Source organism: Roseateles saccharophilus (genome assembly GCF_031458095.1).
GTDB lineage: Bacteria > Pseudomonadota > Gammaproteobacteria > Burkholderiales > Burkholderiaceae_C > Pelomonas > Pelomonas saccharophila_A.
The window spans coordinates 1-115343 of sequence record NZ_JAVDXU010000004.1 but is presented as its reverse complement, the minus strand read 5'-3'; the positions used below and the strand labels follow the sequence as shown (position 1 = coordinate 115343).

84 protein-coding genes and 3 riboswitches (1 of these 87 running past the window's edge) are annotated in these 115343 nt (G+C 67.7%); of the genes, 30 read left to right on the top strand and 54 right to left on the bottom strand.

What is annotated here, in order from left to right:
• Positions 1-169, top strand: partial view of a helix-turn-helix transcriptional regulator gene (locus J2X20_RS23230; RefSeq protein WP_310270251.1) — the 3' end only. The gene continues 326 nt to the left of window position 1, outside the view; the window shows 169 of its 495 coding nt (coding positions 327-495); the start codon falls outside the window, past its left edge; it ends in the stop codon at positions 167-169.
• Positions 170-258: 89 nt separating this feature from the next.
• Entirely contained in the window at positions 259-1071 is an 813-nt protein-coding gene (locus J2X20_RS23225) for a MipA/OmpV family protein (RefSeq protein ID WP_310270249.1), read from the top strand.
• On the opposite strand, the gene J2X20_RS23220 is transcribed toward J2X20_RS23225, so the two are convergent.
• Positions 1068-1376, bottom strand: a complete 309-nt coding sequence (locus tag J2X20_RS23220; RefSeq protein ID WP_310270245.1) for an Mpo1-like protein — start codon at positions 1374-1376, stop codon at positions 1068-1070. The genes J2X20_RS23225 and J2X20_RS23220 overlap by 4 nt on opposite strands.
• 64 nt (positions 1377-1440) lie before the next feature.
• Here J2X20_RS23220 and J2X20_RS23215 point away from each other — a divergent pair, with 64 nt between their 5' ends.
• Positions 1441-2898 carry a flavin-containing monooxygenase gene (locus J2X20_RS23215; protein WP_310270243.1) on the top strand — a complete coding sequence of 486 codons (1458 nt, stop codon included), beginning with the start codon at positions 1441-1443 and terminating at the stop codon, positions 2896-2898.
• Here J2X20_RS23215 and J2X20_RS23210 read toward each other — a convergent pair.
• Together J2X20_RS23210 and J2X20_RS23205 are read right to left on the bottom strand one after the other, a co-directional pair.
• Positions 2883-3680, bottom strand: coding sequence for an alpha/beta fold hydrolase (locus tag J2X20_RS23210; RefSeq protein WP_310270241.1), 798 nt, complete (start codon positions 3678-3680; stop codon positions 2883-2885). The two genes, J2X20_RS23215 and J2X20_RS23210, sit on opposite strands and share 16 nt — an antisense overlap.
• Positions 3677-4969: an O-acetylhomoserine aminocarboxypropyltransferase gene (locus J2X20_RS23205; protein WP_310270238.1), complete on the bottom strand. Its 1293-nt coding sequence runs from the start codon at positions 4967-4969 to the stop codon at positions 3677-3679. The genes J2X20_RS23210 and J2X20_RS23205 overlap by 4 nt, the downstream gene beginning before the upstream one ends.
• Positions 4970-5041: 72 nt before the next feature.
• Here J2X20_RS23205 and J2X20_RS23200 point away from each other — a divergent pair, with 72 nt between their 5' ends.
• The gene (locus tag J2X20_RS23200) at positions 5042-5509 is read left to right on the top strand and encodes a CBS domain-containing protein (RefSeq protein ID WP_310270235.1); all 468 of its coding nucleotides are present in this window, start codon (positions 5042-5044) and stop codon (positions 5507-5509) included.
• Positions 5510-5582: 73 nt separating this feature from the next.
• The gene (aroC, locus tag J2X20_RS23195) at positions 5583-6686 is read left to right on the top strand and encodes a chorismate synthase (RefSeq protein WP_310270232.1); all 1104 of its coding nucleotides are present in this window, start codon (positions 5583-5585) and stop codon (positions 6684-6686) included.
• A gap of 21 nt (positions 6687-6707) precedes the next feature.
• Here the strand turns inward: aroC and J2X20_RS23190 are convergent, their stop codons facing one another.
• A complete protein-coding gene (locus J2X20_RS23190) occupies positions 6708-7382 on the bottom strand; it encodes a substrate-binding periplasmic protein (RefSeq protein ID WP_310270229.1) in 675 nt (224 codons plus the stop codon).
• A 254-nt stretch (positions 7383-7636) separates the two neighbouring features.
• Here J2X20_RS23190 and J2X20_RS23185 point away from each other — a divergent pair, with 254 nt between their 5' ends.
• Together J2X20_RS23185 and J2X20_RS23180 are read left to right on the top strand one after the other, a co-directional pair.
• Complete coding sequence (locus J2X20_RS23185; RefSeq protein ID WP_310270225.1) at positions 7637-8803, top strand: efflux RND transporter periplasmic adaptor subunit; 1167 nt, start codon at positions 7637-7639, stop codon at positions 8801-8803.
• Positions 8804-8813: 10 nt separating this feature from the next.
• On the top strand, positions 8814-12059 hold the full coding sequence (locus J2X20_RS23180; RefSeq protein WP_310270222.1) for an efflux RND transporter permease subunit: 3246 nt from the start codon (positions 8814-8816) through the stop codon (positions 12057-12059).
• A 121-nt stretch (positions 12060-12180) separates the two neighbouring features.
• Here the strand turns inward: J2X20_RS23180 and J2X20_RS23175 are convergent, their stop codons facing one another.
• Complete coding sequence (locus J2X20_RS23175; RefSeq protein WP_310270219.1) at positions 12181-13071, bottom strand: LysR family transcriptional regulator; 891 nt, start codon at positions 13069-13071, stop codon at positions 12181-12183.
• Positions 13072-13143: 72 nt separating this feature from the next.
• Between J2X20_RS23175 and J2X20_RS23170 the strand changes: the two genes are divergently transcribed.
• The 10 genes from J2X20_RS23170 to J2X20_RS23125 all read left to right on the top strand — a co-directional run bounded on the left by J2X20_RS23170 (position 13144) and on the right by J2X20_RS23125 (position 27917).
• Entirely contained in the window at positions 13144-14460 is a 1317-nt protein-coding gene (locus J2X20_RS23170; RefSeq protein WP_310270217.1) for an MFS transporter, read from the top strand.
• A gap of 11 nt (positions 14461-14471) precedes the next feature.
• A riboswitch (TPP riboswitch) is annotated at positions 14472-14592 on the top strand.
• A gap of 82 nt (positions 14593-14674) precedes the next feature.
• Complete coding sequence (gene thiC / locus J2X20_RS23165) at positions 14675-16558, top strand: phosphomethylpyrimidine synthase ThiC (RefSeq protein ID WP_310270213.1); 1884 nt, start codon at positions 14675-14677, stop codon at positions 16556-16558.
• Positions 16558-17559 (top strand): FAD-dependent oxidoreductase, encoded by a 1002-nt coding sequence (locus tag J2X20_RS23160; RefSeq protein ID WP_310270210.1) that lies wholly within the window; start codon positions 16558-16560, stop codon positions 17557-17559. The genes thiC and J2X20_RS23160 overlap by 1 nt, the downstream gene beginning before the upstream one ends.
• Positions 17552-17755: a sulfur carrier protein ThiS gene (gene thiS / locus J2X20_RS23155; RefSeq protein ID WP_310270207.1), complete on the top strand. Its 204-nt coding sequence runs from the start codon at positions 17552-17554 to the stop codon at positions 17753-17755. The genes J2X20_RS23160 and thiS overlap by 8 nt, the downstream gene beginning before the upstream one ends.
• Before the next feature lie 2 nt (positions 17756-17757).
• Entirely contained in the window at positions 17758-18546 is a 789-nt protein-coding gene (locus J2X20_RS23150; protein WP_310270204.1) for a thiazole synthase, read from the top strand.
• A complete protein-coding gene (locus J2X20_RS23145; protein WP_310270201.1) occupies positions 18543-20099 on the top strand; it encodes a PfkB family carbohydrate kinase in 1557 nt (518 codons plus the stop codon). The genes J2X20_RS23150 and J2X20_RS23145 overlap by 4 nt, the downstream gene beginning before the upstream one ends.
• A gap of 127 nt (positions 20100-20226) precedes the next feature.
• Positions 20227-20736 (top strand): PEP-CTERM sorting domain-containing protein, encoded by a 510-nt coding sequence (locus J2X20_RS23140; RefSeq protein WP_310270198.1) that lies wholly within the window; start codon positions 20227-20229, stop codon positions 20734-20736.
• A gap of 829 nt (positions 20737-21565) precedes the next feature.
• The gene (locus J2X20_RS23135) at positions 21566-23587 is read left to right on the top strand and encodes an RHS repeat domain-containing protein (protein WP_310270195.1); all 2022 of its coding nucleotides are present in this window, start codon (positions 21566-21568) and stop codon (positions 23585-23587) included.
• 26 nt (positions 23588-23613) lie between these two features.
• The gene (locus J2X20_RS23130) at positions 23614-27459 is read left to right on the top strand and encodes an Ig-like domain repeat protein (protein ID WP_310270193.1); all 3846 of its coding nucleotides are present in this window, start codon (positions 23614-23616) and stop codon (positions 27457-27459) included.
• Positions 27460-27530: 71 nt separating this feature from the next.
• Positions 27531-27917 carry a hypothetical protein gene (locus tag J2X20_RS23125; protein WP_310270189.1) on the top strand — a complete coding sequence of 129 codons (387 nt, stop codon included), beginning with the start codon at positions 27531-27533 and terminating at the stop codon, positions 27915-27917.
• A gap of 757 nt (positions 27918-28674) precedes the next feature.
• Here J2X20_RS23125 and J2X20_RS23120 read toward each other — a convergent pair.
• Positions 28675-29607, bottom strand: a complete 933-nt coding sequence (locus J2X20_RS23120; protein WP_310270186.1) for a LysR family transcriptional regulator — start codon at positions 29605-29607, stop codon at positions 28675-28677.
• Between the two features lie 104 nt (positions 29608-29711).
• Between J2X20_RS23120 and J2X20_RS23115 the strand changes: the two genes are divergently transcribed.
• The 3 genes from J2X20_RS23115 to J2X20_RS23105 all read left to right on the top strand — a co-directional run bounded on the left by J2X20_RS23115 (position 29712) and on the right by J2X20_RS23105 (position 32370).
• Positions 29712-30725 (top strand): zinc-binding alcohol dehydrogenase family protein, encoded by a 1014-nt coding sequence (locus J2X20_RS23115; protein ID WP_310270183.1) that lies wholly within the window; start codon positions 29712-29714, stop codon positions 30723-30725.
• 76 nt (positions 30726-30801) lie between these two features.
• Positions 30802-31617, top strand: a complete 816-nt coding sequence (locus tag J2X20_RS23110; RefSeq protein WP_310270180.1) for a DUF72 domain-containing protein — start codon at positions 30802-30804, stop codon at positions 31615-31617.
• Positions 31618-31629: 12 nt separating this feature from the next.
• Positions 31630-32370: a DUF72 domain-containing protein gene (locus tag J2X20_RS23105; protein ID WP_310270177.1), complete on the top strand. Its 741-nt coding sequence runs from the start codon at positions 31630-31632 to the stop codon at positions 32368-32370.
• Between the two features lie 7 nt (positions 32371-32377).
• Here J2X20_RS23105 and J2X20_RS23100 read toward each other — a convergent pair whose 3' ends face one another.
• The 4 genes from J2X20_RS23100 to J2X20_RS23085 are packed head-to-tail and all read right to left on the bottom strand — an operon-like array spanning position 32378 to position 39857.
• Positions 32378-33952: a hypothetical protein gene (locus J2X20_RS23100; protein ID WP_310270174.1), complete on the bottom strand. Its 1575-nt coding sequence runs from the start codon at positions 33950-33952 to the stop codon at positions 32378-32380.
• Positions 33953-34005: 53 nt separating this feature from the next.
• A complete protein-coding gene (locus J2X20_RS23095) occupies positions 34006-37608 on the bottom strand; it encodes a PAS domain-containing protein (RefSeq protein ID WP_310270171.1) in 3603 nt (1200 codons plus the stop codon).
• Positions 37609-37663: 55 nt separating this feature from the next.
• Positions 37664-38461, bottom strand: coding sequence for an NRDE family protein (locus tag J2X20_RS23090; protein WP_310270169.1), 798 nt, complete (start codon positions 38459-38461; stop codon positions 37664-37666).
• A 7-nt stretch (positions 38462-38468) separates the two neighbouring features.
• Complete coding sequence (locus J2X20_RS23085) at positions 38469-39857, bottom strand: L-serine ammonia-lyase (protein ID WP_310270166.1); 1389 nt, start codon at positions 39855-39857, stop codon at positions 38469-38471.
• Between the two features lie 109 nt (positions 39858-39966).
• Between J2X20_RS23085 and J2X20_RS23080 the strand changes: the two genes are divergently transcribed.
• Complete coding sequence (locus tag J2X20_RS23080; RefSeq protein WP_310270164.1) at positions 39967-41772, top strand: sensor domain-containing diguanylate cyclase; 1806 nt, start codon at positions 39967-39969, stop codon at positions 41770-41772.
• 50 nt (positions 41773-41822) lie between these two features.
• On the opposite strand, the gene J2X20_RS23075 is transcribed toward J2X20_RS23080, so the two are convergent.
• The 4 genes from J2X20_RS23075 to gcvT are packed head-to-tail and all read right to left on the bottom strand — an operon-like array spanning position 41823 to position 46474.
• A complete protein-coding gene (locus J2X20_RS23075) occupies positions 41823-42071 on the bottom strand; it encodes a hypothetical protein (RefSeq protein WP_310270162.1) in 249 nt (82 codons plus the stop codon).
• Between the two features lies 1 nt (position 42072).
• Positions 42073-44961: an aminomethyl-transferring glycine dehydrogenase gene (gene gcvP, locus J2X20_RS23070; protein ID WP_310270159.1), complete on the bottom strand. Its 2889-nt coding sequence runs from the start codon at positions 44959-44961 to the stop codon at positions 42073-42075.
• A gap of 20 nt (positions 44962-44981) precedes the next feature.
• Positions 44982-45356 (bottom strand): glycine cleavage system protein GcvH, encoded by a 375-nt coding sequence (gene gcvH / locus J2X20_RS23065; RefSeq protein ID WP_310270156.1) that lies wholly within the window; start codon positions 45354-45356, stop codon positions 44982-44984.
• 5 nt (positions 45357-45361) lie between these two features.
• Positions 45362-46474 (bottom strand): glycine cleavage system aminomethyltransferase GcvT, encoded by a 1113-nt coding sequence (gene gcvT, locus J2X20_RS23060; protein WP_310270153.1) that lies wholly within the window; start codon positions 46472-46474, stop codon positions 45362-45364.
• 27 nt (positions 46475-46501) lie between these two features.
• Positions 46502-46616, bottom strand: a riboswitch (glycine riboswitch).
• A 19-nt stretch (positions 46617-46635) separates the two neighbouring features.
• Positions 46636-46733, bottom strand: a riboswitch (glycine riboswitch).
• 78 nt (positions 46734-46811) lie between these two features.
• Between gcvT and J2X20_RS23055 the strand changes: the two genes are divergently transcribed.
• Positions 46812-47645 (top strand): PEP-CTERM sorting domain-containing protein, encoded by an 834-nt coding sequence (locus J2X20_RS23055; RefSeq protein ID WP_310270150.1) that lies wholly within the window; start codon positions 46812-46814, stop codon positions 47643-47645.
• Here the strand turns inward: J2X20_RS23055 and J2X20_RS23050 are convergent.
• The 37 genes from J2X20_RS23050 to J2X20_RS22875 all read right to left on the bottom strand — a co-directional run bounded on the left by J2X20_RS23050 (position 47642) and on the right by J2X20_RS22875 (position 99004).
• Positions 47642-50896 carry an amidohydrolase family protein gene (locus tag J2X20_RS23050; RefSeq protein ID WP_310270148.1) on the bottom strand — a complete coding sequence of 1085 codons (3255 nt, stop codon included), beginning with the start codon at positions 50894-50896 and terminating at the stop codon, positions 47642-47644. The two genes, J2X20_RS23055 and J2X20_RS23050, sit on opposite strands and share 4 nt — an antisense overlap.
• Positions 50897-50961: 65 nt before the next feature.
• On the bottom strand, positions 50962-53529 hold the full coding sequence (locus tag J2X20_RS23045) for an ATP-binding protein (protein ID WP_310270146.1): 2568 nt from the start codon (positions 53527-53529) through the stop codon (positions 50962-50964).
• A gap of 4 nt (positions 53530-53533) precedes the next feature.
• Positions 53534-54433 carry an aspartyl/asparaginyl beta-hydroxylase domain-containing protein gene (locus J2X20_RS23040; protein ID WP_310271494.1) on the bottom strand — a complete coding sequence of 300 codons (900 nt, stop codon included), beginning with the start codon at positions 54431-54433 and terminating at the stop codon, positions 53534-53536.
• A gap of 14 nt (positions 54434-54447) precedes the next feature.
• Entirely contained in the window at positions 54448-55317 is an 870-nt protein-coding gene (locus tag J2X20_RS23035) for an LpxL/LpxP family acyltransferase (protein ID WP_310270143.1), read from the bottom strand.
• Positions 55318-55404: 87 nt separating this feature from the next.
• Positions 55405-55755, bottom strand: coding sequence for a hypothetical protein (locus tag J2X20_RS23030; RefSeq protein WP_310270140.1), 351 nt, complete (start codon positions 55753-55755; stop codon positions 55405-55407).
• Positions 55752-59642: an eCIS core domain-containing protein gene (locus J2X20_RS23025; protein WP_310270137.1), complete on the bottom strand. Its 3891-nt coding sequence runs from the start codon at positions 59640-59642 to the stop codon at positions 55752-55754. The genes J2X20_RS23030 and J2X20_RS23025 overlap by 4 nt, the downstream gene beginning before the upstream one ends.
• 9 nt (positions 59643-59651) lie before the next feature.
• Positions 59652-61607 (bottom strand): ATP-binding protein, encoded by a 1956-nt coding sequence (locus tag J2X20_RS23020; RefSeq protein ID WP_310270134.1) that lies wholly within the window; start codon positions 61605-61607, stop codon positions 59652-59654.
• Positions 61604-62911: a hypothetical protein gene (locus J2X20_RS23015; protein WP_310270132.1), complete on the bottom strand. Its 1308-nt coding sequence runs from the start codon at positions 62909-62911 to the stop codon at positions 61604-61606. Before J2X20_RS23015 ends, J2X20_RS23020 begins: the two co-directional genes overlap by 4 nt.
• Before the next feature lie 7 nt (positions 62912-62918).
• Positions 62919-67553 carry a hypothetical protein gene (locus tag J2X20_RS23010; RefSeq protein WP_310270129.1) on the bottom strand — a complete coding sequence of 1545 codons (4635 nt, stop codon included), beginning with the start codon at positions 67551-67553 and terminating at the stop codon, positions 62919-62921.
• Positions 67554-67567: 14 nt separating this feature from the next.
• Complete coding sequence (locus J2X20_RS23005; protein ID WP_310270127.1) at positions 67568-69448, bottom strand: hypothetical protein; 1881 nt, start codon at positions 69446-69448, stop codon at positions 67568-67570.
• 13 nt (positions 69449-69461) lie between these two features.
• A complete protein-coding gene (locus tag J2X20_RS23000; protein WP_310270124.1) occupies positions 69462-70367 on the bottom strand; it encodes a hypothetical protein in 906 nt (301 codons plus the stop codon).
• Positions 70364-70591: a hypothetical protein gene (locus tag J2X20_RS22995; protein ID WP_310270121.1), complete on the bottom strand. Its 228-nt coding sequence runs from the start codon at positions 70589-70591 to the stop codon at positions 70364-70366. The genes J2X20_RS23000 and J2X20_RS22995 overlap by 4 nt, the downstream gene beginning before the upstream one ends.
• Positions 70588-70899, bottom strand: coding sequence for a hypothetical protein (locus tag J2X20_RS22990; protein ID WP_310270118.1), 312 nt, complete (start codon positions 70897-70899; stop codon positions 70588-70590). The genes J2X20_RS22995 and J2X20_RS22990 overlap by 4 nt, the downstream gene beginning before the upstream one ends.
• Before the next feature lie 20 nt (positions 70900-70919).
• Positions 70920-73469 (bottom strand): phage tail protein, encoded by a 2550-nt coding sequence (locus tag J2X20_RS22985; protein WP_310270116.1) that lies wholly within the window; start codon positions 73467-73469, stop codon positions 70920-70922.
• A gap of 1 nt (position 73470) precedes the next feature.
• The gene (locus J2X20_RS22980) at positions 73471-75735 is read right to left on the bottom strand and encodes a putative baseplate assembly protein (RefSeq protein WP_310270113.1); all 2265 of its coding nucleotides are present in this window, start codon (positions 75733-75735) and stop codon (positions 73471-73473) included.
• Between the two features lie 5 nt (positions 75736-75740).
• Complete coding sequence (locus tag J2X20_RS22975; protein ID WP_310270111.1) at positions 75741-76145, bottom strand: GPW/gp25 family protein; 405 nt, start codon at positions 76143-76145, stop codon at positions 75741-75743.
• 7 nt (positions 76146-76152) lie between these two features.
• Positions 76153-77748: a hypothetical protein gene (locus tag J2X20_RS22970; protein ID WP_310270108.1), complete on the bottom strand. Its 1596-nt coding sequence runs from the start codon at positions 77746-77748 to the stop codon at positions 76153-76155.
• A 20-nt stretch (positions 77749-77768) separates the two neighbouring features.
• The gene (locus J2X20_RS22965; protein WP_310270105.1) at positions 77769-78482 is read right to left on the bottom strand and encodes a phage baseplate assembly protein V; all 714 of its coding nucleotides are present in this window, start codon (positions 78480-78482) and stop codon (positions 77769-77771) included.
• A gap of 165 nt (positions 78483-78647) precedes the next feature.
• Complete coding sequence (locus J2X20_RS22960) at positions 78648-79739, bottom strand: phage late control D family protein (RefSeq protein ID WP_310270102.1); 1092 nt, start codon at positions 79737-79739, stop codon at positions 78648-78650.
• Between the two features lie 12 nt (positions 79740-79751).
• The gene (locus tag J2X20_RS22955) at positions 79752-79943 is read right to left on the bottom strand and encodes a hypothetical protein (RefSeq protein WP_310270100.1); all 192 of its coding nucleotides are present in this window, start codon (positions 79941-79943) and stop codon (positions 79752-79754) included.
• 12 nt (positions 79944-79955) lie between these two features.
• The gene (locus J2X20_RS22950; RefSeq protein ID WP_310270097.1) at positions 79956-80888 is read right to left on the bottom strand and encodes a CIS tube protein; all 933 of its coding nucleotides are present in this window, start codon (positions 80886-80888) and stop codon (positions 79956-79958) included.
• The gene (locus tag J2X20_RS22945; protein ID WP_310270094.1) at positions 80885-81361 is read right to left on the bottom strand and encodes a phage tail protein; all 477 of its coding nucleotides are present in this window, start codon (positions 81359-81361) and stop codon (positions 80885-80887) included. Before J2X20_RS22945 ends, J2X20_RS22950 begins: the two co-directional genes overlap by 4 nt.
• Positions 81358-82851: a hypothetical protein gene (locus tag J2X20_RS22940; RefSeq protein ID WP_310270091.1), complete on the bottom strand. Its 1494-nt coding sequence runs from the start codon at positions 82849-82851 to the stop codon at positions 81358-81360. Before J2X20_RS22940 ends, J2X20_RS22945 begins: the two co-directional genes overlap by 4 nt.
• A gap of 13 nt (positions 82852-82864) precedes the next feature.
• Positions 82865-83308: a phage tail protein gene (locus J2X20_RS22935; protein ID WP_310270088.1), complete on the bottom strand. Its 444-nt coding sequence runs from the start codon at positions 83306-83308 to the stop codon at positions 82865-82867.
• A 13-nt stretch (positions 83309-83321) separates the two neighbouring features.
• Positions 83322-85112 carry a phage tail sheath family protein gene (locus tag J2X20_RS22930; protein WP_310270083.1) on the bottom strand — a complete coding sequence of 597 codons (1791 nt, stop codon included), beginning with the start codon at positions 85110-85112 and terminating at the stop codon, positions 83322-83324.
• 31 nt (positions 85113-85143) lie between these two features.
• Positions 85144-85914: a hypothetical protein gene (locus tag J2X20_RS22925; protein WP_310270080.1), complete on the bottom strand. Its 771-nt coding sequence runs from the start codon at positions 85912-85914 to the stop codon at positions 85144-85146.
• Positions 85911-86501, bottom strand: a complete 591-nt coding sequence (locus tag J2X20_RS22920; RefSeq protein ID WP_310270077.1) for a Pvc16 family protein — start codon at positions 86499-86501, stop codon at positions 85911-85913. The genes J2X20_RS22925 and J2X20_RS22920 overlap by 4 nt, the downstream gene beginning before the upstream one ends.
• 5 nt (positions 86502-86506) lie before the next feature.
• Positions 86507-86818: a DUF3467 domain-containing protein gene (locus J2X20_RS22915; protein WP_310270075.1), complete on the bottom strand. Its 312-nt coding sequence runs from the start codon at positions 86816-86818 to the stop codon at positions 86507-86509.
• Positions 86819-86978: 160 nt separating this feature from the next.
• Entirely contained in the window at positions 86979-87977 is a 999-nt protein-coding gene (locus tag J2X20_RS22910) for a sigma-54 interaction domain-containing protein (protein ID WP_310270073.1), read from the bottom strand.
• 1119 nt (positions 87978-89096) lie between these two features.
• On the bottom strand, positions 89097-89372 hold the full coding sequence (locus J2X20_RS22905; RefSeq protein WP_310270070.1) for a hypothetical protein: 276 nt from the start codon (positions 89370-89372) through the stop codon (positions 89097-89099).
• A gap of 9 nt (positions 89373-89381) precedes the next feature.
• On the bottom strand, positions 89382-89945 hold the full coding sequence (locus tag J2X20_RS29510) for a glycosyltransferase domain-containing protein (RefSeq protein ID WP_409034202.1): 564 nt from the start codon (positions 89943-89945) through the stop codon (positions 89382-89384).
• Between the two features lie 121 nt (positions 89946-90066).
• A complete protein-coding gene (locus J2X20_RS22900) occupies positions 90067-91035 on the bottom strand; it encodes a hypothetical protein (RefSeq protein WP_310270068.1) in 969 nt (322 codons plus the stop codon).
• Positions 91036-91096: 61 nt separating this feature from the next.
• On the bottom strand, positions 91097-91990 hold the full coding sequence (locus tag J2X20_RS22895) for a glycosyltransferase family 2 protein (protein WP_310270065.1): 894 nt from the start codon (positions 91988-91990) through the stop codon (positions 91097-91099).
• 477 nt (positions 91991-92467) lie between these two features.
• Positions 92468-94213, bottom strand: coding sequence for a hypothetical protein (locus J2X20_RS22890; protein WP_310270062.1), 1746 nt, complete (start codon positions 94211-94213; stop codon positions 92468-92470).
• A 398-nt stretch (positions 94214-94611) separates the two neighbouring features.
• A complete protein-coding gene (locus J2X20_RS22885; RefSeq protein ID WP_310270059.1) occupies positions 94612-95502 on the bottom strand; it encodes a hypothetical protein in 891 nt (296 codons plus the stop codon).
• A 1148-nt stretch (positions 95503-96650) separates the two neighbouring features.
• A complete protein-coding gene (locus J2X20_RS22880; RefSeq protein WP_310270056.1) occupies positions 96651-98489 on the bottom strand; it encodes a response regulator in 1839 nt (612 codons plus the stop codon).
• Entirely contained in the window at positions 98486-99004 is a 519-nt protein-coding gene (locus tag J2X20_RS22875; protein ID WP_310270053.1) for a sensor histidine kinase, read from the bottom strand. The genes J2X20_RS22880 and J2X20_RS22875 overlap by 4 nt, the downstream gene beginning before the upstream one ends.
• A 200-nt stretch (positions 99005-99204) precedes the next feature.
• Between J2X20_RS22875 and J2X20_RS22870 the strand changes: the two genes are divergently transcribed.
• The 8 genes from J2X20_RS22870 (at position 99205) to J2X20_RS22835 (ending at position 111391) form a co-directional block, all read left to right on the top strand.
• Positions 99205-99984, top strand: coding sequence for an SDR family oxidoreductase (locus J2X20_RS22870; protein WP_310270051.1), 780 nt, complete (start codon positions 99205-99207; stop codon positions 99982-99984).
• Between the two features lie 35 nt (positions 99985-100019).
• Positions 100020-100874: an ureidoglycolate lyase gene (locus J2X20_RS22865; RefSeq protein WP_310270049.1), complete on the top strand. Its 855-nt coding sequence runs from the start codon at positions 100020-100022 to the stop codon at positions 100872-100874.
• Positions 100871-102148, top strand: a complete 1278-nt coding sequence (locus tag J2X20_RS22860; RefSeq protein WP_310270046.1) for an L-fuconate dehydratase — start codon at positions 100871-100873, stop codon at positions 102146-102148. Before J2X20_RS22865 ends, J2X20_RS22860 begins: the two co-directional genes overlap by 4 nt.
• Before the next feature lie 146 nt (positions 102149-102294).
• On the top strand, positions 102295-103044 hold the full coding sequence (locus J2X20_RS22855; protein WP_310270043.1) for a PEP-CTERM sorting domain-containing protein: 750 nt from the start codon (positions 102295-102297) through the stop codon (positions 103042-103044).
• A 118-nt stretch (positions 103045-103162) separates the two neighbouring features.
• Positions 103163-105997, top strand: coding sequence for a beta-galactosidase GalA (gene galA / locus J2X20_RS22850; protein ID WP_310270040.1), 2835 nt, complete (start codon positions 103163-103165; stop codon positions 105995-105997).
• A complete protein-coding gene (locus J2X20_RS22845; protein WP_310270038.1) occupies positions 105997-108690 on the top strand; it encodes a polysaccharide deacetylase family protein in 2694 nt (897 codons plus the stop codon). Before galA ends, J2X20_RS22845 begins: the two co-directional genes overlap by 1 nt.
• Before the next feature lie 21 nt (positions 108691-108711).
• On the top strand, positions 108712-110475 hold the full coding sequence (locus J2X20_RS22840) for a glycoside hydrolase family 9 protein (RefSeq protein WP_310270035.1): 1764 nt from the start codon (positions 108712-108714) through the stop codon (positions 110473-110475).
• 1 nt (position 110476) lies between these two features.
• Entirely contained in the window at positions 110477-111391 is a 915-nt protein-coding gene (locus tag J2X20_RS22835; RefSeq protein WP_310270034.1) for a CE1 family esterase, read from the top strand.
• Positions 111392-111419: 28 nt separating this feature from the next.
• Here J2X20_RS22835 and J2X20_RS22830 read toward each other — a convergent pair whose 3' ends face one another.
• The 3 genes from J2X20_RS22830 to J2X20_RS22820 all read right to left on the bottom strand — a co-directional run.
• Complete coding sequence (locus tag J2X20_RS22830) at positions 111420-112979, bottom strand: methyl-accepting chemotaxis protein (protein ID WP_310270030.1); 1560 nt, start codon at positions 112977-112979, stop codon at positions 111420-111422.
• A gap of 206 nt (positions 112980-113185) precedes the next feature.
• On the bottom strand, positions 113186-114742 hold the full coding sequence (locus tag J2X20_RS22825) for a methyl-accepting chemotaxis protein (RefSeq protein ID WP_310270028.1): 1557 nt from the start codon (positions 114740-114742) through the stop codon (positions 113186-113188).
• 181 nt (positions 114743-114923) lie between these two features.
• The coding region (locus J2X20_RS22820) for a hypothetical protein (RefSeq protein ID WP_310270025.1) at positions 114924-115343 on the bottom strand (420 nt) is incomplete at its 5' end.

The window sequence follows — 115343 nt, the reverse complement described above, 5'->3', positions numbered from 1 at the left end:
GACCAAGCAGGTGAGCGCCAGGCTGCACATCAGCGAGTTCACGGTGCGCTCCTACCTCAAGACCATCTACTGCAAGCTCGGCGTGCGTTCACGCGGTGCCATGGTCTATGCCTATGCGCAGTCGCTGTCGCGTTCGTCCAGGGGTGAAACGGCGGATGCCGCCGACTGAGAGCGCCGCCGCCCACCTCGTGTGTTCTGACACGCGGACCGAGGCTTGGCCGACAGGCGCTGCCGGCTTGCGGCTGTTAGTCTGGTCCCATGAAAACCGTGCCGACGACGATCTTCATCGCCCTGTGCCTTGGCGCCACGGCGGCCCGCGCCGAGGAGGATTCGTCTGAAAGCCAGCCGACGCGCTATCTGCTGGGACTGTCGGTCGCCAACGGCCCGGAGTACGAAGGGGCCCGGCAGCGCGAAACCAAGCTCAAGCCGGTCTGGGCCGCCAAGATCGGGCGCATCCGCATCACGACAGCGGGCGGCAGCGCCCTGCTGGGCTTCGGCCGCGATGGCGCGGGCGCCGGCGCGAGCACCCAGCTGATCGAGACCGACCGCTGGCGCCTGGGCGTGTCGGCCAGCATGGATGGCGGCCGTGACAGCGACGATGCCAGCACAACGCGCGGCCTGCCCGACGTGAGGCGCACGCTGCGCGCCAAGCTCTATGTCAACTACAGCCTGACCCAGGACTGGAACCTCGGCGCTTCGGCGTCGCAGGATGTGCTGGGCCACAAGGGCGGGCTGACCGCCAGCCTGGACCTGGGCTGGCGCTTCTATCGCAGTGATACGACGGAGTGGACGACGGGCGTCGGCGTCTCGGCCGCTAACGCGCAGAACATGCGCAGCTACTTTGGCGTGCCGGCCTCAGCGAGCGCTGCCAGCGGCAAGCCGGCCTACGAGCCGGGTGCCGGCCTGCGCGACGCCCACTTCGGCATCAACTTCAAGCATGCCCTGTCCAAGCACTGGTTCGTGTTTGGCGGCGCCGGCGCCAACCGCCTGCTCGGCCCGGCGGCGGACAGCCCGCTGGTCGAGAAGCCCGGCGGCCACAGCGCAGCGATAGGCTTGGCCTGGCGCAACTAGAGCTTCACGCGGCCGCGCCAGATGTCGGCATACATGACCCAGTCGCCGATGAAGCTGTACAGGGGGTATTTGAAGGTGGCGGGCCGGTTCTTCTCGAAGAAGAAATGCCCGATCCAGGCGAAGCCATAGCCGCACAGCAGGCCATACAGCAGCCAGACCAGGGCGCCCGTGCTGAAGAGCTGCCAGAGACAGACCAGCACCAAGGTCGAGCCGACGAAATGCAGGCGCCGGCAGACGGTGTTGCTGTGTTCGCTCAGATAGAAGGGATAGAAGTCGGCGAAGCGGGAGAAGCGTTCGGTGCTCATGGGGCAATTCAAGCGCGGGTTGCGCCCGAGCGGCAAGCGGGGTTGCCCTCGCAACAATGATCCGATGAGCGCAATTCCCGAGACCGAGTTCGAAGTTGCCATCCTGGGCGCGGGCATGTCCGGCCTGTGCATGGCCATCCAGCTGCAGCGCGCGGGCATCGCGGATTTCGTGGTCCTGGAAAAGTCCGCCGGCATTGGCGGCACCTGGTGGGACAACCGCTACCCCGGCGCCCAAGTCGATGTGCCGGCGCCGGTCTACAGCTTCAGCTTCGCGCCCAACCCGCACTGGACGCATCGCTTTGCCGATGCCCCCGAGATCCAGCGCTACCAGCAGCGCCTGGCCGAGACCCATGGCCTGTTGCCGCGCATCCGCCTGGGCTGTGCCGTGGCCGAGGCGAGCTTTGACGAAGCCTCGGGGCGCTGGCAGCTGAACCTGGACGATGGCAGCCGCATCAGTGCGCGCTTCTTTGTCTGCAGCACGGGCCAGCTCAGCATCGCGCGCTGGCCCGACATCCCAGGGCTGGCCGATTTCCAGGGCCGCCTGCTGCATACCGGGCGCTGGCCGGGCGACGCCGACCTGGCCGGCCAGCGCATCGGCGTCATCGGCACTGGCTCGACGGCGGCCCAGCTGGTGCCGGCCCTGGCGCCCGCCGCGGTCCAGTTGAAGGTGTTCCAGCGCACGCCGAACTGGGTGCTGCCGCGGCTGGACCGGCGCTATGGACGCCCGGACCGCTGGCTGATGCGCCTGCCCGGCTATGCCGCACTGGCGCACAAGACGCTGTGCGCGGCCCTGGACCTGGGCCGGCATGGCTTTGACGAGGGCACGCTGGCGCGCCGTGCGGCCGTCGCGGTCGCTCATCGGCTGCGCCGCCAGGTTGCCGACCCGGTCCTGCGCGAGGCCCTGACGCCCCGCTATCCGCTGGGCTGCAAGCGCATCATCTACTCCAACGACTACTACGCGGCCCTGCAACTGCCGCAGTCCGAATTGGTCACGGCCGGCATCGAACGCGCCAGCGCGGCCGGCGTGCTGACGGTCGACGGCCGCGAACATGCGCTCGATACCCTGGTCTGCGCGACCGGCTATGACACCACCCATCCGCTGTCGGGCCTGCCCGTGCGCGGCCGCGGCGGGCGGCTGCTGAGCCAGGCCTGGGCCGGCGGGCCGCGGGCCTATCTGGGCGTCAGCGTGCCGGACTTTCCCAATTTCTTCCTGATGCTGGGGCCGAACACGCTCACGGGCCACACCTCGGCCCTGCTGTCGCTGGAGCCCCAGGTCGAGCATGCCATCGCCTGCATGCAGCGCCTGAAGCGCGAGGGCGGGCGCTGGATCGCGGTGAAGCCGGCCGCGGCCGAGGCCCAGGACGCCGGCCTGCAGCAGCGGCTGTCGACCTCGGTCTGGGCCCACTGCAACTCCTGGTACCGCACCGAGGGCGGACGCATCGTCGCCATCTGGCCCGGCTTTGCGCGCGACTATGCACGCGCGGTGCGCCGGCCCGATGCGGCGGCCTACGAGTTGGGCTGAAGCGCAGTCTTCAACGCTGCCAGCATGGCGTCGGGCGCCTCGGCCATCAGCGCGTGGCCGGCGGACAGACGATGCATGCGTGGCTTCAGCAGGCCGCCGAGGACGGCGTTCTGCTTGGGCGAGGTCATCTGGTCCAGGGTGCCGAGGATGAAGTGCACGGGGCAGCTCACGCGCGCCGCGGCGGCCTCGCCGCCGGCATAGCGGTCGCAGACCTGGAAGTCGTTCTCGAACAGGTTGACCGCGGTCTGGCGCGACTGCAGCCGCCGCATCAGCGCCATCGACCCACCGCGCAGCCAGGCGCCGGGGCCGGGGTAGCTGGGCTTGGCGCTGGCCAGCGAATGTGAAAAGGCCGTGACCATGGCCATGGCGGCCTCGGGCCGGTCGCGCGCCGTCGTCAGCAAGGCTTCGGAGACCATCATCGGATAGGCCGTGCCGACCATGACGAGGGTCGACGCCCGCTCGGCCGCTTCGAGTGCGATCAGCGAGCCCATGCTGTGGCCGACCAGGGCGGCCTTTTGCACCCCGGCCGCGTCCAGCAGGCGGTGCAGCCAGGCGGCGATGTCCTCGACGCTCTTCAAGGGCGCGCCCGCGCTGCGGCCATGGCCCGGCAGGTCGACGGCCAGCACGCCGTAGCCGTGGTGGGCACACCAGCGCGCCAGCAGGGTCCAGACGCTGTGGTCGTTGAGCGCGCCGTGGATGAAGACGACGCAGGGCAGGGCGGGGTCGAAGGGCTTGCCGCCGGTGTAGGCATAGGCCTCTTGGCCATCAACGAGCAGCTTCATGCCTTGCTCGCCACTTTGAGCGCCCGCTTCAGGTCGTCGATGAGGTCGGCCGGATCCTCCAGGCCGATGGACAGGCGGATGGTGCCGGGGCCGATGCCGGCCTGCTGCAGTGCCACATCGTCCATGCGGAAGTGCGTGGTGCTGGCGGGGTGGATGACCAGGGACTTGGCGTCGCCGACGTTGGCCAGATGCGAGAAGAGCTTGAGCGCTTCGATGAAGGCGCGGCCCTGTTCCCGCGTGCCCTTCAGGTCGAAGGAGAACACCGCGCCGGCACCGCGCGGCATCAGCTTTTTCGCCAGCGCATGGTCGGGGTGGGAGGCGAGGCCGGGATAGGCCACCTTGTCGACGAGACCGTGGGCCTGCAGGAACTCGGCCACCGCCTGTGCATTGGCGACGTGGCGCGCCATGCGCAGCGGCAGCGTCTCCAGCCCCTGCAGCATCAGCCACGCCGTGTGCGGGCTCATGCAGGCGCCGAAGTCGCGCAGGCCCTCGCGGCGGGCGCGCAGCAGGAAGGCGCCGACCGTGCTCTCCTCACTGAACACCATGGCGTGGAAGCCTTCGTACGGTTCGCACAGCGTGTCGAATTTGCCGTGTTGATCATGCGCGGCCTGCCAGTCGAAGCTGCCGGCATCCACCAGCACACCGCCGATGACCGTGCCGTGCCCGCAGAGGAATTTGGTGGCCGAGTGGTAGACCAGGTCGGCCCCCAGCTCGGCCGGACGTTGCAGATAGGGCGTGGCGAAGGTGGCGTCCACCAGCAGGGGCAAGCCGGCCTCATGCGCGATGGCGCTGACGGCCGGAATGTCCAGCACGTCCAGACCAGGGTTGCCGAGGGACTCGCCGAACAGCAACCGTGTTTCGGACCGGATAGCGGCACGCCAGGCGTCGAGGTCGCGCGGATTGACGAAGGTCGTCTCGATGCCGAAACGCTTCAGCGTGTAGTGCAACAGGTTGTGGCTGCCGCCATACAGGGCCGTGCTGGCGACGATGTGGCTGCCCGCGCCCATCAGCGTGCAGATGGCCAGGTGCAGGGCCGCCTGTCCGCTGGCCGTGGCGATCGCGCCGATGCCGCCGTCAAGCGCGGCCATGCGCTCCTCGAAGACGGCCGTCGTCGGGTTGGACAGCCGGCTGTAGACATGGCCCGAGCGCTCCATATTGAACAGGGAGGCGGCGTGCTCGCTGTTCTCGAAGACGAAGGAGGCGCTGAGGTGCAGCGGCGTCGCGCGCGCGCCGGTGCCCGGGTCGGGCGTGGCGCCGGCATGCAAAGCTAGGGTGTCGAAGCCTGGCATGGTGTTTTCTATGGTGTGGATGCGCGGGGATTGTGTGCTATGTTGACTGGCAGTTTTCCCATGGAGGCCCCTATGAAAGTCGTCGATATCCTGCGTGTCAAAGGCGGCACCCTGTTCACCGTTACGCCGGACGAGCCGCTGAAGGACTCCCTGGCCGTGATGGCCGAGCGCGACATTGGCTCGCTGGTCGTCATGGAGCATGGCGATCTGGTGGGCATGCTGACCTTCCGCGAGGTCATCTCGGCGGTCGTCAAGAACAACGGTGCCGTCGGCACGACCATCGTGCGCTCGGTGATGGACGATGCGCCGCTGACCTGCACGCCCGAGACCGAGATCGATGAGGTGCGCCGCATGATGCTGGGCCGGCATGCGCGCTATATGCCGGTCATGAACGGCAAGACCCTGATGGGTGTCATCTCGCTGTACGACGTGGCCAAGGCCGTGGTGGACAGCCAGGACTTCGAGAACCGCATGCTCAAGGCCTATATCCGCGACTGGCCGGTGGAAGAGGGCAGCGAGGAAGCCGCGCCGAAGCTCTAACCCGCCGGTTCGCATCCCGACAAGGCGGCCTTGCGAGGCCGCTTTTGCTTATGGCCCCTCCTAGAATCACGGCATGGCAGGCAGCACCTTCGGCGAACTCTTCCGCGTCACCAACTTCGGCGAAAGCCATGGCCCGGCCATCGGCTGCGTCATCGACGGCTGCCCGCCGGGCATGGTCCTCAGCGAGGCCGACATCCAGCCCGAGCTGGACCGCCGCCGCCCCGGTACCAGCCGGCACGTGACCCAGCGCAACGAGCCCGACGCGGTCAAGATCCTGTCCGGCGTCTACGAGGGCGTCACGACCGGCACGCCCATCTGCCTGCTGATCGAGAACACCGACCAGCGCAGCAGGGACTACGGCAACATCCTCGACACCTTCCGCCCCGGCCACGCCGACTACACCTACTGGCGCAAATATGGCGTGCGCGACCCGCGCGGCGGCGGCCGTGCGTCGGCGCGCCTCACGGCGCCCATGGTCGGCGCCGGCGCCGTCGCCCGCAAATGGCTGCGCGAGGCCTACGGCACCGAATTCCGCGGCTGCATGACCCAGCTCGGCGAGATCGAGATCCCCTTCGAAGGCTGGGAACACGTCGGCCAGAACCCCTTCTTCGCCGCCAACGCCAGCAAGATAGCGGCGCTGGAGGAGTACATGGACGCCCTGCGCAAGGCCGGCGACTCGGTCGGCGCGCGCATCCGCGTCGAGGCCACCGGCGTGCCGGTCGGCCTGGGCGAACCGCTGTTCGACAAGCTGGACGCCGACATCGCCTACGCCATGATGGGCATCAATGCCGTCAAGGGCGTGGAGATCGGCGCCGGTTTTGCGGTGGTCGCCCAGAAGGGTACCGAGCATGGCGACGAGCTGAGCCCACTGGGCTTTGCCAGTAACAACTCCGGCGGCATGCTGGGAGGCATCTCGACCGGCCAGGACATCGTCGCCAGCATCGCCATCAAGCCCACCAGCTCCATCCGCAGCCCCAAGGCCAGCATCGACCGCGCCGGCAACCCGTCGGTGGTGGAAACCTTCGGCCGCCACGATCCCTGCGTCGGCATCCGTGCCACCCCCATCGCCGAGGCCATGCTGGCCCTGGTGCTGATGGACCATGCCCTCCGTCATAGGGCGCAGTGCGGGGATGTCGTGCTGCCGGTGGCGCCCATAGCGTCGGCCAGGCCCGAGTAAGCCCTGCAACCGCCGGGCCGCCTACCAGCCGAACCGGCTGCCGTGCAGCTCGTGTGCCTTCTTCACAAAGCCTTCCTTGCGCAGCGCCTCCAGCGCGGCAGCGAGGCGCGCGATGGTTTCGGCCGGCGTGCTGAGGCTGCAGGCCAGATAGCTGGGCGCCTCGTTGAAGACCAGCACCAGCTTCAAGTCCTTCAAGCCGGCACCGGCGGCGGCGTCGCGCGCCGTGTAGAGGCTGGACACCCACAGGTCGATGCGGTCGGCGGCGAGCTTGGTGGCATTCATCCTATCGTCCGGCACCAACTCGACATTGACGCCCCGGTCGGCCAGGTAGCGGGCCTTGGCGTCACCGCGCAGGCCGCCCACGCGGAAGGACTTGGCGTCCTCCAGCGTGTCGACGCGTCCGTGGAAGTCGGGCCGGCCGAAAAAAGCCCATTTGTTGATCGCGATCGGGCCCACCCACTGGTAAAGCGCTTCGCGCTCGGGCTGGCGCGCCACGGAGAAGGCGCAGGTGTCGCGCTGTTCCTGGGCAACGGCCAGGGCGCGTGCCCAGGGCAGGTCGAAATGCATGGCCACGGTCACGCCGGCGCGGCGGGCCATCTCGGCGACGACGTCAGCCGACATGCCGACGATGCGGCCGTCCGCCGCGGCGTAACTGAAAGGTGGGTAGGGCGTGGTGTACAGCTCGAGCGTCGGCATCGCGCTCGCCTGAAGGACCAGCCCGGCACAGACGGCGGCGACACAGACGCGGAGAGTTGAGGGCGGTGACACGGGCGTGGTGGCTGGTTGCCGTCGCTCTCATGATATGCAGTTCGTCGGCCTGCGCGCCGGCCTGATCGCCAGCCGGTGCAGCTCAGCCCCCGCAAACCGCGTTTCGTCACAAGCCCGCTGCGCCCCGGCGCGCTCATTTCTAGACTGCAAAGGTCTGTATCAGAGAGCGTTTTGGGGGAGCCATGCGTAAGTCTTGGAAATTGGGCGGCATTGCCGCTGTGGTGCTGGTGGTTGGCGGAGCCGGCGTGGCCGTCATGGCGAGCAAGGGTGATGGCCCGAAGAAGCCGGGTGACGACAAGGCCAAGACCGTGCTGGAGTTCGTGCCCAGCGAAGTCGTCAAGCCGACGCTGGCCGCCATGCCGGCCCAGATCGAATTCAGTGGCCCGCTGGTCGCGCCGGGCACGGCCATGGTGCGTGCCAAGTCCAACGGCACCCTGCTCAACCTCGCGGTTGGCGAAGGCAGTCGCGTGAAGGCCGGCCAGGCTCTCGGCCAGGTCGACCTGGAAGAGCTGCGCTATCGCATCGCCGAGCGCGGCGCCAGCGTCGAGGCCATGCGGGCCCAGATGGAGCAGGCCGAGCGCAGTTACAAGGCCAACGAAGGCCTGGCGGCCAAGAATTTCATCGCCCAGACGGCCCTGGACAACTCCCGTGCCGCCTATGAGTCGGCCCGCGCCAACTGGAACGCAGCCAAGGCCCAGCTGGACACCAGCCAGGTGACGATGCGCCAGGCCGCCCTGGTGGCGCCCATCAACGGCGTCGTCTCCAAGCGCCATGTGGTGCCTGGTGAGAAGGTGGCCGCCGAGCAGCAGATCCTGACCATCGTCGACCTCTCCAAGCTGGAGCTGGCCGGCCTGGTCGGCACCCATGAAGTCGGCCGCCTGAAGCCTGGCATGACGGTGCAGGTCAAGGTCGAGGGCGTGGACGAGCCGGTCGAAGCCAAGATCGACCGCATCGCGCCCAGTGCCGAGCCGGGCACCCGCTCCATCGGCGTGACCCTGGTGCTGAACAACCCCAAGGAGCTCTACCGCGCCGGCCAGTACGCCGTCGCCAAGGTGGTGCTGCCGGACGATACCCAGCGCCTGACTGTGCCCATCGCAGCCATCAGCCGCAATTCCGGCCAGGAGCAGGTCTGGATGATCGAGAGCGGGGCCCTGGTGCGCCGCATCGTGACGACCGGCCGCAGCGACGCCCGCGACGGCCGCGTCGAGATCCTGAACGGCCTCAAGCCCGAGGCCCAGGTGCTGGCCGCGCGCTTTGACAACCTGCGTGAGGGCGACAAGGCCACCATCGTGGCCGCCAAGGCCAAGGTGGCCAGCTCGTCCGCCTCCGCGGCCACCGTCCAACAGTGAGGGCCAGACCATGTGGATGACCCGCGTTTCCATCCAGAACCCGGTCTTTGCGACCATGGTGATGGTGGCCCTGTGCGTGCTGGGCCTGTTCTCCTATTCCAAGCTGGGCGTCGAGCAGATGCCCGACATCTCGCTGCCCGGCGCCTGGATCGACATCCGCTACCCCGGCGCCTCGCCCGAGGCCGTCGAGCGTGAAGTCGCCAAGCCGCTGGAAGAGGCCATCAACAGCATTGCCGGCGTCGACCGCATCCAGTCGCGCAGCTTCGAAGGCCGCGTGCAGGCCAGCGTCGAGTTCACGCTGAACACCGACATGAGCCGCGCCATGCAGGACCTGCGCGACCGCGTCGCCGCGGCGCAGGCCGCCTTCCCGCGGGACGTCAAGCCGCCGACGGTGTCGCGCTTTCAGGCCGACAACGCCCAGCCCGTCGTCGTCATGGCGCTGCTGAGCGAGACCCGTGGTGCGCGCGAGCTGTCCATGATGGCCGACCTCATCGTCTCCAAGCGCCTGGGCCGCGTCGAAGGCGTGGCCAAGGTGGACGTGGGCGGCATGGTGACCCGCGAAGTGCGTGTCGACCTCGACCCCATGCGCTTGCGTGCCTATGGCGTGACGCCAGCCGAGATCTCCAAGGCCTTGGCCGACGCCAATGCCGACCAGCCGGTGGGGCTGCTGTCCGACCAGACGTCGGACGCCATCCTGCGTGTCGAAGGCCGCGTCAAGGACCCCAAGCAGTTCGGCCAGATGATCGTCGCCCGCCGCGGCAACCTGGCACTGACGCTGAACGACCTGGGCACCCTGGTCGAGCGCGAGCGCGAGATCGACAGCATCGCCCGCATCAATGGCCAGCCGGCCGTCAGCTTCAACATCTTCAAGCAGCAGGACGCCAACATCGTCGCCACCGGCGACGCCATCAAGGACGCGATGGAGGAGCTGCGCAAGGTGCTGCCCAAGGACGTCGAGCTGCGCCTGATCTACGCCAACTCCGACTTCGTCAAGGGCTCGCTGACCGGTCTCAAGCACACGCTGATCGAAGGCGCACTGCTGACCGTGGCCATCGTCTTCCTGTTCCTGCACAGCTGGCGCTCCACCATCATCACCGGCCTGACCCTGCCCATCGCCGTCATCTCCAGCTTCATCGCCGTGCATGCTTTCGGCTTCACGCTGAACTTCATGACGATGATGGCGCTCTCCCTGTGCATCGGCCTGCTGATCGACGATGCCATCGTCGTGCGCGAGAACATCGTGCGCCACGTGGCTATGGGCAAGGACCATCACACCGCGGCCGGCGACGGCACCAACGAGATCGGCCTGGCGGTGATGGCCACCACCTTTGCCATCTGCGCGGTGTTCGTGCCCGTCGCCTTCATGGGCGGCATCATCGGCAAGTTCTTCTACCCCTTCGGCATCACGGTCGCGGTGGCCGTGATGGTCAGCCTCTTCGTCAGCTTCACGCTCGACCCCATGCTGTCCTCGGTCTGGCATGACCCCGTCAACACGCGCATCAAGCACTGGCCCGTCATCGGCCATGCCATCCGCGCCACCGACTGGAGCATGGACCATCTGCACACAGCCTATGAGCGCCTGATCAAGTGGGCCTTCTCCGGCCGCCGCTACCGCGTCTTCGTGCCGCCCATCCCCGCCTACGGCCACCCGTTCGATGCCAACGGCAAGCGCGACAAGGCCGCCAAGCGCGTGTTCCGCTTCGCGACGCTGACGCCGCGTGGTCTGGTGATGTGGGGTGCGGTGGCGAGCTTCGTCGCTGCGCTGATGCTGGCGCCCATGGTGGGCAGCGAGTTCGTGCCCGAGACCGACAACGGCTTCACCCAGGTCAACCTGCGCATGCCGGTGGCCTCCAGCGTCGAGCGTGGCAGCGCCAAGGTCGCCCAGATCGAGGAAATCCTCAAGAACTACCCCGAGATCAAGACCGTCTCGACGGTGGTCGGCAGCACCGGTGAAGGCCTGGCCACGGGCCGCAACCAGGCGGCGCTGAACATCTCCCTGACCGACCGCAGCGAGCGCAAGCGCACGCAAAAGGAGATCGAGGACGCCATCCGTGCCGACATCGCCAAGATCCCCGGCATCGAGGTCAGCGTGGGCTTCAACCGCCCGATCTGGGTGACCATCCTCGGCACCGACCCCGAAGTGCTGACGCAAGTCGCCAAGGACTTCGCCGAGAGCCTGAAGAAGATCCCCGGCGCCGTCGATGTGGACACCACGGTCAAGCCCGGCCTGCCGGCCTTCGCCGTGCGCCTGAAGGACTCGGCCATCCGCGAGCTGGGCCTGACTGCACCGCAGATCGCCTCGTCCTTGCGCGCCTACGTCAACGGCGACGTGGCGACCTACTGGACGACGCCCGACGGCAACCAGGTCGAGGTGCTGCTGCGCCTGCCGCGCGACCAGCGCGAGCGCATCGAGCAGATGAGCAAGCTGCCGGTGGCCTTCTCCAAGGACGGCGCGCCCATCACGCTGGACCAGGTGGCCACCATCGAGCCGGTGTTCAACCCCGAGGTCATCCGCCGCGAGAACCTGCAGCGCCGCGAGGCAGTCTTCGCCGGCGTGCAGGGCCGCCCGGGTGGCGACGTGAATGCCGATGTGCAGAAGCTGATCAAGAGCACCCAGCTGCCCCCGGGCATCAGCTTCAAGGTGGACGGCGCCGGCAAGCAGCAGGCCGAGGCCTTCAACGGTCTGCTGGCCGCCATGGCCCTGGCCGGCATCTTCATCTACATCGTGCTGGCCAGCCAGTTCGGCAGCTTCCTGCAGCCCATCGCCATCATGGCCTCGCTGCCCCTCGCGCTGATTGGCGTCATGCTGGCCCTGCTGCTGTGGCGCTCGACGCTGAACGTCTTCTCGATGATCGGCCTTGTCATGCTGATGGGCCTGGTGACCAAGAACGCCATCCTGCTGGTGGACTTCGCCAACCATGCCCGCAAGGCCGGAGCGACCATCGCCGAGGCGCTCTTGCAGGCCGGCCTGATCCGCATGCGCCCCATCATCATGACGACGGCCGCCATGATCTTCGGCATGCTGCCCATGGCCATCGCGCTGAACGACGGCGGCGAGATCCAGGCGCCCATGGGCCGCGCCATCATCGGCGGCGTCATCACCTCGACGCTGCTGACCCTGGTCGTCGTGCCGGTTCTCTACAGCTACCTGACCCGCGAGAAGAAGCCGGCGGCCAAGGCCGCCGCGGTGCACGACGGTGGCAGCTCGCTGCCGCAGCACGGCATGCCCGGCGCGATGCCGGCAGACAAAGAGTAATCTGTTCTCCCTCGAGCGCGCTCCAGCGCCCCCTGGGCCGGCCACTTCGGTGGTCGGCTTTTTTTCATTTGGAAGCGCCGCTTGAGCTCCTTCCGACGTGCCCCTCATCGGGCCGCCGACGCTAGGCGGCGCAAGTCTCACGCACGCACCCTCGCAGCCATCGATGCGCCGCATCGCCATCCATGCGCGGATGCCACAGCAGCGAAACGGTGAAAGGCTCCAGAGCCAGCGGCAGTTCGAAGCTCACAAGGCCATCGCGCAGATGGCCCGTGTGCCGCTCCGGCACGGTGGCAATCAAATCGGTGCCACGTGCCAAGGCCAGTGCCTCGGCAAAGCCGGCCACCGTGACAGCGATGTCGCGGCTCAGGCCGACGGCCGCGAGAGCCTCGTCGACAGGCCCGGGCGAAGTGCCGCGGCGCGAGATGGCCACATGGCGGCCGGCCGCGTAGCGCTGGGCTGTCGGCTTGCGGCGAGCCAGCGCATGCCCCTCGCGCAAGACGCCGACGAAGCGGTCACGAAACAGTGCCTGGGTGCGCAGCTCCGGCCCGCTGGACGCGCTGACGATGCCGGTTTCCAGGTCGACGCTGCCGTCGCGCAGCGGCGTGCTGTCGCGATCCGGCTTGGGCACGAAGCGCAGCCGCACACCGGGCGCCTCCGAGCTCACGCGCGCGAGCAGCGCCGCCCCGAAGTTCTCGACGAATCCCTCGCGCGTGCGCAGCGTGAACTCGCGCTCCAGTTGCTCCAGCTTCAGCGCTGCTGCTGGCCTCAGCGTCGCCTGTGCCTCCTGCACCAGCGGCCCGACACGGTCGCGCAACTCGAGCGCGCGAGGCGAGGGCACCAGGCCGCGGCCGGCGCGCACCAGCAGCGGGTCGCCGGTCGCGTCGCGCAGCCGGGCCAGCGACCGGCTCATGGCCGACGGGCTCAGCCGCAGCCGGCGTGCCGCGCCGGCTACGCTGCCCTCGGCCAACAGGGCATCCAGCGTCAGCAGCAGGTTCAGGTCAGGATCAGACATGGCGTCTCATGCATGGATGAAGTGCAGATGATGCGTCTTCCGCCATGCCCAGCCAATGCCTAAGGTTGCGGCATGACCACCACGACCTTCACGCCCACCGCCGCCACGCCCGTCACCGGCGTGCTCGCCAGCCTGGCCCTGTGCACCTTGCTGCCCTCGCTGGCCATCAGCAGTGCCAGCATCGCGCTGCCGACCTTGGCCACCGCTTTCGGCGCCGGCATGGCCGAAGCCCAGTGGGTCGTGCTGGCCTATCTGCTCGCGACGACGACCCTCATCGTCGGCGCCGGCCGGCTCGGCGATCTGGTCGGCAAGCGCCGCCTGCTGCTGGTCGGCATCGCGCTGTTCACCGCAGCATCCACGCTGGGCGCGCTGGCGCCGACTCTGCCCTGGCTGATCGCCGCCCGCGCATTCCAGGGCGTGGGTGCGGCAGCCCTGCTGGCCCTGACGATGGCTATGGTCGGTGCGGCCTTGCCCAAGGCCCGCACCGGCAGCGCCATGGGCCTGCTGGGCACGATGTCGGCCGTCGGCACGGCGCTGGGCCCGTCGCTGGGTGGCCTGCTGATGGGCACCTTGGGCTGGCAGGCCGTCTTTGCCGTCAACCTGCCGACGGGTCTGCTGGCCCTCGCGCTGACCTGGCGATACCTGCCGGCCGACCGAGGGCAGGGCAGGGCCGCGGGCTTCGATCTGCCCGGCACGCTGTGGCTGGCGATGAGCCTGGCGGCCTATGCGCTGGCGATGACGCGCCATCCCGGCCTGCTGGCCATCGCCGCCATCGGCCTGCTGCTCTTCGTGCGCACCGAGGCCCGTGCCGCCTCGCCGCTGATCCGGGTGGAGCGCCTGCGCGACCCGATGCTGAGCCGCGCGCTGGCGATGAATGCCGTGGTGTCGGCCGTCATGATGGCGACCCTGGTCGTCGGGCCCTTCCACCTCAGTGGCGTGCTCGGCCTGGGGGCTGCGGCAGTGGGCGCGCTGATGTCCATCGGCCCCATCGTGTCGGCGCTCAGCGGCGTGCCGGCCGGTCGCCTGGTGGACTATTTCGGCACGCGGCGCGTCACGCGCTGGGGCCTTGCGATCATGGCGGCAGGCTGCGCCCTGATCGCGCTGCTGCCCGCGACGCTGGGGGCTATCGCCTATGTCGGCCCCCTCGTCATCGTCACACCCGGCTATGCGCTCTTCCAGGCAGCCAACAACACCGCCGTCATGGCCGATGTGACCACCGAACAGCGCGGCGTGATCTCAGGCCTGCTGACGCTGTCGCGCAACCTCGGCCTCATCACGGGCGCATCGGCGATGGCTGCCATGTTTGCCGTCGGTGGCCTGCATCTGAGCTTCGCCGTCGCGACGGTTTTGCTGGCTTTCGCCATCGGGCTTGCCAAGCGCGCGCATTGACCCGCACAATCGCGCCCGCTCCGGGGTGCTCCGCTTGCTGAACAGCAAGCAGACGCTGAGACGGTCATTGAAGACCGAACCCGTGAACTTGAACCGGCTAGTACCGGCGTAAGGAGAGCGCATGCCATGCAGCATGCAGGCGAGGGACCACCCCCGCCCTGCATCCACAGGCGGCCACGGAGCAACCCAACCACCGCTCCAGGAGTCCGCCGCCGTGAATGCCCCCGAAAACAACCTCTCGCTCGATGAGCGCCTGTCGCTGACGCGCGAACCCTTCCCGGCCTCGTCCAAGGTCTACGTCAGCGGCAACCGGCCCGACGTGGCCGTGCCCATGCGCGAGATCGCGCTGACCAACGGCGAGCGCGTCGTCGTGCACGACACCTCGGGCCCCTATACCGACCCCCAGGCCAGCATCGATGTGCGCCGCGGCCTGCCGCCTATCCGTTCCAGCTGGGTCACCGACCGCGCCGACACCGAGGCCTACATGGGCCGCACGCGCGTGGCCCTGGACGACGGCGGCAAGGAGGACAACGAGCGCATCGCCCAGCTGCGCGCCGAGGCCGCCGCTCTGCAGCGCCAGCCGCGCCGCGCGCAGTCGGGCGCCAACGTCAGCCAGCTGCACTACGCCCGCCGCGGCATCGTCACGCCGGAGATGGAGTTCGTCGCCCTGCGCGAGAACGGCAAGCGCGAATGGATGCAGGCCTATCTGTCCGACGCCGAGCGCGAGCAGCGCCTGCGTGGCGACGCGCTGGGGGCGGCCATTCCCGAGGTCATCACCCCCGAGTTCGTGCGCCAGGAAGTGGCCCGCGGCCGTGCCGTCATCCCGGCCAACATCAACCACGCCGAGCTGGAGCCGACCATCATCGGCCGCAACTTCCTCGTCAAGGTCAACGCCAACATCGGCAACTCGGCCGTCACGTCCAGCATCGAGGAAGAGGTGGAGAAGCTGGTCTGGTCCATCCGCTGGGGCGCGGACACGGTCATGGACCTCTCCACCGGCCGCAACATCCACACCACGCGCGACTGGATCGTGCGCAACTCGCCCGTGCCCATCGGCACCGTGCCCATCTACCAGGCGCTGGAGAAGGTCGGCGGCGTGGCCGAGGACCTGACCTGGGCCATCTTCCGCGACACGCTGATCGAGCAGGCCGAGCAGGGCATCGACTACTTCACCATCCACGCCGGCCTGCGCCTGCCCTTCATCCCCATGACCACCAAGCGCCGCACGGGCATCGTGTCGCGCGGCGGCTCCATCCTGGCCAAGTGGTGCATCACCCACCACCGCGAGAACTTCCTGTACACGCACTTCGAAGAGATCTGCGAAATCATGAAGGCCTATGACGTGACCTTCTCGCTGGGCGACGGCCTGCGCCCCGGCAGCGGCGCCGATGCCAACGACGAGGCCCAGTTCGCCGAACTGCGCACGCTGGGCGAGCTGACGAAGGTGGCCTGGAAGCACGATGTGCAGACCATGATCGAAGGCCCGGGCCATGTGCCCATGCACCTCATCCAGGCCAATATGGCCGAGCAGTTGAAGCACTGCCACGAGGCGCCGTTCTACACGCTGGGTCCGCTGACCATCGACATCGCACCGGGCTATGACCACATCGCCAGCGCCATTGGCGCGGCCATGATCGGCTGGATGGGCACGGCCATGCTCTGCTATGTGACGCCCAAGGAACACCTCGGTCTGCCCGATCGCGACGACGTCAAGCAGGGGCTCATTGCCTACAAGATCGCCGCGCATGCGGCCGACATCGCCAAGGGCCACCCCGGTGCCCGCGCGCGCGACGACGCCATGAGCAAGGCGCGCTTCGAGTTCCGCTGGAACGACCAGTTCGCACTCGGCCTGGACCCCGACACGGCACGGGACTATCACGACGAGACCCTGCCCAAGGATTCGTCCAAGGAGGCGCATTTCTGCTCCATGTGCGGCCCGAAGTTCTGCTCGATGAAGATCACCCAGGACGTGCGCGAGTACGCCGCGGCCAAGGGCTTGGAGGCGGCCGACGTGGTTGCGGACGGCATGGCGCAGAAGTCGGCCGAGTTCAAGGCCGCCGGCGGCGAGCTCTACATCCCCATCAAGCCGCAAGCCTGATGACGAGCATCGCCATTGCGGGCGCCGGTGTCATGGGCCGGCTGCTGGCCTGGCAGCTGGCGCGTGCCGGCCATCGTGTCAGCGTCGTCGATCCCGCCGAGGGGCCGGACAGTCCCGGCGCTGCGGGCTTCGCGGCCGCCGGGATGCTGAGTCCGCTGGCCGAGCGCGAGCATGCCGAGCCCGAGGTCGTCGAGCTGGGCTGGCGGTCGCTGCAGCTGTGGCCGCAGATCGCCGCAACGCTCGGCCGGCCTGAGCTGGTGAGGACCGAGGGCAGCCTGCTGCTGGCGCATGGCTGCGATCTGGGCGCAGCGCTCAGGGTGCTCGCGCGCCTGCAGGGCGAGCCCGAGCCGCTGAACCGTGCCGCGCTGCTGATGCTGGAGCCCGCGCTCGCGCCCGACCTCAAGGCCTGGTGGCTGCCGGGAGAAGGACAGTTGCTGCCGCGCGAGCTGCTGGTCGCCATGGTCGAACGGTCGCCGGGCGTGGACTGGCGCTGGGGCCGTCGCGCCGTGGCTCTCCAGCCGCATCGTGTCGAATTGGACGACGGCCGCCGCCTGGACACCGACCTCGTCATCGACACCCGCGGCGTCGGCGCCAAGCCCGACATGCCCGGCCTGCGCGGTGTGCGCGGCGAGATCCTTTGGCTGCATGCGCCCGGCGTCGTGCTGAACCGCCCGGTGCGGCTGATGCACCCGCGCCATCGCGTCTACCTCGTGCCGCGGCCGGGCGACGTCATCGTCCTTGGCGCGTCGGAGATCGAGAGCGAGGACCGCTCGCCCGTCAGCCTGCGCAGCGCTGTCGAGCTGATGGCCGCCGCCCACAGCGTGCTGCCGGCCCTGGCCGAGGCGCGCATCGTCCACATGGAAACCCATCTGCGGCCGGCGCTGCCCGACCACCAGCCGCGCCTCGAGCACGAGCCGGGCCTTCTGCGCATCAACGGCTTGTTCCGCCACGGCTGGCTGCTGGCGCCGGCCCTCACCGAGAAGGCACTTCAACATGTCTGAGTTCACCGTCAACGGCCAAATCCAGGCGTGGCGCGAGGGCCTGAGCGTGGCCGCCCTGCTGGCCGAGCAGGGCAGGGCAGACGACGCGGTCGCCACCGCCGTCAACGGCGTCTTCGTGCCGCGCCTGCGCCGCGAGGCCACGCTGATCCAGCCCGGCGACGCGCTGACCCTGATCCAACCCATCACCGGAGGCTGAGCATGCCCTGGACCCTCTACGGCCGCGAACTGACGAGCCGCTTCCTGCTTGGCACGGCCGGCTATCCCTCGCCCGAAGTGCTGCGCCAGGCCGTGCGCGCCAGCGGTGCCCGGGTGCTGACCGTCGGGCTCAAGCGCACGCTGGCCGCGGCCGGCGACAACGGTTTTGTCGCCGCCATCCGCGAGACGCTGAAGGAAACCGGCGGCCATCTGCTGCCCAACACCGCCGGCTGCCGCACGGCGCAGGAGGCCATCACGCTTGCGCAGATGGCCCGTGAGCTCTACGACACGCCCTGGATCAAGCTTGAGGTTGTCGGCGACGAGTACACCCTGCAGCCCGACCCCTGGGAGCTGGTCAGCGCGGCGGAGCAACTCGTCAAGGACGGCTTCCAGGTCTTCCCCTACTGCACCGACGACCTCATCACCTGCCGTCGCCTGCTCGATGCGGGCTGCGAGTTGCTGATGCCCTGGGGGGCGCCCATAGGCTCGGGCCAGGGCCTGCTCAACCCCTTCGCGCTGCGCACGCTGCGCGAGCGCCTGCCGGGCGTGCCGCTGATCGTCGACGCTGGCATCGGCGCGCCCTCGCATGCGGCCCAGGCCATGGAGCTGGGCTATGACGGCGTGCTGCTGAACTCCGCCGTCGCCCAGGCTGGTGACCCCATCCGCATGGCCGCGGCGTTTGGCCAGGCCATCACGGCCGGGCGCCTGGGCTTCGAGGCCGGCGTCATGGCCAGGCAGGACATGGCCGTCGCAAGCACACCGGTGGGCGGCCGACCCTTCCTGATCCCATGAGCCACAAGCCTCCCATCATCTGGAGCATCGCCGGCCTGGACAGCGGCGGCGGTGCGGGCCTGTCGGCCGACCAGCGCGCGGCCGATGCGGCGGGCGTCCACCTCTGCCCGGTCGCCGCCGCGCTGACGGCCCAGAACAGCGTCGCCGTCGAGGCTGTCTTTCCCGTGCCGCCCGAGCAGCTCGACGCCCAGCTCGCGGCCCTCGCCAGCGACCTGCCGCCCGCCGCCATCAAGACCGGCCTGCTGGGCGGCGTCGAGCAATTGCGCGTCGTCACGCAATGGGTGGACCGGCTGCGCGAACGCGCGCCCGTGGCTCTTGTCGTCGATCCGGTGCTGCGGGCCTCGACGGGCGCGAGCCTTGCCGACGATGCCCTGTTGAACGCCTACCGCGAGGAGCTGCTGCCGCGCGCCAGCGTCGTCACACCCAATCGACGCGAGGCCTCGCGGCTGGTGGGCGAGGCCGGCGTGGCTGCCCAGGCGCGGGCGCTGCTGGCCCTGGATGCGGGCGCTGTCTGCATCACCGGCGGCGATGAAGCCGGACCACTGGCCCTCGACTGGCTGGCCTGCGAGCATGTGACCGCCTGGCTGGCCCTGCCGCGGCGCGATGCACACAACAACCACGGCACCGGCTGCACGTTTGCGACCGGCCTGGCTGCTGCCCTGGCGCGTGGCTTTGTCGCGGCCGACGCGGCCGTCATCGCCAAGATGCTGACGACCTCGGGCCTGCGTGCCGATGCCCAGGCATCGGGCGGCGGCGCGGGCCCGGTCCTGCCCCAGCCCGGCTTCATCCGCGACGCCGGCCTGTTGCCGGCCCTGTTTGACGGCGACGCGCCGCCACGGGCCTGGCCCTTGCCGTGCCGCGGGCCCACGTCGGTCGACGGCGTCTACGGCATCACCGACAGCGGCCCTCATGCAGGCCAGCTCTTCGATGCGGGACTGCAAACGGTCCAACTGCGCGTCAAGCGACGCGTGGCGGAAGATGAAGCCGGCTGGCAAACGCGATTGCATGCTCACGTCGCTGCGGCACGGCGTCCGCGGGGAACCCTCATCCTCAACGACCATTGGCGCGAGGCCCTGGCCGTCGGCGTGGACTTCATTCATCTCGGCCAGGAGGATTTGCTGGCCTTGTCCGCGTCGGAAAGGCGCGAGCTTGCCGAGGCCCGCGAGCGGGGGCTGCGCCTGGGCCTGAGCTCGCACAGCCTGTGGGAGCTGGCGCGCGCCAAGGCCTGGTCACCCGACTACATCGCCTGCGGCCCCATCTGGCCGACGCTGACCAAGGCCATGCCGTGGTGGCCCCAGGGCCTGGGCAACCTGGCCTGGTGGGTGGCCATGGCGCCGGCACCGGTGGTCGGCATAGGCGGCGTGTCGGAGCCGTCGCAGCTGGCCGAGATTGCGGCCTGCGGTGCCCGTGCTGGCTGCGTGGTGCGTGGACTGGCGCGAGGCACCGCCCACGGGCCGCAGGCCTGGCAGCAGGCCTGGGCCGAGGGTCGCGATGCCGCGCCTATTGCTGCTCCGTCATGGCCCAGCGCCACCCTGCCCGTCAATCCCTGGTGAAGGTGCCGCCCCCCGTTTCCGTGTCGGTGAGCTTTACAGCGGCTGTTACAAGCACGTAGGGTTTCATAGGAGAAACGCTTGTTGGCCTGAAGCTTGCTTCAAGCTGTTGAATCGCCTGGAGAACAAGATGAATTTCCGCAGCTTCCTTGCCGGCGCCGCCCTCGCGGCCTCGGCCCTGACCGCCCAAGCCGACCCCGTCCTTGTCATGCGTACCGTCGGCAATGTGGATCTGAGCCATCTGCTGATCGGCCAGACCTTCCAGATCGAGGTGGTCATCGACGGCGACACCCCGGGCGAACACGACGCCGGTGGCACGGGCACGGGCGATGTCTACGAGCCGACGCCTTTCCTGAAGTTGACCAATATTGCCCTCGGCACATTCGCCCAGGGTGTGGATTGGAGCCTGGACCCGACACTTTTCATCCTTGATTTCAAGGCCGAACAGGCAGGCACCGACATCCTTTTCACCCAGAACCAGTGCCTGAACTCCAACCTCCAGAACTACGGCTGCAACTTCGCCAGCGGCCCGCTGACCTTCGTCGTGCGTGACCCCAACCGCCTGCCCGAGCCCGCCAGCCTGGCGCTGACCGGTCTGGCTCTGCTGGGCCTGGGAGCACTGCGCCGCCGCACGGCTTGAGCCTCAGCGGCCTCAGCGGCGCGCCTCACTCGCATCCAGGGCCCCAAAGCGGGCCCTGATGTTTTCTGCGAGCCGCTTCACGGCCGATGTCGACCGGTACCCATTGACGTTTCACAAATACCAACAAGAATCGCGCCTCCGCCGTGACTGGCTTCAACAGCGCTCGTTCGCATTGGTAAGAATTTATTTCGGGCGGGGCGTTAGATATGACCTCCCATTTTTGGGCGCATTGGTTTGCGCGCAGCTTGTGTGCCTGCAGGATACTCAGCAGCTATGCTGTCCCGGCTGCCTATTGGCAGCTAGCACACCTTCCAGGTGTGGCGTGTCATGAATGGCGTTTACAACCCTGTTTTCGATCGGGGTATCCAGCAGCAACAGAAGCCCTGCAACTTTCACTTGGCAGCGCTTGGTAAATGGCCGATTTGAGGCTCAATGTATGAAGAAGTATATAAAAATTGCTCTTTTGGCACTTGCTTCATTGACGTTTTATTCAGTGAGTCGCGCGGGCAGTTATCAGCGGTGGGAGGTGCAATGGAATGCTTGGTCGGGACCTTTGCCCGTAAGCATAGAACCCACAAAAACGGCGGCTTGCCGATCGTGGATTCAGGTGACGCAAAGTCGCATTCTCGCCAGGAACCACCAGGCAGTCAGCCCAGATCCCCAGAGTCAAACCAACTTTTCGTTTTCCAGTGAGGTGAATGATGGTAGTACATGCGGGTTTGCTTTAACGTCCGATGTATGTGGATCGTGGCGCCCCACGGGTTGCCTGGTCTGGTATAACCAAACTATACCCCTGGTAGGTTATTTCATTCCGCACCATATTTCTGTGGTGGACATTTATGCGCCGAAGCCATCTGCATGTGGGGTGGGCAATCCAATCAATCCGTTGGCCGGCAATAAATATGAAACCGTCCCATTGGGACTTGCCGTTGGGGGTGTCCCACTTACCATCACCTATGACAGCGCCAGGGCACTCGCGAACGGCGGCGATGTTTCCGCTTTGAACGGCCAGACCGGCATTTTCGGGGCTTTGGGAAAACTGTGGTTTTCCAACGTCCACAAACAGCTCATTCTGGACGATGCATTTCGCGTCGATGTCCAGGCTGTGCGGGGCTCCGGCGCGGTCGAAAGTTTCGCTGTCAGTGGAGCGTCCTATAGTCCGGCGGCGCTCAACAGAAACGGCTATCTCGTAGGAGCGAGCCAATCGTCGATGCCGACGGCATACCGGTATTATGATTTGGCTGGCGGGGCAATTGAGGCCTATGACGCCAATGGAAATATTTTGTCAATCACTGGCATTGGTGGTCAATCGATCACGTTTGACCATGCAGTCGGGGGGGCGGCCAGTGTGCTGGTCGACCAGTTTGGGCGTCAAATCTCATTTGCTTATCGCACACTGCCCGACGGCTCGAGCGCGATAGAAAGTGTGAGTGATTCTGCTGAAGGGCGAGTTTTCTTCCACTATACCGATTCAAATTTGACGTCAGTCATTTGGCCCGATGGAAATACCCGAGAATTTGTTTATGACAGCCCCAGGCCGAATCAACTTTGGGCTCTCACGGGGGTGGTTGACGAATCGGGTGGTAGGTACTCATGGTTTTCATATAACGACGCCCGCGTTGCAATCTCTACAACGCATGCAAATGGGGCGGATAGCTATTCAATAGATTTTCTTTCGCCGCCGGGCCCTGTGGTTCGAGAAGAGTGGGGTAGTAACTGGTTAACAAGATACCATGGATGGGCGGCGCCTAGTAATCTCGCCATTACGCAGCCGAATGGGGAGCGAAGAAACCTAAACGCGGTAGAACTTGCGGGCACGCTATTTACAAGCGGAACCAGCCAGCCGGCGGGTTCGGGCTGTGCTGCAAGTACGCGCTTGCAGGAGTACGACGCCAACGGCAACGTTGCCTGGAAGGAAGACTTCAAGGGCAACCGCAGTTGCTTTGCCAACGATCTGGGCCGTAACCTCGAGACGGTCCGGGTGGAAGGACTGGCGGCCGGCACCGCCTGCGCCGCGCCGCTGGCGGCCAATGCCACGCTGCCGGCGAGCTCCCGCAAGATCAGCTCAGCCTGGCATCCGGTGTGGCGGCTGCAGACCCAGCTTGCCGAGCCCAGGCGGCTGACCACCAAGGTCTACAACGGCCAGCCCGACCCCTTCAACGGCGGCGCTATCGCCTCCTGCGCGCCCTCCAGCGCCACGCTGCCCGACGGCAGCGCCATCGTCGTGCTGTGCAAGCAGGTCGAGCAGGCGACGACAGACGCCAACGGCGCCCTGGGCCTGGCGGCGGCGTTGGACAGCACCGTTCCTGCCCGCACCCAGCAGTGGACCTACAACCAATACGGCCAAGTCCTCTCGTACACCAGTCCACGCAACTACGCGAAGACCTACGTCTACTACAGCGATACGACCGCCGAGCACACCAAGGGCGATCTGTACACCGTCGCCAACGCCAAGCAACAGGTTGCCACGTACACCAAATACAACGCAGCAGGGCAGTGGCTGGAGATGAAGGACGCCAACGACATCGTGACCACCCGAACCTTTGATCAAAGGCAGCGTCTCAAGACCGTCACCACCTTGAACGCCACGACGAGCTACGACTACTGGCCCACGGGACTGCTCAAGACGGTCACGCTGCCCGATGCCAGCAGTCTGGGCTACGCCTACGACGCCGCTCACCGCTTGACGAGCATCACCGACAAGCTGGGCAACAGCGTGACCTACACGCTGGACAGCAGCGGCAACCGCATCGCTGAAAACTTCACCGACCCGGCGGGGCGCCTAGCAAAGACGCTTGCACGCGTGCCAGATGCGCTGAATCGAATCCAACAAGTCACGGGTCGGGAGTGATTCAGATGCAATGCTCCCACCTCCTCGTGGCGCCTTCGCTGGCTGCTTCGCTCAACAAGACGCCTGCGCTGCTAGATCGCCGCGTGCATTGGTGTCTGAGACTGCTGCGCCTGTTCCTCGGGCTGGCAGTGCTGACGTTATTTACGCTGACGGCACATGCCCAGAGGGCGACAAGTACCTCGGTCTCGGTCTCGGTCTTGGAGGGCAACTCGGGCCCATATCAAAACCAAAGCGTCCTGCTGGCCGCGTTTGTGTCGGGAAGCAGCCCGACAGGGACAGTCACGTTCATCGACGATGGCGGCACCGCCTTGGGAACGGCGATTCTGGACGTCTCAGGGGCTGCCTACTTTCAGACCAGGTTCCCGTATGCGGGCAGCTATGCGCTAGGGGCTCTGTACTCCGGTGACGCCAACAATGCACCGACCACGATGCTTAGCGGTGGTGCTCGGTTCACGACCATCACTGTGCTGCCACAGGCCGTCACAAGCACGACTTTGCAGTGGTTGGATTCAACGATCGCGGTCGGCCAGTCAACATCCTTTGGTGTCAACGTGACTGGCAGGGCTGCAAGTGCTCGAGAACTTCAGACGCGCTCGAGCATTTCGCTTTACGACTCCACAACCGTCGTCGACAGGCTGGTGCTCGCAGAAGGCGTGAATGGCGGGACCATCACGACGAGCTACGCCACCGCAGGCCAACATTGGGTCAACGCTCAATTTGACGGGACGATTGAAAGCGCAAAGAGCCTTGCGGGTTATCTGATCATCCAAGTACAGAAGCGTGCTTCATCGGTCGCGTTGACTTCGAGCCCGGCCTCCGTACTGCAAGGGCAGCCGCTGACGCTGACGGCTACGGTTAGCGGGACGAATCCAACCGGCAGCGTCACTTTCAAGGACGGTGCTGCAGCGCTGGGTAGCGTCAACTTGAACGCCAGCGGCGTTGCGAGCCTGCAGGTTGTCCTCTCCGAGACCGGCGCGCATTCCCTGACGGCTGAATACGGCGGCGACGCAAACCATCTTGCAGCCTCTGGTGCGCTCAACCAGAGCGTCACCCCCAAGGCCACTACCAGCACGACGCTTGCCGCCAACCCGACTTCCGCCGCCGCAGGCGACGCCGTTGAGTTGACGGCGACGGTCACGGGCGACAACCCCGGGGGCTCGGTAACCTTCATGGTGGGTGGCAGCGTGCTTGGCAGTGCGACGCTGTCTTCGGGCGTCGCTCGCCTGCAGCCGGTGCTTGCGCTTGCGGGCGACTTTGCGCTGTCGGCTGCCTATGCGGGCGATGCCTTCAACCAGGCTTCAAACTCGAGCGCTGTTGCTCTCAGCATCAGCAAGCGTTCTACAACCACCAAGCTCACTGTCGACCCCAAGCCCCAGTATCAGAACCAGCCCATCAAGCTGACTGCGCGGGTCACCGGTGCCAACCCCACAGGGCAGGTCGTGTTCAGCAACGGCGGCAGGGTCCTGGGCAACGCGGTGCTGAGCTCTGGACAAGCGACGCTGAACACAGCCCTCGCCGACATGGGCGCCTTCAGCCTCAGCGTCACCTACCCCGGAGACGCGAACAACCTGGCCAGCGCCTCGTCTTCGCAAGCGGCAGATGGAACCCAGGGAACGGCGCACGTCGCCTTGGCCGTCTCGCCCACACCGGTCGTCAATTACGAATACGACGCCGAAGGCAAAGCCACCAAGTCCATCGTGGCGCCAAGCTCGCGTGCCCTGACGACGAAGAGCGACTACGACGCCCTCGGGCGGCGCACGGCCACCACCGATGCGAAGCAGGGTGTCGTTGGCTATGGCTACGACCTGCTGGATCAACTGACGTCCGTCACCGATCCACGCCAACTCGTCACGCAATACCAGCCCACGGGCCTTGGAGACGTCAAGCAACTCACCAGCCCCGACACCGGCGCCGCCACCAGCACCTTTGACGCAGCCGGCAACCTCAAGACGCGCACCGATGCGCGCGGCGTGCTCGCCACCTACACGTATGACGAACTCGACCGGCCCACGCAGGTTGTCTACAGCAAGGCTGGAAGCCCCAGCCGGACATTGAGCTGGACCTACGACCAGACTGGCGCCAGTTTTGGATATGGCGTGGGGCGCCTGACGACGGCAGCAACCCCTGATGCCAGCACTACCTTCCGCTACGACGGATTTGGTCGCGTCACGATGACCGTCCAGACCGGCGCGGTGGGTGTTCCAGTGGTCGTCAACTACGGCTACGACACAGCTGGCAATGTCACGAGCATGACCTACCCCTCGGGGCGGATCGTCAACTTCGGTTGGGCAAATGGCCAGCCCCAATCCATCTCGATCACGACCGGTGGCAGTACGACCAACCTGCTCGACCAGGTGGTCATGAGTCCGTTTGGACCTGTTCAGAGTTGGGTTTGGAAGCTGGGTGCTGCACCCAGGCCCCACGAGCGTGTTTTCGATGCCAGTGGTCGGCCCGTGCGGTATCCGCTGGGTGTTCTCTTGCGTGACATCACCTACGACGATGCGGACCGCGTCAGCCGGTACACGCACTACGACTTCAGCACTGAGGCTCCTGCCCCGGCGTATGACCAGACGTTCAGCTATGACGAGCTGAACCGCCTTATCAGCGCGACCGGCTCCACCAACTGGAGCTACACCTATGACGCAAATGGAAACCGGACAAGCTCATCTTCTGGCGCTACGTCTAGGGCCTACACGACACAGGCGGCCAGCAATCGGCTCGATGCGCTGAGCAACACGGCTCGCAACTTCCTCTACGACGCCACGGGCAACACCACCAGCGACACCGCAGGCTATACCGCCCAATACAGTCTCGAGGGGCGCTGGGCCGTACAGAGCTATGGCATCTCGTTCGGATTTGATGCGATGGGGCGTCGCGTGACTCGAGTCGCAGCGGTTGGCAGCACCACTGCCACGACGTTGTTTGCGTATGACCAGGGTAACCATCTTGTTGGTGAATACGACGAAAACGGCACGCCGATAACTGAATATGTTTGGCTGGGTGATACACCAGTAGCCGTCATCAAAGCCAGTGGGTCTGCGGCGGGGATTTACGCTGTTCATGCGGATCATTTGGATACTCCGCGGGTTATTCTCGACGCCAATAATAAGATCCGCTGGCGGTGGATGGGGGAGCCCTTCGGTGCGAGTTCCGCAGAGGAGCAACCCACGGCTGGTTTGACTGCTCTGCAACAAAGCTTGAGATTCCCTGGTCAGCAGTACGAGCCATTTGGTGGGCGGCACTACAACCACTTCAGGGACTACGACCCGACGACTGGGCGATATGTTCAAAGTGACCCCATCGGCTTGGATGGCGGCATCAACACGTATGCATACGTGGGCGGAAATCCTCTTTCCGGTATCGACCCCTACGGCTTGGCGAGAATTGTTGGAGCGCCGGCATATGGCCCCAATTTCGGCAAACCCTCCAAGGAGTATCAGGAGTGGCAAAAGCGCTATGGTCAGCCTATGCAGCGCATCCTGGATGCGGTGCAAGACAGAATTCGAGGCCTATGTCAAATTGACAGGGACCGCTTGCAGAAGGAATATGATGAGTGGGTGGTAACCGTAGACCCGAACATTGACAATCCTGCAAGGCGCATCCAGCAGGGCTATGGGATTACAAAGGGGAATAAAACAACGTTCTCCAGGCGTTTCTTTATGATTGAGCCTGGTGAAAATCCCTCTCAACTGCAGGTTGGTTGGCACGAATTCCGTCACACCATGCCTGGCAACGCCAGCATTGTTGACCCCCCAGGTAGCATTGGAGATATCCTCTCCGGAAATGCCCAGAGAGTGCCCAGCGAAATAGATGCTGACGCCTTTGCAGATTGGCTAATTCATTCCTCGAAAACTTGCGGATGTCCAAAATGATTGTCTGGCGCGTTTTCTTTGCGAGCTTATTGTGTCTTGCGACCTGCGCTCAAGCTGTGACGTACCAAGACATGCTGAATGCCAAGTCGTCCATAACAATTGCGGACAAGTCCATAATTTTGGTTGACGTTGAGAAGCCTGCTAAGCGATGTGGCAGCGCTGACCCTTACGTTTGCATCAAATCCCAGTCCTTCTCTTTGGCGGTTCCAAAAGATTCATCAATATCGAAATGGGACTTTGCGGACAGTCGGTATGAGGTTGTTGCAAAGAATGAAAGGGCCGTTCTGGGCAGGCTCTACAGCTACGATATTGTGAAAGTATCTGGTGCTTTGAATTTGCAGTTTGCATATTCCAGAAAAGAAGGCGTTGTTGCAATTAAGGAGCCGTCTGGAAATACATTGGTGCCAGTTGAAAAATGTGGCATCTTGGTTCAAGACACATCTGGCGGCTGTGATTGATTCTTTGCCCTGGGAAGGGAGCCGCTGCCGCAGGACAGCGGGCAGGCCCAGCAGGCGCTGGGCCTGACGCGAAGGCGCACCCGTCCCCAGGCGGGTTGCCGCAGCGCTGCAGGGGCCGACCTTGTTCAGGCGCGGTCCTAGCGCCGGTTCGCGCCCACGCGAAGAACGAGGTTGGGGTGCAGGTCAGCGAAGCTGACCGAAGCCCGCCGCTGACGAAGCGCAGCGCAGGAAGCCACCCTGGATGGCGGCGAAGCGTCCAGCGCAGAGCCAGGGCAACGGCACGTTGCACAGGCGCCCGACAGCCGGGGTGGCTTCCTGCGCGACGCGCCGACGAAGGCGGTGTGGCGTGCAGGCAGCGGCGCTCCTGAGCCCCTGGGCGCGACAGCGAACAGGGGCGACGACGGGAGACGCTGGGCCTCCAAGCCCGTCGAGTGTGCGTGTGGCCCCTAGGCCACCGAAGAGCACACGGTCGCCCGCCCACAGTCCCGGCCTTGAGCTGGCAGCGTCTGCTGCGAGCGTGCTGGGGCTGCAGACGTATCGCCAGATGCGTCGTCGCTACACGTCGCATCCCCGATGCGAGGTGTTCCATGCGAGTCTCCCCCGATGCCCTGGCGGGCCTGCTGCGCCCGCCGCCCCCCAAACCCAAGCGACCCACGTCGCGCGAGCGCGGCCGCGACTCAACTGGCCTTATAAACACATATCGGGGCGCCGGGTTGGCGAGACAGCGTGACACGACCTCGGTTCGATCGTGGCGGCCTCAGCGCCGCACTTCACTCGCATCCAGGGCCCCAAAGCGGGCCCTGATGTTTTCTGCGAGCCGCTTCACGGCCGGCGTCAGGCGGTGCCGCCCCACGGCCATCCAGTGCAGGGGCGCGGGTTCGCCCAGCCAGTCGGGCAGCAGGGCCACCAGCCGGCCCGCGGCCAGATCGGCAGCCACGTCGAGCCGGCTCTTGTAGGCCAGCCCCAAGCCCGCGACGGCCCATTCGCGGACCAACCCGCCGTCGTCCGCGACGCGGCTGCCACCCACCTCGACGGCCATCGTCTCGCCGTCGGGCGCGGTGAAGCGCCAGCGGCCATGCAGGCTTTCGCCCAGCCCCCAGCGCAGGCAGTCGTGAGCCTTCAGCTCGGTCGGCGTGCGCGGCTGGCCGTGGCGGGCGACATAGGCCGGGCTGGCGCACAGCACCCGCCGGTTGTCGGGCGCCAGCGGCAGGGCCACGAGGCTGGAGTCCGGCGGTTCGCCGTAGCGGACGGCGTAATCCACCGGGTCTTGTACGAGATCGGCCAGGCGGTCGCTGAGGCGCAGTTCCAGCGCCAGCCGCGGCCCGGCTTCTGCGGCGATGAAATCCTCGATCCAGCGCCACAGATGCTGGCGGCCGACGTCGCTGGGCAGGCTGACGCGCAGCCGGCCGCTCAGCGGTTGCTCGACGCCCGCGGCTTCGCGCAAGGCCGCTTGGCCGTCCTCCCAGGTGGCGATCAGCAGGCGTGCATGCGGCAGCCACTGCTCGCCGGCCTCGGTCAGGCGCAGTCGGCGCGTGGAGCGCTCGAACAGGCGCGCGCCCACCTCGCGTTCCAGGCGGGCGATCGTGGCGCTGGCCTGCACGGGACCCAGGTCCAGCCGACGCGCGGCGGCCGAAAAGCTGCCGGCCTCGGCGGCCGCGACAAAGAGCTGCAACGGAGCAAGTCGATCCATCTTCATGCTTTTGATGAAACTGATTCGCCAATCCTAGGCTTTCTGAATCGAATAGCGGGGCCCACCATGACGGTCATCGCTATTCATCTTCAGAAGGACATCCCATGAAAGCCGTTGGCTATCTGCAATCCCTGCCCATCACCCATCCGGAATCCCTGGTCGACCTGGAGCTGCCGGCACCGGCGGCCGGTCCCCTGGATCTGCTGGTGCGCGTCGCGGCCGTGTCGGTCAACCCGGTGGACACCAAGGTGCGCCGCAGCCGTGCCCCGCAGGCCGGCCAGCCCGAGGTGCTGGGCTGGGACGCCGTGGGCCGGGTCGAGGCCCTGGGCCGCGACGTCACGGGCTTTGCCGTCGGCGACCGCGTCTATTACGCCGGCGGCATCAACCGTCCGGGTTCGAATGCCGAGCTGCAATTGGTCGACCACCGCATTGCCGCACGCGCGCCGCAAAGCCTGAGCGATGCCGAGGCTGCCGCCCTGCCGCTGACGGCCATCACGGCCTGGGAGCTGTTGTTCGACCGCCTCGGCGTGACGGAGGGCGGCGGTGCTGGCCAAAGCCTGCTGGTCATCGGCGCGGCCGGGGGCGTGGGCTCCATCCTCGTGCAGCTGGCCCGGCGCCTGACGCAGCTGCGCGTCATCGGCACGGCCAGCCGCCCCGAGACCCAGGCCTGGGTCCGTGAGCTCGGCGCCCATGCCGTCATCGACCACAGCCAGCCCTGGCGGCCCCAGCTCGTCGCGGCCGGCGTGCCCGAGGTCGAGTACATGGCGAGCCTGACCCATACCGAGCAGCACTGGGACGCCATCATCGATGCCGCCGCGCCCCAGGGCCGCGTCGGCCTCATCGACGATCTGTCCGGCCCCATCGACGTGATGACGCTCAAGCGCAAGGCCCTGTCCCTGCACTGGGAGATGATGTTCACGCGGCCGCTGTTCGGCACCGCCGACATCGCCGAGCAGGGCCGGCTGCTGGCGCGCGTGGCGGCCCTGGTGGACGAGGGGAAGTTGCGCACCACGGTCAGCGAGCAGTTGAGCCCGATCAATGCGGCCAACCTGCGCCGCGCGCATGAACTCGTCGAATCGGGCCGCATGCGCGGCAAGATCGTCGTCAGCGGCTTCTGACACGTCGGACGGGGGTGCCGCCGCGCCGCGCCCTTGTCCGACGCACGGGTCACCGCGGCCTGCTTAGGCTGCTGACATGACGATCTTCATCGGCACGTCGGACTGGGGCATTGCGGCAGAAGGCACGGCGGCGTTCCGTGCCGAGGACTTCCATCTGCAGCGCTTCTCGGCCCTGATGGGCTGCGTGGAGATCAACTCGTCCTTCTATCGCAGCCATCGCGCCAGCACCTACGAGCGCTGGGCGGGTCGGGCGCCGGCCGACTTCCGGTTCTCCGTCAAATGCCCGAAGCAGATCTCGCACAAATATCGGCTCGAGGGCGCGAGGGATGCATTGGCGCGCTTCGTTGATGCCGCCCAGGCCCTCGGCTCGAAGTGGTGTGTGCTGCTGGTTCAACTGCCCCCCACGCTGGTCTACGACGAACTGGTCGCGGGCCATTTCTTCGAACAGGTGCATGCCCGCTTCGGCGGCTCCATCGCCTGCGAACCCAGGCACGCGAGCTGGTTCACGGCGCCGGCGGAACGTCTCATGCGCGACCTCGAAGTGTCGCGCAGCGCAGTCGACCCCGCGAAATGGCCGGGCGCCGAGGAGCCGGGCGGCTGGACCCAGGTCCTGGCGATGGATCACGCCCCACTGCTCTATTGCCGCTGGCATGGCTCGCCGCGGGAGTATTGGTCGTCCTACGACGAGACCTGGCTGCGCGAGCGCGCGCTGTGGCTGCAGGCCCTGCCCCAGGAGCAGAGCTGCTGGTGCATCTTTGGCAACACCGCCGCTGGCGCGGCGATGCGCAATGCGCTGCGGTTGAAGGCCATGCTGCGGGATGACCTTCATGTCGGAATGAGTTGGCCGCGTGGTGAACCCTGGTCCGAAGCCTACGGCGCGACCCGGAGCTGAACGACAGGCATCGTGTCCAGGCCTGGCCGGCGTGCCGACCCCCCATTCCCCACCGTCATCGCTACGGCGGGTTGGTCCATCCCGGCCAAGGTGGCGGCAGGCTTTCCGGCAGAGGGCTCTCAGCTGCAACGCTATGCCGCCGTCATGAACGGCGTCGAGATCAACTCCTCCTTCTACCGTCCCCACCAGCCCAAGACTTATGAGCGTTGGGCAGCGAGTACGCCTGAACATTTCCGCTTCGCCGTCAAATGCCCGAAGCAGATCTCGCACGAAGCTCGCCTCGAGGGCGCGGACGACTTGCTGGCGCGCTTTGCCGACGAGGTCGCAGCCCTCGGCGAGAAAGGGGCCGTGCTGCTCGTACAGCTGCCGCCATCGCTGCGTTTGGATGCCCGCGTGGCTGGCCGCTTTTTCAAGCAGGCGCATGCGGTCTTCAAGGGCAGCATCGTCTGTGAGCCGCGCCACCTCAGCTGGTTCACGCCCGAGGCGGAGCAACTGCTGCGCGACGCCGAGGTGGCGCGCGCCGCGGTCGATCCGGCCAAATGGCCCGGCTCCAGCGCACCCGGCGGCTGGGTGGGGCTGCGCTACTACCGCTGGCACGGCTCGCCGCGTGTCTATTGGTCGTCCTATGAGGAGGCGTGGCTGCAGCAAGCGGCGCAGGCCCTGCCGCGGGATGCGGCCTGCTGGTGCGTCTTCGACAACACGGCGTCGGGCGCGGCGTTGCAGAACGCGCTGCGGCTTCAGGCCATGCTCTGAACCGCACTCACCACTTGCAGCCCTTGCCACGCGCCGCATCGAGGGCCAGCGGGATGGCGGCCAGGATGCCGGTGTTGGCATAGGCCTTGCGGCAATCCTTGTTGGCGGCGTCCTCGATGGATTGTTCGAGCTTGGACTTGCGCTCCGGCGGCTGGGGCAGCATGTCGACGAGGCCCGGGCTGCGGCGGGCCGCGATGTCGCCGCGCGGCAAGGACAGGTTCAGCGGCGCGCGCGGCGCACTGGCAGCCTCCGTCGGCGGCACAGGCAGGTCGGGGCCCAGGCGGGAGCCGGCATCGGGCGAACCCGCCGCCGCCTTGGGCGCGGCATAGGGATTGGCATTCGGGTCTCCCTTGGCGGGACCGGCCGGCGCACTGACCTCGCCCGGCATCGCGCCGGACAACTCGTTCAGCGGCTGGGCGCCGGGCGCCACCGCCGCGCGTGGCGTGGCGCTGGGCTGCAGCGGCGTCACCGCAGTGCCGCCATCGGTCGATTCCAGGCGACGCACCTGGGTGGGCAGATCCTGTGGGTTCAGCGCCGATGCATTGGCCGTCGCGGCGGCGCTGGGCGAGCGCAATTCGCTGGAACGCGTCAGCGGCGTGACCGAGCCGCCCGAGGCCGTCGGCGCTTCCAGCCTTTGCACGGCGGAGGGCAGGGCCGCGCTGGGCGTGGCCGGCAGGGCGGCGCTGGGCGCTGCGGTGCGCAGCTCGGCTGCGCGTGGCAGGGTGGCGCTGCTGTTGGCTGCGTCCGCCGGCGCCTCGAGGCGACGCACAGGGGCCGGCAGCTCCGCGCTGGGGGCTGCGGCGGTGGCCGGCAGCTTGGGCGGGGTGCGTAGCTCGGCCGGGCGTTGCAGCGGCGAGCCGACGCTGGCGTCCGCAGGGGCCTCCAGGCGGCGGACGGCGGCGGGCAGATCCACGCTGGGCGCGGCGACCGGCGCTGCAGGCTGGGCGCGCAGCGCTGCCGGGCGGGGCAGGGCCGCCGTGGGGGCGGCGGGCGTGGCGTCCAGGCGGCGCACGGGCGCCGGCAGCTCCGTGGGCAGGCTGGGCAGCTCGGGCTGACGATCGGGCGTGCGCAGATTGGCTGCCGAGGGCAAGGGGGTGACGGCGGCTTCGGGCCGGGCTTCGAGCCGGCTGACGGGGGGCGGCAACTCGGCCGCCGGCGTCTGCGGCGGCGTGGTCCGGGGCGGGGTGGTGAGGGTCTCGCGCTCGACGGGTTTGAAGCCTTCGGGCAGCTCCAGCGTCGCGGTGCTGGGCGGTGCGGGCGGGGCCTCCTCTGCGCGGGCGGCTTCGGGCGGCACTTCCTGTGGACTGCTGCGACCCAGCCTGGCGGCGCCGGGCTCGGCGGCGGCTTGGGCCTGGCTGCCTGCATCGGCCTTGTCGCTGGGCGGGGCCCCGGTATTGCTGCCGCTGCGGCCCAGCAGCTTGACGGTCAGGCTGCCCCAGACGCCCTGGCCCGGGGCCGCCGTGCCGCTGGCATTGCCGAAGACGAGGACGAGCCAGATGTGCAGCAGCACCGCCAGCAGCAGGCAGCGCTGCAGCAGGCGCGGGTCGGGTGGCGGGCGGCGAAGGGCGACGGCGGCAGTCACGGCTGGCGCATTGTGGCCCGACGCCACGCCCGCCTTGTTACCAGCCGCGGCGTTCAGAAGATGGTTTGCGCGAAGGTGTCACGCCCGGCGGCCTTGGCGCGGTACAGGGCCCGGTCGGCGCGCTCGAGCAGGTCTTCCGCCCCCTCGCCGACACCACCCCAGCAGGCCATGCCGACGCTGGTGGTGACGAGGATCTCGCCCCCCGCCGGCAGAGGCATGGGAAGCCGGATGGCGTCGACGAGCTTGGCCGCGACCTGGGAGGCCTCGGTGTCACTCTGCAGGCCTTCCAGGATGACGACGAACTCGTCGCCGGCCAGGCGGGCGGCGGTGTCGGTGCTGCGCACGGCGCGGCGGATGCGGGCGGCGAATTCCTTCAGCACGGCGTCGCCGGCCGCGTGGCCATGGCCGTCGTTGATGCTCTTGAAGTGGTCGACGTCCATGAAGATCAGGGCCAGGGCCTTGTGGCTGCGGCGGCAGCGCGCCAGGGCCAGGGCCAGCCTCTCCTCGAACTCGCGGCGGTTGGGCAGGCGGGTCAGCGGGTCGATGCGGGCCAGCTCCTGCAGGCGGCGCTCGACATCCTTGGTGGCGGTGATGTCGGTGGACAGGGTGTAGACGCCGGCGATGTTGCCGTCGGCGCGGCGATCGGGGATGTAGACGGTGTGCAGATGGCGGGTCAGGCCCAGGGCCTGGGACACGAGCTCGAACTCGACGCGCTCGCCGCGCAGCGCCTGCTCCAGGGCCTGCTGGCGCTGGGCATACAGATCGGGGCCGATCAAGGCCTTCAGATGGCTGCCGATGGCGAGCTCGGGGTCCACCCCCATCCACTCCTCGAAGGTCTTGTTGACGAAGGTCAGGCGGTGGTGGCGGTCGATATAGGAGATCAGCACCGGCAGGTTGTCGGCGATGGCCTTGAGGTGGGACTGGGCGTCGCTCAGGCGCTGGGCGGCGAGCTTGCGCTCCGTGATGTCGAAGGTGACGGCGAAGACGCCAACCACGCGGCCGTCCGCGTCGAACTCGGGCACATAGGTCTGCTGGTATTGGCGCACCTCGCCGTCGCGCGGGCCGGTCTCGGATTCGAAGACCACGGTCTGGCCCGCCATGGCCTTGTCCAGCCAGGGCCGGATCTGCTCGACATAGTCCTTGTCGCGCACGTCGTCGATGCGCTGGCCGAGCAGCCTTTGCGGCTGCAGGTTGAGCAGGGTCTGGAACTGGCGGTTGGCGAACAGGTAGCGGCCGTCGGTGTCGAGGTGGGAGATCAGGGCCGGCAGGTTGTCGGTGATGGCGCGCAGCCGCCGCTCGCTGCGTTCCTGCTTCAACTGGGCGCTGCGCAGCGCCGTGATGTCGAAGGTCATCAGGTAGAAGCCATTGACCGCGTCGGTCTGGGCGTCCCGCATGGGCACGAGGTGGATCTGGAAGTAGCCGGTGCCGTCGCGCCAGGGCAGCGAGCCCTCGAAGGTCTGGCGCCGCCCCTGCAGCACGGCCTTCACATGGGCCTCATGCAGGGCATAGCTGGCCTCGCCCAGGCCCTCGCGCATGGGCATGCCGATGGCGGTGTCGCTGCCGAGGTTGTGGACCTTCAGGGCCAGGTCGTTGGCATAGATGCAGCGTTCCTCGGCGTCGAAGACGCCGACCATGGCGGGAATCGCGTTGGTCACGTCGCGCATGCGCTGTTCGCTGGCGGCGAGCTGGCGGGCGGCTGCCTTGCGCTGGCTGATGTCGCGCACGAAGGCGTGGGCCGCATAGCCGTCGCTCGCGGCCATGGCGGCGACGGACAGCTCCACGTCCAGCTGCCGGCCATCGCGATGCAGGGCCACGACCTCGACGCGCTGGTTGACGACGCGGCCGTGGCCGGTCTGGCGAAAGCGCGCCATGCCGGCCTCGTGGGCGGCGCGCGACTCGGGCGGGATGATGAGATCCGACAGGCGCTGCCCCATGGCCTCGGCGGCGGTGTAGCCGAACAGGCGCTCGGCCTGCAGATTCCAGTCGGTGACGAGGCTGTCGCTGTTGAGGCCGATGAAGGCGTCGTTGGAGTTGTCCAGGATGGCCCGGCAGCGTGCCTGTTCGCCGGCCAGCTGCTTCACCAGCGGGCGCACATGCTGCCTCAGCACCCAGGTGCCCAGCAGGGTCAGGGCGGTCAGCAGCAGGGCCAGCCAGCCCAGGCGCTGGCGGATGACGGCGAAGACGGCCTCGATGTCGGCCTTGACGACCATGGCCAGGCCGGTGCGGCCCAGCGGCACATAGGCCGCGACGACGGGCACGCCACGCAGGTCGGGCGTCAGCAGCACGCCGCTCTCGCCGAGCAGGGCGCGGTTGATCGGCAGGTTGACGTTGCCGTTCGCGTCATACATCGGGATGGTGAAGGCCTTGGGATAGAGCTTGGACGGTACGCAGGAGGCGAGCTTGTCGACGCGGTTGCAGATCAGCACGTCGGAGGAGGCGTCGGCGTCGCGAATGCGCATCACGAGGCGGTCCATCAGAGCCAGGCGCTGCTCGCTCTGGAAGCGTCCGACGACCTCGCCCTTGTCGGTGATGGGCAGATCGGTCGCGAGGACAAAGCCGCTGGCCCAGACCAGGCGGCTGGTGGCGGCGTAGTCGCGCGCCAGGGCCAGCGATGGCGTGTCGGCCTGGGCCGCGAAGGCACCGGCATCGGCCAGCGGCGCACCGGCCGCGTCGACGAACCGGGCCGCTGTGACGCCGGCCGTCAGCAGGCTGCGGGTGATGCTGCGCAGGCGTTCGCGCCGGGCCTTGTCTTCCGGGTTGGACGCGAGCGCGGCGAGTTGCTCGACGACGACGGGCCGCGTGGCGATGGTCTGCGCCAGCCACACGCCGCCATCGACGGCGCTGGCCAGGGCCTCGCCGGTGACTGTCGCCGTGGAGTGCACATCCTCCTTGCGCGTGCGCTCGAATTCCGACTCCAGCGCCGCGAAGCCACCGGTCCCGGCCGCAACGGCGACGAGGGCCAGCACGGCCAGCGAACGTCGAGTGATGCGCTGCTCATGCAGGTCGATGCGTTCGCGCACGCCGCTCCAGCGCAGGCGGATCTCCCACAGCGACAGGGCCAGCAGGCCCAGTCCGGCCGCCGTGGGCAGCGTCAGGCGGTTGAAGCTGCCCCAGTGATAGAGCTGCTCCAGGTTGAGGAGATAGCCGAGGATGCCCAGGCCGGCGATGAAGGCCGCGACGGTGATGCCAAACGCGCTCAGGCGTCGAGCCAGCGCGCCGGGGAGTCCGGCGAGCAGGCCCACGCTGCCCGACAGCAGCAGCAGGGCCACGCAACCATTGGGAGAGATGCGGCCTGGGTGCGGGTTCAGAGATGTTGGCAGCACGCCGGGGCGGGCAATGTCTATGCCCAGGGACCTGCCACTCATGGCCTCGACCAGCATCAGCACAGGCATCAGCGCCATCAACAGCGCCAGGCCCTGTACGGCGTGTCGCGCCGCCGCACCCGGCGCCCGGCCGCCAGGCCAGTCGGCCATGAACCAGGCCGTGGCGCCGCCGACCAGCAGCAGCAGCGGAGACACCAGACCGACCTCGGTCAGCCCGGGCAGCAGACGGCCGAACTCCAGCCCCAGACCCCAGTGCACGGTCACGAAGACGGCGATCAGCATGCAGGCCAGAGCGGCCCAGCGGGCGGCGGACAGGCGGGGCGGACGGGGCATCGGGCGGCGAGAAGCGGCGATGCCTGCCTGTATAGCAGCTTGGGCGCCTTGCGGCTCAGGGCCAGCGGCTCATTTCGTGGTGGATGGGCGTCAACCAGTCGCCCGCGGCGCTGACGCTGCGCTCGATGACGCGGGTAGCACCGCCGGCCTCGCGGATCAACACAGTCGCACAGCGGGTGCCATAGACGGCCACGCCAGGCTCCAAGGGATCGGTCATGCGGATGAAGCGTGGTGACAGCAAGCGCTCGCGGGCCAGACCGACGCCGGTGTCGGGCAGGGCCGCGTCGGCGGCGGGTGTGATGTCGGCCAGGGCGGCGAACAGCTGATCGGCCAGATGCTGGGCCGAGGTTGCGCTGTCCAGCGCCTGGAGCATCGCGGCCTTCAGGCCCACGGTCTTGGGCCAAGGCGTGTCGAGGGCCGCGTTGGACAAGGCGTGGATGCCGGGCGGCAACTCGACCGGAGCGGGCGCGCGGTTGCTGATCCAGTGCCAGCTGTTGCGGGCCAGATCGGCCGTGACGAGGTTGAAGCCGTTGTAGCCCGGCGCCAGCCCGGCCGCGAAGCCGCTGGCGTCGTCTGCGGAGTTCAACCAGTCCACGACCAGGGCCCCGCGCGACGGCGCGGCCGGGTTCTGCCGCCTGGGATCGCGCACATTGGTCAGCAAGGCGAGGCGTCCCGCGCGGCTGAGGCCGAACCAGGTGCCGCCGGCGCTGAGGTCACGGCCGGCCAGGATGGCGGGCCGGTCCAGCCACCAGGCCATCGGTGCCGCCGCGCGGGCAAAGAACTCGTCGCGATTCGCCGCGATGACGAGGGGGAAGCGCGCGTGGGCGTTCAGCGCAAAGGCGGCGAGGCACATGGCCGCTTCAGCATTCGACGATGTTCACGGCGAGGCCGCCGCGTGCCGTTTCCTTGTACTTGGTCATCATGTCGGCGCCGGTGTCGCGCATGGTCTTGATGACCTTGTCCAGACTGACGAAATGGGTGCCGTCGCCGCGCAGGGCCATGCGCGCGGCGTTGATGGCCTTGACCGAGGCGATGGCGTTGCGCTCGATGCAGGGGATCTGCACCAGGCCACCGACCGGGTCGCAGGTCAGCCCCAGGTGATGCTCCATGCCGATCTCGGCAGCGTTCTCGACCTGCTCGGGCGTGCCGCCCATGACGGCGCAAAGAGCGCCTGCGGCCATTGAGCAGGCCACGCCCACCTCACCTTGGCAGCCGACCTCGGCGCCGCTGATGGAGGCGTTTTCCTTGTAGAGGATGCCGATGGCGGCAGCGGTCAGCAGGAAGTCGATGACACCGCGCTCGTTGGCATGGTGGACGAAGCGCGTGTAGTAGTGCAGCACCGCGGGCACGATGCCGGCCGCGCCATTGGTGGGCGCCGTGACGACGCGCCCGCCCGCGGCGTTCTCCTCGTTGACGGCCAGCGCGTAGAGGTTGACCCAGTCCATCACCTGCAGCGGATCGCGCAGCGCGGCCTCGGGGTTGGCCGTCAGGTCGCGATGCAACTGGGCCGCGCGGCGCTTGACCTTGAAGCCGCCCGGCAGGATGCCCTCGGTCTTGCAGCCGCGTGTGACGCAGGCCTGCATGACGTTCCAGATCTTCATCAGCCCGGCGTCGATCTCGGCCTCGGTGCGCCAATGGCATTCGTTGCGCCGCATCAGCTCGGCGATGGAGATGCCGTGGCGCTGGGTCAGCTCCAGCAACTCGTCGCCAGACTTGAAGGGGTAGGGCAGCACTGTCGTGTCGGGTGCGATGACCTTCTGCTTGCTGCCGTCGGCCGCCACCTCGTCGCTGACGACAAAGCCGCCGCCGACGGAGTAGTAGACGCGGTTGGCGATCTCGTTGCCTTCAGCGTCGAAGGCGATGCAGCGCATGCCGTTGGCGTGGAAGGGTAATGTCTCGCGGCGCTTGAAGACGAGGTCTTTCGATTCGTCGAAAGCGACCTGGTGCTGGCCGATGATGTTGAGGTCACCGGCGCGGATGCCTTCCAGCAGCGCAGGGATGGCTTCCACATCCACCGAGTCGGGTTCATGCCCGGCCAGGCCCAGCAGCACCGCCTTGTCGCTGCCGTGGCCCTTGCCGGTGGCGCCGAGGGACCCGTAGAGGATGACCTGCACGCGGGCCACCTTGTCCAGCAGGCCATCGTGCTGCAGGCGCAGGCCGAACAGGCGCGCGGCGCGCATCGGCCCGACCGTGTGCGAGCTGCTCGGGCCGATGCCGATCTTGAAGAGGTCGAAGACGGAGACTGCCATGGAAGCCTTTCGGGTTTCGCGTCGGAATGGGTGCAGGCGCTGCCTACACTCCCGCTCCATGCTGAAAAGGTGTTGGGGTGGGCGCCACCGGGTCTGGCGGTGCTGCGTGATGGGGGTGTTGTGGCTGCTGTCGGCAGCCGCCTGGGCGCGTGGAGTCGACCTGCAGGCCTTGCCGGCCGAAGGGTTGGCGCTGGGGCCGCAGTGGGAGGTGCTGCGCGACGCGGACCGGCAGTTGGATCTTGAGGCGGCCATGCGTGGCAACTGGCAGCCCAGCACGGCCAGCGGCGACGCCGTGTCGTTCGGCTACAGCGCGGAAGCGGTCTGGTTGCGCCTGCCGCTGCGCAACCCCGGCACCGAACCGGCGCAGGCGATGCTGGACGTCAGCTACCCGCTGCTGCAATACCTTGACGTGATGCTGCTCGCGCCTGACGGCACGGTCGTCGTCCGGCACGAACTGGGCTATCAGCGCCCGTTTGCAGAGCGCTTGTGGCCGGGCGGCAACTTCGCCGTGCCGATCACGCTGGCGCCGGGCGAGACCCGCACGCTGCTGCTGCGCGTGGCGTCTGCCAATTCGTTGATCGTGCCGGCGCGACTCTGGCGCGCCGAGGCCTTCGCGAGCTTCGATCAGCGCCGGCTGGCGGTGCAGATGCTGTATTTCGGCCTGGCGCTGGCCGTGGGCCTGTACAACCTGGTGATCTTCCTGCTGCTGCGCGACGCGTCGTTCGGCTGGTATGTGCTGTTCGCCGGCAGCATCGCGGCGTCGCTGGCCTGCTTCACCGGCATCGGCGTCAATTTTCTGTGGCCGGACTCGCCCGGCTGGCAGCAGCGCGGTGTCAACGTGCCCGGCTCGGTGGCAGCCATCGCGCTGATGATGTTCTCGCGTCGCATGCTGGGCACGCCGCAGACGATGCCGCGGCTGGATGTCGCGTTGCGCCTGCTGATCGCGGTGAATGTCTTGCTGATCCCGCTGCTGTTTGGCTGGTTCGCGCAGACGGCGCCGTTCTGGGCCGTCTGCAGTGCCACGACGGCCGTGGTGCTGATGGCCTGCGGCATCACCGGCACGCTGCAGCGCCAGCGCAGTGCCTACTTCTTCGTCGTGGCCTTCAGCGTGCTGCTGGTGGCGGTGCTGCTGGGACATATGCGCAACCTTGGCGTGCTGCCCGCCAACCTCATCACCAGCGCCGGCACACAGGCTGGCTCGGCGGTTGACCTGCTGCTGCTGTCGCTGGCGCTGGCTGACCGCTACGCGCGCATGCGGGCCGACAAGGAGCAGGCGCAGGCGCACGCATTGCAGGCCGAACAGGCACGCGTGCAGGCGCTGACCGACAGCGAGAGGGTGCTCGAGGCGCGCGTGCTGGAACGCACCGCGGCACTGGAGGTGGCCAATCGGCAGCTGGAGCTGATGAGCCAGACCGACGGCCTGACCGGCCTGGCCAACCGGCGTCATTTCGACGCCGTGCTGGCCGCCGAATGGGCACGCGCGCAGCGTGCCGGCCAGCCGCTCGGTCTGGGGCTGCTCGATGCCGACCTGTTCAAGGCCTACAACGACCAGATGGGTCATGTCGCGGGCGACGACTGCTTGCGCCAGATCGCGGCCGTGCTGACCGACACCATCGGCCGGCGCAGCGGCGAACTGGTGGCCCGCTACGGCGGCGAGGAGTTCGCCTTCATCGTGCCCGGCGCCGACGGCGCCAAGATGCTGGCGCTTGGCGAGCGCATCGCCACCGCGCTGCGTGCCCGGGCGCTGCCGCACCCGGCCAGCCCAGCCGGCCATGTCACGGCCAGCATCGGGCTGGCAGCCGAAGTGCCCGGCGCGGATCGTCGCCCCGAGCTGTTGGTGCAGACGGCCGATACGGCCCTCTATGCCGCCAAGGCCGCCGGGCGCGATCGGGTGCAGCTGGCGCACCAGAGTTAGGGCTGCTGCTTGGATGTTGTCGGGCACCGGCGCTCCACCTTGCCTCTTTCTTATCGCGCACACTTGCACTCAAGAGGTCCGCGCTTTGCTTCGTTACCACCCGCTTGAATCAGCGAGTACTTTGGCGTGAGCTGGCCCGCCATCCCCAACTCGGCGCACTGCGAATGACAGCGGTCCTGCTGGGATGGATACAGACTCACCAACGCTCCGAAGGCGAGTGAAAGCGCCAGGATCGCCACAAAACCCATCGTCACGTGAAGACCGGTGCTTCGACGAAACGCTTGGGCGATGCGGCGCATATCAGGCCTCTTCGTACTCGCTCAGCGGCACGCAGCTGCAGAACAGGTTGCGGTCGCCATAGACGTTGTCCACGCGGCCGACCGGCGACCAGTACTTCTGGCGGCGCAGCGAAGGCAGCGGGAAGGCGGCGGCCTCGCGGCTGTAGCCATGCGTCCACTCGGTGGCGCTGACGACCATCGAGGTGTGCGGCGCGTTGACCAGCGGGTTGTCCTCGCGGCTGACCTTGCCGGACTCGACGTCGGCGATCTCGTGGCGGATCTGGATCATCGCGTCGATGAAGCGGTCCAGCTCGGCGCGGGACTCGCTCTCGGTCGGCTCGACCATCAGCGTGCCGGCGACCGGGAAGCTCAGCGTCGGGGCGTGGAAGCCGTAGTCGATGAGGCGCTTGGCGACGTCCTCCGCGCTGACGCCCGAGCTGTCCTTGAGCGGGCGCAGGTCCAGGATGCACTCGTGGGCCACGCCGCCGCCCTTGACGCCATCGATGCCGCCGGAGAAGTGGATGTCGTAGTGGTCCGACAGGCGAGCCGCCACGTAGTTGGCCGACAGGATGGCAACTTCGGTGGCCTTCTTCAGGCCCTCGGCGCCCATCATGCGGATGTACATCCACGAGATCGGCAGCACGGCGGCGTTGCCCAGAGGCGCGGCGGACACGGCGCCGATATTCGTTTCCTTGCCCAGGCCCGCGGTGCGGTGCGCCGGCAGGAAGGGCACGAGGTCGTCGACGACGCAGACGGGGCCGACGCCCGGGCCCCCACCGCCGTGGGGGATGCAGAAGGTCTTGTGCAGGTTCAGGTGGCTCACGTCGCCGCCGAACTCGCCGGGGGCGGCAATGCCGACCAGCGCGTTCATGTTGGCCCCGTCCACGTAGACGCGGCCGCCATGGCTCTTCACCATCTGGCAGATCTCCTTCACGTGGGTGTCGAACACGCCATACGTGGAGGGGTAGGTGATCATGATGGCGGCCAGCTTGTCGGCGTGCTGCTCGCACTTGGCCTTCAGGTCGGCCAGGTCGATGTTGCCTTCCTTGTCGCACTTGGTCACGACGACCTGCATGCCGACCATCTGGGCCGATGCCGGGTTGGTGCCGTGGGCGCTTTCAGGGATCAGGCAGACCGTGCGCTGCTTGTCGCCGCGCGACTCATGCCAGGCCTTGATGGCCAGCAGGCCGGCGTATTCGCCCTGCGAGCCGGCATTGGGCTGCAGGCTGATGCCGGCATAGCCGGTGCATTCGGTCAGCCAGTTCTGCAGCAGGGTGTCCAGCTCGGTGTAGCCGGCCAGCTGGTCCTGGGGTGCGAAGGGATGCACGCCCGCGAACTCCGGCCAGGTGATGGGGATCATCTCGGCCGTCGCGTTGAGCTTCATGGTGCAGGAGCCCAGCGGGATCATGCTGCGGTCCAGCGCCAGGTCCTTGTCCGACAGGCTGCGGATATAGCGCAGCACCTCGGTTTCGCTGTGGTGGGTGTTGAAGACCGGGTGGGTCAGGTAGGCGCTGCTGCGGCGCAGATTGGCCGGGATCAGGCTTTCGACGCCGGCGGCGAATTCGGCCACGGTCGGCAACGTGGCGCCGGCGGGTGCGAACCAGCTCCAGATGGCTTCGACGTCGGCGCGCGAGGTCGTCTCGTCCAGTGCGATGCCGACATGCTTGTCGCTGATCTTGCGCAGGTTCGCCTGGGCCGCCACGGCCTTGGCCATGACGAGGCCGGGCTCGCACTCCACGAGCAGGGTGTCGAACACATGCGGCGTCACGACCTTGACGCCCATGCGGGTCAGGCCGGCGTGCAGGATGGCCGTGTAGCTGGCCACGCGCTCGGCGATGCGCTTGAGGCCTTGCGGGCCGTGGTAGACGGCGTACATGCTGGCCACGACGGCCGGCAGCACTTGCGCCGTGCAGATGTTGGAGGTGGCCTTCTCGCGGCGGATGTGCTGCTCGCGGGTCTGCAGGGCCAGGCGCATGGCCGGGTGGCCTTGCGCGTCCTTGCTGACGCCGACGAGGCGGCCCGGCATGGAGCGCTTGAACTCGTCCTTGCAGGCCAGGAACGCCGCGTGCGGGCCGCCGGCGCCCATGGGCATGCCGAAGCGCTGGCTGTTGCCGGCCACGATGTCGGCGCCGAACTCGCCGGGCGAGACCAGCAGGGTCAGCGCGAGCAGGTCGGTGCAGACGATGAAGGCGGCCTGCTTGGCATGGGCCTGGTCGGCAAAGGCCTTCAGGTCATGGATGAGACCGGTGGTGCTGGGGTATTGGCAGACGACGGCGAAGTAGTCGTTCTCGGCCATCAGGGCCGGGGCCATGCCCACCTTGACTTCGATGCCCAGCGGCGCGCAGCGCGTCTGGATGACTTCGATGGTCTGCGGGTGCACGTCGCCGGCGACGATCAGCGTGTTGCTCTTGCTCTTCACGCCGCGCTTGGCCAGCGTGACGGCCTCGGCGGCCGAGGTGGCCTCGTCCAGCATGGAGCCGTTGGCGATGTCCATGCCGGTGAGGTCGGTCACCATGGTCTGGAAGTTCAGGATGGCTTCCATGCGGCCCTGCGAGATCTCGGCCTGGTAGGGCGTGTAGGCCGTGTACCAGGCGGGGTTCTCGAGGATGTTGCGCAGGATGACGCCCGGCGTGTGCACGCCGTAATAGCCCTGGCCGATGAAGCTCTTGTAGACCTTGTTCTTGCCGGCGATGAGCTTGAGCTCAGCCAGCGCACCCGCCTCAGTGATGGGCGCGGGCAGCTTCATGCCTGCGCTGCGGCGGATGGACTTGGGCACGACCGCGTCGATCAGCGCGGTCCGGTTGGCCACGCCGACGGCGGCGCACATCAGGGATTCATCGACGGCATCCGGCCCGATGTGGCGGGCGTGGAATTCGGAGGCGTCTTCGAGTTGGGAAAGCGGCGTCGGCATGGCGGGTCTTACTTCAGGATTTACAGAGTCTTGAGCAGGGCGTCGTAGGCGGTGGCGTCCATCAGCGCGTCGAGCTGGGCGGGATTGCTCAGCTTGACCTTGAAGAACCAGCCGGCCTTGAGCGGGTCGGTGTTGGCGAGTGCCGGGTCATCGCGCAGGGCTTCGTTGACCTCGGTGACTTCACCGTCGACGGGCATGTAGACGTCGGCCGCGGCCTTGACGGACTCGACGACGCCGGCGACTTCCTTCTCGGCATAGGTCTTGCCGACTTCGGGCAGGTCCACGAAGACCACGTCGCCCAGCGCGTCCTGCGCGTGCACAGTGATGCCAACGGTGGCCGTGCCATCGCCATGCACGTCAAGCCATTCGTGGTCGGGGGTGTACTTGATGCTCATCGTGTTCAGCCTCGGTAGTAGCGGTTGGGGGTGAAGGGGGTGGAAGAGACGACCATGGGCGTGCGCTTGTCGCGCACGAGGGCGAAGACTTCGGTGCCGACGGCGGTGTGGGCCTTGTCGAGATAGGCCAGGGCCACCGGCTGGTTGACCGTGGGACCCAGGGTGCCGCTGGTGACGACGCCGATCTCGGTGCCGTCGGCACTCACGATCTTGGCGCCTTCACGCACGGGCATGCGCTCCTTGCCGACCAGGCCGACGCGCTTGCGGGCTGCGCCGTTGGCGAGTTGCTCGTCGATGACGGCCGCGCCCGGATAGCCACCGGCACGGGCGCCACCGGCGCGACGCACCTTCTGGATGGCCCAGGTGATGGAGGCTTCGACCGGCGTGGTCGTCTCGTTGATGTCGTGGCCGTAAAGGCACAGGCCGGCTTCCAGGCGCAGCGAGTCGCGCGCGCCCAGACCGATGGGCTTGACCTCCGCGTGAGCCAGCAGCTTGCGGGCCAGGGCGACCGCATCATCTTGGTGGACGGAGATCTCGTAGCCGTCCTCGCCGGTATAGCCCGAGCGGGTCAGGAAGGTGTCGATGCCGTCCAGCTTGAAGAAGCCGCCGGTCATGAAGGTCAGCTTGGCGACCTCGGGGTTCAGGCGGCTCAGCACGTCGACGGCCTGGGGGCCTTGCAGGGCCAGCAGGGCGCGCTCGGGCACGGAAATCACTTCGCAGCGCGAGCCGATGTGCTTGCGCATATGGGCGATGTCCTGCTTCTTGCAGCCGGCGTTCACGACCACGAACAGGTCGTCGGGCCGCTTGCAGACCATCAGGTCATCCAGCAGGCCGCCTTGCTCGTTCGTGAACAGGGCGTAGCGCTGCTTGAAAAGCCCCAAGTCGACGATGTCGACCGGCACCAGGGTTTCGAGGGCCGCAGCGGCGTCGGCGCCCACCAGGCGCACCTGGCCCATATGCGACACGTCGAACAGGCCGGCGGCGGCCCGCGTGTGCTTGTGCTCGGCCATCACGCCGGCGGGGTATTGCACCGGCATGTCATAGCCGGCGAAGGGCACCATCTTGGCGCCGAGTTCGACGTGGAGGGCGTGAAGAGGCGTTTGCAGCAAAGAGGACATCAAGAGCTCCGACGGAATTCGGGTTTGGATGTCCTCGCTGTCCGGGGTACCTGAGAGATTGACAAGGCGGTTGGCAGTCCCGCGCAAGCTTGCCCCTTCGGTGGACGGGCTCGGTGACCCGCCTCTCTCCAGTGAGGAACGCCCCAGTGTCTGCCACCGGTGGCGTTTTGTCAGTCCTTTTGCCTGAGCGTTCGAGTCATGAAACCCTGCGCCTTCGGCGGCCCCCAAAATCAACGGGGCGCTCTCCTGACGAGTGAGGATTCTATTCACATCTAGGGGGCTGTCCGAGCAAGCAGCTAGGGGCAGACTCGCGGCCATCATTTATGAGGAGACCGCCATGCTGCCCACCCGCACCGCGCTAGCCCTGGCGATAGCCTTGCTGGCGGCTCCCGCCGGCGCCGTCACCTATGCCCAGGCGCAACTCGGCGTGAATCCGAGCTTCTCCGGCGGCACCGGCCCGGTGAACACAGTGCTGACCCAGCCCAGCTCGGCCGAACTGAGCAGCGGCCTGGTCACCGGTGGCGCCAATTCCAGCGGCGAGGCCCACGCCTTCGCCCAGATCGGCACGCTGAAGGTGGACGGCAGCTCCGTCGGCAGCCTGGCCAGCGTGGCCCGCGCCAGCTGGCGCGACGACTTCATGCTCAACCTGCCGGGCGTGGCCGCCAACACCCAGGTGACCGTGGATTTCCAGCTGCTGTTCAACGGCACCCTCACCGTGGGCTCGTCCAATATCGGTTCGGCCTCCTGGCAGGTGAGGGCGGACATGGGTGGCGGCGCCTACGACCTGGCTGGCGATGCCACCCTGTACAACAACTCGCCGGTGCTGGGCGTTCACGGCTATGTCGGCACCCCGTTGGGCACCCTGCATGGCACGGCCACTTTCATGACCGGCCAGACCCTGCCCCTCATCGTGGAGCTGACGGGCGCGGCCCAGACGGCCAATGACGGCTATGGCGGCGCCTTGGCCACGTCCTCTTTCGACCTGTCGCACACCCTGCGCTGGGGCGGCATGACGGTGTCGCTCAATGGCGTGCCACAGAGCCAGGTCATCATGACCTCGGCCTCGGGCTTCAACTACCTGCAGGCCGCGCCCGTGCCCGAGCCGGGCACCGGCCTCCTGATAGGCCTGGGCGCCGCCTTCCTGCTCTGGCGCCGCCGCATGGCGACTTAGTCGCCCAGGTGCGCGGATTCCAGCGCTTCGCTGTCGATGGGCATGGTCTGGCCATCGGCGCCTTCGAAGAACATGGGCTTGCGCGCCTTGGCCACCGGAGCGACCTGGTTCATCGTCATGGCGTCGAACAGGCGGCCGTTCTGCATGACCTGGGCGATGCGGTCGGTCTGGCGGATGTCGGCCAGCGGATTGCCGTTGATGACGACGAGGTCGGCCAGCTTGCCGGGCTCCAGCGAGCCCAGGTCCTTGTCGAAGCCGAAGTTGCGCGCCGGGTTGATGGTGGCGGTGCGCAGCGCCTCATGAGGCGTCATGCCACCCAGCACGAACATCCACATCTCCCAATGCGTGCCCAGGCCTTCGCGCTGACCATGGGCACCGATGGAGGTGTTGACGCCGGCGCGTGACAGGGCGGTCGCGGTGCGGGCCACGCGGATGACGTTGAAGTCCTCCTCGGGCGCGGTCTCGCGGCGCACCGAGCGCGGCTCCAGCACCGTGCGCGGCACATAGCGGCTCAGCAGCGGGTGCTTCCAGACGTCGGTACGGGCATACCAGTAATGCTCGCCGTCCAGGCCTCCGTAGCCGACGTTCAGCGTCGGCGTGTAGCCCACCGCCGTCTGGCTCCACAGCTGCTTGACGTCGTCCCAGACCTCGGCCAGCGGCAGCGCATGCTCCACGGTCGTGTGGCCGTCCACCACCATGCTCATATTGAGCTGGAACAGCGAGCCACCTTCGGGCACGACCATCATGCCGGTCTGGCGCGCGGCCTCCAGCACCTGCTGGCGCTGGTCGCGGCGCGGCTGCTGATAGCTCTTGACGCTGATGGCGCCTTCGGCCTTCTGGCGGTTCAGATGGGTCAGCGCGTCGTCCAGGCTGTTGACGTTGGAATAGAAGGGCGTGCGGGCGCCGTAGAGGATGGTGCCGGTCGAGTAGATGCGCGGACCCAGCACGACGCCGGCACGTTGCATCTCGCTCTGCGTGAAGATGGCTGAGCTGAGGTTGGACGGGTCGTGCAGCGTCGTCACGCCGAAGGCCAGGGATGCGAGGTTGACCCAGCTCTGCTGCGGGATCAGGCCGGAGTCGTTCATGGCGCCATGCCAATGGGCGTCGATGAAGCCGGGCACGATGGTCTTGCCGCTGGCATCGATGCGCTTGGCGTCGGCGGGAACAGCCACGTCCTTGCCGACGGCCACGATGCGGTTGCCGTCCACCAGCACGGTGCCGCCCTCGATGACCTCGTCGCCCTTCATGGTCACGATGCGAGCGCCGGTCAGCGCGATCTTGCCCGCGGGCTTGTCGCTGGCCTGCTCGAAGCCGATCTTCTGGCTGGTCGCCTTGTCCTTGTCCTCGGCATTGGCCGTGAACAGCTCGTCGCCCAAGGTGAAGTGCAGTTTCCTGCTGTCACCGCTCCAGTGCAGGGTCGTGCCGGCGTTGACGTCGAGCTGGCGCACCGGCAGGGCGTCCATCTTGGCGCCGACGGTGAGGGTCTTGCCGGACTGGCCCTGCACGCCGGGCAGCGGCGTCACATAGGCATGGAAGCGCTCGACAAAGCCCAGCCATTGGCCGTCCGGCGAGACGCTGTATTCGGCTGCCGCATCGCTGCGCGCGATCTCGGTCTCGCTGCGGTCGCGCAGGTTCAGGCGCGTCAGCGAGAAACGCTGCTCGACCTCGCTGGCGCTGCTGGTCTTGGTGAAGAAGACCTCGTCGCTCCTGGCGCCGAACTGCGCGCCGCTGCCGTCCTTGCTGATGCGCTCGGGCTTGCCCGAACCATCGCTTGCTGCCAGGTAGAGGCCGGTGTCCAGGCTGTGCCAGGGGTTAGTCAGGCCGCCACCCTTGACCTTGCGATAGACCACCTGCTTGCCGTCCGGCGACAGGCGCGGCTCCAGGTATTTGCCCGGCTCCTTGACGACGACGGTTTCCTTGCCGGAGGCGATGTCCAGGCGGCGGATCGTGCCTTGCGTGTCGTCACGCCAGGTCGCATAGACCAGGCTCTTGCCGTCGCGCGACCAGCTGGGCGCGAATTCAAACGACTCGTCCTGCCGGGTCAGCCGGCGCGGGGCACCGTCCGGCAAATCCTTGACGTAGAGCGAACCCAGCGCCGAGTAGACGACGCGCTTGCCGTCCGGCGACACCTGGGCGCCGCGCAACTGGTGCACGGCGAACTTCTCGGGCGCGACCACCTGGGCATAGCGCATGGGCTCGCGCAGCTCGCGCGTGTCCTTCACGTGGAAGGGAATGTCGGCAGCCGTGCCCTTGAAGGGGTCGACGCGCCAGATCTTGCCCTCGGCCCAGACGACGAGCTCCTTGCCGCCGGGCATCCAGGCAAAGCTGGGGTAGACGCCCCACATGGCCCAGATCTCCTGCAGGTCGCGCGACAGGCCGCTCCAGGCCGGGCGCTCGACGCCGGTGGTCAGGTCCTTCAGGAACAGCGTGCTCTGGTTGCGCACGCGGCGCACAAAGGCCAGGTAACGCCCGTCCGGCGAAGGCGTGGGCCGCACCGCGCCGCCGGGACCGGTCACGAAAGGCTCGACCGAGCCGTCGCCCAGGTCCTGGCGGAAGATCCTGTAGATCTCGCCGTTGCTGTCCTTGTTGTATTCGAAGGTGCGGCCCGGCGTCGTGTCCTGGGAGTAGTAGAGGTATTTACCGTCCGGTGAGACGGCGGGCTCGCCGAGGTCCTTCTGCCAGTTGGGCTTCTCGTTGAGCTGCACGCCCTTGTTCTTGGCCGCGTCGCCGTCGACGTGGAAGAGCCAGATCTCTCCCGAGCCGGCGCTGCGCGTGCCGGTGTAGTGCTTGCGCGCCAGCAGGTATTTGCCGCTGGGATGCCAGACCGGGTTGTTCAGCAGGCGGAAGTCCTCCTTGGTGACGGCGCGCGTGCCGCTGCCGTCGGCATTCATGACCCAGATGTTGTCGCCGCCGCCGGCGTCGCTGAGGAAGGCGATCTGCTTGCCGTCCGGCGAGAAGCGGGCCTGGTGTTCCCAGGCGATGGAATGCGTCAGCGGCTTGGCTTCGCCGCCGCCGATGGGCAGGGTGTAGAGGTCGCCGAGCAGGTCGAACACGATGGTCTTGCCGTCGGGGCTGACGTCCACGCTCATCCAGGTGCCGGTCTTCACGTCGATGTTGGCCGTCCTGGCCACGCCGGGCGGTGTGTTGACGTTCCACGCCGCGGGCTTGGAGGCTTCTTTGGCGGCTTCCTGGGCATTGGCGGCCAGGGCGGCGGCCAGCAGCAGAGCGGGAGCAAAGGTCAGACGGGACATGGAGTCGGGTGTTGGGAAGACCAAAACCTTCGATGCTAGCGAAGGCCTGCTTGCCCACCCGTTCGTCACGCCCCCGTCAGGGCCAGGGCTTCGCTCAAGCTCAGGGTTTGCCCGAGGCTCCAGGCAGCCCTGGCTTTGCCGCTGCCGAGCTGTGAGCTGGCGAGACGGCGCACGCGGGCCAGGGCACGCGCCTCGCGTGAGCCGAGGGCGCCCAGGTGGCGCTGCCAGTACTGCTCGGCAAAGGCGGCCAGCTGCAAGGATTGCTCGGGTTGGCGCAGCCGCGCCAGCGGCCGGGGGAAGAGCTGCAGCGTCAGCGCCCGGGCGTGAAGATGCTGGCGGGCATGGGCGATGCGCAGGGCCTGGCGGGCGGCCACCAGGGCGGCCGGCCAGTCGCGGCGCGACTCATGGGCCATGGCCAGGGTGTAGGCCGCGTCGAGCTGGCCGACGCCATCGCCGTCCTCCTCGGCCATGCGTTGGCAGGCGGTGATCCAGCCCACCGCGGTGGCGATGTCGCCGAGCTCGATCAGGCATTGGGCGCGGTTGCGCAGCCGCGCCGCGGCCTGGCGCGAATGGCCGACGGCCTCCCACAGCTCCTGGGCGCGCGCATACAAGGCCTCGGCCTGGGCCGGCTGGCCGCGCGACACGGCGATGGCGGCCAGCTGCTGCCAGGCGCGGGCTTCGGTGGCCACGTCGCCGATGCGGCGCGCCAGGGCGACGGCTTCCTCCAGCGGGCGGGTCTGGCCCTGCTCGCGGTTGTCGCCGGCCAGCAGCACCCAGGCGCGCCGCACCAGGGCCGGGGCGCGCGCGACCGGGTCGGTGCCGGCGAGTTGCAGGGCCCGTTCGGCCTCGGCGAGCGCCAGCACGCGGTCGCCATGCGTGAAGGCGAGGTGGGCGCGCAACTCGTGGCCGGCGGAAGAGGGCGGCGCCAGTTGCAGCAACTCGCCCAGCTGGTCTACCAGCCGGCGGTCCACGCCGTCGCTCTCCCAGCAGGGGCGCATGGCCAGGGCCAGGCTCAACCCGGCGGCAGCGTCGCCATCGTCGGCGGCATCAGCGATGAGGGCCCGAGCCAGCTCGCGCCGCGGTGCCCACGCGGTGATCGGCGCTTGCAGTCCGAGGGCGGTGGCCCAGTCACGCAAGGCGGCACGCAGCGCGGCTCGCGCGGCGCGTTGTTCGGCCGGGGCCACGCGCGCCAGCACGCCACGGCGCAGCAGCTCCAGCATGCGGTAGCGCGGCTCCGCATCGCCACCGGTCTGCACCAGGGAATGCGCGGTCAGCTCGCCCATCAGGGCCGGCGTGCCGTCCAGGGCCGCCACATCGGCCCAGGCGAAGGCGCCCGGCAGCGCGGCCAGGCGCTGCAGCAGGGCGCGCGGCTCGGGTCCCAGCAAGGCCAGGCTCCAGTCCAGCAGGCCGGCCACCGAGGCATGGCGCGGCGCGCGCGTCGGGCTGGTCAGCCAGCTCGGCACGGCGCCGGACTCGGGCTTGAAGCCGCGCCACTGCTCCAGCATCTGCGCCGGCGAGAAGCTGCGCACGCGCGCGGCAGCCAGCTCCAGCGCCAGCGGCAGGCCCTCCAGCGCCTGGATGAGTTCGGTCAACGCGGCCTGGTTGTCGCGGCTGGCATGGAAGTCGGCCCGCACGGCGCGGGCGCGATCGATGAAGAGGGCCTGGGCCGTGTCCTGGCTGTCGGCCAGAGGCGCCACGTCGACCAGGATTTCGCCGTCCACTTCCAGCGCATGGCGGGAGGTGACCAGCAGGCTCAGCGCCGGGGCGATGGCGAGCAGGCGCTGCACGCCCTGGGCAACGACGCCGAGGGCCTGCTCGGCGTTGTCCAGCACCAGCAGGCGCATGCCGCCGGGATCCTGCAAGGCCGCCTCGATGGCCGGCCAGCCGCCGCCACGCGTGACCATCAGCGCTCGTTCCAGCGCGGCCACCAGGCCGGCTTCGTCGCGCACCTCGGCCAGCGCCGCCATGCCGCAGCTCCAGTCAAGCTGCTTGAACTGCAGCCAGGCCAGCTCCACCGCCAGCCGCGTCTTGCCGACGCCGCCGGGGCCGATGAGGGTCAGCAAACGCGCTTCTGGCAGTTGCGCGGCCAGGGCCTCGAGCCGACCCGGTGGCGCGAAATAGCGCGTCAGATAGCGCGGCAGGCTGGTGGCAAAGGAGGGCAGGGCGGGTGCCGGTGCCGGCTGGGGCATCGGCGATGGCGATGGGGCTGGCAGGTCGTCGGCCAAGGCGGCGAGTCGATGCCTTTCGCTGACGACCCAGTCGTCGAAATGGCCGGGCAGCAGCTCGCCGCCGTAGTGGGCCGGGCTGCGGCTGGCTTCGAAGTCCTGCACGTCGCTGCTCAGTGCGCCGGGCAGCAGCGAGACCTGCAGGCGGTCGGCGTTGAAGAGGGGCGCCTCCTCGGTCTCGAGCAGGGCGCGCAGCGTGGACAGGGTCTGGCGCAGCCGATTGCGGCCGACGTCCAGCTCGACGCCGGGCCACAGCAGCTCGACCAGCTCCTCGCGCGGATGCTGGCGCTTGGGCGCCAGCGCCAGCCGGGCCAGCAGCAGGGCCGCAGCGCGGCTGGGCAGGCGCGTCAGCTCGACGCGGCCGGCGCGCTCGATCTCGAAACCACCGAGCAGGCGCAGGCGCAGCATCAGGCTAAGGCCAAAGCCACCAGACGATCAGGCCGCCGAAGATGATCCATTGACTCGCGTAGTACGCAAACCGGCTCTTCGCCTTGATGCGCTTGCCGAACAGGCGCACCTGCTGCACATAGGCGAACAGGCGGTTGATGCCGCCGGTCTTGTCGGTGTCGGAATTGGGCGCTGCCGCGGCGCGGATCAGCGTGTTGCTGATGAAGTGGTTGAACCAGCGCGCCACCGGGTTGTTCAGTGGCCGCTCGACGTCGCAGAACAGGATGATGCGCATCATGTCCGACTGGTTCTCGGCGTAGTGCAGATAGGTCTCGTCGAAGATGACGCCTTCGCCGTCGCGCCAGAAATAGCGCTCGCCATCCACCGAGATATAGCAGCTGTCGGCGTTGGGGGTCACGAGGCCGAGGTGGTAGCGCACCGAGCCGGCGAAGGGGTCGCGATGGGTGACCAGCCGCCCGCCCGGCGGCAGGGCCGCGAACATGGCGGCCTTGACGGTCGGGATACGCTGCAGCAACCCCGTCGTGACCGGGCACATCTCCTTGGCCGAGGGGTGGGCCTCGTCGTACCACTTCAGGTGAAAGCGCGTCCAGCCCGTCTTGAAGAAGCTGTTGAAGCCGGCGTCGTTGTACTTGTCGCTCTTCTTGATCTCGCCGGCATCGGCCAGCTTGAAGGCCTCGGCGCGGATGTCCTGCCAGTGCTCCTCCAGCAGCTTGAGCTCCGGAAAGCCCGCCACCGGCAGATAGGGCCTGGCCGGCAGCCTGGAGAACAGATACATCAGGCAGTTGATGGGCGCCATGAAGGTGGAGTGATCCATCAGCTGGCGGAAGAACTTCAGCCGCACGCGGCCGCGGAAGTGCACATACATCGTGCTCGCGATGAAGATCGCGACGATGCTGAGCTTGATATAGGGGATGTCGTTCATCGTCCGTAGAAGTCGGCCTCGCCGGGCGGGCGCGACTTGAATCGCTTGTGCAGCCAGAAGTACTGATGCAATTGTCGGCGCGCCTGGGCCTCGATGACGGCATTCATCCGGGTGGCGTCGGCGACGATGTCATCGCTGGGGAAATTGTCCAGCGCCGGCTCGATGACCAGCGTGTAGCCGTCCGATTCCCGGCGCGGGTAGCAGGGCAATACCGCCGCCTTCGTCACCGCGGCCATGCGCGACAGCCCGCCGATGGTGGCCGCCGGCACGCCGAAGAAGGGCACGAAGACCGAGTCGCGGTGGCCGAAGTCCTGGTCGGGCAGGTAGTACAGGCGGTAGCCGTCCTTCAGCGCCCGCAGCGTCGGCCGCGTGCCCTGCTGGCGCGCGAAGATGATGCCGGTGCCGAAGCGCAGGCGCTTGGCGCGGAAGAAGGCGTCCAGCCAGGGGTCCTTCTGCACCGAGTAGATGCTGACCAGCGGCGTCTCCAGCGACACCCTCAGGCCCGCCAGGTCCAGGCCGGTGAAGTGGGGCATCATCAGAATGACGTTGCGGCCATCCAGGGCGCGCAGATGCTCCAGGCCTTCGATGCGTACCAGGCGTTTGAGGCGTTCGCGCGACGCGAACCAGCCGTAGCCGTACTCCAGCAGCATCTGCACCATGGCGACGAAGTGGCGGCGCAGCAACCGGGCCCGCTCGGCCTCGCCCATGTCCGGCAGGCACAGGCGCAGATTGACCTCGCCGATGCGGCGGCGCGAGGTCGGCAGCGCGTAGATCAGGCTGCCCACCACCCAGCCCAGGGCCGTGATGACCCGGAACGGCAGCCAGCTCAGCAGCCAGACGAAGCCGACGAGCAGCCTCAGGCCCATGGGAGCCTCGGTCGGTCTGTCAGAGCATTCCGTTCAAAAACAATCACTTAGCAAGGTCTGGTGGCCGCGCGGGCCGCCATTGTCGTCTCAGCCAGCCGTCTCCAGCCGGCGCAGGCGCAGGCGCTGCGCGACCAGCATCAGCAAGGGGATGGCGGCCAGCCAGGCAAAGGCCCAGGCCGAGGGGTGCATCCACCACGCCGCCGCAACCAGGCCGCATTGCAACAGCATGGCATTGCCAAAGCCCATGCCGCGCCCGCCGGTGTAGGCGGCGACCAGCATGGCCGCCAGCCACAGGCCGACGAGGATGCGCAGGGCCAGCCACGGCAGGCCGGGCTGGTCGATGGACAGCAGGCCGACCAGCGCCGGCCATTGCAGCAGCGCGAAGGTGCAGGGCTCGGAGAGGGCGCGGTTCAGCATGGGAGGCTCCAGGCGCTTCATGGGACGACGGTGTAGTTCTGCCAACGGGTGGTGAAGCGGTTGTCCACGGGCACGTTCAGGGTGGCGGTCGGGCTGCCGCTGCTGTCGAGGATCTCGGCGCGGCAGCTCACCGAGGTCGGGATGTACTGTTCCTCCTCGACGACACCGCGGATGGCTTGCAGGCGCGCGTCGTTGCCTCCCGTGGCCGCGAGGGCGGCGTCAATCTGGGCCAGGTCGGACTGCCGGTTGCTGCCGCCGTAGTTCATCGTCACGTTGAAGTTGCGCGCCGAGCCGCCGCCGTCCACGGCGGTCTTCACCGCCGTTTCGAAGGCATGCAGCATCGATCCGCCGCCGCGGTTGTTGGCTTCCTGCGTGATGGGGCCGAGGTTCTCCCAGAGATTGCCCGGACCGTCCAGGTTGTGGTTGAGCAGATGTCCCTTGACGTAGAGGTGGTCACCGGCGTTGCCGTCGCTGCGGCGCTTGGCCAGCCGCGTCCAGCGGGCCGAGCTGACGCTGGGTTCGCTGCCGCGCACGGGCCAATGCGAGCGCTGGGCATTCAGCAGGTCGATCCGCGCGGTGTGCCCCCAACCCTGGGCCGTGACCGAACTGAATACCGGCGGCGTGGCGGCGCCGCCACCGGCCGGCATCAGGCGGCGGGTGATGCCGGCGATCTCGGTGATCAGCGCGACGATGGCAGCGGACACCACCTGCGGATCGCTTGAGGTCATGGGGTCGGCCGAAGCGCCCGCGGTCGCTGCCGTGCCCGCTGCCGGCGGCGTGCTGCTCAGCGAGCGGGCGCGGCGACGCAACTGCTGAAGGCGGTGGTATTTGTCCTGGGCCTCCGTGCGGTCCGCGCTGGCCGGCAACGCGGCCAGGAAGGCCGGGAAGCGCTGTGGCGTCGAGGCCACCATCAGCTCGCCTTCCTCGCCTTCGCCTTCGATATAGAGCTCATGCGGTTCGCCGCTTGCCGTCGTGAAGCTGAAGCGCTCGTGCCACCACTGCACGACCGAGCCCACCGCGTCGCGCACCGCCGCCGCGCCGCGACGTGCCATCGCGATGAAGGCCTGGCCCAGCTCGATGGCGCGGTCGATCAGCCAGTCGATGGCCTGGTCGACCAGGGTGCGCACCGTCTCCAGCAGCTCGTGCATGCGCTCGCCGATGCGGCCCAGGCCGAACTGGTTGGCCAGGAAGCCGATGGCCACCGGCATGGCGCGGTCCAGGGCGTCCTCCAGGAAGCCGGCCGCGCCGTCGATGGCGCCGTGGGCGATGTCCAGGACGCCGTCGAGCACGCGCGAGACGATCTCCAGCATCTCGCGCAGGTATTGCACAAAGGATTCGATGGCGTTGTAGACGGCCACCAGGGTGTTGATGACGGGCATGATGCCGGTCACGTCCAACAGGCTCATCAGCCAGCGCGTGGCGCGGCCGATGATGGCGTCCGTCACCCAGCTGATGACGCCGTCCAGCACGCGGTCCCAGAGGTTGGACAGCTGGTTCTGGATCTCCACCCACAGCCCCGCCGGCCCCTCGTTGATGAGGATGGACAGGAAGTGCCAGGCGCCGGTGGCCAGGTTCATGATCTGGCGCAGGCGGCGCACCGTGCTGGCATCCAGCTTCAGCGTCAGGCGTTCGAAGATGTGCTCGACGGTGATGCCCAGCACCTGCAGCACGAAGCCGAAGATGGAGCCGATGGAGAAGTCCGTCGGCGGCGTGATGCCGGCGTTCTGGGCCTGGCCGAACAGCCAGCCGCTGACGCCGTTGAGCAGATGGGTGGCTATGTTGTCGAAAAAGCGCCCGAAGCCGGCCTTGACGGCGCCCAGCAGGTTGATGAGGAAGCCCACCGGGTCGGTCAGGATGTCGCCGATGGCCGCGGCGGCCTTGGCCAGCACCTGCACCACCAGCTCCGGCGGCAGGCCCAGCACGCGCAGCACCGACTGGAAGAAGGTCCAGGCCGCACCGGCCAGGTCGCCATCGACGAAGACCTGGCGCAGGATGCGCAGGGCCGTGGCCTGCACGCGCGGCCACAGCGTCGGGTCGCTGAAGAACTGGCCGAAGACGGGGATGCGCGACAGGATCTGGTTGAAGACGAAGTTCTTGACGGGTTCGCGGATGCAGCAGGGGATGGCCTCCCAGACGCTGGACAGGATGAGCTGGGGCAGGCGCATCAGGTCGGTGACGACGCCGATGAGGCGGCGCACCACGCCGGCCACGTTTTCGATGAAGGGCGTCAGCGCATCAAAGCCCTGCAGCAGCCAGTCGAACAGGCCGCGCACCTGCTCGTCGGCCCAGCTGACCAGGCGCAGGGCCGCGTCCTCCAGCCAGCCCAGGGCATTGGCCAGCATGGCCATCAGGCTGCTGGAGCGCAGGCTGCCCATCAGCGAGGACACGGCGCCGCCCAGGGCGCCGACCTTGGTCGACACCCAGCCGCCGGCCTCGACGATGACGTCACGCACCGTGCCGATGACCTGCGTGACCGATGGCAGCACGGCAGCCAGCGTGTCGCGGTTCTCGGCCACGCCGTCGCCGCCTTCCATGGCCGTGGCCGACGCATTCAGCTGCGTGGACATCTGCTGCATCTGCTGGCCGAAGTTGCGCATCCACGGCGGCGGCAGCATGTCGGCCACCTTCTGGGCCGTGGCGGCGATGGGCTGCCAGACGGGGGCGGTCTGCTCCTTGACCCAGTCCCAGGCCTCGCCGGCCTTGGTCGTGATCCAGCCGACGATGCCGCCGGAGCTGTCGCCCACACCACCACCCGCGGCCTCCTCGGGCCCGAACAGCTGCTCCTTGACCCAGCCCCAGGCGTCGCCCACGGCGTTGCGCACCGGCGCCGTCCAGTTCCAGATATCGGTGCCGAAGGCCTCGATGCGCGCCCACACGGCGCCGGCTTTCTCGCGCAGCCACTCGATGGCCGGCGCGCCATAGCCGTTCCACAGGTCGGTGAAGAAGTCGCCGATGGGCTGCAGGAAGGTCGTCAAGCGCTCCCAGGCTTCGCCGGCCACTTCCGTCACAAAGGTCTTGAGCTCGTCGATGGCGTTCAGCAGCGGCTGGCAGTCGCCCGAGATCAGTGCCGCCGCGATGCCGCTGGCCCGCTCGACCAGGCCGGTGAACACGCCCAGCATGGCCGTCAGCGTGCCGCTCGGGTCCAGGGCGTTCAGGGCCGAGGCCAGTCCGTCCAGTGCCGAGGACACCATCTCGCGCAACAGGGCCATGGGACCGCGCTCGATGACGGGTACCAGGCTGGGCGCCACCTCGCGCACCAGGCGCATCGCGACGGCACCGATGGCCTCGCCCACGGCGTCGACCGCCGCGCCGGCCGCGTCGACGCCGGCATCCACGACATCGCCGCCGAAATCGGCCACGGCGCCAGCGGCATTGCCGAGGCTGTCCAGGATGCCGTCGCGCTGCACAGCGGCGGCCGGCTGTTCCTTGGCCGTCAGCGGCGCGCTGCTGGCCACCTTCTTCGCGTTGGCCTCGGCCTCGCGTTCGGCCTTGTCGTGATGGGCGCCACCGTCCGCCGCGCTCGGCTGGGTGGCGGGCGTGTCCGCGCGGCGCTGCTGCACGACATGGGTGAGTTCATGCGCGAGCAGGCCGCGGCCTGACGGGCTCTCCGGCGCGAAATGCGCGGCGCCGAAGACGATGTCGTTGCCGGCCGTGTAGGCCCGAGCACCCATGCCGGCCGCAGAGTCGGCGGCGGCGCCATCGGTATGCACGCGCACGTCGGCCAGCGGCGCGCCGAAGCGGCTTTCCATCTCGGCGCGCACCGGCGCCGGCAGCGGCTGGCCGCGGCCGGCCTTGTCCTGCAGATAGCGGGGCAGGCCTGCGGCCGATGATTTGGCAGCCGCTGCGCGCGGTGGCCCGCGACTGGCCGTGCCTCGCGGCTTGCGTGCGGTGGCGGTGCGCGCCTGCATGATCGGTCGCTACAGATCGGAGGGCGCGCTGCGCCCCAGCTTGCGGTATTCGGCGCGCAGGCCGTCGGCGATGTCCGCATAGGCGATGCGCTCGCCGCGGGCGCGGGCCTGGGCGGCGGCGGCCAGCACGGCATTGCGCACATGGCCGCCGGCAAAGTCGCCCAGGGCCGCCAGCCGGTTCAGATCGGCGGCGCTGCAGTCGCTGGCGTCGCCGAGATGGGCCTGCCAGAGGCTGCGCCGCGCCGTCGCGTCGGGTGCGACGAAATCGATGATGAAGTCCAGCCGCCGTGCGAAGGCCGGGTCGAAACGGGCGCGGCTGTTGCTGGTCAGCACGACGATGCCGCTGTGGGTCTCGATGCGCTGCAGCAGGTAGTTGGTCTGGGCATTGGCGAAGCGGTCGTTGGCACTGGCCACCTCGGTGCGCTTGCCGAACAGGGTGTCGGCCTCGTCGAAGAGCAGCACCGCGTCGGCATGCTCGGCGCGGGCCAGCAGCTCGGCCAGGTTCTTCTCGGTGTCGCCTATCCATTTGCTCAGCATGGCCGCCAGGTCGACGCGGTAGATGGGCAGGCCCAGGCGGTGCGCCAGCCATTGGCCGGCCAGGGACTTGCCGGTGCCGGAGCCGCCGGTGAACAGCATGCGCACGCCGTCGCTGGCGCGGGTGCGGGCCGCGGCGCCCAGGCCGGCGTGCAGGGTCTCGCGCTGGGCGCAGCGCTGCACGATGCGCTCGAGCTCGGCGCGCAACGCCGGGCTGGCGATGAGGGCGGCGTCGGGCACGGCTTCGCTCAGCGGCTGGGCCAGCGCGTCGAGGGCGCGGCCCGAGGGTGTCATCAGGGCGGCGCGATGCAGGCTCTCCGCCGTGGCCCGGCCGGCGCCGAGCAGGCGGGCGAGGCGGGCGTGGTCGCTGATCTGGGCATAGCCGGCGCGGTAGCGCTCGGTGGCTTGCGCCGCGAGCGCCGTGTCGGCCAGGGCCTCGTGCCAGAGCGCGGCGCGCGTGGCGGCATCGGGCAGGGGCACGCGCCAATCGGCCATGGGGCCATCGCGGCGCACGCCGCCGTCCAGGCCGGTGACGACCAGGGCCGGGCCGTCATAGACAGCCAGGGCCGGCAGCGTGATCACGGCGCCGGGTGCGCCGTCGATCTCGAAGACGGGCACGCGGCCGGTCAGCACCAGCCAGGCCTCGGCGCCGGGCGGCAGGGCCTCGGTGCTGGAAAACCAGGCCGGCTCGGCGCCGAGACGGCGGACGAGATCGGCTGCTAGGCCACGCGCTTCATGCGGTGCGGCGCTGCGGATGACGAGGCCGGAGCGCGGCATGGCGGCGAGGTCGCGGGCCCAATCAGCGAGCGCCGTATCCAGAGCGGGGACGGCGGCCACGGGCCACAGCGCCGGCACGGGCGCGCCGGGCCAGTCGCAGGCCACGCCGGCCAGGGCGGCGGCGATGGGGGCGGGCACGCGCAGCGTGGTCTCGCACAGCGGGCGCGAGGCGTTGGGCTCCTCGGCTTGCAGCAGGCCGTGGCGCGTCGCGGGGCCATAAGCCAGGCCATGCAGAGTGGCGGCCTCGCCGCGCTGCGGATCGGCAACGCTGAAGCCTTCCAGCAGCGGCGCGAAGGCGCGGGCGAGCAGGGCCAGGGTCGGCCGTGGGCTGGGTTGGGGCGACTGCATCCAGGCGATGACGCGGCAGACCAGCGGGTCGTCCTCCACCGAGGCGACCAGGGCCAGGGCCAGGGTTTCGATGGCGCTGAGGCCGAAGGCATGGCGGGCGCGGGCCAGGGCGGCGTCCTTGTCCAGGCTGGCCAGCGCGTGCAGACACCAGTCCGCCCCACCGGCGGCGGCCAGAGCGTCGCGCAGAAAACGTTCCTCGGGCGCCGCGGCCGGGTCGCCCGGATGGATGAGCAAGGCGCCCAGGGCCGCCAGGCCGAAGTCGCGCGGGCGCATCGTCAGTTGGGGCGGCAGGTCGGCGGCGTTCATGACGGGTAATGGAAGTGCACGATGCGGCCCAGCCAGGGGACGAAGCCGGGATTGATGTCGAAGCCGGCGCGGCGGATGCGCAGGTCCAGCGATGCGGGCGGGAACTCGATGTCGATGCGTTCCGGCGAGATCCAGGCCGCGCCGCGGCGACGGGCGATGCGCAGCAGGGGCAGGCGCGCGTCCTGGACCGCGGCGACGCGGGCGGTGCGCAGCCAGTGCGGGTCCGGCGTCGTCGGCAGGTCCAGGCCGGCGAGTGCGTTGTGGATGGGGTCGTCGCCCGGAATGCGCAAGCGGTGGCATGCAGACCGCATCGCGCCGGCCCAGGCGGCCAACGGGTCGTTGGTGTCGTCCAGGCCATGGCGCAGCAGCAGGGGCAGGAGCAACCAGAGGCCGGACCAGCGGCTGGCGAGACCTGGGTCGAGGAGGAGCTGACTCGGTGATGCGGCGAGCGGCCTGGGGGTGAGCTTGACCATGGCCGCGATGGCGGGAGGGCGGGGCGCTGGCAAGGCCGGCGCATCGGCATCCGCGGCAAGCCGGGCTTTCTCCGTTGGGCCGGCGGTGATCTCCAACGAAGACGCCGGGAAGCGCTCGGCCGGCGAGTCTTCAGCGGCAGAGGACAGGGCCGTCATGAGCTCGAAAAGCCGTGTCCATGGCGCCACCGCGCGAGCGGCCGGTGACGCGGCGGGAAGCGGGCGATGGGCCAGGGGCGGCGCTTCGTCCAGCGCCCGGATCCGGCCCAGCACGGCCTGCGCCTGCGTCTCGGTGATGGCCTGGATGAATGGCGCCGTCATCCGGTGCTGGGCGATCAGCGCCAGCAGTGCGCGCGCCTGCAGGGCCTGTTGACGCAGGGAAGCGATGACGCCTGCCGGCGCGGCTTCTTCATCGACGGCCAGCAGCAGCGCCACGGCACGCTCGGGCCATGCCCCGTCCGCATGCGGCGCATGCAGGCGCCGCCAGAACCAGGCCTCGGTCGGCTCGCCGCGCAGCCATCGCCTCAGCAGCGCCTGGCGTGCCACGGCCAGGCTGGTTGCCCACACCGCGTCGGCCGTGTCGCTGGCCTGTTCGATGGGTTGGGCCAGCGCCGCCAGCTGTTGCCAGGCCCGCTCCAGCTGCTGGGCCAGGGCCTGCGCGCTCGCTCCCGCCGCCGTGCGCAAGCGCAGGCGCCGCACCAGCACCAGCCGGTTCAGCAGCGCCACCGGCTTGCTGGACACCCGCAGTGCGTCTTCCACATTCGGCACCAGGCCAGGCACGGCTGCCCGCGACCTCAGCCGCAGGCGTTGGACGGTGACTTCGGCCGTGGCCATGGCTGCATCAACCCAGCAGGAAGTTCACCGTGGACCGCGCACTCGGTGTGAAGCCGGCCTGCACGGTCTGGGTCACGCTGACATGGGCGATGCCGCCGACGATGTCGGCCACGACGGCATGGGCGGCGATGCGGTTCACGCCGGCCGCCGCATCCAGCACCGGGTCCATCAGCTGCACCTTCATGCCGACGCGCAGGCGGTCGGGCAGCGAGGGCTGGACCTCGAAACGCACGCCGGGGTGGATGGGGACGGGCCGCACCAGCCGGCCGGTCAGCAATTGCCCAGCGGGGCTGTGGCTGGCGGCCAGCACGCAGACGCGCACCAGGGCCGCCATCAGCGCCACGGCGCGTGGCTGGTTGGCATCGACGCGGCGGCGCAGCCAGGAAGCCAGGTCGCGGATGTCCTCGCGGTCATCGCGATCCAGCTCGGCGAAATGGGGCAGGGTCGACAGATCGCCCAGGTCACCCACGCTGTCGAACTGGCTGAAGCGCTCGGCCCAGTCGAGGCGGATGCCGGCGCGCACCTCGGACAGGCGCGCATGCAGGCAGGTGGCCACCTGGGCAATGCGGGCCAGCTCTTCCGTCACGCGGCGGTTCAGCAGATTGCGCTCCGCGTTGGCGGCGGCCAGGTCGGCCAGCGATGCGCTCCTGGCGATGAGGTCGATCTTGCCCACCAGCCCCAGCGAGGCCGAGGACAGGGCCGCGCCCGCAAAGGGCAGGGCCTCGCTGCGGGCCAGGGTCACGCTCTCGGCCTGGGCGCGCACGGCATTGAAGGCGATCTGCTGGCTGGCGCCGCCGGCCAGGCCATTGAGCAGGGTCAGGGCGCTGACGCTGGTGGCGTTGATGGCCGCGGCCGAGGCTGGCAGGGCGGTGAGGACGCGATCGGCGACGAAATGGGTGTCGAGCAGGCTCAGATGAGCGCGCATGGCCGGGAACCAGTCGACCGGGGCGTGTCTGACGATGCCGATCATGGCGGCCACGTCGCCGGGCGGGTCGTCGTGCTCGGCCAGGCAGGCGGGCACGGCCTCGGGTTCCAGGGCCGAGTCGAGCAGGCGCGAGGGCAGGGCCACGGTGCGGCTGCCGATGCGGGCGCGCGCGAAGGCGAGGAATTTGACGTTCTCGGCGATGACGGCGTCGCGCGAGGCGTTCAGCGCGGCGGCGCGTTGCTGATCTTCGGCGAGCAGGGCGCGGGCGGTGGCCACGTCCTGGCGCGACTCGGCCAGCTCGCGCTCGACCAGGGCCAGGCGCGAGGCCAGGCCGGCCAGGCTGGCGTCGATGGCGGCCAGCGACTTCTTGCAGCGGTCCAGCGCGTCACGGTATTTGCGCACGATGCCTTCGGCGGCGCGCAGCACGGCGATGGTGTGGTCGGACAGGTCCACGCCGCCGAGGAAATAGGCCGACTCGTCGCGGGCCTTGTCTTCGGGGTCGGGGTCGAAGCTGAGGTCGGTGAAGCGCAGGCGCAGGGCGCTGAGCTTGATGGGCGCGGCGCGCAGCGGCTGGCCGCCGGGGTCGAACTCCTTGAGGGTGCCGTTGATGGTCTGCTTCTCGGCGATGCCGGGCACTTCCAGCTCGTCCAGGTCCAGGCCGAGGGAGGCGAGCTTGCTGATGACTTCCAGGCGCGTGGCGACGGTGAAGTCCTTGGCCTCGATGGCCCGCGGGCGCTCCAGCCGCGAGGCGATGGAGGTGGTGCGGATCTCGGCCTTGCCGGTCAGGGCGGAAGCATCCGTGACCTGGGTGCTGGGCGGCGGCGGCGCTGCCACCGGGGCGAGGGGCACGAGACCGCCCAGGTTGAAGCGCGGGTCGAAGGCGAGCTGGCTGCCGACGATGGCGCCCAGGCCGGCGGCAGCCGGTGCCGCTGGCGGCGTGAAGCTCGCGATGGGGCCGATGACGGAGCCGATGCCGGACACCGGCGTGGCGATGACGCGGATGGGCGAAGGTGCCGGCGTCATGAAGCCGCCGACGCTCTTGCCCAGGCCCACATTGCTGCTCACGTTCAGAGCCGCGGCACGTTCCGCGTTGACCTCCGCCGCCGCTGCGCGGGCCATGCCTCGCGGCATGGGGACGGGCGCGATGCCGCCGGTGCGGGTGCGGATGGGGAAGACCGGCGGCGCGGTCGCGCCGTCCGGGCGCGTCAGCTGGGTCGCGCTCTTGACCGTGCCATAGAAATCGGAAAGCTGCTCGCGCGTGGCGCTGGCGTTGTCGAGGTCGGCGATCTGGGTCAATGCCGGCGACACCGCGAAGCGGCTGGCCTGGGAGGTCTTCAACACGGTCTGGCGCAGCCGGTACATGTCGGTCTGCACACGCAGATAGCCGAGGTTGACGGCGTCGTCGGCCTCGTCGCTGCGGCTGGACAGATCGGCCACGGTCTGGCGCAGGCCGTTGGCCTGGATCAGGGCCGCCAGGGTCTGGAAGCCGCGCTTGACGGGGTCGGCCTCGGTGGGCGTCAGCTTGCTGTCGTCGCCGGTGACGGGGGCGAGCTTGCGGCCGGCAATCAGCGGGTCGGCCAGCAGCGTGGCCAGCTCGGTCGACTCCCGCCCGCCGTTGGCGTCGGCACGGGTGTCGTAGGCGTTCTCGAAGGCCGTGTCGGCATCGGCGGCGGCGACGAAATCCCAGGACTCGCCTTCGCCGCGCAGCGTGCCGGAGTCCAGCGTCTTCTGATCCAGCCAGACGGTCTCGACGCCGTCGCGCAGCACGCCCACGGGGCCGAACAGGGCCTGGCCGTCGAAGAGGGTGAAGGCCACGCCGCCGACGGCCGTGTCTTCCAGGGCCAGCGCGGCGGCGGGGATCTCGAGGCGATGCCAACGGCCCGGCGTGGGCACCCTGGGCGGCTGGTCGGTGGACTGCTGCAGCCGCGAGGGCGTGCCGTCCACGCCCCAGCCGATCAGGTTCTCGCCCCAGTAGGCGCGGTGTTCCCAGCTCGTACCGAGCTGCCACTGCAGCATCAGCGAGCGCGGCGGGAACTCGCGGTCCAGCTGCACCCAGGCGAACAGCACATCGCCCTTGGCCACGGCGAGCGTCTCGGTGGCGTGATCCAGGAAATGCTGGTGCAGGCCACGCACATTCGCCGAGCGGTGCAGCAGGCCGGCGGGCGCGGGGAGCAGTGGCAGCAGGCGCTCGTCCTCGACGCGCAGCGGGTCGTCCGCCGGGTCGGGCACGGCATCGGTGTTGTCCGGCCCTTCGGCAGCGATGCTGAGGGCCTCGCGCTGCAGGCGCTGGCGCTGGCGGCGGCGCAGCCAGTCGGCGCGGTCGTCCACATAGCGCTCGATGGCATCGGCGATCTTGTGGTCGGCGTCGACCTCCTCGATCAGCAACAGCTTGGGATCGAACAGGGTCTGCGGCACCGGCACATAGACGCAGATGCTGTCGCGCACCGCGAGGTCGATGGGCGACAGGCCGGCCGCGGCTTCCAGCACCGCATCCAGCTGCTCGATGGGCAGGGGCAAGGCGGCCACATCGAGCGTGGCGGGGAAGAAGGACTGGCGTGCGGCGCGGGCGTTGACGGCGTCGCGCGGCAGCAGGCCGGCCGGTGGCAGGGTCAGCATCTGCTCGCCCAGGGCCTGGGTGTCGGCGCCGGCCGCGGCGGCTTCGGTCAGCTGTTCGGTGAACTGGTCGATGCGGGCCTGCCACAGGAAGCGGGTGCCGGCGCCCAGCCTGGCATGGGCCTCGGCGCGCGGACAGCCACCCAGGCGGGCCACGGCGGCACGGTCGGCGAACAGCGGCTGCCAGGCCGTGTTGACGGCGACCAGGGCCAGGGGCACGCCGCTGGCCTGCCAGGGCATGCTCTGGCTGTTGCCCAGCTGGGCCTCGCGGGCGAAGACGGCATGGGCCAGGGCATTGCGCCAGCTGTTGCCCGGCGCGGGCAGGGGCAGCCATTCGTCGGGCCAGGCATAGAAGACGGGCCGGGCGGCGTCCTGGCGCACCTGGTCCTCGAAGGCTTCGGCGTCCAGGTCGCGCTCGCATTGGTCGAAGGGGTCGGCGCCTTCGACGACGCGGTGCTCGATGGGCTCCAGCACGACGATGCCGACCTGGGGCAGCGGCCGACCCGCGGCGAGCAGGGTGCGCAGGCTGCGGCCGGTGGCGCGGGCGAACAGCACGCTGCCATCGGCCTCGGCCGGCAGGGCGGGCGCCGGGTCAGCGTTGGACAGCAGCCAGGGCGGCGCGACGACGGGCAGGTCCAGCAGGTCGAAGGAGAAGGCCGCGGGGACGACGACCTCCTCGCCGCCAGCGCTCAGCGCCATGCCGGGCTCGATGGTGATGCGGCGCACGCTGTCGAGCTCCAGCCCGCCCTCGGGCAGTGGTGCAGAGGCAGTGTCAATGGCCACGATGGCGTCGTCATCGAAGGCCAGGCCCAGGCCCTCGACGACGCCGGCACTCAAGGCCCGGTTCAGCAGCGCGATGCGGCGGGCGCGCTGGTTCTGCTCGGCCTCCAGCAACGGCGCGGTCAGGGCGCGGCCGGCGAAGGCATTCATGCGCCGTTCGCCATCGGGCGCGGTGCGGCTGGACAGGCGGGGCTGCACGGCCACGGCCACCTCGCCGGGGTCCAGGGCCAGGTGCTGGCCGCGGGCGGTGCCGGCCGGCGGCGTCACCTTCAGCGCGACGATGCGCGAGCCGTCCAGGGCGGGGGTGCTGCGATCGCTGGCCATTTGATTGCTCCGGTTCAGCGCGGCTTGGCGGGCATGAAGCGCGCCGCCAGCACCTTGTCGAGATTGGCCTTGCCGCGCGCCGGCACCTTGATGTCGGCCGCCAGGCGCTGGGCCTCCTGGCCGCTGCTGCGCGACAGCGTGCGGCCCATGTCCAGCAGGTGCTCGCTGCCGGCCAGCTTGTGCAGGGCCTCCTTGTCCTTCAGCAGGTCGGGGCGCTGGGCGGACAGCTTGGCCAGGCCGTCGGCCACGCCCGGCTTGTTCAGTGCCGTGGCGACCTCGGCGACGGCGGTCTCGTCCAGGGTCTTGTGCGCCTCAAGCTGGGCCAGGGCGGCGTGGGCCATCAGCGGTTCTGAGAACTTGGTCGCGGACAGCAGCTTGACCGCCTCGGCCCGCGCCAGCGAGTCGGAGCGGGCGAGCAGCTTGTCCACGCGCTCCGTTTCACCCAAGGCCTTGAAGCGCTCGCGGATGATGAGGTCGGGGTTGGAGCCTTCGTTGATGACGGCCACGGCCACGCCTTCCACCTCGGGCCGCAGCGCCACATTGCGCCGCCGCGCATACCAGAGCGTGGTCTGGGCATTCACCAGGCTGGCCCAGGCCGTGTCGACCGGGTCGGTGGGCGGCGCGGGCGGGAACAGGCCGGTCTTCACCAGGCGCGTGTTCTCGAGCAGGCGCAGGGACTCGATGGGCGAACGCTTGACGGACAAGCGCGTGGCCGGCACGACCAGGGCCCGCGTGAGCCGCTGCTGCAGCTCGCGGGCGCGCTGCGCCAGGGCTTCGCGGGGCACGGGAACGAGGATGCTGACGAAGGTCGAGGCCTGGGCCTCGGCGGCCAGCTGCAGGTCGATGGGCGGCAGGGTCAGCGACTCCTCCACCAGCATGGCGATCTCGTCCTGCGGCACCAGGGTCAGCTCGGCGGCGATGCCGGCGGGCAGCCAGCTCTGGCTGAAGTCGGCCGTGTTGACCGCTGCGGCGGGCAGAGGCCCGGCGGCCGGCAGGGACGAAAAGAACTGGGCCGCGCTGGGGCGGGCGCCCAGGGGCCGCTTCATGACGTCATCCAGGTGCGCCTGGTACTGGGCCAGATGGGCTTCGCGCAGCAGGCGCGGCGCGAAGCCGAAGCCCAGCACGTCGGCATGCGACTGGCCAGCGGTGCGGCGGGCCAGGTGGACGTCGATCCAGCGCACGGTGTCGCCCGTCAGCGCCACCAGGGCCAGGGCCAGGGTCTCGGCCGGCAGGCTGGGGCCGGCCTGCTGCACGAAGATCTCGCGCGCCAACTCGCCGCGCAGCGCGTCGACGCGGTCACCTGGGGCGTCGGCCACATAGTGCAGGGTCAGCGCGCTGGCCTCGACGATGTCGCCGGGCTCCACGGTGCGCTCGGCATCGAGACCCGTGGGGTAGCTGGAGACCGGATTGGCGCTGAACTCCAGCGCGCGCAGTCCCAGCACGAAGATGCCGGTGCGGTTGCGCAGCGGCGGCGCGAGCAGCTTCTTCCTGGCGCTGAGTTGCTGGGCCAGGGTCTGCAATTGGAAGAGCTGGGCCAGGGACACGCGCACCGGGCCGGTCAGGGCGACCAGCTCGCCCGCCGTCGTGTAGCCGAAGCCCGGGCTGACCTGCAGCTCGGTGGCCACGCTGCCCTGCGAGACCTCCAGCCCTTCCACCACACCCGGGCCGAGAGCCCGCGCGAAGCCGGCCTGGCGGGCCAGGAAATAGGCCTGCTCGCGCGTCAGGTCGCGCGCGGCGAGGAATTTGCCGTCGAACCAGCGTGGTCGCACGCGGTGCGATTCCTCGACCATCAGATTGGCCTCGCGCAAGGCGCGGGCGGTGTCCACGCTGACGACGCTGCGCTGGGTGCCGCTGGCGGCGCCGAACGAGACCTGGGGGGCTTTCTGGATGGCCATGAGGGTCTCCGGTTCAGATGCCGAACACCGCCGCGAGTGCGTCGGCCGGGTAGGCGAAGCGGCGGCTGGTGTTGTCGATGCGGCTGGCATCCAGGGCCGTGAAGTCGGCCGTGGGACGGGTGCCGGGCGGGACGGCCGCCGGCGCCTCGAGGGTGGGGATCAGCAGCCGCGCGAGGAAGAGCGAGGTCGGGTCGGCCAAGGATGCCGAGCCGTCGGCCGCCGCGCCGTGTTCGGGCAAGGGCGGCAGGGCCTCGCCGTCGGGGCGGGCCAGATCGCGGGCATGGTCATTGGTCGCGTCGTTCCAGCCGTCGAGCAGTGCGTCACGCAAGGCATCGGGCCGGTCCGCCGGGTCGAGAGCGCGCACGGCCTGGAAGCGCGAGCGGGGCAGGAAGTCGGTGGCCGGCGCGTCTTTTGCATCCGGCCGCAGCACGAGCTCGAAGCGGAAGGCATCGCGCACGCGGTTGGGCACCAGGGCGTCGGTGGCGTCGAAGGCGCCCTGGGCGAAGCTCGGCGTGCGGCCGCGGGCCTGGGGCGTGAAGCGCAGGAAGAGGTCGGCCACCACGCCCTGGGCGCCATGGGCGGCCCGCAGCGCGTCGGCAGGCTGCGCCAGGAACCAGGGCTCCAGGCGCACGCACCAGGAGCGTGGCACTTCGATCAAACGGCCCAGGCGGTCGATGGCCAGGCCCGCACCGACCTTGAGCTCATGCTCGGTAGCGGCCTCGTTGGCGACGGCCGCGGCCTTCAGCCCGATCAGCGTGCCGGCACCGGCCAGATAGGCCAGGGCGCGGGCCAGGCGGGAGCGGTGATAGGTCTGCTCGTCGCGGAAGTCGTCGCTGCCCAGCAGCACGCCGGTGTCGTAGAAGGGGCGATCCGGCCGGTCGGCCGCTTCCAGGGCATCGACTTCATCAAGGGCGTTCATGGGATCAGTCCTCTATCAATCGGCGTTACCGGACGGCGCGGCACGATCAGGCCCGGGCCCACGCTCACGTCCAGCGATACCGGCTCGCTCTCCACACCCTTGTCGTTGACGACGACGAGGGTGAAGCGGTGCTTGCCGGCGGCGAGCTTGTTCTCGACCAGCAGCACCGGCTTCTCCTGCTCCAGCGTCTTGCCGACCGGCAGCACGGCCATGGTGGGTCTCACCGCACCGGGCCGAGATAGGTGTAGCGGTAGGTCTTGATGACGCCGCCGATGTCGAAGGACTTGGAGCCGTTGAGCTCGAAGTTCTTGCCGAGGTCGGCGACCTGGGGGCCGGCGATGACGGCCGTCGGGCGCTCGCGGTCGGCCACGATGACGTCGACGGTGTCGGGCAGTGACACATTGCCCGAGTCGTCGATGACCTCGAGCTGGAACTTGTGCCGGCCGCGGGCCAGCGGGCTGCGCGGATCGACCTCGACGACGACGGTCGGCTGGTCGGTTTCGAAGGGGACGTTGATCTCGAACTTGGCCATGGTGGCGCTCCTTGCAAGGGTTACTCGGGGTCGGGAAGTCGCGTGAAACGCCAGCGCGCGATCACGCCATCGGGCGGGGGTTCGGAGCGGCGGCCGTCGAGCAGCAGATGGCCGCCCGGGCTGCCGATGGGCGCCGCGTCCAGGTGGGCGCGCGGCGCGCCGTCGAAGGCGACCAGGCCGCTGCTGTCGTCCAGCCGCCAGTCCAGCGCCCCGCCGCCAGTGATGCGATCGCCGCGGCCGATGCCGCTCTGGTCGACACGCGCCACTTCCAGCGGCACCGGCGCACGCAGCCAGCTGTCCACGCCGACGAGGGCCGCGATGCCGACCATGAAGGGCTCGCGGGCGGCCATCACCTTGACGAGGACATGGGCGGGCGCGATCTCTTCGGCGAGATTGCGCACCATGGCGATCAAGTCTTCGTCCAGCCCCTCGTGCACGAGGATGGTGGCGCGGTGGGCGGTGCGCTCGTAGACGCTGGCCACGGTCTGGCGCTCGGCCTCCGAATCGATCTCCTCGCCGAACAGGGCCAGGAACTCGGCACGCGCCTGGGCGTCGTCGGCATCGCCCAGCGTCAGCGTGTCGCCGACAAAGGAGTTGCCGGAGATGACGAGGCCGGGCAGCAGCGGGTCGTCGCTGCGCTCCAGGTCGATGCCCAGCAGCGTGGCCAGCGTGCGGCGCAGCCGGAAGTCCTCCAGCACGATGATGCGGCCGAGGCTGACGGCGCCGTCGGTGGCGATGTCCAGGGCCAGGGCCAGGCCGCCACGGGTGCCGCGCAGGCGGCGCAGCAGCGGCGCGTTGGCCAGCCAGGCGCGCTTGTGCGCCGTGGGCAGGCGGGATGGGAAGCGTTCGCCGGTCCAGCGGGCCAGCCAGTCCAGTGCGTCGGGCGGTGTGCTGTTCGGTGAGGTCAGCACGCGGGCATCGGCGACCTGGTCCTCCAGCGGCGTCAGCAGGCTTTCGAACAGGCCGATGAAGCGCTCGAGGAAGTCGTGCCGCGTCGCATCGCCGCCGGCGCTGCGGTCGAAGACGGGATCGTCGCGATACAGCTCGGGCAGGTAGCGGCGCAGATAGGAGAAGCGGTCGCCCCAGACGCGCACGGCGGCGATCTGAGGCGTGGCGCGACCGTTGCCGAACAGGCTGACGCGCAATTGCAGGCGGCGGCCGCGCAGCTCGCGCAACTGCATGCCGGCGCGCTGCACCAGGGCGCCGAACAGGCCGACGCGATTCGCCTGCGGCGCGCAGCCGAGCAGGCTGGCGTGATGGGGCAACTCGCTGGGACAGGCCAGCCAGGCGGCGCGGGGTGTGCCGGCGGATAGTTCGGTCTGCAGGGCGCTCGCATCGCCAAACCAGTGCGGCCACCAGGCGCCGCTGAAGGTCTCTTCGTCCGTGGCCCGCAGCTCCACCAACATGCCGCAGCCGGGCGGGATGACGGCTTCGACATAGACGCGATGCCAGATCAGGTCGAGGGACTGCGTGTCCAAGGTGCGGCCTTGCGCCGTGCCGCTGGCCGCGAAGCCGCGCCAGGACAGGGGCACGAGGGCACGGCTGAAGACGGCGATTTCGGCCGCGTCGGGTACGTCCTGGGGACGCACCCGCGGCAGATGCGGCGGCCAGTCCTGCGAGGCCACAAAGCCGCCGGGGGCCGCATCGGCGCTGGGGTAGCGGCGGCCCAGCGGGTTTTGCGGTCCGGGCGCATCGGCCGCGTAGACCAGGGCTTCGGCCAGGTCGGAAACGCGCAAAGCGATGTCGGACTCGTCCAGCCAGGCGATGGCGTGGGCGTATTCAGCGCCTTCGAGGACGGTGGCCTTGCGGGCGGCGCCGTCGACGACGGTCAGGTGCAACTCGCCGTCCGGTCCCCATGAGATCACCGCAAGCCGTCCCTGCGGGCTGGCTGCCAGGGCCACGGGACGCAGGGTGGGGTCGAGCAGGGACTCGGGCAGCAACTCGAGTCGCGCGTCGTCGGCGTTCTCGGGCTGTGGGCGGAAGCTGCCGGCGTCGCGCACCACGTCGCCACGCTCGGGGAAGGGCGTGCCGGCCAGCACGGCCAGGCGGCGGTTGCCGCGATCCAGCAGCCAGCGCCCGCCCTGGGCATCGCAGGCGACGGCTTGCGGCGTGAACAGCGGCGGCAGTTCCAGGCGCACCGGCTCATGGCGGTCGCGCAGGTCAAAGAGTTCCACGCGATCGGCAAAGGCGAAGACGATGCGGTCATCGGCATCCAGGGCCATGGCCGTCGGCGCGCCGGGGGCCGAGGTGGCGTAGCGCGGCACCTCGCCGGGGAAGGCGCCGAAGCCCATCAGCGAGCCGCCCGGGCCCTCGGGCGTGGGCCGTGGGTCCCAGCGGGCGTAGCTGCCGAAGCGGTCGCGCAGCAGCGGCAGCATGGCCATCTCGGTCTCGGCACGCGCCAGGCGCGAAGCGCCATCGATCAGGGGCGGGACGCCGAGTTCCGAAGCCAGGGACAGCACTTCCTCCACGCCGCCGTGCGCGGCATCGCGCGGAGCGATGGCGCAACCGTCTCCCACGACCCAGTCCGCCGGTCGCGACCAGAGCCAGAAGCGTTGCGAGTTGGCGTCCATGTCAGCAGAGGTCCACGATGACGGGGACAGCGACGCGGGTGCCGCCGTTCCCAGAGGCGGAGTCCGGTGCGAGGCTGCGGGACGGCGCATTGCCGACTTCGACCAGCACCTGCATCAGCTCCGGCAACTGCCAGGGCGCGAGGGCGACCTGCTGCAGGCCGTTGGCGTCGCGCCCGGCGAGGGCCCAGGCGCCCGGCCCGCCGGTGAAGAGATTGACGCCGGCGACGGTCGCCACGCCGGGCACGCGGGCGGCTTCGACCTCCAGCTCGCGGTCGGCCACGGCGCGGCCCAGCGGCCAGCCCTTGCCGTCGAAACCGCCCGGCGCCAGCGGCCACAGCAGGCGCCGGATCACCAGGCGCACCGCCGCCAGCGTCTCCTCGCGCGGTGCGCCGTCGCGCAGGCCGATGGCGATGGAGACGGACAGCGGCAGGTATTCGCAGCCGATGACGTTGAGCTCGGTCGCCAGCGGCCGGCGCGGCTCCAGCCAGGCGTGGACGGCCTCGATGAGGGGGCGGTCGGCGCGCGGGTTGGGTGCCATGCCGACCTCGCCGCTGGCCGTGCCCGGCAGCACCATGACGGCGACGACGCCGGGGATGCCGAAGGCGCGCGTGCGCGGCGCAAAGCGCGGCAGCACTTCCACGCGGCCGATGTCCATGCCGGGCGTTTCGCGGGCCAGGCTGGCGTAGTCGTCGGCCGTCACGGCGCGCTCGCGATGGCGCAGCATGGCGGGGATGCGCTGCTGGGCGGCATCCACATCCTCGGCATCCTCGCCGCCCTGGGTGGCGACGGGTTGCGACAGCTTGAGGTTGCTGACGACCGCACCGGGCAGGCCGCTGGCGTTGATGGGGGTGGCGACGATGTCCTTCAGCGTGCCCGCCGGCAGATTGCCGGCCCGCCCGCCGCCCGAACGCGCCGACACGATGCGTACCCGCGAACCGGCCGGCGGCAGGCGGCCGCGCATGCCGTCGCCCAGGCGGACCTGGCCGGATTCGGCATCCAGCTCGTAGGCACGCGCGTCGCGGGCCACGTCGGCGCGGTGCGAGACCAGGGCCAGGTCGTCGACGCGGGTCCAGGCCGCGTATTGCATGCCGGGTTCGGCAATCTCGAGCTGCAGGCTGTCGGGCAGCACATTGCGCATCGGCAGGGCGATGACTTCACTGGGACTGCCCGAGGTCTGGGCGACGACCAGGCCCTGGCTGGTCACGCCCTGTTCGATCTGCACGGCGTGCAGGCCGACCCAGCTCAGCCGCAGGCGCTGCACGCCGGCTGCGGGCCTCATGCGCAGCCAGGCGACCAGGCGCTGGGCGCGGTCGGGATCGTCCAGGCGCGGCGGTTCGTCGTCGACGCCGGACACGGCATCGATGGCGCGGGCCGAATCCCCCACGCCGATCAACTCGGGCCCGGGCATCAGCACACGGACGACGCCGGCGCGGCGCAGGCCGTCGGTGGTGTCGTTGCCGGAAGGATCGAGGGTCTGGTAGTCGGTCGCGCGGGCGCCGCCGACCGAGATCTCCCAGCTGGCACCGATGCGCTCGCGCTCGCCAACGAGCTCCTGGTCGTCGGGCACGGTCAGCGCCGGTACCAGGCCGATATTCAGCAGGCGTGCCGCGCCCGCGGTGTTGCGGGCCAGCTGCTGGGCACAGCGCTGGCGCAGCGCGGTGACGGATTCGCCGCGTGCAGGCTTGGGTGCCAGCAGGGCGATCCACAGGCAGCCATCGACGCTGTCGGCCACGATGTCCACGCCGGCGTCGACCGCGCCATCGGCGAACAGCGGCTGGGTCTGGTAAGCGTCCAGCGTGCGGCCACCGTAAAGAGCGCCGAGCTGGGCCAGGGTGTCGGCCAGCTCGGGATGGTCGTCGGGGCTGATCCGCTGCTTCAGATAGACCTCGCCGGTGACCGGGGCGACGCTGATCTCCTGGGCTGTCTCGAAGGGCACGGGGCGGGCGATGGTGGCGCGCTCGCGCAGGTCGATGGCTTCACGGGCCTCGTCGGGCAGGCGCAGCGTGGCCAGGCCGCGGGCCATGCGCGCCGGCTTGAGGCCCATGCCCAGCAGGTTGAGGAAGACGCGGCGCTGCAGCTCCGGCACCTGGTTGGCGCGGTACAGCAGGGCGTCGCCCAGGAAGGCGAAGAGCTCGATCAGCGTGCGGCCGGGGTCGCCGACGCGCGGGTCTGTCCATTCCGGCGTGTGGGCGGGAATGCGGGCGAGCAGGTCGGCGACGAGGTCGTCGGCGCGGCGGTCGTCCAGCAGGGGGATGGGCAGCGGCATGGTCCTCAGCTCCCCAGCGTTAGTGCCAGCGCCATGCGCTGGGGCTCACCGGTACGGCGCAAGCGGTAATGCACGGCGATATGGACGACGCGCGGGTCTTCGGGATCCTCGTCCACGTCGATGCGTTCGACCTGGGCGCGGGGCTCGAGGCGGGCGATGGCCGAAGCGACGCGTTCGTGCAGGCGGGCGCGCACGGTGAGGTTGTTGGGCTGGTTCAGAAAGTCCTGCACGCCGGCGCCGAAGTCGGGGTGCATCAGCAGCTCGCCGGGCCGCGTGGCCAGCACGCAGCGCAGGCCGTCAGCCACGCTGCGCGCCAGGCCCGGCCAGGCCCAGCGGCCGTCGGCGTCGGGCCGGCCCAGCAGCGGGAAGCCGATGGGCGGGGAGAGTTCGGGGGCGAGCTTGCGGGCCATGGCGGGCTTACTTCTTCTTGGGCACCGGCAGGCAGATCTTGACCAGCGGCAGCCAGAAGAACACGAGGTTGAGCAGGGACAGCACGACGTTGAGCAGAATGAAGGCGCAGATCGTGATGATGGGAATCGAGAAGGAGCACAGCCAGCCAAGGCCGATCTCGCTGCCGGCCTTGGGCTTCTTCATGAAGTCCTCGGGCTTGTTGCGCATCAAGAGGTTGGCCAGGGCCGGCGGCACGTCGAAGGCGACGTTGGGTTTCATGGCGGCCAGCGACGCGCGGTCGAAGGCCGGCAGCGCGATGCGGGCTTGCGGCGTGCCGGTGGAGGCAAACCAGGGTGCCACGCGGTACAGCGGCGTCATGTCGCTCCAGACCAGGCGTGTCGGGCAGCCAGCCTCGCCGCGGACACGCACGAAGGCGCGGATGGCGTACAGAGCCTCGGCGTCGTCGAAGCGGCCTTCCAGCGTGCGAGCCTCGGCGGCGCGGCCTTCGAGGACGGTCAGCGCCGCGTTGGTGAAACGGTCCAGCCAGCCGGCGGGCACTGGGCCGAAGTCGTCGGGGATGGCGACGGCAGCGGCGCTCACGTCGGTGGCCACGCGCGCGCAGGCCTGCAGGAAGGCCGATGCGCCGGTGGTGGTGCGCGTCGTGATGCCCAGGGTGGTCTCGTTGCGGCCGAGAGGCAGCTCTTCGAGCAGCAGCAACAGGGCGGTGCCGCGGCCGTTGATGTCGAACTCGAAGGCCAGTTGGCGGATGAAGGCGGCGAACTGCTCGCGCATGGCGGCGCTGTCGCCGCTGTCGGGTTCACTGGCATCGACCGGGTCGCTGCCGTTGAGCCAGGTGGCGTCGAAGCTCGAGCGCGCACCGGGCAGCGGCCGGATGCTGGCGCGGGACAGATAGGGCGACAGATGCGCGATGAAGCTGTCTCGCGACGCGGAGCCCGGCGCGCGGGCGGCGGCGTAGTCCACGGCGGCATCGGTCGGCTTGCGCAGGGCCTCGCTGGTGGGCACGACGCCGTAAAGCAGGCTGCGCCTGGCGGCATCGCAGACGGCGGGCATCAGCACATGCAGAGGGTTCACCGCTTCAGCCGCATGCACGGCGCGCAGGGCGGCCAGGCGGGCATCGACGCCGGGGTTGCCGGTGCGCGGCGCGGGGCGGCGGGCCGGGTCGGGGTCGGCATCGAAGGCGGCGGCATTGGGCAGGCCGCGCCAGCCCTCGGCCTGCCAGGCCTGCCAGTTGTGGGGATCGGCCAGGGCCTGGGCACTCATGTCATCGGGCCCGGCCCAGCGGCGCACGACAAAGCCGCTGGACTCGATCTTCTTCGGGTCCAGGCGCGGCGAGCCGAAGACTTCGCAGTGGGTGTCGAACAGCACCAGGTTGAAGCGGCGGTGGATGGGTTGGAACAGCGCACGCGGGCTGCCCTGGTCGGGCAGGCGGGCGATGGGCAGCGAGGCCGGCCAGCCAAAGCGCGGCCAAGTCGTGGACGTGATGGCCTCGCTGAGGGCGGCGACGAAGTCACCGGCTTCGATGTCCACCAGCACGGCCGGCGCATGCGGATGCTGGCGCGATGGCCCGCCCACGGCGACGGCGTGGTGGGTGTGGGGGTCCATGACTGCAGCCATCGCCGGCCTCACCAAATGTTCCCGGCGCCGGGCGTGTAGCTCGACGACACGACGGCGTTGGTGATCAGCGTGTCGCACTGGACGACACCGCTGAACTTGGACATGCCGGCGTCCACATTGACCATGCCGGCGCTGACCTTGACCGTGCCGGCATTGACGGTGACGGTGGCCGAGGCGGTGACGGTGATGCCGCTGCTCTCGAGCTTGATGCTGTTGCCGTTGGAGTCGACCAGCTCGCACGCGCCGGGGCCGTCCTTCAGCGTCAGCTTCTGGCCGCCCGGGGTTTCGAGGATGAGCTTTTCCTGGCCATCCTGGTCGTCCAGCGTGACCTTGACGCCATTGCGCGAGCGCAGCACCTTCAGGTCGTTGTTGCCGGCGCCATCCATGCTTTCGGGCGGCTGGGCGTTGCCATGCCAGAGGCCGCCGAGAGCGATGGGCATGCGCGGGTCGCCCTGCACGAAGGCCACGGCCACGAGGTCGCCGACATCGGGCACCCACCAGGCGCCGCGGTCCTTGCCGGCGAAGGGCGCCATCAGCAGGGCCCAGAGCGTCGCGTCCTCGGCCTGGTCGTCCACGCCATGGATGCGCACCTTGATGCGGCCGCGGCTGTCGGGGTCCTTGAGGTCGGTCACTTCGGCCATGAAGACGCCGCCACCCAGCCAGGCCGGACCGAGGGCCGGCGGGTTGCCGGCGGGGGCGAAGGTGAAGGGAGCGCGGTCCATGTCAGTGGCGCCTGGCCGCCCGAAGGCACTGACGCGCCCCCTCGGGGGGCTGAGCCCGCGCACAAAGCGTCCTGTGGACGCTTTGTGGCTGGCGAAGAACCCGGCCACTGGCCTGGTGCGGCCTGCAAGGCAGCGAACGGAGTGAGCGTGCGGGCTTCATGTTTTTCAGTGGTCCGCGAGGAAGGCCGACTGCGCGACGAACTCGGTCACATAGCCGCTGGTCGGGTCGAAGCGGTGGCGCGCCTCGATGACCGCATAGCGGTTGTCGAAGCGCCGGCCCACGCCGTGCAGGTTCACGCGGGTGCCCACGCGCAGGCCGGCATTGCCTTCGGTGCGGCCGTGCAGGCGCACGAACTGCCGGGCGCGCTGGTCGAAGGCGGCATCGGCCAGCGCCTGGGCTTCGCTCTCGTTGCGGCAGGGCAGGGCGCCGAGGTGTTCCTTGCGCTGAAGGCCGATCTCGTCGAGCAGCGACGCGCCCGTGCGGCCGCTGCCGGGGCCGGGTTGGGCGCCGGTGCTGGTCTTGTCGAAGGGGCTGCCATTGGCCGGGTCGAAGCCGCGCGTGCTCACCTCGGTCACCTGCTTGGACAGGTCGGCGATGACGCGCACCTCCTGCAGCTGGCTGTAGAGGGTCAGGTCCAGCGTGCCGCGATCCATGTCGGCCGTGCTGCGGACCTGCAGCGTGCTGCCGATGACCTGCAGTTCGCAATCGCTGCGGCCCAGCACGCGGCGCAGGAAGGACAGATCGCTTTCGTCCAGTTGCACCCACAGGCGGGTGCCGCCGGGCAGGCCGCTGGCATCCACGCTGAGGCCGTGATCGCCGGCGATGGCCCGCACGAGGTCTTCCACGCTCATGTCCTCGTAGCTCCTGCTGCGCCGCTTCATGCGGGCCGCATAGAGCTTGTCCTCGGCCAGCACCAGCAGGCCGGGAGGCGCGCCGACCGAGCCGCTGGCTTCGATGGCGTGGATCTGGCCGTCGAAGATCTCGGTGGGCCCCGAGGTCTCGCCGGCATAGAGCTGCACGCGGGCGCCGAGCTTGATCGGGCCACCGGCGTCGAACACCAGGCCCAGCGTGCCATCCACCATGCCCCAATTGCCCATGCCCAGCGACAGGCTGCTCATGCCGCCCTCGGCCTCGGTGACGGAGAAGGTGCGCACCAGGTCGTCCAGCGCGGGCAGGGCCTGGCCGTCGACACGCAGCGTCGGCCGTGCGCTGTAGGCGGTGCGCGAGGAGACCGGGCGTTCGGTGGTTTCAGGCATGGCTGATGCGTCCTAGTCGGCCAGCAGGCGCGCGCGGCGCTCGAGGGCGATGCCCAGTTGCTGGTCCAGCATGGAGGCGAACTCGGGTGTCCAGGCCGGCGTGGGCGTGGCGTTGGCCGCGCCCTGGACGTCGCGCGATCGCTGGCCGGACGAGGTCTCCGGTGGCGGGACGTCGACGACGATTTCATCGATGAGGACGGGCATGGGGTCTCCTGTTCAGTCGTCGAAGCGCAGGGTGCGCGGAGCCTGGCCGACGTTGGCACGCAGGCCGGCAGCGCCGGAGGGCAGGGCGCGGCCGTCGATGCTGAAACCGGCGCCGACGTCGGTGGCGAGTTGCTGGGACGCGGCGGGCGGGGCGAGGCGGCCGGCGTCGAAGCGCAGCGACGGGGCAGAGGCCGAGAGGCCGATGCCGGCCCCTGCACTTGCGCCGATGCCAGCGCCGCCACCCGCCCCTGCGGCGAAAGACACCGCCGCCTTGAGTTCAACCTGGGCGCCGACGGCCAGCGTCGCGCCGGCCGAGAAGCGCAGGCTGGCCTCGCCATTCATGCTGGCGATGGCACGGGCGGCGCGCAGGTCGCCGCCCAGGCCCGCGATGCCAGCAGCACCACCCAGCCCGCCCGCCACCTCGAAGGCCTTGCTGCGGTTGCGCGAGGCGTTGGCGGCAGCGGGGTTGTCGCGCTCCAGGGCGCTGAATTCGTTGGGCTGCTCCTTCAGCGCCAGGGCCACACTGGAGCGCAGCGGCACGCCCTCGGGCGAGAAGAAGTCCAGGGTCTCGCGGTAGCTGTCGGAGATGCCGGTGAAGGTGAAGGTCCCCCACTCGAAGCGCAGTGTTGGCGGCGTGAAGGCGGCGCTGGACTCGGCGCTCTGGGTGCCGGTGGCGTCGGGCGAGCGCACGGCGGCGCGCAGCTTGCGCGTGATGGTGCGCACGTCCTCGCCGGTATGGGTGGTGTCGAACAGCAGGTCCAGGCCGAGCTTGGCGCTGGACTGGGTGGCGGTCTGCGTCGTGCTGCCGCTGCCGCTTTGCGGGCTGGTGGAGTTGGTGATCTCGACCTGCAGCGACACCGGGTTGAAGTGGACCTCGACGGTGTCGATGTCCTGCCCGTTGCGCTGCAGGACGATCTTGGCCTTGACCACGTTGGGAGCAGTCATGATGTCGAGTGCTCCAGTCCTTCGTGGACGATGTGCAGCTCCTCGACGCCGACATCGGTGCCGCGGGCATTCAGGTCGGCGGCCTTGAACTTGACCGGCATGGCGCGGCGCAGCGTCCAGCCCATGACGCGCTCGCCGGTCACGTTGCGGATCTCGATCTCGGCCTTGAGGCGGTTCACATAGCCGCCCTGGCCGAGCAGCTCGAACCACTGCCAGAGGTCGCGCGAGCGCGTGATGCCACGCTTGAGGACGACGGTGGCGAAATTGACGCCGCCGGGCCGCTGCACGCTGCCCCAGTTGCGGCCGCCCTCGCGGATGCTGCGCGGCTCCATGGTGGCTTCCAGGCCGGTCAGTTCGCTGAAGGCGCCCTGGCAGAGCGTGGCGTCATCGCCGCCGCTGCCGTCCACGGGGTCGCGCGAGAAGGCGACGTGAAAGTTGAAGACGCCAATCGGCGCGGCCTTGGCGTCGCTCATGCAGCCTCCGCGGTGTCGGCGATGGGTTCGGCGTCCTGCCAGTTGACGCTGCCGTCCTCGGCCAGGGCCAGCTCGATGCGGATGTGGGCGATTGCCGCCTGGGGCGCGAACTGCACCAGCACGATGACGCGGCCGGCGTCGAGGTCGCTCTGCGTCATCACCGTGCGGTCGCAGCGCACCGTGAAGGCCTCGGCCGCCGTGGCGCCGCGCAGGGCGCCAGCCTGCCAGTAGCTGGCCAGCATGTCCTCGAAGCGGCTGCGCACGCGGGCCCACAGCGCTTCGCCGGAGGCCTCGAAAACCAGCGTGGCGCCGACCATGCGGGCGGTGCGCAGCAACTGGCCGAGCAGGCGAACGACGCCGGCGCTGCGCCATTCGCGCACGGCGCTCAACGACGGATCGCTGAGCAGGCGGATGCCGTCGGCCGTGGGGCCGAAGAGGGCAAAGGTCTCGGCCAGCGGCCAGCCGCTGCGGCGGCTGTTGAGGTCGACGAGATAGCCGGCGAATTGGCCGCGCGGCGGCGAACGCAGCTCCTCATCGCGCGGCTGGGGCACGACGGCCAGCACGCCCATCGGCGCCTGGCCCGCGGCCGGGCGCACTGGCCCGTTGGCCAGCACGGACGCGGCAATCAGCCCGGCCAGCGCGCCGTCGGGCGGAATCAGGCCTTCGGGCGTGCGCACCTCGCGCAGCGGCAGCAGCCAGGGCGTGGCGCACTCCACCATGCTGGTCTGCAGCGTGATGGCATCGCTGAGCTGGCGTGCGGCCTTGCTGTCGCGCGCTGCCAGCGGCGCGGCGACGAGCAGCATCAGGTCGCGGCGCTGGCGCGCGAGGGTGTTGCGCAGCCTCAGCACGTTGCTGTTCCAGAGTTCGAAGGCGGCGTCGGACAGCCGCGGTGCTGCAAGCTGGCGCACGCCGTTCGTCGGCGGCGTGGCAAAGGCCGGTGTGCCGCATTCGACAAAGACTTCGGGCACGACGGCCGCCACGCCGGGGTCGCCGGGAATCGGCGGCTGGTTCAAGTTGGCGTGCAGCTCGGGCAGGTCGGGCGCCAGCACGAGGCTGACGTCATCCAGCGTCCAGGCCTGCTGCATGGCGGCATCCAGATCGTCGAACAGGGTCACGGCAGGTGTCGAACCCAGGGGCCAGGGCAGGCCCAGGCACAGCACATAGGCCTTGCGCCCACCATTGGCGAAAAAGTCGCGCACGGCCAGGCCCAGCCAGTCGTCGGCGGGTTCGCTGCGGCCGCGCACGGCGCGGGCATGCCAGTCGAACAGGGTGTCGAAGGCCTCCCAGGTGTCGATGGGCACCGGCATGCCGAGCAAGGTCTCGCGTTGAGCAGCGTCCTTGAAGCCGTGTGCGTTGAGCCAGTCCGTCATCGACCGCGGCAGGGCCACGCCGGCGCGGCGCGTTGTCCAGCCGACGAACAGCGCGATGTCGGCGCGGGCCGGATGCGGGCGCTCGACGGGCCGGGTGGATTCGAAGCTCAAGCCGAACATGCCAGCGTCCCGCTCACGCGGTCTCGATCTCCAGGCCTTCGGACGACAGCACCAGCTCTTCCATGGCGACGTCGCCGCCGCCCTTGGCCGCCAGCGTCGGGCCGGTGTACTTGAGGGGGATGGCGTTGCGCAGCAGCCAGACCTGCACCGGGTTGCGGGCCTCGTCCAGCAGCGTGATGGAGACGTTCTTCTGTGCGTTGACGCCGGTGGTGCGGGTCTCCTTGACCCAGTCCCACAGCGACTTGGAACTGATGATGCCGCGCTTGAGCGTGACGTCGCCGACCTTGTGGACGCCGGGGATCTTGCGCACATGGTTCTCGGCGTCGTTGCCATAGCGGTACTCGGCCACGGTGATCTCCGAGCCGAGGCCGGAGACGTCGGAGAAGCCGCCGAAGGCTTCCGCGCCGTCGAAGTTGACGAGGAAGTTGAAGGCGCCGTAGGGGACTTTGCGTGCCATGGAGGGCTCCTAATCAGTCTCTGGAGTCAGCCGTCTTCTGGCCGATGCGGAAGATGACGAACTCGGCCGGCTTGAGGGCCGCGACACCGATCTGGCAGACCAGGCGGCCGTTGTCCAGGTCGTTCTGCGTCATCGTCGAGCGGTCGCAGCGCACGAAATAGGCCTCCTCGGCCTTGCCGCCCAGCAGGGCGCCGTTGCGCCACTCGTTGTAGAGGAACTGCGCGATGGTTTCGCGGATATTGGCCCACAGGCGCTCGCCGTTGGGCTCGAAGACGGCCCACTGGGTGCTGCGGTCGATGGAGGCTTCGAGGTAGTTGAAGTAGCGCCGCACATTGACGTACTTCCATTCGGGATCGCTGCTGGCCGTGCGGGCGCCCCAGACGCGATAGCCGCGGCCCGGAAAGTAGCGCAGGCAGTTGATGCCCAGCGGATTGAGCACCTCCTGTTCGCCGAAGCTGACGTCGCGTTCGAAGCGCAGCGCACCGCGCACGATCTCGTTGGCCGGCGCCTTGAACACGCCGCGCTCGATGTCGTTGCGGGCATAGATGCCGCAGATGAAGCCCGAGGGCGGCAGGGCGATTTCGCGCGGGATGTCGTCGCGGCCCGGCCGGGCATTCGGGTTGGCGATGACGACCCAGGGGTAGTACATCGCGGCGTATTTGCTGTCGATGGTGGCGCGGGCCTCGCGGGCCGCGCCGGCGTTGAGGCCGGAGTTGGTGTCGAGCACGGCGATGCGGTACATGCGCCGGCCTTCGGCATGGCTGATCAGCGCATTGCGGATGGCGTCGCGCGAGGCATAGGCGCTGGAGCCGGGGGCGGCGACGATGGCGATGTCGTCGAGCTTGGCCAGGGCGGCGAAGGCGCCGGCGTAGCTGGCGTCGGTGGGCACGGCACCGTCGTTGCCTTCGGTCAACGGGAAGGAACCGCGGCGGCCGGTGGCGACGGCAGCGCCGGGGAAGAGGGCGTTCAGCAGCTGCAGGCCGTTGACCGCGCTGCCGAGGTTGGCGGCGTAGAGGTTCTCGATCTGGTCGACGCGGCGGTTGGGCTGAAGCGGCATGACGGTGCCGAGCCAGCGCGGGTGGGCGCGGTCGTAGCCGAGGTCGTCGATGGCCAGGCTGCTGCCGTCGGCGTCGGTGGTGATGACGGCCAGCGTGATCAGCACGGCGGTGGCGGCATCCGGCACACCGGCCGCGCCGTCGGCCCCGGCAGCGTCCACCGCATGCCAGCCGTCGGCGCGCTTGACGAAGTAGCTGAAGGGTGCCGCCGCGCTGCCGCGGGCCATCGAGCCCAGGGGCGCGCTGTCGAGCACGCGCTGCGGTGCGGGCGCGAGGATCTCGCGCGTCTGGATGCCGCGCAGCTGGGGCTGCTCGCGCGTCGGCACGGCGCCGTTGCCGCTGGCGCCGGGGAAGCGCGCGACAAAGCGGATGCGGTTGGTGTCGTCTTCGGCCGGTGCCGCTGCCGGGCGCAGGTCGGCCGTGCGCGCCAGGCCGGAGTCATCGTTGCCGCGCGCCAGGAACACCCGCGCGACGTAGAGCCGCGAGCCGCCCTCGTTGAAATAGGCGCGCACCGCGTGGGCCATGTAGTTGAGGGTGTCGGCCTGCAGGTCCAGGTTGCTCGTGCCGCCATAGATGCGCTCGAAGTCGGCGAAGCTGGTCAGGATCTCGGGCAGCAGCTCGGCCGTGGCGATGGGACCCTTACGCGTGGGGCCGGCGAAGGCCGTGGTGCTCGTGCCCACGCCTTCGATGGACTTGGCACGAAAACTGGTCTCTTCGACGTACACGCCTGGGGCGAGGTATTCGGGCATGGTGTGCCTCCTTCAATCGGTCAAGCAGGACTCAGGGGAGCGTCAGGTTCATCACTTCGATGCGGCCGCTGGCGAGGTTGCGCGGCACGATCAACCGGGACAGGCCGGCGCCCAGCGGGCGTGCGGCCAGCAGGTCGGGATCGACGAGGGCGGCGGGCGCCAGCGTGGTGTCGGCGCTGACGACAATGTCGACGGCGATCTCGGTCTCGACCACCAGTTCCTCGGCACCCGGCGTGACCTGGGCGACGCCGACGACGGCCACCAGGGCCTCGCCACGCGCGTCCGTCATGCCGCGGCCAAGGACGGCCTCGCTGCCGGCGCGCTGCACGCGGATGACGGCCTGTGCCGCGGCGGCGCCGGCACGCCGCACGCTCAGGCGCAGGGCGGCCCAGGTGGGGAGGAGGGCGGTGGCGGAGGAGGGGTCCAGGGTGATGGCGGCGGCTTCGAAGAGAGGCGCCGTCTGGCCCGGTTCGGCGGGCAAGGGCGAGCGTGGCAGGGCCAGCGTGAAACGACGCGGCAGATAGCGGCCGGTGGGGTCGCTCACCGTGCCGGGCAGGGACAGTGCCGGCGCGCCCGGAATGGGATCGAAGGCGTTCTCGTAGCCACGGCGGGCTTCGAGGTTGGCGGCATCGTCCAGGGCCGTGACGACGAAGAAGCCGCTGCGGTTGCGCTGCAGCCGCGCGCCGGGCAGGTCCACGCGCAAGGGGCTGTCGATGGTGTGGCCGGACATGGCGTCGACAAAGCGCAAGGCGCCCCAGACGCGGCGCACGTCGGTCTCCATCGTGTGGAAGACGGCGGTCATGCGGGCACGCCTCCGTAGTCGAAGCGCCGCGCCACCACGGGCAAGGCGTCCGGCTCCTCGACGTCGAGCTGAACGATGCGGGCTACGTAGGGCGCGCTGAGCCGGTAGCTGGGCGCGATGGCATCCCAGATGCGCATCATGTCTTCCACCGTGATCTCGGCCGGGATCAGCTGCACGACCTCTTCGGCCGACCAGCCGCCGTTGCTGGACAGCGTGGATGCGTCCAGGATCGGCTGGCGATGCAGCTCGCGCAGCACCCAGGCGAACACGGCCAGCTCCAGCGCGGTGTTGGCGGACCAGATGGACAGCAGCAAATGCACGTCCAGCGACAGCGGCCGGTTCGACAGGCCCGGCGTGCGGCGGGCGTCGCTCGCGCTCAGGTTGCGCATCTGCTCGTTGATGGTGACGCGGTAGGGCCAGACTGACAGCACCGCGCCCTGCACATTGAGGTCGGCCAGCAGGGCACCGCTGCCGACGGCCTGGAAGCTCACGTCGCCGTGCCGCGCGCGCAGCTCGGCCGTCCAGGCGTTGTCCAGCCGACGGGCCAACGATTCGGCCAGCGAGAGGAGGGCGGATTCGTTGGCCATGGCTGTCAGTAGGAGGAGTCCTGGGCCACGATGCCGGTGCCGACCGGCACGACGGGGCCGTACTCCGTCTCATAGCGCTGCATGGCCTGCGACAGCAGCTGCAGCAGGGCTATCGCATAGGACGGCGTCATCACCACGCGGGTGGGTATGCCGTGCGTCAAGGCTTCGCCTTCGTAGGCCTGGGTCATGCGCAACAGCACCTCGTTGCGGCTGAAGCCGACCTCGAACTGGTTGGCGTAGTGATAGCCGGCCGACGAGGCCGCGACCGGGCAACCCTCGGCGGCCCAGTCACGTCGAACATCGGTTGGCGACTTCATGCACCCTGCTCCGCAAGCGCCGTGCCATGGCGGGCGGCTTGCGTCGCCCTTATGAATCAATGGCTTGCGTGCTTTTGCGCCAAGGCTGTCACAGGCAGCATGTGACGGCGCGCCGCAAAAACCGTAGCGGATCAGGCACTTGGGCTGTCACAGCCGCGTGTTACGGCGCACGTGCACCGTGCACAGGGGCCGGCGCGATATGGAACTGCTTCATCTTGCGATACAGGGTCATGCGCGACCACTGCAGCATCTCCGCGGCACGGGTGCGGTTCCAATCGCAGCGTTCCAGGGCCGCGATGACGCGGCTGGATTCGTCGCCGCCCGGCTGCGTCATGCGGGACAGCGGCAACTCGGCGGGCTCCAGCGGCCGGCCGTCAAACACCAGGCCCGCCGCCTCGACCAGATTGCGCAGTTCGCGGGCATTGCCCGGCCAGTCATGCTGCTGCATCAGCGCCATGGCCGATGGCGTCACGCGCACCGGGCCGGCACCGTCTTTCAACTGACCCGCGAAATGCTCGAACAGCGCTGCCACGTCCTCCGGCCGCTGCCGCAGTGGCAGCAGTTCGACGCGGGCCACGTTCAGGCGGTAGAACAGGTCGGCCCGGAAGGCGCCGCTGCGCACGGCCTGTTCCAGCGCGCAATGCGTCGCCGCGACGATGCGCACGTCCACATGCCGGCTGCGCATGGCGCCAATCGGAAAGACTTCGCGCGTCTCGATGACGCGCAGCAGCTTGGCCTGGGCGTGCAGCGGCATGTCGCCGATCTCGTCCAGGAACAGCGTGCCGCCGCTGGCCAGGGAGATCTTGCCCGGGTAGGCGGCATGGGCGCCGGTGAAGGCGCCGCGCTCGTAGCCGAACAGTTCGCTGTCCAGCAGCGTGTCGGGCAGTGCTGCGCAATTGATGCTGACCATGGGCCCGCTGCGCCGTTCGCCGAGTTCGTGCAGGGCTCGCGCCACGCAGTCCTTGCCGGTGCCCGTTTCGCCGGTGATCAGCACGCTACAGTTCGAGCGCGCCAGCATCGGCAGCCGTGCGCGCAAGGCGCACAGCGATGGACTCGGGCCGACGATGGCGCCTAGCGCGTCCTGCAGCGGACGCGTCGGTCGGGCATCTTGGCCAGGCGCCTGGGCAGGCAACTGCTTGGGCGCGCTCGCGAGGTTCATGGATGGGCCTTCCTTTGCTGCCTGCCATGTCGCGACGCTGCGCTGGCAAGGCAGTCGCTTTCAGGCTTGGTGCAGCGAACCGGGTTGTACGACCGGAACCCGGTTGAGGTCATCCTTAAGCGCTCGGAAATTCGAGAACAGCTTAGGGGGTGCGTTTGTTATTTTACATAATACACATTGTCGCCAGTATGGCGACTTGCATGGACGGTTCAGCCGGAGCTTTCGCCAACTCGGGTTCCACGAAATACCCTCCTCGCCTGTTTGGTCCGTTTTCTCCCCCCTGCCGTCCGATTTAGCCCCCCCTGTCCGCAGGGGCTGGAGAGAGCCAGCGCAGAGAGCGAACATCCAGGTCGATGTCGCAGGCCAACCCAGTGGTTTGTGGATAGTTCGAAGTTTGTACCACTGCCGGGCCTTACACGCCCAGTCTCCCCTTGGAGTAGTCATAGAGCCGCGTGCGACTGGACCCCTTCGCTTGTGGGTCTTCCTGGTCTAGAAATCTGAGTGCGCCAGGTGGCGTCACGCGGTTGCACGATCGAGTGAGAGCCTCCGCGGTTTCCAAAGCTATGCAATTGCTCTCGCCGGGCAGGGGCTAAATCAGCCATTTCCTCCGGCAAAGGGGGGCAAGAACGGACTTAGCGCAGACAAGGGGGGCAGATCGGACACTCGGCGTTTGAAACGCCTCCCCTCGCTCAGGCTGCACCTCATACAAATCAATTAGTTAGCGGCGACGCCTAACAGGCTGCTGAAATACTGTTTCGAATGGCCGCCGAAAAGTTCGGACCGCATAGAACCGCCTACAAGCCGTTTTTTGAACCCTGCCAAGGGGTGAGGCAACCCCTGAAAACGCCTCTGCGGGCACCTGAAAATTAGTATTTCAGCGCCTGCTAAGGGGGGAAGTCATGGAAGCCGCCTGCGACCGTCGGACTTAAGCCAACGGGCCTCCGCAGAACCCGTGGCGATTCAGGGTGGCATGGGAATCAACAATCAATGTCTCGGAGAAACCGGGCAGGTCAAACCGCTACCGTCAGATCGCGCTGGGCTTCAGAACTGGCTCTCCGCCGGCACCCGCGCTCTGGCAAACGGGCCGCTAAAAACCGCCCGTCGCGCCCAGCGGCGTGGTCAATCTGTGCGAACAGAAAACGTCGTGCGCGATTGTTTCATCTCATAAACATCTCGCTGCAGATCAGCAAGACGCAATTCAATACTTTTCGAGCGCCGGCTCACGACAACTAGAGTCCAAATCGCCCACAGCAAGGTGAAGAAGATCAAAGCATCGATCGCAAGACCTAGAACAAACATAGTAGACATCACTCCAATAGAAACGCTGATGACAATGGGTGGAACCGCAGCCGAAAAGTTGATGCAATTGACCTCGAAAACTAGGCCATCACCCATGGGGTGTCGTCAAATTAACGAAATTCTCTCTCGCCCTGCCGGTCGATTGGTGATGGAGAAATGGGAGTTAAGGTATTTTGTCGGCCGAATGAAATGAACTGCCAAATTGGTAGAGCGAACGACGTACATAAAACTAAGTTGGTCTCGTACAGAATGTTGACATACTTCAGCCCACCATCTTGCATTGAAACCGCTTACGCGAGCCGAATTCCTGCGAACTACGACCGTTGTTTCCGCCAGTCCGTAGTTTTCAGGAAATGAATCTGCCCTGTACTTTTCCATTTGACCAGACATTAGGTCGCTTGAGTCAATCTCCAATTCCATACACCGCTTGGCCTCTTCGTAGGTGCAGCTTCTGCTACTGTGGGAAAACACGGCAATGTCTGATGAATGCAAATACTCGTCGACCAAGACCGCCGCAGGCACCCTCAATGCAACATTTGAATCAACCCAAATTGAGTATTGGGTATCCGTGTAGTCTTGGCTGAGAATCTTATGTCTTCTAGCATTTCTTCTTGGTGATAAATCACTATTTGAGGCCTGCTTATGCAGCCATGTGCCATCTCCTGGCACACTGTTATCCACATAGGCCACGAATGTTGCACCCTCCGTGCATTGATCGGTGCGCAAAACGTCCCGACCGTTTGTGCAGCACGTATAGACGGTTATCACGACAATTTCCTTCGCCAATTGATCAAGCTAAAACGTGCGCTAGATCCTTCTTCCGACTAACAGCCTTAACAGCAAATTCAATATAGCGTCGCGAAACGCTGTCAATGCGGAGACGCTTCGAAAGAAGCGCGCGATATGCTGATGATCGCCACGTTTCGTGCCGTGGCAGCAAATCAGTCCGAAGCTCTTTTATCCGCATCAAGCCTTCAACTTGTTGGGTTGCTGGGAAATCATGGTTAATAGCGCAAGGTATCCCAGAGACCAGGTACTTCTGGATCTTTGTGGGTGGCTTGTGCAACTGATTAAAACAGTTTATATATTTGACGTCGAATGCAGCGGCGCAGGTCAAGAGAGCTTCACGTTGTCTATCTTCCGACCAAAGGGCGAGTTGTATTTTGCTGTCAGCGAGAATGCGCGAAAAGTCGGACAAACCTGCAAAAACTGCATTGTCTTCAGCGGCCGACTTCGCCGGGCCATGAAGATGGTTGGTCAGCAATACGATACTTTCTCGCGGCCAGTTGATTTGATCGAGTGCACACAATACATAAGGCACATATTGAAATCCGCCGATCCATAGCAACGTTCTGCCGTCGGGTCGCCTCTCGGCGATAGGCACGCCATACTTGTTATAGTGATCGACAAATTCGACTTTGTCGCGACGGAAGAATGAAGCCAAACTGCGAGCATGCAAACAAATCAGGGTTGCATTATTTATGAATTCGCGGTGAGTCAAGATATCCTCTTGATTCAAAAAGGCATCAACAGGGAAGAAGACGATGTTTAATTCTTTCAGTCTTATTTCTTCAGTTGAGACCGCATCGGGAGGGCATTTAATCCAAAAAACCAGGGAGCCCTCATCAATATCAGCCACATCCGTAAAGTACCTCACATCGATTGATTTGCTCAAATATTTGGCAATGTCTTCACCAACCCATGCCCAAGAGGGTTGCGGAGTAATCGGACCAAAATATATGGGCGGCATGTTTGGCATAGCGATCGATATGATCCGTTGTTCTGAGCGATCAACAGCGACGGTTAGTTGCTATTTCGGGCTAACCCTGTCTGATGTTGCCTTCGTGCTCGGGATCTGACTTTTGGCTCGGAGCTGGAACGCTCGACCTTCCAGCGACCAAATAATCGTCATAATAGACCCCCCTCCGCTGGAGCTTCTCTCTTAATTCGGGCACGAAGCGGAGCATGCGGAAGTCCGGCGTATCTCCATTATCATATTTGTCCAAAATCGACCGGACGGCGCGCTCTACGTTACAAAGACGTTTTCGTTCCGTCTCTCGAGACCATACATCGCCGCGAGTTACCTTGAGCCAAACATCCTCGGTGCTGCGCAGCATATAATGGAATAGTGGTAGCTCATTCAATGAAACCTCTACAGAACGAAAGCCTTCACGGTACGAAAAGCGATGGGGACATCGAAAGTCTTCCTCATTTATCGCCTCGGGGCGACACAACGTCTTAACGTTTTGTTGGGGCGCAACTGCGTGCTTGCGCGTGTAGTTCTCAAGAACCAACCCTTTTGGCCGCAATGTATTATTGTTGGAGTCGAATATGACCCAAGGCATTTCCAAACCTCCGACGTCATAATCCAATCCTTCAACAAACGCATTTAGTCCAGTACCGCAGGCATCAAATATAAATTCATCCGCGTCGATGAATGCAGTCCATACTTTCCGGAACTTCGAACGCCTTAAATAGTGCTGGTAGGCGGTGCGCTGCTGATTGCCCCGCTCCGGCCATTCCACCAGGGTCACATTGTCAAAATATGAGCAAACTTCGGAGAGATTGTCTTCACTCCCATTGTTATATAGCGTAATGTGAGCTATGCCAAGTCCAAAATGATATTCAAGCCATTCGGCAATGTAGCGGGCCTCGTTCTTTACGATCGAGCAGATTTCAATTTTTATTCCTTGGGTCATATCCGTGCAAAACATTTTGTTGACGCTTTGCAGCGAGAGCAGAGGAACCCCATAGCTAATGTTCAGAAGTTCGAATAATTTGGCTGGGGAAGTTTGAACCTAAAGACTGGGCGGCGTCCTTCCCGAGGTTTCATGACGTATATATGCCCTCGTCTTGCGAAGCAAATATACTTGCTTCTTGGGAGCTGAGCCATCAGCGCATCAATGTCGAACCGAAAGCCTTTTCTTACGGCGACGTCAAGAAGAAATAGAAATCGCCCCTCATTCCAGTCGCTGATATCCTTCGGAGCCGTTCCACTGAGGGCCATTGATAGAACGCTCTCCTTTGAAAATCTTGCCCAAGCAACATATCCGGCGAGGCGTTCGTACTTGTCTTTAATGACGTGGATTTGATCGTGGGAAGCTGAATTCCATAGCGTTCGGAAGAGGGCGGGATCTGTGTTGAGACCGGCCATTGACCGAAACATGAGCAACTTCAGTAGCAGCCCTTGCCTATCGTTGCGCATGCGCCGCCGCCGAATCCATACGTTCAATTAAACCCAAAGCCCGTCGCATGTACGGAAGAAAATCGAACTCATCGGCCACAAATAGGCGAGGGTCAAGATTGCCGCACCACTCAATTAGGTCCCGTGTCTCCGAGAAAACTCTCGTTTTGCGCGAGCCAACCGTTGCAACGTACTTCCCTGTTGGCGAATCAAAGGCGATGGCCAGCTCGGGTAACTCCAGCATAGTCACGAGGGGGCTGTCTTCTAGATTCAGAATCCACTTTGAAGCGTTAACCACCATGGGAATATATTTTTCCAAATGATCTATTTGGTCATTTTCGAGCATTTGGCACACTCTTCTTTCCAGCCTGCCCTTGTAAAAGAATGGCGTCAACAATTGTCGCTTCGCTGCATTAATTGCAGACCCAACAATACAATGATGAGGCGAAACGGCGAGCCCAGCAGCCGGCGGTTTGCTATCGATCAAAGTTTGGCGAAATTGCAAGAGCCAAGTGCTATTGAAGGGTTGCGGGTTTGACTGGCTGGACTCAGGTGGCCTACCAGACGCAGCAATAAACAGGCAAGCGATTAGGTCAAAAATCGGCTGGCGTTGCGGAGGATCAGTTGGCCACCGATCGTAGATCACGGGTGCATCAGCGTGTATTTTTAAAATGCTTTGAACCAACGGCGCTAGAAGCGAGTGGTTTTGACGCGGCCGAAATGAACCTCGGTGCAATCCAAGGACATACTCCAGGTGGACGCAATATCTCTCACTTAGGCATTCGCGATAATAATCAACAAATGGCTGGACGCCCATTTGCTGGCAATTAAACTTGGCAAATTCTTTAATGAGCGAAATTGCAATATGAATCGGCATATCTGCCTCTTCATGGAATGAAGCAGAGTCGCGATTCCCACCAGCACAATTTTCAGCAGAGCCGACAAATGAAGTATTTGTCAAATCTATCCAGCGCCCGTCGAGGCACTGGTTTGATGGAGAGACGGCGCCATGCATGATTCCGGCCAACCGTGCAAAGGCAAACTGATCTGCGGCATTCGCAAGAAAACGGCAAAATAAGCGAACGACTTGAGAAACATCACCAGCTTCTCTTAGAAGTTGCTTGTTGACTGCACGCACTCGTCCGGCGTCGGACAGAAGATAACTCGCTACTCGTTGTGGGGGAGCAAAGAAGCTTGCGCGTAGAAAATTTGCAGGCCGAAGGCTTTGCTCGCGTACCAAAAGGCCACCCCAGCCGCGACGCAAACCGCTTACGTATGCCGCATCGGGACCTGTTAGGATGATCCCGTGGACACCCGCTACACCAACAGGTAGCAAATATGAGAGAACGCTTGAATAAATCGCCTCGTGGACGGCGTACGCCGCCTTGAATCCACCATATGAGTGATGTATATCGTCGCCCCCGGCTAGTATATTTTTGCCGACGCCCTTTACTTGCATCCCTCCAATGTTCCCACAGCGCGCGCCACCTCCATTCTCACCAATCCCTGATCCGCCGTATCGCTCTGCATATAGGATTTCAGTGTCGTGCTCGCTCGGCAGCAGGTTGTCGAAAGTGACTCCGCCTGGAACGATATAGGCGAACTTCTTAACCAAACTCTCCTTGTCTGTTGCTGCATGTTCCCCGAAATGGGCTAAGTTGCCCTTATTGAGCCAAATGCCACGGGCGGTATTAAGGTGCGATGCGGCGAAGGGCACCAACAATTGGGGGAAATTCTCGAAGCGGAGATTCATTGCACTAACGGCGGATACATTTGTGGATATGGAATCGAAGTCGCGTAGGTTTTAATACCTAGAGCCGCTATAGGGCTTGTTCGTTCGCGCAAACACGCGTGCTGTGAAGCGATCGCCCATTTGATGGTGCGCGCGCCGCGCAAGCCAAGACGACGGTCCCACTCCGCCGATTATTCAACCGACCCAAATACAAGGAGGCGGACTAATGCTAGGCACGGCATTAACATGGCGCGCGTCTCGATTTCCATGGTGCGGAAAAACAAGGGTGAATGCCATGAGCTGCATCCAGCGGGCGAAAACATGAGCCTCCGAAGGTCTCGAATTACTTCGTGATGCTGTCGCATTCCTTGCAACTGGCGTTGTTAGGACAAGCAGTCCGACGCGCTGTGTGATGAATATCAACGCCCGCGCGAACTGCGCCCTTGAGGACACGAGTTTAGTATTTCAACGGTCTTAGCGTTCTTGACGCTTTCATCAACGCCCAACTCAAGTGCCTGGGATGGAGCCAGAAACATCCTTGACAAGTCTTCGATGCGATCGGTTTTCAACTTCCGATCCTTCAGAAGTTGAACACTTGCTGCATTGATTGCAGCAACTTCATTTCTGTCGAACGATTTCGGAAAGCGGATCGCGGTGACCTTGTACGCGGGAAACGACAATAGATCACATTGCATAGCGTCACGCCGAAGAAGATCGAGAGCTGCTGATTCGCCCGATACGCTTGTGAGTGCCTTGGCCTCCGGGGTCAACCACCATAGCGCCGCGGCACCACGCTCACCGCCTTCCATCGCCTTCCTCAGCATGGGCTCGTATTGTCCAATCATGGAAGCATCGAGTTCCTGACATGCACGTTCAGTAGACTCGAGCTGAGCCATGAGCTCAGAAATTGGCCTCGGCGTTTTACGAACGCCGCGTTCCGCGACTACGTCCAGAGCCTTTCGACCGGCACCAGACATGTACTGACATGTCCGTATTGCCCTAGCCGCCACGATTGCATCGTGGGCCAACCCAGATTGTTGAGCTACTTCAATTGCTCGACGAGGCGACAGCGGAGGAGGCCGGCTGGGATTGATGGGGGTCGCGCCGGGAGATTCTGGACTTGAAGCAGAAGATAAGTTATTACTGGCCAGCGCGCCTTCACCGGCAGCCGGGATTCGAAGATGGCTATTTGTCGTGGGGACTGCATCCCTTTTGCCATATCCGTCGTCCGCTAAGGAGTAATACGCGGCTGATGCACCGATAGCCAAAACAATTGCCAATAGCCAAATGCCGTGTTTTTTGACTCCCATCGGCTGCTCCTCTACGGGATTATTTTATTGGCACATGGCCAACCAGCAGCTAACTAGACTGTTGTAACACGATTGCTGATCAGCGGCGTAGGACGATGCATTAATGGCCAGGCACTGCTGCTGACGGTCGGCATCGAAAACTCCTACAACGTTACAGAGCGCTTGCCCAGCTTCATACCAAGACCTAGCCATTTCTAGGCATACGCTTACGTCGTCATAACATGACTGTGGCGCTGGTTCATCTGGGATCCCAGCCCGGCAGGCCGCGAGTGCGGGTGTACTTACCGAACCTACCGCAAGGCTGACAGCAATAACTGTAAGAGAGCACGGTCTTTTCATTGAAACCTCCGAAGTTGGCCTACCAATTCACGCGCCAGTCCGGCCTTCTAGAAAAGGCGGATGATCTTTTGGCGGGTAGATACAAGCGCATCAACGGCGAATTCCATCGACGCGAAGGCATCCTAACTACCTAGAATAACGGTGGAATCTGCAAAGCTAGGGATGAAAGCTCGCGCGACGGCAAAAACACCAAAACAATCAAAAGTTTGATTGTTTGCGAATGGCGTCCCTCGTCCCAAGGCTTTTAGACGGCTTGCTGCGAAGTTCTTACCTTCAACTCGGGAGTCCTAGGCCAGGCTGTCTTTTTGCGTGCGCATCGCGTTCAGACACGCTCCCGCTCGTCCCTTCGCGCGCTATCAGTGCCGACGAACTTGGTAGCCCTGCGGCACGATCCGATAGCCGCGTCGTGGCTGAAGCGCTCGACACCCGCCGGTGATGCGAACGATGACAGCTCGCCAGTACTCCAGGTCGAGTGATCAGGTGTCGTCCGGCCCAGCCGTCGGCGTGATGGCGGCATCGAGGGCTGGCTGGGGGCGGCAGCCGCGAAGTCTGGAGCTTAGGAGATGCCGGCCTTCCGGCTCAAGATCGAAGGCGACAGACGCGCAACCGGCTGCCACATGAGGCAACGGCCGTGTCCAAGCTTCGGGCTTGCCGACGCGGGCCGGGTCAGGGGGTGCTAATGCGAACGCTTTTTGTAGGGTTGAGGGGAACTAAAACGCACGTGCTACGGTCAGGGGGAGCTATTTCGAACTTTCGCCGTTCATTTTCGCTCCTCTTGAAATTCTCTTCACCATATATGGATCAACGACTTAGCGAGATTCAGTAGGGGGAGAAGTCATGGAACCCGACTCGCCAGGCGCCACCCATTTCAGGCCCAGCTGCTCTCCGATATGGCTCTGCAGTTCCTGCAGTGACACGGGCTTGGTCAGGAACACGTTGACGCCCGACTGCAGGCTGGCAGCACGGTGCTCGGCGGTGACGGCGGCCGAGATCGCGATCACCGGCACTCGCGCCAGATCAGCATCCCGGCGGAGCTGGCGTGTGGCCTCCACGCCGTCAAGCGATGGCATGACACTGTCCATCAGGATCAGGTCGGGTCGGAAGGTCCTCGCGATCTCCAGCATGTCGCCGCCATCGCTGGCCAGCGCCACCTCGAAGCCAACCTGGGTCAGGAAGTCGCACATCAGCTCGCGGTTGGCCGCAACGTCGTCGACCACCAGCACCCGCCGCGACTCGCCCTGGTAGCGGGCCAATGCGGGCACGCCCGGCGGCGTGGCCGCGGCGGGCTGCGTCACCGGCAGGGGCAGCTCCACACTGAAACGCGTGCCGCTGCCGAACTCGCTGCTCACCTGCACCCGTCCGCCCATGTCGATCACGAGCGCGCGGGTGATCGCCAGACCCAGGCCGGTGCCGCCGCTGCGACGCTGCACGTCGCCCACTTGCTCGAAGGGCTTGAAAAGGCGCGCCAGGTCGTCGGGGCGCATGCCCACGCCGGTGTCCTCGACCTCCAGCCGCAGCAATGCCTGCGCGGGCCCGGCCGGCTCGGCCGCGGCGCGCAGGGTGACCGTGCCGGCGTCGGTGAACTTGATCGCATTGCTCAGCAGATTCAACAGCACCTGGCGCAGGCGGCGTTCGTCCGCCAGCACGGTGTCGGGCAGCCCGGCCCCGGCATCGAAGACGAAGCTCAAATGCTTCTCGTCGGCCTTCACGCGCATCAGATTCACGACGGCCTGCAGCAATTCGGCGAGCTGCACCGGCTCGGGGTTCAGGTCCGTGCGGCCGGCCTCGATGCGCGCCAGGTCGAGGATGTCGTTGATCAGGGCCAGCAGGTGCTGACCGCTCTGGTGGATGGTGTCCAGGCCACGCACCTGTCGCGGGCTCAGACCGCCCTCCATGCTCAACAGCTGCGCATAGCCGAGGATGGCATTCAGCGGTGTGCGCAACTCGTGGCTCATGCCGGTGAGGAACTGGCTCTTCGCCCGGTTGGCCGCCTCGGCGGCATGGCGGGCGGCGCGTTCCGCCTCGATCAATCCTTGCGCGCCATCGTCCCCGACTGCCGGCTCCAGATCCCGGTCCTGCAGCTTCGACAGGATGCCGCGTACCTGGTCGACCACGGCATCCTCGGTCTGCCCGAGCGCCTTGGCAATTTCGGCATAGACGTTGCGCTCGGCGATGAACTTCAGCAGGCTGACCTCGGCCTGTGTGATGACTTCGTCCTTGACCTGCCCGGCCAACTCAAATGACCCTTCGGACGGCAATGCGATGCGACCGGCGTGCACGGCGCGGATGGCGTCGAGCAGTTCCTTGTGCAGGGCGTTCTTCAGCAGATAGCCCCGAGCGCCGGCCTGCAGCGCGCGCTGCGCCTGGGCGTCGCCGGCATAGGTGGTGAGCACGATGATGCGCGCCTGCGGAAACTGGGCGCGAATCGCGTCGATCGCGTCGATCCCTCCCATGCCGGGCATCTGCAGGTCCATCAGCGTGACGTCCGGGACATGGGCGCGGAACTGCTCGAGGGCTTCGCGTCCGTTCGTCGCCTCTGCCACCAGGACCATGTCCGGTTCGACGGACAGAAGCGTTGCTATGCCCTGCCGCACGATCGGGTGATCGTCGACGCAGAGGACCCGAATCTGAACCCGATCTCCACTCATCTTCCGATCTCGCTGGGTGAGAACTTCCCGAACAGGAACCACCATCGTGCCGGTGCCGCCTGACTGTAAGCCCGCGCGCCGGGAACACTCAATTCGATCTCTGTCCCCTGCTCGGGATGGCTGCGAACCATCAGGCTGCCGCCCGCAAGCGCGGCGCGTTCGCGCATGCCGCCCAGGCCGAAGTGCCCTTCCCTCTCGCCTCGGCTCAACACTTCGGGCTCGATGCCCTGGCCGTCGTCGCGCACCCGGATTCGCAGTTGTCGTGCCTCGTAGTTGATCTCCACGTCGATTCGTTGCGCGGCGGCGTGATGAAAGGCGTTGTGCAGCGCCTCGCTGACGATGCGAAAGCTTTCATCCCGGACGAGAGGATGCAGGGCTTGCTGCAGGCCTCGGACTTCGACATGCGCCGATGCTGCGTGGCCCGACTCCGCTGCGAGTTCGGCAGCAAGGGTGCGCACCGCATCGGCGTAGTCGCTGGTCTCCAGGCTCAGGGCGGCGAACTCGATGACCCGCATTCGACTTTGGTCTGCCGATCGATTCACAGGGAGTCCCTGGCCGCCTGTTGCTGCGGCCAGCGTAGGGCGGAAGGCCCAGCGCCGGTCGACCTTGGATCACACGCCAACTTTGGTCATACCGAAATGACGGTTCACATCATTTCAACGCTGAAATCTGGGCCTTTGAAATACACTGGTCTGACCTCTATGAAAGCAAGACCTTGACTGAAGCCATCATCGGCAGCCTGACGGGCAAGACCCTCCTGATCACCGCCGCCGGCCAGGGCATCGGGCGGGCCAGCGCCCTCGCCTGCTTGGCGGCGGGCGCCGAGGTCATTGCCACCGACATCCAGGAAGACGCGCTGGCCAGCCTTGCAATCGAGGCCGGCCAACCTGCACGGCTGCGCACCGCGCGGCTCGACGTGCGCGACAGTGCCGCCATCCAAGCCCTGGCCGAGCGCCTGCCGCCGCTGCACGGCTTGTTCAATTGCGCGGGCGTGGTCCACCATGGCACGGTCCTCGAGTGCGACGAGGCGGCCTGGGACTTCAGCATGGATCTCAACGTCAAGAGCATGCTGCGCACGATGCGCGCCTTTCTGCCCGGCATGTTGGCCGAGGCGGCACGCACCGGCGGCGGCGCGTCGGTCCTGAACATGGCCTCCATGGCCTCGTCGGTGAAGGGCTTTCCCAACCGCTTCGCCTATGGCGCCAGCAAGGCCGCCGTCATCGGCATGAGCAAGGCCGTGGCCGCCGACTTCGTCAAGCAGGGCCTGCGCTGCAATGCCTTGTGCCCGGGCACCGTCGACACCCCCTCGCTGCGCGGCCGCATCGCCGCCGCCGCCGACCCGGTCCAGGCCGAGAAGGACTTCATCGCCCGGCAGCCGATGGGGCGCCTGGCCACCGTGGACGACATCGCGCCGCTGGTCGTCTTCCTGCTCAGCGACGACTCGCGCTTCATCACCGGCCAGGCCGTCTCCGTGGACGGCGGCGTCACGATCTGAGCCCCCCTGCCGCCCTACTCACCGCACTCCAACGCATGAAACTCCTTCGCTACGGCCCCCCCGGCCAGGAACGCCCCAGCCTGCTCGACGCTGAGGGCCGCGTCCGCGACCTGTCTGCGCACGTCGACGACATCGCCGGTGACGTGATCACGCCCGCCGGCCTCGAGCGCCTGCGCGGCCTCGACGTCAATACGCTGCCCGTCGTCGACGGCGCGCCCCAGCAGGACCTGCGCATCGGCCCCTGCGTCGGCCGCGTCGGCAAGTTCATCTGCATCGGCCTGAACTACGCCGACCATGCGGCCGAGTCCGGCCTGCCGGTGCCGACCGAGCCCGTCGTCTTCGCCAAGTGGACCAGCGCCATCTGCGGCCCCGACGACGCGGTGCAGATCCCGCGCGGCTCGGTCAAGACCGACTGGGAGGTGGAGCTGGGTGTCGTCATCGGCCAGGGCGGGCGCTACATCGAGGAAGCCGATGCGCTGAAGCATGTGGCCGGCTACTGCGTCGTCAACGATGTCTCCGAGCGCGAATGGCAGCTCGAGCGCGGCACGCAATGGGACAAGGGCAAGGGCTGCGATACCTTCGGGCCCATCGGCCCCTGGCTGGTCACCGCCGACGAGGTGGCTGACCCGCAGCAGCTGGACCTCTGGCTGGAAGTCGATGGCCGCCGCTTCCAGAACGGCAACACGCGCACCATGGTGTTCAACGTGGCGCAGATCGTCAGCTACCTCAGCAAATTCATGAGCCTGCAGCCCGGCGACGTCATCTCCACCGGCACGCCGCCCGGCGTGGGCCTGGGCCAGAAGCCACCTGTGTACCTGAAGGCCGGCCAGACCATGCGCCTGGGCATCCAGGGGCTGGGCGTGCAAACGCAAAAGACCGTCGCCGCATGACCCGTATCACCAGCCTGCGCACGGTGGACGTGCGCTTCCCGACGTCCCAGCATCTCGACGGCTCGGACGCGATGAACCCGGACCCCGACTACTCGGCCGCCTACGTCATCCTGGAGACCGACCAGCCCGGGCTGGAGGGCCACGGCCTGACCTTCACCATCGGCCGCGGCAACGACATCTGCTGCGCTGCCATCGAGGCCATGCGGCATCTCGTCGTCGGCCTGGAGCTGGACTGGATCGCCGCCGACATGGGCCGCTTCTGGCGCCACGTCACGTCGGACAGCCAGCTGCGCTGGATCGGCCCCGACAAGGGCGCCATCCACCTCGCCACCGGTGCCGTCGTCAACGCGGTGTGGGACCTGTGGGCCAAGGCCGAAGGCAAGCCGGTGTGGAAGCTGGTGGCCGACATGAGCCCGGCGGAGCTGGTGCGCTGCGTCGACTTCCGCTACATCACCGACTGCATCACGCCGGATGAAGCGCTGGCGCTGCTGACCCGCGCTGCTGAAGGCAAGGCCGAACGCTTGGCGACGCTGGAGCGAGAGGGCTACCCCTGCTACACGACCTCGGCCGGCTGGCTGGGCTATCCCGACGACAAGCTGCGCCGCCTGTGCCAGGAAGCGGTCGACGCCGGCTTCAACCACGTCAAGCTCAAGGTCGGCCGCGACCGCGAGGACGACATCCGCCGCCTGCGCATCGCCCGCGAGGTGCTGGGGCCGGACCGCAAGCTGATGATCGACGCCAACCAGGTCTGGGACGTGCCCGTGGCCATCGACTGGCTCAAGGATCTGGCCTTCGCCAAGCCCTGGTTCATCGAGGAGCCGACCAGCCCCGACGACGTCGAAGGCCACCGCGCCATCCGGCAGGCCATTGCGCCCATGCAGGTCGCCACCGGCGAGATGTGCCAGAACCGCATCATCTTCAAGCAGTTCATGATGCGCGGCGCCATCGACGTCGTGCAGATCGACAGCTGCCGCCTGGGCGGCGTCAACGAGATCCTGGCGGTCATGCTGATGGCTGCCAAGCTTGGTCTGCCGGTCTGCCCGCATGCCGGCGGCGTCGGCCTGTGCGAGTACGTGCAGCACCTGTCCATGATCGACTACCTCTGCATCGCCGGCACGCGCGAGGGCCGCGTCATCGAGTATGTCGACCATCTGCATGAGCACTTCGTCGACCCCTGCGTCGTGCGCGGCGCGGCCTACCTGCCGCCGACGGCGCCAGGCTTCTCGATCACCATGAAACCGGCGTCGCTGGACCGCTATCGCTTCACGGCCTGAAGCGATGCGGCCGCCGGCGCGCGGCATCGCGGCTGTGCGGTAGGTGTTTTCACTGGTAAGACCAAAATACGATAAAAGAGATACTGGTAAGACCAGCCGGCTCAAGGACAAGAACGCAATCCGGCACGGTCATCGCAGGAGACAACATGCTGAACAAGACGAAATTCATGCTGGCCGCAGCGCTGGTCGCCGCGTCCCAACTGGCCGCGGCGGACACGGCCGAAGTCAAGATCTCGAACCTGACGCTCTCCGTGTCCGGCGGCGAGTGGTGGTACTACCTGCCGACTGAAGTGGGTTGGGTTTCGCCCACGGGCGGCGCCATGACGGGCTTGACGTCGCCCAGCTTCGATGACAGCGTTGTCGGATGGCATGGCAACGCGCTGGCAAGTTCTGTTCACGATGGCGGCTCCATGGCGCTGGCGCAATTGACGGCCAAGACGTCCGGGGACATGAATGGCGTCACGGCTTCCGCTTCCGCCACGGCCATCGGCGGCCAGTCCGCCTGGGCCTTCGCCAAGGTCTTCGACGGCCAGATCATGGTCGGTGGCAATGCCACCATCACGGTCACCGCCCAACTGGACAGCATCCTGGCCACCGGCTCCATGGCCCAGGCCAATGCCTACATCGAGCTGTGCAGCACCGACTTCACGACGGACACGTGCAGCCCGGCGAACTTCGTCGAAGCCTTCGTGGATGCATCGTCGCCCGCCTATCACGGCCCGACCCTGCTGACGGCGAGCTGGACCAATCCCGGTGCCACGAACTGGGCCAAGATGCATATCGGCCTGACCGCCTCCGCCGATTCGGTCGCCACTCCCGTTCCCGAGCCGACGAGCCTGGCCCTGTGGCTGGCCGGACTGGCCGGCATCGGGCTCTACCGCCGCCGCCGCGTTTGAAGTTTTCACCGTCCGGGCCGGCCGGGCATCGCCCCGGCCGGTTTTGGTCGCGCGGTTTCTCAAGGGACCGCGCGACCTATTTCTTTGGCTGATTGAATCGCCCGCCAGGATGCTCTCCATGCTGCGCCCATCCACCCTTCTCCATTGGCTGGCTTCCTGCCTGCTGCTCGTGCTCGCGTTGTCGGCGGGAGCAACCCAGGCGGCCGGCCACGAACGCCTGTCGCTGGACGGCGGCTGGCTCTTCCATCGCGGTGAGGTGGCCATGCCGGCCGTCAAGGGCCATGGCATGAGCTACCAGAACGGCAAGGCCAACAATGGCTGGGGCGCGGCGGCGGCGGACTTCGACGACTCCGGCTGGCGCCGCCTGGACCTGCCCCACGACTGGGCCGTCGAGAACCCCTTCGACCGCAACGAGAACGCCTCCCAGGGCTATCGGGCACGCGGCATCGGCTGGTACCGCCGCTATCTGCCGCTGTCCGAGGCCGATCGCGGCCGCCACATCGAGCTGCAGTTCGACGCCATCGCCACCCACAGCACCGTGTGGGTGAACGGCATCGTCGTCGACCGCAACTGGTCGGGCTACAACGGCCGCAGCATCGACATCACGCCCTATGTTCGCTACGGCAGCGATCCCAACACCATTGCCGTGCGCGTCGATGCCGACGCCCAGGAGGGCTGGTGGTACGAAGGCGCCGGCATCTATCGCCATACCTGGCTGGTGAAGCGCGACGCCCTGCACATCGCCACCGACGGCCTGCATGCCAACCCGGTGAAGCAGGGCGGGCGCTGGACCCTTCCCGTGGAAGTGACGTTGCAAAGCAGCGCCAAGGCCGCGCGCGACGGCGTCGTCGACGTGGTGCTGATCGACCCGGCCGGGCGTGAAGTGGCCAAGGGCAGCGCACGCGCACGCGTCGCCGCCCTCGAGTCGGCCGTCGCCCGCATGAAGCTGGACGTGCGCGAGCCCAGGCTCTGGTCCCTGGCCCAGCCCAACGTCTACCGCGTGCGTGCCGTGCTGCGCGACGGTGCCCAGGAAATCGACCGCACCGAGGTGCAGACGGGTTTCCGCACGATCCGCTTCGACGCCGACAAAGGCTTCTTCCTCAACGACGAGTCCGTCAAGCTGCAAGGCGTCTGCATCCACCAGGACCACGCCGGCGTCGGCGTCGCCGTGCCCGAGTCGATCTGGGAATTCCGCCTGCGCCGCTTGAAGGAGATGGGCACCAACGCCATCCGCTTCGCGCACAACGCGCCCGCGGCGGAGGTGCTGGACATGGCCGACCGCATGGGCCTGCTCGTCATGGACGAGAACCGCCACTTCAACCCGTCCCCGGACTATCTGCAGCAGCTGACCTGGCTGGTGCGGCGCGACCGCAACCACCCGAGCGTCATCCTGTGGTCCATCTTCAACGAGGAGCCGCTGCAGAGCACCGAGGCCGGCTATGAGATGTCGCGCCGCATGGTGGCGGAGATCAGGAAGCTGGACGCGACGCGCCCCACCACGGGTGCCATGCACGGCGGCCTCACCACCGACCTCAATGCAGCGGACGCCGTCGACGTCGTCGGCCTGAACTACCAGATCTGGATCTACGACGACTATCACAAGAAGCATCCCAAGCGCCCGCTGACGAGCACCGAGGACACCTCGGCCTTCATGACCCGCGGCGAGTACGCGAGTGACCGCAAGGGCCAGGTCATGGCCAGCTACGACGACGAGCCCTCGTCCTGGGGCAATACCCACCGCGACGCCTGGAAGGCCATCGCGCAGCGGCCCTTCATCGCCGGCAGTTTTGTCTGGACGGGCATCGACTACCGCGGCGAGCCCACGCCTTATGAGTGGCCGAGTGCCAGCTCCTTCTTCGGCGCCATGGACCTGGCTGGCTTCGCCAAGGGCGCCTTCTGGATCCATCAGGCGCAGTGGGTCAAGGACAAGCCCGTCGTGAAGCTGCAGCCGCACTGGAACTGGGCCGGCCGCGAAGGCCAGAACATCCGCGTGATGGTGACCAGCAACGCGCAGCGCGTCCGCGTTCTGCTCAACGGCAGGGAGGTCGGCGAACAGGCCGTCGACCCCTACGAGATGAACTACTTCCAGGTGCCCTATGCGCCCGGCCGCATCGAAGCCGTCGCCCTGAGCGGCGGCAAGGAGGTGGCGCGCGACGTCGTCGAGACCAGCGGCGCGGCGGTGCGCCTCGTGCTGACGCCGGACCGCCCTGCCCTGGCCGGCGACGGCCTGGACGCCGTGCCCGTCACGGTCAGCGCCGTGGACGCCCAGGGCCGGCCGGTGCCGCTGGCTCAAGACAAGGTCACCTTCGCAGTGGAGGGCCAGGGCGCCATCATCGGCGTCGGCAATGGCGATCCCAACTCCCACGAGGCCGACAAGGCCAGCGAACGCAGCCTGTTCAACGGCCTCGCCCAGGTCATCGTGCAGAGCCGCCGCGACGGCCGCGGCGCATTGAAGCTGCGCGCCAGCGCCCAAGGCCTGCAGGGCGCCGAGGTCGAGTTGCCCCTGAATGCCGTCGCCGCGCCGCCCCAGGTGCCGACGGCCGAACCGACCACGCCGCTGCTGAGCTGGCGCATCTCGCCGGCCGCGGCCGTGAAGCCCGACCCCAATGTCGTGCTGGCCGAAAACGACATGAATTCCTGGGGCTGGGACGAGCCGCCCATGCGGCGCGGCCCCGAAGCCGGGGCCTTCCGCCTCTATCGCAGCGGCGTGAACGTTCGCGCCGACCGCAACGACGGCCGCGCCCAGCTGGCCTTCGGCAGCATCGCGGGCAAGGCCGAGGTCTGGGTCGATGGCGTCAAGCTGGGCGAGAAGACCGCCGCCGAGCCGGCACCGTTTTCCGTCGTCCTGCCTCAGGGTGGCGGGCGGCGCGAGGTCACCGTCCTCGTCGAGGCCACGCCGGGCCAGCCCTCGGGCCTGTGGGGCCGGGTGGTGCTGGAGCGCGGAGCGCCCTGATGTTCCGTGCGGCGCTGACCCTGCTGCTGGGCCTGTCGATCACGCTGCAGGCCCAGGCCGGGCGCACCAGCACACCGCTGGACGGCGCCTGGCGCTTCCAGCGCACCGATGTGGCAGGCGCCGAGGCACCTGGCTTCGACGATGCTGCCTGGACGGCCGTCGCCCTCCCCCACACCTACAACGCCGACGATGGCGAGACGGGCGGCACGCCCTACCGCGGCGCCGCCTGGTATCGCCGCACGCTCGACGTCCCGCCCGGCGCGGCGACCCGCCGCTTCCTCGAGTTCGACGCCGCGACGCTGGCTGCCGACGTCTGGGTCAACGGGCGTCATGCCGGCCGCCATGAAGGCGGCTATGCGCGCTTTCGCTTCAACATCACGTCGCTGCTGCGGCCCGGCCGCAATGTGCTGGCCGTGCGCGTGGACAACAGCAAGCTGCCCCAGGTGGCACCGCTGGGCGGCGACTTCACGGTCTTCGGCGGCCTGATCCGTCCCGTGCGCCTTATCGAGACCGCCGACACCCACATCGAACTGCTGGACCATGGCGGCCCCGGTGTGCGCTTCGACATCGAGGCGCTGGACGCCGACCAGGCACGACTGAAGGTGCAGCTGCAGTGGCGCAACGACGGCGCCGCGCCCGCTCGGCGTGAACTGCGCCTGACGCTGCGCGACGCCCAGGGACGCAGCGTCGTGCAGCAGATCCGGCGCCTGGACCTGCTGGCGGGTGCTGCCGACACCGTCACCGCGATATTGAACGTGCCCAAGCCGCATCTGTGGCAAGGCATCAAGGATCCCTACCTCTACCGGCTGAGCGCCGAGCTGATGGACGGCCGCGAGGTGGCCGACGCCGTGCAGCTGCCCGTGGGCCTGCGCCAGTTCGGCGTTGACCCCGAGCGCGGCTTCCTGCTCAACGGCAAGCCCTACCCGCTCTACGGCGTCAACTACTTCCACACCGGCCGCCCCGGCCGTGGCGTGGCCGTGGGCCGGGCCGAGATCGACGAGGACCTGCGCATCCTGATGGACCTGGGCCTGACCGGCCTGCGCCTGGTGCACTACCAGCATCCGGCCTACACCTACGAACGCGCGGACGAGCTGGGCCTGGTGCTGTGGACCGAGATCCCGCTGAACTCGGCCATGCAGGAAACGCCGGCCTTCCGCGACAACCTCTACGGCCAGCTGCGCGAGCTGGTGCGGCAGAACCGGCATCACGCGTCGGTGGCCGTCTGGGGGGTGGGCAACGAGGTCTACCGCTCCGACGAGCCCATCCGCGCCCTGCTTGCCGACCTGCATGCGCTGGCCAAGCGGGAAGACCCCGCGCGGCTGACCAGCTATGCCCATTGCTGCGCGCCCGACGACCATCCCATGGCCCTGGCCACCGACCTCGCCTCGTACAACCGCTACTGGGGCTGGTACGACGGCCAGTTCAGCGACATCGGCCCCTGGGCCGACAAGCTGCACGCCAGGCTGCCGGCCAAGCCCATCGGCCTGGGCGAATACGGCGCCGGCGCCAGCGCCCTCCAGCAGGAAGACCCGCCGCGCCGCCCCGAACCCGGTGGCCGCTGGCACCCGGAGCAGTACCAGGCCCTGTTCCACGAGGCCTATGCCGCCCAGCTCGAGAAGCGCCCTTATCTGTGGGGCCGCTTCATCTGGCTGGGTTTCGACCATGCCGCCGCCAACCGCCACGAGGGCGACACCACCGGCCGCAACGACAAGGGCCTGGTGACCTACGACCGCCGGCTGCTCAAGGACGCCTATCACCTGATGCGCGCCTGGTGGCAAAGCAAGCCTGTGCTGCACATCGCCAGCCAGCGCCTGGCCACGCGGCCGACCGGCCCCGTCGCCATCAAGGCCTACAGCAATGCCGCCAAGGCCACGTTGCAGCTCAATGGCAAGACCGTCGGCACAGTCGATGTCGTCGACCGCATCGCCGTCTGGCCGGCCGTCGAGCTGACGCCTGGCCGCGTTACGCTGCAGGTCAGCGACGACCGTGGCAGCAAAGAGCGCGTCGACTTGCAGATCGAAGGCTGCGGCCCCGAGGCCCTGGGCACCTCGCGCGTGCTGCAGCTGCCACGCGAAGGCGCGGCCCATGGCGGCGCCTACGGCCGCCTGCCGCTGGCCGCCAACGAGTTCGTGCTGAGCTTCGACGACGGCCCCCGGCCCGGCACCACCGAGCGCGTGCTGCAGGCCCTGAAGGCCGAGTGCGCCAGGGCCACGTTCTTCATGAACGGCGAGCCCATGCTGCAGCACCCGGCCCTGGCGCAGCGCGTGCGCGCCGAAGGCCACACGGTGGCCATGCATGGTTTCAAGCACCTGGCCTTTGGCGAGCTGCCCGCCAAGGACCAGCTCGCCGACCTCGAGGCCATGCAGAAGGCCTACCGCTACGTGATCGGCGGCGAGCCGGCGGCCTGGCGCTTCCCCTATCTCGCCGAGACACCCACGCTGCGCGAGGCCTTGCGCCAGCAGAAGGTCACGGTGATGTCTGTGGAGCCCGGCATCGAGGACTGGGTGCCCGGTAAAACGCCCGAGATGATGGCCGAGGGCCTGCTGGCCGCGCTGCGCCAGACCGGCGGTGGCATCGTGCTGCTGCACGACGTGCAGGAGCAGACCGCCGCCGCCCTGCCCCTGATGCTGCGCCGCCTGAAGCAGGAAGGCTGGCGCCTCGTGCATCTGCAATGGCCCGAGTCACCCCGCTGATCCCGTCCCCCCTCTTTCTCCATGTCCATTCCCAAGATCCTTGCCCGGCTGGCCTTGCTGCCGGCCCTGCTGACCCTGCAATCCTGCGGCCATGCCCCCACCGCCGGTGCGACCGCCGTCGACACCACGGCCATCCAGCTCAACCAGGTCGGCTATCTGCCCGGCGGCGGCAAATGGGCCGCCCTGCCCGAAGTGGCGGCCGACAGCTTCGCCGTCGTCGATGCCGCGACCGGCCGCGAGGTCTGGCGCGGTCCGCTGCAACCCGCTCGCACTTGGGAACCCGCCCAGCAGAAGCTGCGCCTGGCCGACTTCTCGGCCGTGAGTGAGCCGGGCCGCTACCGCCTGCAGGTGGCCGGCCTGCCGCCGTCTGCGCCCTTCGTCATCGCGGCCGATGCCTATGCCGCGCTGAATGCCGCGGCGCTCAAGTTCTACTACTTCAACCGCGCCAGCGTGGCGCTGGCCCCCGCCCACGCCGGCATCTGGGCCCGGCCCGCCGGCCATCCGGACGACCGCGTCCTCGTGCACGCCTCGGCCGCCGGCCCCGGCCGGCCCGAAGGCACGGTGATCTCTGCACCCAAGGGCTGGTACGACGCCGGCGACTACAACAAGTACATCGTCAACTCCGGCATCACGGTCTACACGCTGCTGGCCGCGTACGAGCATTTCCCCGCCTACTTCAAGGCGCAGAACCTCAATATCCCCGAGAGCGGCAACGGCCTGCCCGATGTGCTGAGCGAGGCGCTGTGGAACCTCGAGTGGATGCTGGCCATGCAGGACCCGGCCGACGGCGGCGTCTATCACAAGCTCACCGACAAGGGCTTCGACGGCATCGTCATGCCGCACCAGGCCAGGCACGACCGCTACGTCGTCATGAAGGCCACCGCGGCGACGCTGGACTTCGCCGCCGTCATGGCCCAGGCCAGCCGGGTGCTCGCGCCCTTCGAGGCCCAGCGGCCTGGGCTGTCCGCCCGCATGCTGGCCGCGTCCCAGCGCGCCTGGGACTGGGCCCAGGCCCACCCCGAGGTCATCTACCGCCAGGCGCCGGACATCCATACCGGCGGCTACGACGACAGCAAGCTGGCCGATGAATTTGCCTGGGCCGCTGCCGAGCTCTACGTCACGACGCGCGACGAGCGCTACTGGCGCTCCTTCCGGCAAACCGCGCCGCGCATCGAGGTGCCCGGCTGGCCCGATGTCGGCGCCCTCGCCTGGATCAGCCTGGCCCAGCACCGCGAGCGGCTGACCGCGGCGGCCGACCGCCAGCTGATCGAGACGCAGATCCGCACGCTGGCCGACGGCTTCGCGTCGCGCTGGGAGGCCTCGCCCTATCGCGTCGCCATGCAGACCCAGGACTTCATCTGGGGCAGCAATGCCGTCGCGCTGAACCAGGCGCTGATGCTGATCCAGGGCTATCGCGTCAGCGGCGAGCGCCGCATGCTGGATGCCGCGCAGTCGGCGCTGGACTTCGTACTGGGCCGGCACCCGACCGGCTACGCGATGGTGACCGGTTTCGGCACGCGCTCGCCGCTGCACCCCCATCACCGCCCGTCCGGCGCCATGCCGCAGCAGCCGCCGGTGCCCGGCATGATCGTCGGCGGCCCCAACCCCGGCTCGGGCGACGACTGCCCCACGCCCTACCCCTCCAAGCTGCCCGCCAAGGCCTTCCAGGACGCGCTGTGCAGCTACACGACCAACGAGATCGCGATCAACTGGAACGCGCCGCTGGTCTATGTGTCCGCGGCCCTGCAGTCGCTGACGCCCGATGTCTCCCAACGCAAGCCGTGACATGACCATCGACCAGACCTCATTGCAGGCCCGTTTGCAGCGCCCCGCCTCGGCCGCCCTGCGTTTGATGTTCGGCACCGCCCTGCTCGCCACGTCGCTGGCCAGCTGCGGAGGCGGTGGGGCCGCAACCGGCAGCCCGGTACCAGCGCCCGCTCCCGCCCCGGCGCCGGCGCCGGCGCCGCAACCCACCGGCAGCGCCGGCTGCGGCAACGCCGCCAAGCTCAGCACCGGCGAACAGGCCATCGCCTCCGACGGCGTCCAGCGGAGCTACTGGCTCGAACTGCCGGCCGACTACGACCGCAACAAGGCCTACCCCGTCATCATTGGCCTGCACTGGCGCGACGGCAGCGCCACGGAAGTGCGCACCTGGAACAACTACTTCGGGCTCAAGCCCCTGTACGGCAGCAGCGCCATCTTCATCGCGCCGGAAGGCCTGGACAAGGGCTGGGCCAACACCGGCGGGCGCGACATCCGCTTCATGCGCGCCCTGATCAGCCAGGTCCAGCAGGGCGTCTGCACCGATCCCCAGCGCGTGTTTGCCACCGGCTTCAGCTTCGGCGGCATGATGTCCAACGCCATCGGCTGCGAGATGGGTGACGTGGTCCGAGCCATCGCTCCCCTGTCGGGCTCGCTGTGGAGCGGATGCGGTGCGTCCTCAAACCGGGTGGCGGCGATCTTCGACCACGCCATGGACGACAACACCGTGCCCTACTCGGCCGGCGAAGACGCCCGCAACACCTTCGTGGCCCGCAACAGCTGCAGCGCCACCACCAAGCCTATCGGCAGCAACGGCTGCGTCGAGTACCAGGGCTGCAGCGCCGGCAAACCGGTCGTCTGGTGCGGCCATGCCACTGGCGGCCACTGGCCACCCGCCTTTTCGGCGACCGAGACCAAGGCCTTCTTCGACCGCTTCTAAGGCCGCGCGAGCACCCGGGCCACGACGATCAGCTCAGCCTGAACACGCTCACTGCAGTCACCAGGTTGGCCGCCTGCAGTTTGAGGCTTTCCGCGGCCGCCGCACTCTCTTCAACGAGGGCGGCGTTCTGCTGGGTGACCTGGTCAAGTTGACTCACCGCATCTCCGATCTGGCTGATGCCTTGGGTCTGCTCCTGCGTGGCTGACCCGATTTCGCCGATCAGGTCGTTGACCCGCCTGACCTGGGCGACGATGTCGTTCATGGCCTTGCCGGCCTCGTGCACCTGCGCGCTGCCGGCGTCCACCTTCTCGACGCTTTCGGTGATGAGGCTCTTGATCTCCCGGGCCGCCGTCGCCGAGCGCTGGGCCAAGGTGCGGACCTCGGTTGCCACGACGGCAAAGCCCCTGCCCTGCTCGCCTGCCCGGGCCGCCTCGACGGCGGCATTCAGGGCCAGGATGTTGGTCTGGAAGGCGATGCTGTCGATGACGCCGATGATGTCGGCGATCTTGCGGCTGGATGCCGTGATGCCCTCCATGGTCTGGACCACCTGCGCCACCACCTGCCCGCCATGGGCAGCAGCGGTGGTCGCCGAGCCGGCCAGCTGAGTGGCCGTGCGGGAAGTCTCCGCATTGGCCTGCACCGTCGCGGTGAGTTCTTCCATCGACGCCGCCGTTTGCTCCAGGTTCGCCGCCTGCTCCTCGGTGCGCTGGCTGAGATCGGCATTGCCCGTCGCGATTTGCGAAGAGCCCGTGGCAATGCTGTCGCTGCTCGCGCGCACTTTGCGCACCACCTCCGACAGCGATTCCTGCATGTGGCTGATGGCCGCAACCACGCTTCCCGGCCGCGCCCGAGTCGTGTCGATACGGGTGGTCAAGTCGCCGCCTGCCACCGCGTTGGCCACAGTGGCCACGTCGGAAGGCTCGCCGCCCAGCGCCCGGGTCACGCTGCGGGTGAGCACCACGCCGATGGCGATGCCGGCCATTGCGCTGCCCAGCGTCAGCAGCCCCATGGTCAGGCTGACCGTCTCGAACAGCTGGGTCCCGTCCTTGGAGGCCTGCTCGCCGTTCTTTTCCTTGAGCTCGGTCAACAACGAGAGCTGGTCGTCGACCGCCTTGTTGGTCTGCTTGACCGCCTTGTCCAGTCGCAGCAGGTCGGCATCGGCAGCCTGCACCTCCTTGCCGGATGCAGCAGCAAAGTAGGCCTCCGTGGCAGGCAACCAGGCCTGGATCATCGCGTCCAGCTTGCGGAGTTCTTCCTGGCCTTTCGGCAGATAGAACAGCGGTCGGGATTTGTCGAGCCAGCTGCGCATGGTGTCGACCGACTCCTTGAAGGTCTGACGTGCGGCTTGGCGCTCCGCCTCGGTCGTGGCCAGCGCAAACTGGCCTCGTGCGCGTGCCGCGTAGACGAGGTTGATGTTCGCTTCCTTCACATAGGAGATGGCGAGCAGTTCGCGCTGGTAGAGCGAGTCGTTGACCGTGTTCAGCCGAAACAGGCCATTGATTCCGAATGCCGCCACGACGGCGCCTATGGCCACCAGCGTCGCGAAGGCGAGCAGGAGTCGAGTACCGAGCCTGAGGTTGGCAAACATGGGCAGCTCCTCTGCAAACAAGACCACACTCTTGGCGGCCATGGAGGCTGCCACCCGCGTGACAGGCTGTGGGGTCGATGCATGGAATGCCAAACAACGGCGTGCCCCGCAGGCACTGGCGGACGCTCAGCGCTGATCTTGCTCGCCAACAGCCACCACTGCAAGCGGCGGTGCGGCGCCGAGCCGCTGCCAGCGCTTTGCCCCGATCAACGACCCGGATCGACCTTGAACGCCCCGACGATCTCGGTCAGCCGCTGGGCCTGGTGACTCAGGCTGTCGGCAGCAGCGGCGGACTCCTCCACGAGCGCTGCGTTCTGCTGGGTGACGCTGTCCAGTTGGCTGATCGCCCTGCCAATTTCGCCGATGCCCAGGCTCTGTTGATCGGTGGCGGTGCCGATGGCGGCCATCAGCTGGGCGACCTGCTGGACCTGACGCACCACCTCATCCATGGTGCTGCCGGCACTTCCGACGAGGTCCGCCCCCGCCTCCACGCGGGTGACACTTTCGCCGATCAGCACCTTGATTTCCCTGGCCGCGGTGGCAGCCCGCTGGGCAAGCGTTCTGACCTCGCTGGCGACGACCGAAAAGCCCCGACCTTGCTCGCCGGCGCGAGCGGCCTCAACCGCTGCGTTGAGCGCGAGGATGTTGGTCTGGAAGGCGATGCCATCGATGACGCCGGTGATGTCGGAAATCTTCCTGGAGCTCGCGCTGATGTCGCCCATGGTCGAGACGATTCGAGCGACCACGGCTCCTCCTTCGGCGGCGACGTTGCTTGCTGACGCTGCCAGCGAGGTGGCGTCCCTGGCGGACTCGGCACTGCGCTGCACCGTGGCCGTCAGTTCCTCCATGGCGGAAGCTGTTTGCTCCAGGTTCGATGCTTGCTCCTCCGTCCGTTGCGACAGGTCGGTGCTGCCCGTAGCGATCTGGTGAGAGCCCGTCGCGATGGAATCACTGCTCAGCCGCACTTGGCTCACGATGCTGACGAGGCTTGCATTCATTGCCCCCAGCGCCCTCAGCAGCTGGCCCGCCTCGTCGCGACGTTGGACATCCACGACGGATGTCAGATCGCCCGATGCCACGGTCTCGGCCAGGCGAACCGCCTGCGCGATCGGTTGCGTGATGGAGCGCGTCAGCAAGACCGCAATTGACACCGACAGGACGACTGCGATGGCGGAAAGCAGCAGCAGCATCAGTCGCGCTGCGGCTGCCATCTGCGCGGCCTCCGCACCGAACTGCTCCATGCCAGCCGCCTGCGACTCGACGAAGGCTTCGACCGACTCAAGATAGGCACCTTGCAGCGGCAGGATGACGGACACCAGCATCTCCCGTGCTTCGTCGATCCTGCCGTTCTTGATCAGCTCGATCAGCGCGTGCTCCTTGTCCTTGAACTCGGCGCGAGCCTCCGTCAGCTTCTTGAGTGCCGCCTTGCCGCTGTCGCTGTGGACTGTCGCGGACAGCTTCTCGATGGCGGTTGCGACGATCGGCAGCGAGGCCTCGATCTTGGCCAGCTCCTTCCTGGACAGGCCCGGATCGGACACGATCATGGCGGTGCGGATGGCTCGAAGCTGCTTGTTGACCTCGTTCTCGACCGTCTGCGCAAGCTTCACCTTGACGAAGCGGTCGTGAAGAATCAACTCGGTGTCGGCGTTCACCGCATTGATGCGCGACACGCCGATCACCGCCAGCATCACCAGGAGCGCAATCACCGCGCCGAAGCCGGTCGCGAGTCGGGTACCAATCTTGAGGTTGGCGACTGCAGTCATAAGATCTCCGGTTGTGCGTGACGCCGGCATCGTGCGTCAATCAACGCAGCGCTCGACAACCACGGTGTCGAACGGCCGAGTGACGAAAGTATCCGGGTTGTCGGGTCGGATGGCTAGGTGACGCCTTGGAGTTGGATGCGCCCGCTGCCGTCATGATGAGAGACAGCAGCAGGCGCTTTCATCAGGCGGCTGACCAGCCCAAGGCCCCACCTTCGGCCAGCACGGGGCTGCGCCGGCCGTCGACGTCCAGACACCAGTCGCGCAGCGCACCTTCGCTCACCTCGGCCACATAGCGCTGGCCCTGGCGGCTGACCGTGCCGCGTGCGGCAACCTTGCCGTCTGCCCCCACCACCGTGAAGGCCACGCTCTTGCCGTCGTCCAGCTCGAACACACGCAGCACCGTGCCGCGGGCGTAGTCGTAGTCCGGCTTCTCGGTCTCGGCACCCCAGGCGATGACGCTGTTGGGTGCGGCGTAAAGCGGCATGCTCAGGAAGTCATGCGTCTCACGGTGCCAGCGCCCGCCCTGCTTCTTCCCGCCATTGAGCAGATGGGTCCAGGTGCCTGAACCTTCCGATCCAGGCAGATAGAAGTCCACCTCACC

Excerpts from the sequence above, each read along its gene's own strand:
- J2X20_RS23225 (WP_310270249.1), top strand. The coding sequence starts at position 259 with ATGAAAACCGTGCCGACGACGATCTTCATCGCCCTGTGCCTTGGCGCC.
- J2X20_RS23220 (WP_310270245.1), bottom strand. The coding sequence starts at position 1,376 with ATGAGCACCGAACGCTTCTCCCGCTTCGCCGACTTCTATCCCTTCTAT.
- J2X20_RS23215 (WP_310270243.1), top strand. The coding sequence starts at position 1,441 with ATGAGCGCAATTCCCGAGACCGAGTTCGAAGTTGCCATCCTGGGCGCG.
- J2X20_RS23210 (WP_310270241.1), bottom strand. The coding sequence starts at position 3,680 with ATGAAGCTGCTCGTTGATGGCCAAGAGGCCTATGCCTACACCGGCGGC.
- J2X20_RS23205 (WP_310270238.1), bottom strand. The coding sequence starts at position 4,969 with ATGCCAGGCTTCGACACCCTAGCTTTGCATGCCGGCGCCACGCCCGAC.
- J2X20_RS23200 (WP_310270235.1), top strand. The coding sequence starts at position 5,042 with ATGAAAGTCGTCGATATCCTGCGTGTCAAAGGCGGCACCCTGTTCACC.
- aroC (WP_310270232.1), top strand. The coding sequence starts at position 5,583 with ATGGCAGGCAGCACCTTCGGCGAACTCTTCCGCGTCACCAACTTCGGC.
- J2X20_RS23190 (WP_310270229.1), bottom strand. The coding sequence starts at position 7,382 with ATGCCGACGCTCGAGCTGTACACCACGCCCTACCCACCTTTCAGTTAC.
- J2X20_RS23185 (WP_310270225.1), top strand. The coding sequence starts at position 7,637 with ATGCGTAAGTCTTGGAAATTGGGCGGCATTGCCGCTGTGGTGCTGGTG.
- J2X20_RS23180 (WP_310270222.1), top strand. The coding sequence starts at position 8,814 with ATGTGGATGACCCGCGTTTCCATCCAGAACCCGGTCTTTGCGACCATG.
- J2X20_RS23175 (WP_310270219.1), bottom strand. The coding sequence starts at position 13,071 with ATGTCTGATCCTGACCTGAACCTGCTGCTGACGCTGGATGCCCTGTTG.
- J2X20_RS23170 (WP_310270217.1), top strand. The coding sequence starts at position 13,144 with ATGACCACCACGACCTTCACGCCCACCGCCGCCACGCCCGTCACCGGC.
- J2X20_RS23160 (WP_310270210.1), top strand. The coding sequence starts at position 16,558 with ATGACGAGCATCGCCATTGCGGGCGCCGGTGTCATGGGCCGGCTGCTG.
- thiS (WP_310270207.1), top strand. The coding sequence starts at position 17,552 with ATGTCTGAGTTCACCGTCAACGGCCAAATCCAGGCGTGGCGCGAGGGC.
- J2X20_RS23150 (WP_310270204.1), top strand. The coding sequence starts at position 17,758 with ATGCCCTGGACCCTCTACGGCCGCGAACTGACGAGCCGCTTCCTGCTT.
- J2X20_RS23145 (WP_310270201.1), top strand. The coding sequence starts at position 18,543 with ATGAGCCACAAGCCTCCCATCATCTGGAGCATCGCCGGCCTGGACAGC.
- J2X20_RS23140 (WP_310270198.1), top strand. The coding sequence starts at position 20,227 with ATGAATTTCCGCAGCTTCCTTGCCGGCGCCGCCCTCGCGGCCTCGGCC.
- J2X20_RS23125 (WP_310270189.1), top strand. The coding sequence starts at position 27,531 with ATGCTGAATGCCAAGTCGTCCATAACAATTGCGGACAAGTCCATAATT.
- J2X20_RS23120 (WP_310270186.1), bottom strand. The coding sequence starts at position 29,607 with ATGGATCGACTTGCTCCGTTGCAGCTCTTTGTCGCGGCCGCCGAGGCC.
- J2X20_RS23115 (WP_310270183.1), top strand. The coding sequence starts at position 29,712 with ATGAAAGCCGTTGGCTATCTGCAATCCCTGCCCATCACCCATCCGGAA.
- J2X20_RS23110 (WP_310270180.1), top strand. The coding sequence starts at position 30,802 with ATGACGATCTTCATCGGCACGTCGGACTGGGGCATTGCGGCAGAAGGC.
- J2X20_RS23095 (WP_310270171.1), bottom strand. The coding sequence starts at position 37,608 with ATGCCCCGTCCGCCCCGCCTGTCCGCCGCCCGCTGGGCCGCTCTGGCC.
- J2X20_RS23090 (WP_310270169.1), bottom strand. The coding sequence starts at position 38,461 with ATGTGCCTCGCCGCCTTTGCGCTGAACGCCCACGCGCGCTTCCCCCTC.
- J2X20_RS23085 (WP_310270166.1), bottom strand. The coding sequence starts at position 39,857 with ATGGCAGTCTCCGTCTTCGACCTCTTCAAGATCGGCATCGGCCCGAGC.
- J2X20_RS23080 (WP_310270164.1), top strand. The coding sequence starts at position 39,967 with ATGGGGGTGTTGTGGCTGCTGTCGGCAGCCGCCTGGGCGCGTGGAGTC.
- J2X20_RS23075 (WP_310270162.1), bottom strand. The coding sequence starts at position 42,071 with ATGCGCCGCATCGCCCAAGCGTTTCGTCGAAGCACCGGTCTTCACGTG.
- gcvP (WP_310270159.1), bottom strand. The coding sequence starts at position 44,961 with ATGCCGACGCCGCTTTCCCAACTCGAAGACGCCTCCGAATTCCACGCC.
- gcvH (WP_310270156.1), bottom strand. The coding sequence starts at position 45,356 with ATGAGCATCAAGTACACCCCCGACCACGAATGGCTTGACGTGCATGGC.
- gcvT (WP_310270153.1), bottom strand. The coding sequence starts at position 46,474 with ATGTCCTCTTTGCTGCAAACGCCTCTTCACGCCCTCCACGTCGAACTC.
- J2X20_RS23055 (WP_310270150.1), top strand. The coding sequence starts at position 46,812 with ATGCTGCCCACCCGCACCGCGCTAGCCCTGGCGATAGCCTTGCTGGCG.
- J2X20_RS23050 (WP_310270148.1), bottom strand. The coding sequence starts at position 50,896 with ATGTCCCGTCTGACCTTTGCTCCCGCTCTGCTGCTGGCCGCCGCCCTG.
- J2X20_RS23045 (WP_310270146.1), bottom strand. The coding sequence starts at position 53,529 with ATGCTGCGCCTGCGCCTGCTCGGTGGTTTCGAGATCGAGCGCGCCGGC.
- J2X20_RS23035 (WP_310270143.1), bottom strand. The coding sequence starts at position 55,317 with ATGGGCCTGAGGCTGCTCGTCGGCTTCGTCTGGCTGCTGAGCTGGCTG.
- J2X20_RS23030 (WP_310270140.1), bottom strand. The coding sequence starts at position 55,755 with ATGAAGCGCCTGGAGCCTCCCATGCTGAACCGCGCCCTCTCCGAGCCC.
- J2X20_RS23025 (WP_310270137.1), bottom strand. The coding sequence starts at position 59,642 with ATGCAGGCGCGCACCGCCACCGCACGCAAGCCGCGAGGCACGGCCAGT.
- J2X20_RS23020 (WP_310270134.1), bottom strand. The coding sequence starts at position 61,607 with ATGAACGCCGCCGACCTGCCGCCCCAACTGACGATGCGCCCGCGCGAC.
- J2X20_RS23015 (WP_310270132.1), bottom strand. The coding sequence starts at position 62,911 with ATGGCCACGGCCGAAGTCACCGTCCAACGCCTGCGGCTGAGGTCGCGG.
- J2X20_RS23010 (WP_310270129.1), bottom strand. The coding sequence starts at position 67,553 with ATGGCCAGCGATCGCAGCACCCCCGCCCTGGACGGCTCGCGCATCGTC.
- J2X20_RS23005 (WP_310270127.1), bottom strand. The coding sequence starts at position 69,448 with ATGGCCATCCAGAAAGCCCCCCAGGTCTCGTTCGGCGCCGCCAGCGGC.
- J2X20_RS23000 (WP_310270124.1), bottom strand. The coding sequence starts at position 70,367 with ATGAACGCCCTTGATGAAGTCGATGCCCTGGAAGCGGCCGACCGGCCG.
- J2X20_RS22990 (WP_310270118.1), bottom strand. The coding sequence starts at position 70,899 with ATGGCCAAGTTCGAGATCAACGTCCCCTTCGAAACCGACCAGCCGACC.
- J2X20_RS22985 (WP_310270116.1), bottom strand. The coding sequence starts at position 73,469 with ATGGACGCCAACTCGCAACGCTTCTGGCTCTGGTCGCGACCGGCGGAC.
- J2X20_RS22980 (WP_310270113.1), bottom strand. The coding sequence starts at position 75,735 with ATGCCGCTGCCCATCCCCCTGCTGGACGACCGCCGCGCCGACGACCTC.
- J2X20_RS22975 (WP_310270111.1), bottom strand. The coding sequence starts at position 76,145 with ATGGCCCGCAAGCTCGCCCCCGAACTCTCCCCGCCCATCGGCTTCCCG.
- J2X20_RS22970 (WP_310270108.1), bottom strand. The coding sequence starts at position 77,748 with ATGGACCCCCACACCCACCACGCCGTCGCCGTGGGCGGGCCATCGCGC.
- J2X20_RS22965 (WP_310270105.1), bottom strand. The coding sequence starts at position 78,482 with ATGGACCGCGCTCCCTTCACCTTCGCCCCCGCCGGCAACCCGCCGGCC.
- J2X20_RS22960 (WP_310270102.1), bottom strand. The coding sequence starts at position 79,739 with ATGCCTGAAACCACCGAACGCCCGGTCTCCTCGCGCACCGCCTACAGC.
- J2X20_RS22955 (WP_310270100.1), bottom strand. The coding sequence starts at position 79,943 with ATGCCCGTCCTCATCGATGAAATCGTCGTCGACGTCCCGCCACCGGAG.
- J2X20_RS22950 (WP_310270097.1), bottom strand. The coding sequence starts at position 80,888 with ATGACTGCTCCCAACGTGGTCAAGGCCAAGATCGTCCTGCAGCGCAAC.
- J2X20_RS22945 (WP_310270094.1), bottom strand. The coding sequence starts at position 81,361 with ATGAGCGACGCCAAGGCCGCGCCGATTGGCGTCTTCAACTTTCACGTC.
- J2X20_RS22940 (WP_310270091.1), bottom strand. The coding sequence starts at position 82,851 with ATGTTCGGCTTGAGCTTCGAATCCACCCGGCCCGTCGAGCGCCCGCAT.
- J2X20_RS22935 (WP_310270088.1), bottom strand. The coding sequence starts at position 83,308 with ATGGCACGCAAAGTCCCCTACGGCGCCTTCAACTTCCTCGTCAACTTC.
- J2X20_RS22930 (WP_310270083.1), bottom strand. The coding sequence starts at position 85,112 with ATGCCCGAATACCTCGCCCCAGGCGTGTACGTCGAAGAGACCAGTTTT.
- J2X20_RS22925 (WP_310270080.1), bottom strand. The coding sequence starts at position 85,914 with ATGACCGCCGTCTTCCACACGATGGAGACCGACGTGCGCCGCGTCTGG.
- J2X20_RS22920 (WP_310270077.1), bottom strand. The coding sequence starts at position 86,501 with ATGGCCAACGAATCCGCCCTCCTCTCGCTGGCCGAATCGTTGGCCCGT.
- J2X20_RS22915 (WP_310270075.1), bottom strand. The coding sequence starts at position 86,818 with ATGAAGTCGCCAACCGATGTTCGACGTGACTGGGCCGCCGAGGGTTGC.
- J2X20_RS22910 (WP_310270073.1), bottom strand. The coding sequence starts at position 87,977 with ATGAACCTCGCGAGCGCGCCCAAGCAGTTGCCTGCCCAGGCGCCTGGC.
- J2X20_RS22905 (WP_310270070.1), bottom strand. The coding sequence starts at position 89,372 with ATGGGTGATGGCCTAGTTTTCGAGGTCAATTGCATCAACTTTTCGGCT.
- J2X20_RS22900 (WP_310270068.1), bottom strand. The coding sequence starts at position 91,035 with ATGCCAAACATGCCGCCCATATATTTTGGTCCGATTACTCCGCAACCC.
- J2X20_RS22895 (WP_310270065.1), bottom strand. The coding sequence starts at position 91,990 with ATGTTTTGCACGGATATGACCCAAGGAATAAAAATTGAAATCTGCTCG.
- J2X20_RS22890 (WP_310270062.1), bottom strand. The coding sequence starts at position 94,213 with ATGAATCTCCGCTTCGAGAATTTCCCCCAATTGTTGGTGCCCTTCGCC.
- J2X20_RS22885 (WP_310270059.1), bottom strand. The coding sequence starts at position 95,502 with ATGGGAGTCAAAAAACACGGCATTTGGCTATTGGCAATTGTTTTGGCT.
- J2X20_RS22880 (WP_310270056.1), bottom strand. The coding sequence starts at position 98,489 with ATGAGTGGAGATCGGGTTCAGATTCGGGTCCTCTGCGTCGACGATCAC.
- J2X20_RS22875 (WP_310270053.1), bottom strand. The coding sequence starts at position 99,004 with ATGCGGGTCATCGAGTTCGCCGCCCTGAGCCTGGAGACCAGCGACTAC.
- J2X20_RS22865 (WP_310270049.1), top strand. The coding sequence starts at position 100,020 with ATGAAACTCCTTCGCTACGGCCCCCCCGGCCAGGAACGCCCCAGCCTG.
- J2X20_RS22860 (WP_310270046.1), top strand. The coding sequence starts at position 100,871 with ATGACCCGTATCACCAGCCTGCGCACGGTGGACGTGCGCTTCCCGACG.
- J2X20_RS22855 (WP_310270043.1), top strand. The coding sequence starts at position 102,295 with ATGCTGAACAAGACGAAATTCATGCTGGCCGCAGCGCTGGTCGCCGCG.
- galA (WP_310270040.1), top strand. The coding sequence starts at position 103,163 with ATGCTGCGCCCATCCACCCTTCTCCATTGGCTGGCTTCCTGCCTGCTG.
- J2X20_RS22845 (WP_310270038.1), top strand. The coding sequence starts at position 105,997 with ATGTTCCGTGCGGCGCTGACCCTGCTGCTGGGCCTGTCGATCACGCTG.
- J2X20_RS22840 (WP_310270035.1), top strand. The coding sequence starts at position 108,712 with ATGTCCATTCCCAAGATCCTTGCCCGGCTGGCCTTGCTGCCGGCCCTG.
- J2X20_RS22835 (WP_310270034.1), top strand. The coding sequence starts at position 110,477 with ATGACCATCGACCAGACCTCATTGCAGGCCCGTTTGCAGCGCCCCGCC.
- J2X20_RS22830 (WP_310270030.1), bottom strand. The coding sequence starts at position 112,979 with ATGTTTGCCAACCTCAGGCTCGGTACTCGACTCCTGCTCGCCTTCGCG.
- J2X20_RS22825 (WP_310270028.1), bottom strand. The coding sequence starts at position 114,742 with ATGACTGCAGTCGCCAACCTCAAGATTGGTACCCGACTCGCGACCGGC.